Annotated in this window: 115 protein-coding genes, 2 tRNA genes and 1 riboswitch (2 of these 118 cut by a window edge); of the genes, 83 read left to right on the top strand and 34 right to left on the bottom strand. The window is 75.2% G+C overall.

Translation table 11 applies throughout. The features are described 5' to 3' along the window. Positions 1–1,076: the 5' portion of an acyl-CoA dehydrogenase family protein gene (locus tag BM158_RS10100; RefSeq protein ID WP_091557445.1), read on the bottom strand. The gene continues 160 nt to the left of window position 1, outside the view; the window shows 1,076 of its 1,236 coding nt (coding positions 1–1,076); its start codon is at positions 1,074–1,076; its stop codon lies off the left edge, out of view. An 85-nt stretch (positions 1,077–1,161) separates the two neighbouring features. On the opposite strand from BM158_RS10100, the gene BM158_RS10095 reads away from it, so the two are divergent. From BM158_RS10095 to BM158_RS10085, 3 genes are all read left to right on the top strand, one after another. Continuing rightward, the gene (locus tag BM158_RS10095) at positions 1,162–2,058 is read left to right on the top strand and encodes a TetR-type transcription factor C-terminal domain-containing protein (RefSeq protein ID WP_091557441.1); all 897 of its coding nucleotides are present in this window, start codon (positions 1,162–1,164) and stop codon (positions 2,056–2,058) included. 79 nt (positions 2,059–2,137) lie between these two features. Beyond that, entirely contained in the window at positions 2,138–3,106 is a 969-nt protein-coding gene (locus BM158_RS10090) for a cyclase family protein (protein WP_091557438.1), read from the top strand. Beyond that, a complete protein-coding gene (locus BM158_RS10085) occupies positions 3,103–4,758 on the top strand; it encodes a class I adenylate-forming enzyme family protein (RefSeq protein WP_091557435.1) in 1,656 nt (551 codons plus the stop codon). The genes BM158_RS10090 and BM158_RS10085 overlap by 4 nt, the downstream gene beginning before the upstream one ends. A 49-nt stretch (positions 4,759–4,807) precedes the next feature. Here the strand turns inward: BM158_RS10085 and BM158_RS10080 are convergent, their stop codons facing one another. After that, positions 4,808–6,199, bottom strand: a complete 1,392-nt coding sequence (locus BM158_RS10080) for an InlB B-repeat-containing protein (RefSeq protein WP_165628883.1) — start codon at positions 6,197–6,199, stop codon at positions 4,808–4,810. A 289-nt stretch (positions 6,200–6,488) separates the two neighbouring features. Here BM158_RS10080 and BM158_RS10075 point away from each other — a divergent pair, with 289 nt between their 5' ends. The 3 genes from BM158_RS10075 (at position 6,489) to BM158_RS22410 (ending at position 12,555) form a co-directional block, all read left to right on the top strand. Further along, entirely contained in the window at positions 6,489–8,225 is a 1,737-nt protein-coding gene (locus BM158_RS10075) for a PP2C family protein-serine/threonine phosphatase (protein ID WP_165628882.1), read from the top strand. Positions 8,226–8,252: 27 nt separating this feature from the next. After that, a riboswitch (cobalamin riboswitch) is annotated at positions 8,253–8,312 on the top strand. Between the two features lie 53 nt (positions 8,313–8,365). Beyond that, the gene (gene cobN, locus BM158_RS10070) at positions 8,366–11,980 is read left to right on the top strand and encodes a cobaltochelatase subunit CobN (RefSeq protein WP_191328693.1); all 3,615 of its coding nucleotides are present in this window, start codon (positions 8,366–8,368) and stop codon (positions 11,978–11,980) included. After that, on the top strand, positions 11,977–12,555 hold the full coding sequence (locus BM158_RS22410; RefSeq protein ID WP_229827710.1) for an FKBP-type peptidyl-prolyl cis-trans isomerase: 579 nt from the start codon (positions 11,977–11,979) through the stop codon (positions 12,553–12,555). The genes cobN and BM158_RS22410 overlap by 4 nt, the downstream gene beginning before the upstream one ends. A 7-nt stretch (positions 12,556–12,562) precedes the next feature. Here BM158_RS22410 and BM158_RS10060 read toward each other — a convergent pair whose 3' ends face one another. From BM158_RS10060 to BM158_RS10050, 3 genes are read right to left on the bottom strand one after another with little or no spacing between them, the layout of a single operon-like run. Further along, a complete protein-coding gene (locus tag BM158_RS10060) occupies positions 12,563–13,312 on the bottom strand; it encodes an adenosylcobinamide-GDP ribazoletransferase (protein ID WP_207506370.1) in 750 nt (249 codons plus the stop codon). Then, positions 13,309–13,830 carry a bifunctional adenosylcobinamide kinase/adenosylcobinamide-phosphate guanylyltransferase gene (gene cobU, locus BM158_RS10055; RefSeq protein ID WP_091557427.1) on the bottom strand — a complete coding sequence of 174 codons (522 nt, stop codon included), beginning with the start codon at positions 13,828–13,830 and terminating at the stop codon, positions 13,309–13,311. Before cobU ends, BM158_RS10060 begins: the two co-directional genes overlap by 4 nt. Next, positions 13,827–14,363: a histidine phosphatase family protein gene (locus BM158_RS10050; protein ID WP_091557423.1), complete on the bottom strand. Its 537-nt coding sequence runs from the start codon at positions 14,361–14,363 to the stop codon at positions 13,827–13,829. The genes cobU and BM158_RS10050 overlap by 4 nt, the downstream gene beginning before the upstream one ends. Positions 14,364–14,387: 24 nt before the next feature. Between BM158_RS10050 and BM158_RS10045 the strand changes: the two genes are divergently transcribed. Together BM158_RS10045 and BM158_RS10040 are read left to right on the top strand one after the other, a co-directional pair. Then, positions 14,388–15,212 (top strand): oxidoreductase, encoded by an 825-nt coding sequence (locus tag BM158_RS10045; RefSeq protein WP_229827711.1) that lies wholly within the window; start codon positions 14,388–14,390, stop codon positions 15,210–15,212. 10 nt (positions 15,213–15,222) lie between these two features. Next, on the top strand, positions 15,223–16,245 hold the full coding sequence (locus BM158_RS10040; protein ID WP_091557421.1) for an aldo/keto reductase: 1,023 nt from the start codon (positions 15,223–15,225) through the stop codon (positions 16,243–16,245). On the opposite strand, the gene BM158_RS10035 is transcribed toward BM158_RS10040, so the two are convergent. Genes BM158_RS10035 through BM158_RS10015 form a run of 5 tightly spaced genes read right to left on the bottom strand, consistent with a single transcriptional unit; the run spans position 16,223 to position 20,678 of the window. After that, positions 16,223–16,648, bottom strand: coding sequence for a YkvA family protein (locus BM158_RS10035; RefSeq protein WP_091557418.1), 426 nt, complete (start codon positions 16,646–16,648; stop codon positions 16,223–16,225). The genes BM158_RS10040 and BM158_RS10035 overlap by 23 nt on opposite strands. A 10-nt stretch (positions 16,649–16,658) precedes the next feature. Then, positions 16,659–18,071, bottom strand: coding sequence for an argininosuccinate synthase (gene argG, locus BM158_RS10030; RefSeq protein ID WP_091557414.1), 1,413 nt, complete (start codon positions 18,069–18,071; stop codon positions 16,659–16,661). A gap of 29 nt (positions 18,072–18,100) precedes the next feature. Next, complete coding sequence (locus BM158_RS10025; protein ID WP_091557412.1) at positions 18,101–18,748, bottom strand: response regulator; 648 nt, start codon at positions 18,746–18,748, stop codon at positions 18,101–18,103. Continuing rightward, on the bottom strand, positions 18,745–19,881 hold the full coding sequence (gene macS, locus BM158_RS10020) for a MacS family sensor histidine kinase (RefSeq protein ID WP_091557409.1): 1,137 nt from the start codon (positions 19,879–19,881) through the stop codon (positions 18,745–18,747). The genes BM158_RS10025 and macS overlap by 4 nt, the downstream gene beginning before the upstream one ends. After that, positions 19,878–20,678, bottom strand: a complete 801-nt coding sequence (locus BM158_RS10015) for an HAD family hydrolase (protein WP_091557406.1) — start codon at positions 20,676–20,678, stop codon at positions 19,878–19,880. Before BM158_RS10015 ends, macS begins: the two co-directional genes overlap by 4 nt. 151 nt (positions 20,679–20,829) lie before the next feature. Here BM158_RS10015 and ssd point away from each other — a divergent pair, with 151 nt between their 5' ends. The 7 genes from ssd to BM158_RS09980 all read left to right on the top strand — a co-directional run bounded on the left by ssd (position 20,830) and on the right by BM158_RS09980 (position 25,518). After that, positions 20,830–21,867, top strand: a complete 1,038-nt coding sequence (gene ssd, locus BM158_RS10010) for a septum site-determining protein Ssd (protein ID WP_229827712.1) — start codon at positions 20,830–20,832, stop codon at positions 21,865–21,867. Then, on the top strand, positions 21,860–22,996 hold the full coding sequence (locus tag BM158_RS10005; protein WP_091557401.1) for a TadA family conjugal transfer-associated ATPase: 1,137 nt from the start codon (positions 21,860–21,862) through the stop codon (positions 22,994–22,996). Before ssd ends, BM158_RS10005 begins: the two co-directional genes overlap by 8 nt. After that, the gene (locus tag BM158_RS10000; protein WP_091557398.1) at positions 22,993–23,757 is read left to right on the top strand and encodes a type II secretion system F family protein; all 765 of its coding nucleotides are present in this window, start codon (positions 22,993–22,995) and stop codon (positions 23,755–23,757) included. Before BM158_RS10005 ends, BM158_RS10000 begins: the two co-directional genes overlap by 4 nt. Continuing rightward, positions 23,754–24,458 (top strand): type II secretion system F family protein, encoded by a 705-nt coding sequence (locus BM158_RS09995; RefSeq protein WP_091557394.1) that lies wholly within the window; start codon positions 23,754–23,756, stop codon positions 24,456–24,458. Before BM158_RS10000 ends, BM158_RS09995 begins: the two co-directional genes overlap by 4 nt. A gap of 141 nt (positions 24,459–24,599) precedes the next feature. Next, positions 24,600–24,788 carry a DUF4244 domain-containing protein gene (locus BM158_RS09990; RefSeq protein WP_091557390.1) on the top strand — a complete coding sequence of 63 codons (189 nt, stop codon included), beginning with the start codon at positions 24,600–24,602 and terminating at the stop codon, positions 24,786–24,788. Positions 24,789–24,829: 41 nt separating this feature from the next. Continuing rightward, positions 24,830–25,159, top strand: coding sequence for a TadE family type IV pilus minor pilin (locus tag BM158_RS09985; RefSeq protein ID WP_091557387.1), 330 nt, complete (start codon positions 24,830–24,832; stop codon positions 25,157–25,159). Next, complete coding sequence (locus tag BM158_RS09980; protein ID WP_091557383.1) at positions 25,156–25,518, top strand: Rv3654c family TadE-like protein; 363 nt, start codon at positions 25,156–25,158, stop codon at positions 25,516–25,518. Before BM158_RS09985 ends, BM158_RS09980 begins: the two co-directional genes overlap by 4 nt. Positions 25,519–25,524: 6 nt before the next feature. Here the strand turns inward: BM158_RS09980 and BM158_RS09975 are convergent, their stop codons facing one another. Next, positions 25,525–28,110, bottom strand: a complete 2,586-nt coding sequence (locus BM158_RS09975) for a DEAD/DEAH box helicase (RefSeq protein ID WP_229827713.1) — start codon at positions 28,108–28,110, stop codon at positions 25,525–25,527. Between the two features lie 157 nt (positions 28,111–28,267). Between BM158_RS09975 and BM158_RS21760 the strand changes: the two genes are divergently transcribed. The 11 genes from BM158_RS21760 (at position 28,268) to BM158_RS09920 (ending at position 41,120) form a co-directional block, all read left to right on the top strand. Further along, the gene (locus tag BM158_RS21760) at positions 28,268–28,585 is read left to right on the top strand and encodes a hypothetical protein (RefSeq protein ID WP_165628881.1); all 318 of its coding nucleotides are present in this window, start codon (positions 28,268–28,270) and stop codon (positions 28,583–28,585) included. Continuing rightward, positions 28,582–30,102, top strand: a complete 1,521-nt coding sequence (locus BM158_RS09965) for an alpha/beta hydrolase (RefSeq protein ID WP_091557378.1) — start codon at positions 28,582–28,584, stop codon at positions 30,100–30,102. Before BM158_RS21760 ends, BM158_RS09965 begins: the two co-directional genes overlap by 4 nt. A 136-nt stretch (positions 30,103–30,238) precedes the next feature. Beyond that, entirely contained in the window at positions 30,239–33,154 is a 2,916-nt protein-coding gene (gene topA, locus BM158_RS09960; RefSeq protein WP_091557375.1) for a type I DNA topoisomerase, read from the top strand. Between the two features lie 2 nt (positions 33,155–33,156). Further along, positions 33,157–33,903 (top strand): class I SAM-dependent methyltransferase, encoded by a 747-nt coding sequence (locus BM158_RS09955; RefSeq protein ID WP_207506368.1) that lies wholly within the window; start codon positions 33,157–33,159, stop codon positions 33,901–33,903. A 38-nt stretch (positions 33,904–33,941) separates the two neighbouring features. Further along, complete coding sequence (gene tmk, locus BM158_RS09950) at positions 33,942–34,580, top strand: dTMP kinase (protein WP_229827714.1); 639 nt, start codon at positions 33,942–33,944, stop codon at positions 34,578–34,580. Continuing rightward, positions 34,577–35,758: a DNA polymerase III subunit delta' gene (locus BM158_RS09945; RefSeq protein ID WP_229827715.1), complete on the top strand. Its 1,182-nt coding sequence runs from the start codon at positions 34,577–34,579 to the stop codon at positions 35,756–35,758. The genes tmk and BM158_RS09945 overlap by 4 nt, the downstream gene beginning before the upstream one ends. A 59-nt stretch (positions 35,759–35,817) precedes the next feature. After that, positions 35,818–35,890 (top strand) — tRNA-Thr (locus BM158_RS09940). 252 nt (positions 35,891–36,142) lie between these two features. After that, the gene (locus BM158_RS09935) at positions 36,143–36,562 is read left to right on the top strand and encodes a DUF6153 family protein (protein ID WP_091557373.1); all 420 of its coding nucleotides are present in this window, start codon (positions 36,143–36,145) and stop codon (positions 36,560–36,562) included. A gap of 107 nt (positions 36,563–36,669) precedes the next feature. Then, positions 36,670–37,299, top strand: a complete 630-nt coding sequence (locus BM158_RS09930) for a DUF305 domain-containing protein (RefSeq protein WP_229827716.1) — start codon at positions 36,670–36,672, stop codon at positions 37,297–37,299. Between the two features lie 171 nt (positions 37,300–37,470). Further along, positions 37,471–39,552 (top strand): heavy metal translocating P-type ATPase, encoded by a 2,082-nt coding sequence (locus tag BM158_RS09925; protein WP_091557370.1) that lies wholly within the window; start codon positions 37,471–37,473, stop codon positions 39,550–39,552. Between the two features lie 758 nt (positions 39,553–40,310). After that, positions 40,311–41,120, top strand: a complete 810-nt coding sequence (locus BM158_RS09920) for a DUF3800 domain-containing protein (protein WP_109504842.1) — start codon at positions 40,311–40,313, stop codon at positions 41,118–41,120. A gap of 734 nt (positions 41,121–41,854) precedes the next feature. Here the strand turns inward: BM158_RS09920 and BM158_RS09910 are convergent. Continuing rightward, positions 41,855–43,084: a tyrosine-type recombinase/integrase gene (locus tag BM158_RS09910; protein ID WP_091557365.1), complete on the bottom strand. Its 1,230-nt coding sequence runs from the start codon at positions 43,082–43,084 to the stop codon at positions 41,855–41,857. Between the two features lie 327 nt (positions 43,085–43,411). Here BM158_RS09910 and BM158_RS09905 point away from each other — a divergent pair, with 327 nt between their 5' ends. Further along, positions 43,412–44,224, top strand: a complete 813-nt coding sequence (locus tag BM158_RS09905) for a sulfite exporter TauE/SafE family protein (protein ID WP_207506366.1) — start codon at positions 43,412–43,414, stop codon at positions 44,222–44,224. Between the two features lie 27 nt (positions 44,225–44,251). Here the strand turns inward: BM158_RS09905 and BM158_RS09900 are convergent, their stop codons facing one another. After that, positions 44,252–44,608, bottom strand: a complete 357-nt coding sequence (locus BM158_RS09900) for an ArsR/SmtB family transcription factor (protein ID WP_091557360.1) — start codon at positions 44,606–44,608, stop codon at positions 44,252–44,254. Positions 44,609–44,707: 99 nt separating this feature from the next. Between BM158_RS09900 and arsM the strand changes: the two genes are divergently transcribed. Genes arsM through BM158_RS09885 form a run of 3 tightly spaced genes read left to right on the top strand, consistent with a single transcriptional unit; the run spans position 44,708 to position 47,003 of the window. Continuing rightward, complete coding sequence (gene arsM, locus BM158_RS09895; RefSeq protein WP_207506364.1) at positions 44,708–45,478, top strand: arsenite methyltransferase; 771 nt, start codon at positions 44,708–44,710, stop codon at positions 45,476–45,478. After that, positions 45,475–46,602 (top strand): ACR3 family arsenite efflux transporter, encoded by a 1,128-nt coding sequence (gene arsB, locus BM158_RS09890; protein WP_091557355.1) that lies wholly within the window; start codon positions 45,475–45,477, stop codon positions 46,600–46,602. The genes arsM and arsB overlap by 4 nt, the downstream gene beginning before the upstream one ends. Then, complete coding sequence (locus BM158_RS09885; RefSeq protein ID WP_091557351.1) at positions 46,599–47,003, top strand: arsenate reductase ArsC; 405 nt, start codon at positions 46,599–46,601, stop codon at positions 47,001–47,003. The genes arsB and BM158_RS09885 overlap by 4 nt, the downstream gene beginning before the upstream one ends. 6 nt (positions 47,004–47,009) lie before the next feature. Here BM158_RS09885 and chrA read toward each other — a convergent pair whose 3' ends face one another. From chrA to BM158_RS09870, 3 genes are read right to left on the bottom strand one after another with little or no spacing between them, the layout of a single operon-like run. Beyond that, entirely contained in the window at positions 47,010–48,419 is a 1,410-nt protein-coding gene (chrA, locus tag BM158_RS09880) for a chromate efflux transporter (protein ID WP_091557348.1), read from the bottom strand. Between the two features lie 49 nt (positions 48,420–48,468). Continuing rightward, positions 48,469–48,909: a chromate resistance protein ChrB domain-containing protein gene (locus BM158_RS09875; protein ID WP_091557344.1), complete on the bottom strand. Its 441-nt coding sequence runs from the start codon at positions 48,907–48,909 to the stop codon at positions 48,469–48,471. Then, the gene (locus BM158_RS09870; protein WP_191328695.1) at positions 48,906–49,424 is read right to left on the bottom strand and encodes a Chromate resistance protein ChrB; all 519 of its coding nucleotides are present in this window, start codon (positions 49,422–49,424) and stop codon (positions 48,906–48,908) included. The genes BM158_RS09875 and BM158_RS09870 overlap by 4 nt, the downstream gene beginning before the upstream one ends. Before the next feature lie 118 nt (positions 49,425–49,542). Here BM158_RS09870 and BM158_RS09865 point away from each other — a divergent pair, with 118 nt between their 5' ends. Next, the gene (locus BM158_RS09865) at positions 49,543–50,517 is read left to right on the top strand and encodes an NAD(P)H-dependent flavin oxidoreductase (protein WP_091557342.1); all 975 of its coding nucleotides are present in this window, start codon (positions 49,543–49,545) and stop codon (positions 50,515–50,517) included. A 78-nt stretch (positions 50,518–50,595) separates the two neighbouring features. On the opposite strand, the gene BM158_RS09860 is transcribed toward BM158_RS09865, so the two are convergent. After that, entirely contained in the window at positions 50,596–51,090 is a 495-nt protein-coding gene (locus BM158_RS09860; protein ID WP_091059257.1) for an inorganic diphosphatase, read from the bottom strand. Positions 51,091–51,194: 104 nt separating this feature from the next. Between BM158_RS09860 and dacB the strand changes: the two genes are divergently transcribed. The 10 genes from dacB (at position 51,195) to BM158_RS09810 (ending at position 60,354) form a co-directional block, all read left to right on the top strand. After that, on the top strand, positions 51,195–52,601 hold the full coding sequence (dacB, locus tag BM158_RS09855) for a D-alanyl-D-alanine carboxypeptidase/D-alanyl-D-alanine endopeptidase (protein WP_091557339.1): 1,407 nt from the start codon (positions 51,195–51,197) through the stop codon (positions 52,599–52,601). Between the two features lie 98 nt (positions 52,602–52,699). Beyond that, positions 52,700–53,773: a zinc-dependent metalloprotease gene (locus BM158_RS09850; protein WP_091557335.1), complete on the top strand. Its 1,074-nt coding sequence runs from the start codon at positions 52,700–52,702 to the stop codon at positions 53,771–53,773. A gap of 1 nt (position 53,774) precedes the next feature. Beyond that, complete coding sequence (gene tilS, locus BM158_RS09845; RefSeq protein ID WP_091557331.1) at positions 53,775–54,746, top strand: tRNA lysidine(34) synthetase TilS; 972 nt, start codon at positions 53,775–53,777, stop codon at positions 54,744–54,746. Continuing rightward, a complete protein-coding gene (gene hpt, locus BM158_RS09840; RefSeq protein ID WP_091557327.1) occupies positions 54,743–55,324 on the top strand; it encodes a hypoxanthine phosphoribosyltransferase in 582 nt (193 codons plus the stop codon). The genes tilS and hpt overlap by 4 nt, the downstream gene beginning before the upstream one ends. Positions 55,325–55,491: 167 nt before the next feature. Beyond that, positions 55,492–57,498, top strand: coding sequence for an ATP-dependent zinc metalloprotease FtsH (ftsH, locus tag BM158_RS09835; protein ID WP_091557324.1), 2,007 nt, complete (start codon positions 55,492–55,494; stop codon positions 57,496–57,498). Between the two features lie 47 nt (positions 57,499–57,545). After that, on the top strand, positions 57,546–58,109 hold the full coding sequence (gene folE / locus BM158_RS09830; RefSeq protein WP_207506363.1) for a GTP cyclohydrolase I FolE: 564 nt from the start codon (positions 57,546–57,548) through the stop codon (positions 58,107–58,109). A 25-nt stretch (positions 58,110–58,134) separates the two neighbouring features. Further along, the gene (gene folP / locus BM158_RS09825; RefSeq protein ID WP_229827717.1) at positions 58,135–58,977 is read left to right on the top strand and encodes a dihydropteroate synthase; all 843 of its coding nucleotides are present in this window, start codon (positions 58,135–58,137) and stop codon (positions 58,975–58,977) included. Further along, positions 58,970–59,332, top strand: a complete 363-nt coding sequence (folB, locus tag BM158_RS09820; RefSeq protein WP_091557320.1) for a dihydroneopterin aldolase — start codon at positions 58,970–58,972, stop codon at positions 59,330–59,332. Before folP ends, folB begins: the two co-directional genes overlap by 8 nt. Continuing rightward, positions 59,329–59,832, top strand: coding sequence for a 2-amino-4-hydroxy-6-hydroxymethyldihydropteridine diphosphokinase (gene folK, locus BM158_RS09815; protein ID WP_091557317.1), 504 nt, complete (start codon positions 59,329–59,331; stop codon positions 59,830–59,832). Before folB ends, folK begins: the two co-directional genes overlap by 4 nt. Positions 59,833–59,856: 24 nt before the next feature. Continuing rightward, a complete protein-coding gene (locus tag BM158_RS09810) occupies positions 59,857–60,354 on the top strand; it encodes a DUF3180 domain-containing protein (RefSeq protein WP_091557314.1) in 498 nt (165 codons plus the stop codon). A 3-nt stretch (positions 60,355–60,357) separates the two neighbouring features. Here BM158_RS09810 and BM158_RS09805 read toward each other — a convergent pair whose 3' ends face one another. After that, the gene (locus BM158_RS09805; RefSeq protein ID WP_191328699.1) at positions 60,358–61,566 is read right to left on the bottom strand and encodes an ABC transporter ATP-binding protein; all 1,209 of its coding nucleotides are present in this window, start codon (positions 61,564–61,566) and stop codon (positions 60,358–60,360) included. A 3-nt stretch (positions 61,567–61,569) separates the two neighbouring features. On the opposite strand from BM158_RS09805, the gene BM158_RS09800 reads away from it, so the two are divergent. The 3 genes from BM158_RS09800 (at position 61,570) to BM158_RS09790 (ending at position 64,085) form a co-directional block, all read left to right on the top strand. Next, complete coding sequence (locus BM158_RS09800; protein ID WP_091557310.1) at positions 61,570–62,262, top strand: ABC transporter permease; 693 nt, start codon at positions 61,570–61,572, stop codon at positions 62,260–62,262. Further along, positions 62,259–62,957: an ABC transporter permease gene (locus BM158_RS09795; RefSeq protein ID WP_165628880.1), complete on the top strand. Its 699-nt coding sequence runs from the start codon at positions 62,259–62,261 to the stop codon at positions 62,955–62,957. The genes BM158_RS09800 and BM158_RS09795 overlap by 4 nt, the downstream gene beginning before the upstream one ends. 120 nt (positions 62,958–63,077) lie before the next feature. Beyond that, entirely contained in the window at positions 63,078–64,085 is a 1,008-nt protein-coding gene (locus BM158_RS09790) for a glycine betaine ABC transporter substrate-binding protein (protein WP_091557305.1), read from the top strand. 52 nt (positions 64,086–64,137) lie between these two features. On the opposite strand, the gene BM158_RS09785 is transcribed toward BM158_RS09790, so the two are convergent. Then, positions 64,138–64,743 carry a DUF1684 domain-containing protein gene (locus BM158_RS09785; protein ID WP_091557302.1) on the bottom strand — a complete coding sequence of 202 codons (606 nt, stop codon included), beginning with the start codon at positions 64,741–64,743 and terminating at the stop codon, positions 64,138–64,140. Positions 64,744–64,824: 81 nt separating this feature from the next. On the opposite strand from BM158_RS09785, the gene BM158_RS09780 reads away from it, so the two are divergent. Then, the gene (locus BM158_RS09780; protein WP_131802011.1) at positions 64,825–66,081 is read left to right on the top strand and encodes a DUF6779 domain-containing protein; all 1,257 of its coding nucleotides are present in this window, start codon (positions 64,825–64,827) and stop codon (positions 66,079–66,081) included. Positions 66,082–66,092: 11 nt separating this feature from the next. Here BM158_RS09780 and BM158_RS09775 read toward each other — a convergent pair whose 3' ends face one another. After that, positions 66,093–66,872 (bottom strand): SDR family oxidoreductase, encoded by a 780-nt coding sequence (locus tag BM158_RS09775; protein ID WP_091557295.1) that lies wholly within the window; start codon positions 66,870–66,872, stop codon positions 66,093–66,095. Between the two features lie 233 nt (positions 66,873–67,105). On the opposite strand from BM158_RS09775, the gene BM158_RS09770 reads away from it, so the two are divergent. The 9 genes from BM158_RS09770 to BM158_RS09730 all read left to right on the top strand — a co-directional run bounded on the left by BM158_RS09770 (position 67,106) and on the right by BM158_RS09730 (position 77,634). Then, positions 67,106–68,026, top strand: coding sequence for a Rossmann-like and DUF2520 domain-containing protein (locus BM158_RS09770; RefSeq protein WP_091557292.1), 921 nt, complete (start codon positions 67,106–67,108; stop codon positions 68,024–68,026). Beyond that, positions 68,023–68,877 carry a pantoate--beta-alanine ligase gene (panC, locus tag BM158_RS09765; RefSeq protein ID WP_091557288.1) on the top strand — a complete coding sequence of 285 codons (855 nt, stop codon included), beginning with the start codon at positions 68,023–68,025 and terminating at the stop codon, positions 68,875–68,877. Before BM158_RS09770 ends, panC begins: the two co-directional genes overlap by 4 nt. Then, complete coding sequence (gene panD / locus BM158_RS09760) at positions 68,874–69,299, top strand: aspartate 1-decarboxylase (protein ID WP_091557285.1); 426 nt, start codon at positions 68,874–68,876, stop codon at positions 69,297–69,299. The genes panC and panD overlap by 4 nt, the downstream gene beginning before the upstream one ends. Then, on the top strand, positions 69,296–70,981 hold the full coding sequence (locus BM158_RS09755) for an L-aspartate oxidase (RefSeq protein WP_229827718.1): 1,686 nt from the start codon (positions 69,296–69,298) through the stop codon (positions 70,979–70,981). Before panD ends, BM158_RS09755 begins: the two co-directional genes overlap by 4 nt. Beyond that, on the top strand, positions 70,978–71,916 hold the full coding sequence (gene nadC / locus BM158_RS09750) for a carboxylating nicotinate-nucleotide diphosphorylase (protein ID WP_229827719.1): 939 nt from the start codon (positions 70,978–70,980) through the stop codon (positions 71,914–71,916). Before BM158_RS09755 ends, nadC begins: the two co-directional genes overlap by 4 nt. Before the next feature lie 13 nt (positions 71,917–71,929). Then, entirely contained in the window at positions 71,930–72,706 is a 777-nt protein-coding gene (locus tag BM158_RS09745; protein ID WP_229827720.1) for a type III pantothenate kinase, read from the top strand. A gap of 37 nt (positions 72,707–72,743) precedes the next feature. Further along, positions 72,744–74,249, top strand: a complete 1,506-nt coding sequence (gene lysS, locus BM158_RS09740) for a lysine--tRNA ligase (protein WP_091557275.1) — start codon at positions 72,744–72,746, stop codon at positions 74,247–74,249. Positions 74,250–74,397: 148 nt separating this feature from the next. Next, entirely contained in the window at positions 74,398–74,757 is a 360-nt protein-coding gene (locus BM158_RS09735; RefSeq protein WP_091557271.1) for a histone-like nucleoid-structuring protein Lsr2, read from the top strand. A 339-nt stretch (positions 74,758–75,096) separates the two neighbouring features. Continuing rightward, entirely contained in the window at positions 75,097–77,634 is a 2,538-nt protein-coding gene (locus BM158_RS09730) for an ATP-dependent Clp protease ATP-binding subunit (protein ID WP_091557268.1), read from the top strand. Positions 77,635–77,695: 61 nt separating this feature from the next. Here BM158_RS09730 and BM158_RS09725 read toward each other — a convergent pair whose 3' ends face one another. Then, on the bottom strand, positions 77,696–78,580 hold the full coding sequence (locus tag BM158_RS09725) for an HhH-GPD family protein (protein WP_229827721.1): 885 nt from the start codon (positions 78,578–78,580) through the stop codon (positions 77,696–77,698). 88 nt (positions 78,581–78,668) lie between these two features. On the opposite strand from BM158_RS09725, the gene BM158_RS09720 reads away from it, so the two are divergent. Next, complete coding sequence (locus tag BM158_RS09720; RefSeq protein WP_091557264.1) at positions 78,669–79,385, top strand: MucR family transcriptional regulator; 717 nt, start codon at positions 78,669–78,671, stop codon at positions 79,383–79,385. On the opposite strand, the gene disA is transcribed toward BM158_RS09720, so the two are convergent. The 3 genes from disA to BM158_RS09705 form a co-directional block, all read right to left on the bottom strand. After that, entirely contained in the window at positions 79,382–80,464 is a 1,083-nt protein-coding gene (disA, locus tag BM158_RS09715; RefSeq protein ID WP_091557260.1) for a DNA integrity scanning diadenylate cyclase DisA, read from the bottom strand. The genes BM158_RS09720 and disA overlap by 4 nt on opposite strands. A 110-nt stretch (positions 80,465–80,574) precedes the next feature. After that, complete coding sequence (gene radA, locus BM158_RS09710) at positions 80,575–81,942, bottom strand: DNA repair protein RadA (RefSeq protein WP_191328701.1); 1,368 nt, start codon at positions 81,940–81,942, stop codon at positions 80,575–80,577. A gap of 40 nt (positions 81,943–81,982) precedes the next feature. Continuing rightward, on the bottom strand, positions 81,983–82,546 hold the full coding sequence (locus tag BM158_RS09705; protein ID WP_165628879.1) for a copper chaperone PCu(A)C domain-containing protein: 564 nt from the start codon (positions 82,544–82,546) through the stop codon (positions 81,983–81,985). A 102-nt stretch (positions 82,547–82,648) separates the two neighbouring features. Between BM158_RS09705 and BM158_RS09700 the strand changes: the two genes are divergently transcribed. Continuing rightward, positions 82,649–84,181 (top strand): cryptochrome/photolyase family protein, encoded by a 1,533-nt coding sequence (locus BM158_RS09700; protein WP_229827722.1) that lies wholly within the window; start codon positions 82,649–82,651, stop codon positions 84,179–84,181. Here BM158_RS09700 and BM158_RS09695 read toward each other — a convergent pair. After that, positions 84,175–84,981: a UbiA family prenyltransferase gene (locus tag BM158_RS09695; protein ID WP_091558672.1), complete on the bottom strand. Its 807-nt coding sequence runs from the start codon at positions 84,979–84,981 to the stop codon at positions 84,175–84,177. The two genes, BM158_RS09700 and BM158_RS09695, sit on opposite strands and share 7 nt — an antisense overlap. 185 nt (positions 84,982–85,166) lie before the next feature. Here BM158_RS09695 and BM158_RS09690 point away from each other — a divergent pair, with 185 nt between their 5' ends. Together BM158_RS09690 and ispF are read left to right on the top strand one after the other, a co-directional pair. After that, positions 85,167–85,649, top strand: a complete 483-nt coding sequence (locus tag BM158_RS09690) for a CarD family transcriptional regulator (RefSeq protein ID WP_091057700.1) — start codon at positions 85,167–85,169, stop codon at positions 85,647–85,649. A gap of 77 nt (positions 85,650–85,726) precedes the next feature. Continuing rightward, a complete protein-coding gene (gene ispF / locus BM158_RS09685) occupies positions 85,727–86,206 on the top strand; it encodes a 2-C-methyl-D-erythritol 2,4-cyclodiphosphate synthase (RefSeq protein ID WP_091557250.1) in 480 nt (159 codons plus the stop codon). Positions 86,207–86,208: 2 nt separating this feature from the next. Here the strand turns inward: ispF and BM158_RS09680 are convergent, their stop codons facing one another. From BM158_RS09680 to BM158_RS09665, 4 genes are all read right to left on the bottom strand, one after another. Beyond that, positions 86,209–87,177, bottom strand: coding sequence for a sugar-binding transcriptional regulator (locus BM158_RS09680; RefSeq protein ID WP_207506359.1), 969 nt, complete (start codon positions 87,175–87,177; stop codon positions 86,209–86,211). Between the two features lie 128 nt (positions 87,178–87,305). Further along, complete coding sequence (locus tag BM158_RS09675; protein WP_091557246.1) at positions 87,306–87,758, bottom strand: PTS sugar transporter subunit IIA; 453 nt, start codon at positions 87,756–87,758, stop codon at positions 87,306–87,308. After that, entirely contained in the window at positions 87,755–89,170 is a 1,416-nt protein-coding gene (locus tag BM158_RS09670; protein WP_091557244.1) for a PTS galactitol transporter subunit IIC, read from the bottom strand. The genes BM158_RS09675 and BM158_RS09670 overlap by 4 nt, the downstream gene beginning before the upstream one ends. Positions 89,171–89,206: 36 nt before the next feature. Beyond that, positions 89,207–89,512 carry a PTS sugar transporter subunit IIB gene (locus BM158_RS09665; RefSeq protein WP_207506357.1) on the bottom strand — a complete coding sequence of 102 codons (306 nt, stop codon included), beginning with the start codon at positions 89,510–89,512 and terminating at the stop codon, positions 89,207–89,209. A gap of 247 nt (positions 89,513–89,759) precedes the next feature. Here BM158_RS09665 and BM158_RS09660 point away from each other — a divergent pair, with 247 nt between their 5' ends. The 12 genes from BM158_RS09660 (at position 89,760) to BM158_RS09605 (ending at position 99,344) form a co-directional block, all read left to right on the top strand. Next, positions 89,760–90,752: a thiamine pyrophosphate-dependent dehydrogenase E1 component subunit alpha gene (locus tag BM158_RS09660; protein ID WP_207506355.1), complete on the top strand. Its 993-nt coding sequence runs from the start codon at positions 89,760–89,762 to the stop codon at positions 90,750–90,752. Continuing rightward, the gene (locus BM158_RS09655; protein ID WP_165628878.1) at positions 90,749–91,774 is read left to right on the top strand and encodes an alpha-ketoacid dehydrogenase subunit beta; all 1,026 of its coding nucleotides are present in this window, start codon (positions 90,749–90,751) and stop codon (positions 91,772–91,774) included. Before BM158_RS09660 ends, BM158_RS09655 begins: the two co-directional genes overlap by 4 nt. 3 nt (positions 91,775–91,777) lie before the next feature. Beyond that, positions 91,778–93,091 carry a 2-oxo acid dehydrogenase subunit E2 gene (locus tag BM158_RS09650; protein ID WP_131802010.1) on the top strand — a complete coding sequence of 438 codons (1,314 nt, stop codon included), beginning with the start codon at positions 91,778–91,780 and terminating at the stop codon, positions 93,089–93,091. Positions 93,092–93,324: 233 nt separating this feature from the next. Beyond that, positions 93,325–94,338 carry a sugar-binding transcriptional regulator gene (locus tag BM158_RS09645; protein ID WP_091557237.1) on the top strand — a complete coding sequence of 338 codons (1,014 nt, stop codon included), beginning with the start codon at positions 93,325–93,327 and terminating at the stop codon, positions 94,336–94,338. Next, complete coding sequence (locus BM158_RS09640) at positions 94,335–94,781, top strand: transcriptional regulator GutM (protein WP_091557235.1); 447 nt, start codon at positions 94,335–94,337, stop codon at positions 94,779–94,781. The genes BM158_RS09645 and BM158_RS09640 overlap by 4 nt, the downstream gene beginning before the upstream one ends. Positions 94,782–94,905: 124 nt before the next feature. Beyond that, positions 94,906–95,508 carry a PTS glucitol/sorbitol transporter subunit IIC gene (srlA, locus tag BM158_RS09635; RefSeq protein ID WP_091558652.1) on the top strand — a complete coding sequence of 201 codons (603 nt, stop codon included), beginning with the start codon at positions 94,906–94,908 and terminating at the stop codon, positions 95,506–95,508. Then, positions 95,505–96,089 (top strand): PTS glucitol/sorbitol transporter subunit IIB, encoded by a 585-nt coding sequence (locus BM158_RS09630; protein ID WP_109504841.1) that lies wholly within the window; start codon positions 95,505–95,507, stop codon positions 96,087–96,089. The genes srlA and BM158_RS09630 overlap by 4 nt, the downstream gene beginning before the upstream one ends. Before the next feature lie 38 nt (positions 96,090–96,127). After that, entirely contained in the window at positions 96,128–96,499 is a 372-nt protein-coding gene (locus BM158_RS09625) for a PTS glucitol/sorbitol transporter subunit IIB (protein ID WP_091557232.1), read from the top strand. Continuing rightward, positions 96,496–96,924, top strand: a complete 429-nt coding sequence (locus BM158_RS09620; RefSeq protein ID WP_091557228.1) for a PTS glucitol/sorbitol transporter subunit IIA — start codon at positions 96,496–96,498, stop codon at positions 96,922–96,924. The genes BM158_RS09625 and BM158_RS09620 overlap by 4 nt, the downstream gene beginning before the upstream one ends. Further along, on the top strand, positions 96,921–98,252 hold the full coding sequence (locus BM158_RS09615) for an NAD(P)H-dependent oxidoreductase (protein WP_091557225.1): 1,332 nt from the start codon (positions 96,921–96,923) through the stop codon (positions 98,250–98,252). Before BM158_RS09620 ends, BM158_RS09615 begins: the two co-directional genes overlap by 4 nt. Positions 98,253–98,275: 23 nt before the next feature. Next, complete coding sequence (locus BM158_RS09610; RefSeq protein WP_091557222.1) at positions 98,276–99,028, top strand: IspD/TarI family cytidylyltransferase; 753 nt, start codon at positions 98,276–98,278, stop codon at positions 99,026–99,028. Between the two features lies 1 nt (position 99,029). Beyond that, positions 99,030–99,344, top strand: a complete 315-nt coding sequence (locus BM158_RS09605; protein ID WP_091557219.1) for a hypothetical protein — start codon at positions 99,030–99,032, stop codon at positions 99,342–99,344. Between the two features lie 3 nt (positions 99,345–99,347). Here the strand turns inward: BM158_RS09605 and BM158_RS09600 are convergent, their stop codons facing one another. Further along, positions 99,348–100,004, bottom strand: a complete 657-nt coding sequence (locus BM158_RS09600) for a 2-C-methyl-D-erythritol 4-phosphate cytidylyltransferase (RefSeq protein ID WP_091557215.1) — start codon at positions 100,002–100,004, stop codon at positions 99,348–99,350. Between the two features lie 73 nt (positions 100,005–100,077). Between BM158_RS09600 and cysS the strand changes: the two genes are divergently transcribed. Genes cysS through BM158_RS09585 form a run of 3 tightly spaced genes read left to right on the top strand, consistent with a single transcriptional unit; the run spans position 100,078 to position 102,837 of the window. Then, complete coding sequence (gene cysS / locus BM158_RS09595) at positions 100,078–101,478, top strand: cysteine--tRNA ligase (protein ID WP_091557211.1); 1,401 nt, start codon at positions 100,078–100,080, stop codon at positions 101,476–101,478. A 28-nt stretch (positions 101,479–101,506) separates the two neighbouring features. Further along, entirely contained in the window at positions 101,507–102,469 is a 963-nt protein-coding gene (rlmB, locus tag BM158_RS09590; RefSeq protein WP_091557207.1) for a 23S rRNA (guanosine(2251)-2'-O)-methyltransferase RlmB, read from the top strand. Continuing rightward, a complete protein-coding gene (locus BM158_RS09585) occupies positions 102,469–102,837 on the top strand; it encodes a cupin domain-containing protein (protein WP_091557204.1) in 369 nt (122 codons plus the stop codon). Before rlmB ends, BM158_RS09585 begins: the two co-directional genes overlap by 1 nt. Here the strand turns inward: BM158_RS09585 and BM158_RS09580 are convergent, their stop codons facing one another. Both BM158_RS09580 and BM158_RS09575 read right to left on the bottom strand, forming a co-directional pair. After that, complete coding sequence (locus tag BM158_RS09580) at positions 102,838–104,106, bottom strand: DUF445 domain-containing protein (RefSeq protein WP_229827723.1); 1,269 nt, start codon at positions 104,104–104,106, stop codon at positions 102,838–102,840. It abuts the gene before it with no gap. A 64-nt stretch (positions 104,107–104,170) separates the two neighbouring features. Beyond that, the gene (locus BM158_RS09575; RefSeq protein WP_229827724.1) at positions 104,171–105,535 is read right to left on the bottom strand and encodes a trypsin-like peptidase domain-containing protein; all 1,365 of its coding nucleotides are present in this window, start codon (positions 105,533–105,535) and stop codon (positions 104,171–104,173) included. 136 nt (positions 105,536–105,671) lie between these two features. Between BM158_RS09575 and BM158_RS09570 the strand changes: the two genes are divergently transcribed. Together BM158_RS09570 and BM158_RS09565 are read left to right on the top strand one after the other, a co-directional pair. Continuing rightward, positions 105,672–105,746: transfer RNA gene (locus BM158_RS09570), tRNA-Thr, on the top strand. Between the two features lie 86 nt (positions 105,747–105,832). After that, positions 105,833–106,039, top strand: coding sequence for a dodecin (locus BM158_RS09565; protein ID WP_091557202.1), 207 nt, complete (start codon positions 105,833–105,835; stop codon positions 106,037–106,039). A 3-nt stretch (positions 106,040–106,042) separates the two neighbouring features. On the opposite strand, the gene BM158_RS09560 is transcribed toward BM158_RS09565, so the two are convergent. Continuing rightward, a complete protein-coding gene (locus BM158_RS09560) occupies positions 106,043–106,444 on the bottom strand; it encodes a DUF5313 family protein (RefSeq protein WP_091557199.1) in 402 nt (133 codons plus the stop codon). A gap of 119 nt (positions 106,445–106,563) precedes the next feature. Between BM158_RS09560 and BM158_RS09555 the strand changes: the two genes are divergently transcribed. From BM158_RS09555 to BM158_RS09540, 4 genes are all read left to right on the top strand, one after another. Further along, entirely contained in the window at positions 106,564–107,325 is a 762-nt protein-coding gene (locus BM158_RS09555) for a DeoR/GlpR family DNA-binding transcription regulator (RefSeq protein ID WP_091557196.1), read from the top strand. Between the two features lie 64 nt (positions 107,326–107,389). After that, the gene (locus tag BM158_RS09550) at positions 107,390–107,698 is read left to right on the top strand and encodes a PTS lactose transporter subunit IIB (protein WP_091557192.1); all 309 of its coding nucleotides are present in this window, start codon (positions 107,390–107,392) and stop codon (positions 107,696–107,698) included. Then, on the top strand, positions 107,691–108,137 hold the full coding sequence (locus tag BM158_RS09545; RefSeq protein WP_091557189.1) for a PTS mannitol transporter subunit IIA: 447 nt from the start codon (positions 107,691–107,693) through the stop codon (positions 108,135–108,137). Before BM158_RS09550 ends, BM158_RS09545 begins: the two co-directional genes overlap by 8 nt. Further along, on the top strand, positions 108,138–108,866 hold the full coding sequence (locus tag BM158_RS09540; RefSeq protein WP_091557185.1) for a hypothetical protein: 729 nt from the start codon (positions 108,138–108,140) through the stop codon (positions 108,864–108,866). Between the two features lies 1 nt (position 108,867). Here the strand turns inward: BM158_RS09540 and BM158_RS09535 are convergent, their stop codons facing one another. Next, on the bottom strand, positions 108,868–110,508 hold the full coding sequence (locus tag BM158_RS09535; protein WP_091557182.1) for a Na+/H+ antiporter: 1,641 nt from the start codon (positions 110,506–110,508) through the stop codon (positions 108,868–108,870). Positions 110,509–110,591: 83 nt separating this feature from the next. Here BM158_RS09535 and rarD point away from each other — a divergent pair, with 83 nt between their 5' ends. From rarD to BM158_RS09515, 4 genes are all read left to right on the top strand, one after another. Further along, positions 110,592–111,506 (top strand): EamA family transporter RarD, encoded by a 915-nt coding sequence (gene rarD / locus BM158_RS09530; protein ID WP_091557179.1) that lies wholly within the window; start codon positions 110,592–110,594, stop codon positions 111,504–111,506. 47 nt (positions 111,507–111,553) lie between these two features. Continuing rightward, positions 111,554–111,871 (top strand): DUF3263 domain-containing protein, encoded by a 318-nt coding sequence (locus BM158_RS09525; protein WP_091557176.1) that lies wholly within the window; start codon positions 111,554–111,556, stop codon positions 111,869–111,871. 21 nt (positions 111,872–111,892) lie between these two features. Next, a complete protein-coding gene (locus BM158_RS09520) occupies positions 111,893–113,590 on the top strand; it encodes a LytR C-terminal domain-containing protein (RefSeq protein WP_091557173.1) in 1,698 nt (565 codons plus the stop codon). 80 nt (positions 113,591–113,670) lie between these two features. Beyond that, on the top strand, positions 113,671–113,977 hold the start of the coding sequence (locus tag BM158_RS09515) for an alpha/beta fold hydrolase (protein ID WP_091557169.1). 2,561 nt of this gene lie beyond the right edge of the window; only the first 307 of its 2,868 coding nucleotides appear in the window; it begins with the start codon at positions 113,671–113,673; its stop codon lies beyond the right edge, outside the window.

The raw sequence follows: 113,977 nt of genomic DNA, 5'->3' as shown, positions 1-113,977 counted from the left end.
CCGTGGGTCTGGATGGCCCGGTCGATCACCGAGGACGCCGCCCGCGGCACCGCGACCTTGGCCATCGCGACCAGGTCCTTGGCCGCCTTGTTGCCCTCCGTGTCGATGACCTGGCAGGCCTGGTGGCAGATCAGCCGGGCCTGGTCGAGCTCGATGCGGCTCTCGGCGATCTGGTGCTGCACCACGCCCTGCTCGGCCAGCGGCCTGCCGAACGCGACCCGCTCCCGCACCCGGGCGACCATCATCGCCAGGGCCCGCTCGGCCGCCCCCAGGGCGCGCATGCAGTGGTGGATGCGACCGGGCCCGAGCCGGGCCTGCGCGGCGGCGAACCCGCCGCCCTCCTCGCCGATCACCGCCGACACCGGGACCCGGACGTCGTCGAAGCGCACCACGCCGTGCCCGTGCTGGTCGTGCTGGCCGAAGACCGGCAGGTCGCGCTCGACGGTGATGCCCGGGGTGTCGCGCGGCACGACCAGCATCGACTGCTGCCGGTGCGTGGGGGCCTGCGGGTCGGTCTTGCCCATGACCACCAGGACGGCGCACCGCGGGTCGAGCACGCCCGAGGTCCACCACTTGCGGCCGTTGACCACGTAGTCGCCGCCGTCGCGCTCGATGCGGGTCTCGATGTTGGTGGCGTCGCTGCTGGCCACCGCGGGCTCGGTCATGGCGAACGCGGAGCGGATCTCCCCGGCCAGCAGGGGTTCGAGCCACTGCTGCTTCTGCTCGGGCGTGCCGAGCAGGTGCAGCAGCTCCATGTTCCCGGTGTCGGGCGCCGCGCAGTTGGTGGCCTCGGGGAAGAGGTCCAGGCTCCAGCCGGTCAGCTCGGCCAGCGGCGCGTACTCCAGCTGGGTCAGCCCGGACTCGCTGGGCAGGAACAGGTTCCACAGCCCCTGCGCCTTCGCCTCGGTCTTGAGCCTCTCCACCACCGGGGGCACGTCGTGCCCGTGCGGGCCGGCCTCGCGGCGGGACTGCTCGTACTCCGCCTCGGCGGGCAGCACCTGGTCGCGCAGGAAGTCCACCATCCGGGCGTGCAGCTCGGTCGCACGGCTTGACGGGGTGGCGAGGGAGTGGGTCATGATCAGCCTTCCTGAACACGTGCGCCGCTGCACGGTGGCGGCACGCTAGCAGCGGGGTCCGACGGTCCCGGGCGAGGAGGGCGACGTGGCGGCGGGCATCGGGGCCTCGATCCGGCGGCTGCGCACCGCGCGCGGGATCAGCCTGCGCGCGCTGGCGGCCGGCCTCGGCGTCAGCCCGGCGACGCTGAGCGCGGTGGAGAACGGCCACACGGGGGTCAGCGCCGTCCGGGTGGCGGCCATCGCCGAGCTGCTCGGCGTCCCGGTGGCCCGGGTGTTCGACCCCGACGGCCGCGGTCCGGGCCCCGACGTCCTCACCGGGCTGCCGGCCCCCGGCCCGCCGGCACCCGCCGACGGCGACTGGCGGCACTACGGACCGCTGCAGCTGGACCCGGCGCTGACCGCGGCCCTGGTCGGGTTCGTCGAGGTCGGCTACCACGGCTCCACCATCCGCACGATCGCCGCGCGCGCGGGGTTGTCGGTCTCCGGTCTCTACCACTACTACGAGAGCAAGTACGACATGCTCGTCGCGCTGCTCGACCGCACGATGGCCGACCTCGACACCCGGGTCCGCGCCGCCCGCGCGGAGGGTGCCGACCCGGTGCAGCGGGTCGCGTTGCTGGTCGAGTGCCTGGCGCTGTTCCACTCCCACCGGCGGGCCACCGCGTTCCTCGGGGCCAGCGAGATGCGCAGCCTCGCCCTCGCCGACTACCAGCGGGTGGCCGCGGTCCGCCGCGCCCAGCAGCAGGCCGTCGACGAGGAGGTGGCCGCCGCGGTCGCCGCGGGTCAGCTGTCGGTCGGCGACCCCCGGGCGGCCGCCCGCGCCGTCGTCACGCTGTGCACCGCGATCCCGCAGTGGTTCCGGCCGGACGGCCCGCTGACGCCCGAGGACGTCGCCGAGCAGTACGTCGACTACGCCCTGCGGCTGCTCGGCGGGGCAGCGTTGCGCGACCGTGGCGACGACCTTGACCCCCCTCGCCTGTGACCTGCATCATCCTGCACGCCAGCGCGGACCGGACGAGCGTCCGGTCGTGCGGGTCCCTGCCGCTCGACGAGGAGACGACATGACCAGCACCGAGAAGCCCGAGGTCCCCGACCTGACCGACCTGCTCGCCGACTCGCCGACCAACTGGGGCAAGTGGGGCCCCGACGACGAGGTGGGCGCGCTGAACTACCTCACCGCCGACGAGGTGCTGCGCGGCATCGCGCACGTGAAGAAGGGCGAGGTGCACACGCTGCAGCGCCTGATCGGTGACCCGAAGGGCGACCCGGTGTGGCCCGGTCGCACCCCGGCGGAGCGCACGCAGATCCTCGACGAGTCCAGCTGGGACGGCTCCGACGCCCCGTCCTACCCCGGCGGCCTGCACTACGCCGACGACAAGATCAACGCGTTCCTGCAGGGCTCCACGCAGTACGACGCGCTGGGCCACGTCTGGTACGGCGGCAAGATCTGGAACGGCTACGACGCCCGCACCACCGTCGGCGGCCTGCAGAAGGCCAGCGTCGAGCCGATCGCGCAGAAGGGCGTGGTCGGTCGCGGCATCCTGCTGGACATGGCCCGCTTCCGCGGCAAGCGGACGCTGGACAAGGCCGAGACCTTCACCCACACCGACCTCGAGGAGTGCGCGCGGGCGCAGGGTGCGGAGATCCAGAAGCGCGACGTGCTGGTGATCCGGACCAACTTCCTGCAGCTGTTCCACGACCAGGGCGAGGCGTTCTACGAGGGCTTCTGCGAGCCGGGCCTGGTGTACAGCCCCGAGCTGGTGCAGTGGTTCCAGGAGATGGAGATCCCCAACCTGGTCACCGACACGATCGCCAACGAGGTCACCTTCGACCCCAACAACGGGACGGCGCTGCCGCTGCACAGCGCGCTGATGCGCAACCTCGGGGTCACCCTCACCGAGATCGCCGACCTGGAGACCCTCGCCGACAGCTGCGCCGAGGACGGCCAGTACACGTTCCTCTACGCCGCCGCCCCGCTCAAGGTGCACCTGGGCTCGGGGTCGCCGGTGAACCCCCTGGCGATCAAGTGAGCGTCTACACCGACAAGCCGTGGCTGGCCCTCTACGGGGAGGGTCAGCCGGCCTCGATCACGCCCGAGCACGCCACGCTGCTCGACGTCTTCCGGGCCACGGTGGGAGCGACCCCCGACGCGGTCGCGATCAGGTACTTCGACGGCTCGCTGACCTACGCCGACCTCGACGCCGCCTCCGACGCCCTCGCCCTGGGGCTGCTGGAGGGCGGTTTCGCCCACGGCGACCGGATGGGCCTCTACGTGCAGAACGACCCGGCCTTCGTCATCGGGCTGCTCGGCGCGTGGAAGGCCGGCGGGGCCGCGGTCGCGATCAACCCGATGAACAAGGCCGCCGAGCTGACCTACCTGCTCACCGACTCCGGGGCCACGGCGCTGCTGTGCCTGGACGAGCTGTACGACACCGTGGCCCGCGGCGTGCTGCCGGGGACGCAGGTCCGCACGGTCATCACCTGCTCGGGGCTGGACCACCAGACCCGTGCCGACCCCCGGCTGTTCGACGGGACGACGAAGTCCACCCCGGAGGGCACCACCGACCTCGACGAGCTGGTCGCCCGGTTCGCCGGTCAGCAGCCGCCGCCGGTGGAGCTGTCCGGCGACGACATCGGGGTGCTGACCTACACCTCGGGCACCACCGGCCGGCCCAAGGGTGCGATGAACACGCACTCGACCATGACGTTCAACGCCTACACCTACCGCGAGTGGATGCGGCTGGGCCCGGACGACGTGGTGCTCGGCGTGGCCCCGCTGTTCCACATCACCGGGCTGATCGGGCACGTGGCCATCGCCGTGCTGGTCGGCTGCCCGCTGGTCATCGCGCACCGGTTCCACCCCGACGTGGTGCTCGAGGCCATCCGGGAGCACCGGCCGACCTTCACCGTCGGCGCCATCGCGGTGTTCATCGCGCTGGGCAACGCCGAGGGCGCCACCCGGGAGGACTTCTCCTCGCTGCGGGCGGTCTACTCCGGCGGCGCGCCGATCGCGCCGGCGGTGACCGACCAGCTGGAGGAGAAGCTCGGCGTCTACGTGCACAACATCTACGGGCTCACCGAGACCAACAGCCCCTCGCACGGCGTGCCGATGGGCGTGAAGGCCCCGGTCGACGAGAACTCCGGCGCGCTGAGCGTCGGGGTGCCGGTCTACGACACCGTGGTCCGGGTGCTCGGCGAGGACGGCGAGGAGGTGCCGGTCGGCGAGGTGGGGGAGTTCGCCACCGCAGGTCCCCAGGTCGTGCCCGGCTACTGGGAGCGGCCCGACGCCACCGCGGAGTCCATCCCCGGCGGTGAGCTGCGCACCGGCGACGTCGGGTTCATGGACGCCCAGGGCTGGTTCTTCCTGGTCGACCGCAAGAAGGACATGATCAACGCGGCCGGCTACAAGGTGTGGCCGCGCGAGGTGGAGGACGTGCTCTACGGGCACCCCGCCGTCCGCGAGGTCGCCGTGGTCGGCATCCCCGACGAGGTGCGCGGCGAGACGGTGAAGGCCTACGTCTCGACCAAGCCGGGGGCCACCGTGGACCCCGACGAGGTCATCGCCTGGGCCAAGGAGCGGATGGCCGCCTACAAGTACCCGCGCCACGTCGAGGTGGTCGAGGAACTCCCCAAGACCACCACCGGCAAGATCCTCCGGCGCGAGCTGCGCGCCCGGAACTGACGCACGCGGGCCCCGGGACCGCGGTGGTTCCGGGGCCCGCGTGCGGGGGTCAGTGCTGGCGGCGGCGGCCGACCAGGACGGCGCCGGTGCCGGCCAGCAGGAGGACGGTGCCCAGGGCGGTGAGGGGGAGGGCGGTGTCGTCGCCGGTGGCGGCGAGGGCGCCGGTGGTGATCCGCCCGTCGGCGTCGACGGTGAACGCGGTCTCGACGAGCAGGGGGGTGCCGTCGGCGGCGGTGGCCTCGAGGACGAGACGGTGGGCGCCGGCGGGGACGTGCGCGGGGAGGGTGGCACTGACCTGCACGGTGCCGTCCGCGGGCGCGGACCCGGTGAGCAGGACGACCGGGGTGGAGTGCAGGGTGACGGTGTAGGTGCTGCCGGGCTCGAGGCCGGTGGCCGCCACCGTGAAGGGCGCACGGGCGGCCACGCTGCCGGCGCCGCCGACCAGGGTGATCGAGGCGGCGCCCGCACCCGGGACGGGGTCGGTGGTGGGGACGGCGGCCCACTGGGCGTAGAGGGTGACGCTGGCGGTGAGGGTGGTCGTGGCGCCGGCGGCCCTGGCGGTGCCGCTGCCGTCGGCGGCGGTGTTCCAGCCGCTGAACCTGTAGCCGGCGCGGGTGAGCCCGGTGCCGTCGGCGACGGTGACCGTGCCGCCGGTGCGCGCGGTCTGGGTGGCCGGGACGGTGCCGGTGCCGCCGTTGGGGTCGTAGGTCAGGGACTCCGGAGCCGCAGCCAGCCGGAGGACCCGGTTCGCGGTCGCTCCGTCGTAGGTCGTGAAGTCACCGAGGACGTAGACGTCGCCGTCGGTACCGCTCACCACGACGTTCACGCCGGCGTCGGGACCGGTGCCGGTGCGGAGGGTGGTGTCGAGCGCGCCGGTGGTGGTCAGGCGGGCGAGGTGCGGGGTGGGCACGCCGTCGTAGGTGGTGAACCTGCCACCGACGAGGACCTCGTCGGTGCTGTCGATCGCCAGGTCGTAGATGTCGTCGTCGACGCCGCTGCCCGTGGTGAAGGTGGTGTCGAGGGCGCCGGTGCTGCTGAGACGGGCGACCTGGCGGGCGGGGGCGCCGCCGTAGGTGGTGAAGTCGCCGGCGACGACGATCCTGCCGGTGCTGTCGATCGCCGGGTAGAACGCGCTGCCGTCGAACCCGCTCCCGGTGGTGAAGGTGGTGTCGAGGGCGCCGGTGGGGGTGAGGCGGGCGATGCGGGGGGCGGGGACGCCGTCGTAGTGGGTGAAGTTGCCGCCGACGAGGACCCTGCCGGTGCTGTCCACCGCCACGCTGGACACGGCGCCGTCGAACCCGCTCCCGGTGGTCGTGAAGGTGGTGTCCAGCGTGCCGTCGGGCAGGTAGCGGGCGATGCCGTTGCGGCTGACGCCCTCCGCGCTGGTCAGACCGCCGACGACGACGAGGCGGCCCTGGGGGTCGAGGACGGCGTCGAGCACCAGGCCACCGATGCCGATCGGGGCGAAGGCGGTGTCACGGGTGCCCTCCGACGGCGCGGCCTGGGCGGTGCCGGCGCCCAGGGCGACCGCAGCGGTGCCGAGGAGCAGGGCCAGCAGGGTCGACAGCAGACGCCTCGTGCCGTGGTCATCGGCAGGACCCGGGCCGGGTTGACCACGGGACGGGGCCGCGGTGCAGGGTGCGGCCCTCCTGGTTCCGCGAGGAGAACTTCCGGTACTCCACCGGCCGGTTCCGTGGAGATCCGCCGGTGGGGTACCGCATACTGCCGACGTGGCCACGACGCGTGGTGAGGGCGACGGCGACCGGGACGTGCTCCTGGCCCGGCTCGCCGTGGCGACCGACGCCGCGGGCCTGGGCCTGTGGGACTGGGACCTGCACACCGACGAGCTGGTCTGGGACGACCGCAGCCGGGCGATCTTCGGCCTGACCGGCGTGGAGCTCACCGGCACCGTCGCCGACATCGACCTGGCCATCCACCCCGACGACCGGCCGGTCGTGCAGGGCGCGCTCGACGAGGCGATCGTCGGCGGGGACCTGCTCGACGTGGAGTTCCGGGTGGTGCACCCCGACGGCGCGGTGCGGTGGGTCGCCGCGCTGGGCCGGGTGCTCCTGGACGGCGCCGGCGCGCCGGTGCGCATGGTCGGCACCAACGTCGACGTCACCGACGGCCGCGAGGCGGCGCAGCAGCAGTTCGCCGACGCGACCCGGATGGCGGGTCTGGTCACCGTCGCCGAGGAGCTGGGCCGGGTCGAGACCGTGGGCGGCGCCCTGGCCGTGGTCACCCGGCACGCGGCCGCCACGCTCGGCACCACCGGGGTCATCCTCTGCCTGACCGAGGAGGACGGCTCGGCGGTGACCACCTACGTCGACGCCCCGCTGGACGCCGCCACGGTGGACACCGTCCGGCGGCTGCCCGCCGACTTCCCGCTCCCGATGGTCGACTCCGCGGTCCACGGCCGGTCGCACTTCGTCCCCGACCTCGAGGCCGCGGCCGCGCAGTTCCCCGGCGGGGTCGGCGTCTGGCGCCGGTCGGGCGTGCGCTCGGGCTGCTCGGTGCCGCTGCGCTCGTCGCGGCGGCTGATCGGGTCCCTCGCCCTGGGCCAGCGGACCGACCGGCACTGGCGGCCGGCCGACCGGGAGTTCGTCGGCGCCCTCGGTGCGCTGACCGCGCAGACGATCACCCGGATCGCCTCCGCCGACGCGGCGGCCGAGGCGGCGTCGGCGGTGGCCCGGCTGGCCGAGACGCTGCAGCGCTCGCTGCTGACCGCGCCGCCGGAGCCCGACCACCTGCACGTCGTCCCGCGGTACCTGCCGGCCGCGGCCGAGGCGCAGGTCGGCGGCGACTGGTACGACGCCTTCCTCGGCCCCGACGGCGCCACCCACCTGGTCATCGGCGACGTCACCGGCCACGACCGGGAGGCCGCGGCCGCGATGGGCCAGCTGCGCAACCTGCTGCGCGGCATCGTGTGGGCCTCGGGCGGCACGCCGGCGCAGGTGCTGACCACCCTGGACCGCGCGGTCACCGGCCTCGACGTCGGCACCCTGGCCACCGTGCTCGTGGCCCGGGTGGAGCAGGCCGGCGCCGGCCGGGTGCTGCGCTGGTCCAACGCCGGCCACCCCTCGCCCCTGCTCGTGGACGGCGACGGCGAGGTCGTGCTGCTGGAGGGCCGGGACCTGCTGGTCGGCGTCGACCACACCGCCGACCGGCACGACCACGAGGTCCCGCTGGTCCCGGGCAGCACGGTGCTGCTGCACACCGACGGCCTGGTCGAGCGGCGCGGCAGCGACCTGGACGCCGGCACGGCCACGCTGGTGCAGACCGTGGGCCGGCTGGTGCGGGCCGGGGTGGGCCTGGAGGAGCTGTGCGACCGGGTGCTGGCCACCGTGCCGCGGCACCCGGAGGACGACGTGGCGCTCATCGCGCTGCGCGCCCACCCGGAGGACCTGCCCCGCCCACGGGAGGCCGGGCCGTCCGCCGTCCCCGAGCTGCCCAGCACCGCCGGGTAGCGTCGCGCCCAACCACGGCAGTGCGGAGGAAACCGGTGCGATCCCGGTGCGGTCCCGCCACTGTGACCCCTCGGGGGAGCCAGACACTGCGGCTGCCGTGCCCCACGAACTCCGGGCGCGGACCCGGGGGAAGGCTCACGGTGCGCACCTTCACGCTGCTCTCGACGTCCGACACCGACCTGCTGGCCGCCCGCACGAGTGACTCCGACTGGCGGCTGGGCAACCCCTACCGCGTCGGCGACCTCGTCGAGTTCGCCCGCGGCACCGACCTGGTGGTCTTCCGGATCCTCGGGTCGAGGCGCAAGTACGAGGACATGGTCGCGCCGCTGCTGGGCCTCGGCGTCCCGGTCGTGGTGCTGGGCGGCGAGCAGCTGCCCGACGCCGAGCTGATGGAGCTCTCGACCGTGCCGATGGGCGTGGCCACCGAGGCGCACGCCTACCTCGCGCAGGGCGGCCCGGACAACATCGTGCAGCTGCACCGCTTCCTCGCCGACACCGTGCTGCTGGACGGCGAGGGCTTCGAGCGCCCCGCCGAGGCACCGGCCTGGGGAGTGGTCGACCGGGCCACCACGGCGACCGGGCCGCGCGTCGCCGTCCTGTACTACCGGGCGCACCACCTGGCCGGGAACACCGCCTTCGTCGACACCCTGTGCGCGGCGGTCGAGACCGCCGGCGGGGTGCCGGTGCCGGTCTACACCGCCTCGCTGCGCGCGGTGGACCCCGCCATGCTCGACGTGCTGCGCACCGTCGACGCCATGGTCGTCACGGTGCTGGCGGCCGGCGGTTCACGGCCGGCCACCGCCCAGGCCGGCGGGGACGACGGCGCCTGGGACGTCGGCGAGCTCGCCCGGCTCGACATCCCGGTCGTCCAGGGCCTGGTGCTCGGCAGCGACCGCGAGACCTGGGCCGGCAACGACGACGGCCTGTCCCCGCTGGACGTCGGCAACCAGGTCGCCATCCCCGAGTTCGACGGCCGGATCATCACCGTGCCCTTCTCCTTCAAGGAGGTCGACGCCGACGGCCTGACCTCCTACGTGCCCGACCCCGAGCGGGCCGCCCGGGTCGCCGGCATCGCCGTCGCGCACGCCCGGCTGCGGCACACCCCGCCGGCCGAGCGCAAGGTCGTGGTGATGCTGTCGGCGTACCCGACCAAGCACGCCCGGATCGGCAACGCGGTGGGCCTGGACACGCCCGCCTCCGTCGTCCGGCTGCTGGCCGCGATGGCCGGGCAGGGCTACGACACCGGTCCGTTCGACGGGCCGGGCTCGCTGCCCGGCGTCGCGGACCTGGACGGCGACGCGCTGGTGCACGCGCTGATCGAGGCCGGCGGCCAGGACCCCGACTGGCTGACCGCCGAGCAGCTGAGCGGCAACCCGGTGCGCATCCCGGCCGCGGCGTACCGCGCGTACTTCGACACCCTGCCGACCGAGCTGACCGACCGCATGGTCGAGCACTGGGGCCCGCCGCCGGGGCAGCTGTTCGTCGACCCCACCGACGACTGCATCGTGTTCGCGGCGCTGCGGGCCGGCAACGTCGTGGTGATGGTGCAGCCGCCGCGCGGGTTCGGCGAGAACCCCATCGCGATCTACCACGACCCCGACCTGCCGCCCTCGCACCACTACCTGGCCGCCTACCACTGGCTGCGCTCGGAGTTCGGCGCGCACGCCCTGGTGCACGTGGGCAAGCACGGCAACCTGGAGTGGATGCCCGGCAAGACCGTGGGCCTGTCCGCCTCCTGCGCGCCCGACGCCGCGCTGGGCGACCTGCCGGTGGTCTACCCGTTCCTGGTCAACGACCCGGGCGAGGGCAGCCAGGCCAAGCGCCGGGCGCACGCGGTGCTGGTCGACCACATGGTGCCGCCGATGGCCCGCGCCGACTCCTACGGCGACATCGCCCGGCTGGAGCAGCTGCTCGACGAGCACGCCAACATCGCCGCGATGGACCCGCCGAAGCTGCCGGCCATCCGCCAGCAGATCTGGACGCTCATCCAGGCCGCGAAGATGGACCACGACCTGGGCCTGGAGGACCGGCCGCACGACGCCGAGTTCGACGAGATGATCCTGCACGTCGACGGCTGGCTGTGCGCCATCAAGGACTCCCAGATCCGCGACGGCCTGCACGTCTTCGGCTCCCCGCCCGAGGGCGACGCCCGGGTGGGCCTGGTGCTGGCGATCCTGCGCGCCCGGCAGATCTGGGGCGGCGCGGTCGCGATGCCGGGCCTGCGCGAGGCGCTCGGCCTGGTCGAGGACGGCACGGCGGGCCTGGCGGAGACCGACGCCGTCGAGGCCCGGGCGCTGGCGCTGGTCGAGGGCCTGGAGGCCGCCGGCTGGGTGTCCTCGGCGGTCGGGCCGGTGGTGGCCGAGGTGCTGGGCGGCCCGCACGCCGAGGTGGAGCGGGTGCTGCACTTCGCCGTCGACGAGCTGGTGCCGCGGCTGGCCCGCACCACCGACGAGATCGACATGGCGCTGCACGCCCTGGACGGCGGCTACGTGCCGGCCGGGCCCTCGGGCTCGCCGCTGCGCGGGCTGGTCAACGTGCTGCCGACCGGCCGGAACTTCTACTCCGTCGACCCGCGCGCCGTCCCGTCGCGGCTGGCTTGGGAGACCGGGCAGGGCCTGGCCGACGGGCTGCTGGAGCGCTACCGGTCCGAGGAGGGCTCGTGGCCCGCGTCGGTGGGCCTGTCGGTGTGGGGCACCTCGGCGATGCGGACCAGCGGTGACGACGTCGCCCAGGTGCTGGCCCTGCTCGGCGTCCGGCCGGTCTGGGACGAGGCGTCCCGCCGGGTCAAGGAGCTCGAGCCGATCCCGCTGGCCGAGCTGGCGCGGCCGCGGATCGACGTCACGGTGCGCATCTCCGGCTTCTTCCGGGACGCCTTCCCGCACGTGGTGACCATGCTCGACGACGCCGTCACCCTGGTCGCCGGCCTGGACGAGTCGCCCGAGGACAACTACGTCCGCAAGCACGTGGACGCCGACGTCGCCGACCACGGTGACCGCCGCCGGGCCACCACCCGGGTCTTCGGCTCCAAGCCCGGCGCCTACGGGGCGGGCCTGCTGTCGCTGATCGACAGCCGCGACTGGCGCACCGACGCCGACCTGGCCGAGGTCTACGCGGTGTGGGGCGGCTACGCCTACGGCCGCGACCTGGACGGCGTCGCCGCGCGGGGCGACATGGAGACGGCGTACCGGCGGATCGCGGTGGCGGCGAAGAACATCGACACCCGCGAGCACGACATCGCCGACTCCGACGACTACTTCCAGTACCACGGCGGGATGGTCGCCACGGTCCGCGCGCTGACCGGCGCCTCGCCGAAGGCCTACATCGGCGACTCCACCCGGCCCGAGCACGTGCGCACCCGGTCGCTGGTCGAGGAGACCTCCCGGGTCTTCCGCGCCCGGGTGGTCAACCCGAAGTGGATCGCCGCGATGCGCCGGCACGGCTACAAGGGCGCCTTCGAGATGGCCGCGACCGTGGACTACCTGTTCGGCTACGACGCCACCACCGGTGTGGTCGCCGACTGGATGTACGAGAAGCTGACCCAGAGCTACGTGCTCGACCCGGAGAACCGCGCGTTCCTGGAGGAGTCCAACCCCTGGGCCCTGCACGGCATCGCCGAGCGGCTGCTCGAGGCCGTCGACCGGGAGCTGTGGGCCGAGCCGGACCCGGAGGTCCTGGCCCAGCTGCAGCAGGCCTACCTGGAGACCGAGGGCGACCTCGAAGCCGGACCCCGCACCCCTGCCGAGAGGACCTCGTGACCCACCGCCGTTCCGCCCTGCTCGTCCTGCCCGCCGCGCTGCTCCTGGCGGCGTGCGGGTCCTCGACCTCCTCCGGTGGGGGCTCCTCGTCCGGTGCGGCGACCGCGTCCTCGCCGGCGGTGCAGGGCCCGACGACCGGTGCGGCGGCGTGCACCGGGGCGCCGGCGACCGCGGAGGCGCCGGCCTCGGTGTCGGCGGACCTGTCGGTGCAGCCGGAGGTGACCGGGACCGACGCCCCGCCGCCGTGCGGGCTGGTGGTCTCCGACGTGGTGGCCGGCGACGGGCCGGTGGCCGGGTCCGGGTCGGACGTCGAGGTGAAGTACGTGGGCGCGTTCTACGACACCGGCGAGACCTTCGACGCGTCCTGGAACCGCGGCGCGGACTCCACGCTGCCCTTCACCGCGGGCGCCGGCCGGGTCATCCAGGGCTTCGACCAGGGCGTGCAGGGCATGGCGGTCGGCGGCCGGCGGGTCATCACCATCCCCAGCGACCTGGGCTACGGGCCGGCCGGCCAGGGCCCCATCCCCGGCGGCGCCACCCTCGTCTTCGTGGTGGACCTGGTCTCCGTCGGCTGACCCACCCTCAGCCGGGGGGCAGCAGGACCGCCGCGGCCAGCAGGGTGGCGGTGGCGGCGACCTCGCCGGTGGCGCCCATGACGTCGCCGTTCACCCCTCCCAGCCGGGCGCGGGCCCGCCGGTGCAGCAGCTCGCCCGCGGCCAGCCCCAGCACGCCGGCACCCACCAGCCGGGCGCCGAGCGCGAGGTCGCCCAGCCAGGCCGCCGTCCCCAGCACGCACAGGACGGCGACGGCGGCGCAGCCGGCCAGCCACACCCGCGACACCGTGCCGGCGACCGCCGCGGCCAGCGACGAGCCCGCCGCCACCGGGACGCCGGGCAGCCCGCAGCGGGACATGGCCAGCCGGGCGGCGACCACCGCCGTCCATAGCGCCAGCCAGCCGCCGTCGAGGGCCAGCAGCGAGGCCAGGCAGGCGACCTGCAGCAGCAGGGTGAGCACCAGCGTGGCGACGCCGAAGGGCCCGACGTCGCCGGCCCGCATCACCTCCAGGGCCCGCTCCCGGCCGCGCAGCGGACCCAGGCCGTCGGCGGTGTCGGCCAGCCCGTCCAGGTGCAGCCCGCGGGTCAGCCAGGCCAGCAGGCCCACCGCCAGCACCGCGCCGACCAGCGGGGAGGCCCACCGCGCCCCGAGCCAGCCGGTGAGGGAGGCCAGGTCGCCGAGCACCAGGCCGACCAGCGGCGCCCACGGGAGCACGCCCCGCGGCGACGGGTTGCCCCGCACCCGCGCGGTCGTCAGCCAGGCGAAGGCGGCCCTCACCGCAGGCGCTGGGGCAGCCCGGCGACGACGAACCAGACCTCGTCGGCGGTCGCGGCCAGCCGCTGGTTCACCGTGCCGAGGGTGTCGCGGAACAGCCGGCCCGACGAGGTCTCGGGGATGACGCCCAGGCCGACCTCGTCGCTCACCGCCACCACGTGCGCCGGGGTCATCACCCACGCCTCGAGCAGCTCGTCCACCCGCCGGGAGAGCCGGTCGCGGGCGCGCTGGCCGCCGTCCCACACCCCGCTGGCGTCCATCATCGCCGTCACCCAGGTGGTCACCGAGTCGACCAGGTAGGTGCCCGGCACGACCAGCTCGCCGGGGTTGGTCGTCTCCCTGGTGGTCCAGGTCGCCGGACGCCGGGCCTGGTGCGCGGCGATGCGGGCCGCCCAGTCGGCGTCACCGGGGCGGGGGTCCGACGTCGCGAGGTAGACGACGTCGTCACGGCCCTCGAGCAGCGACTCGGCGTGCGCGGACTTCCCCGACCGGGAGCCGCCCAGCACCAGCGTGCGGCTCACAGCTCGAGCCGGGTGATCGAGCCGTTGTGCGGGGTGGTGTGCGGCATCGCCTCGGGGCCGTGCCCGGCGACCACGGCCTGCGCGGCCCGGATGGTGTCGCCGTGGGTGACCAGTGCGACCACGTCGGCCGGGGGAGCGGCCTGCAGGTCCGACAGGTACCCGGCGACCCGGGCGTGCAGCTGGGCCAGGGACTCCCCGCCCTGCGCCGCCCAGTGCACGTCGGTCCAGTCGACGACGTCCCACAGCTCGCGGGAGGGCCGGCCCTCGAGCACGCCGTAGCCCTGCTCCCGCAGCGCCGGGGTGGTGGTGAACCGGCGCCCGGTGGCGGCCATGCAGTGCTCGGCCGTCTGCACGGCGCGGTGCAGGTCGCTGGCCACCATCGCCCCGGGCCGCAGCTCCCGGAGCTCGGCGGCCGCGGCCCGGGCCTGCTCGTGGCCGAGCTCGGACAGCGGCACGTGCGCCGTCTGGCCCTGCATCAGGCCCGCGGCGTTCCAGGTGCTCTGTCCGTGGCGGACGAGCAGGACGGTGGTCATCGAGGGGGAGCCTAGGGTCGGGGAGTGACCATCCCGATGCGGCCACCCACCGACGGCCCCGGCGCGGCCGCCCTCGGCGCCCGGCGCGGCGCCCCCCGGAGCCGTCCGGCCGGCCCCGACCCGCTCGCCCCGCTGCTGGACCTGCCCGGGGTGCGGGACGCCGCCGAGGCCGCCCGCACCGCCGTCGACCGGCTGCTCGGGCACAAGGTGCTGCGCCGGGAGTCCGCCGGGGTGAGCTCGGAGTCCGCGCTGCGCGGGGCCCGGGCGTCCGCGGCGCTGGAGGGCGTGGACGTCCCGCTGGCCCAGGTGCGCACCGGCGACGTCTCGGAGCCGACGCTGCAGGGCGCGCTGCGGGTGTCGGTGGCGCTGGGCTCGATGGTGGAGACCTGGGACCGGGCGCCGGGCCAGGTGCTGGCCCGGATGCACGTGCTCGCCGCCGCCGATCTGGCCCCGGCCGACGACCTGGGCCGCCCGTCGGCGCAGGCCGGCCCGCGGCTGGGCGGGGTCTTCGCGCTGGTCACCGGCGCGACGTCGGCGCCCGCCGTCCTGGTGGCCGCGGTGGTGCACGGCGAGCTGGCCGCGGTCGAGCCGTTCGCCGTCGGCAGCGGGGTCGTGGCCCGGGCCGCGGGCCGGCTGACCGGCATCGCCCGCGGCCTGGACCCCAAGGCGGTGTCGGTGCCCGAGGTCGGGTTCGCCGAGCTGGGCGCCCCGGCCCACGCCGCCGCGCTGGCCGGCTACCGCAGCGGTACCCCCGAGGGCGTCGCGGGCTGGCTGGTGCACTGCGCGCGGGCCACCGAGCTCGGCGCCCGCGAGGGCCTGGCGATCTGCGAGTCCCTGCTGCGCGGTTGAGACTGGGGCAATGCGCTCCCTCGACGTCGACGGTCTCGGTCAGGTCTCCCGGATCGGGCTGGGCACCTGGCAGTTCGGCTCCCGCGAGTGGGGCTACGGCGACGACTACGCCGACGCCGGGGCCACCGCGATCGTCCGGCGCGCGCTCGAGCTGGGCATCACGCTCTTCGACACCGCGGAGGTCTACGGCCCCGGCAAGAGCGAGCGCATCCTGGGCGCCGCGCTCGCCGACCGGCGGGACGACGTCGTCCTCGCCTCCAAGGTGCTGCCGGTCGCGCCGTTCCCGAAGCTGGTGCGCAAGGCGTGGCAGGGCAGCGCCCAGCGGCTCGGCGTCCGCCGGATCCCGCTGTACCAGGTGCACCAGCCCAACCCCGTCGTCCCCGACACCGTGACGATGAAGGGCATGGGTGCGCTGCTCGACGAGGGCCGCATCGGCGCCGTCGGCGTCTCCAACTACTCCCTCGACCGCTGGCGGGAGGCCGACGCCGCGCTCGGCCGGCCCGTGGTCAGCAACCAGGTCGAGTTCTCCCTCGCCGCGGCCGGGCCGCTGGCCGACCTGGTGCCGTTCGCCGAGGCCGAGGACCGGCTGGTCATCGCCTACAGCCCGCTGGCGCAGGGCCTGCTGGGCGGGAAGTACGGCGTGGACAACCGCCCCGGTGGCGTGCGGGCGATGAACAAGCTGTTCGGCACCGAGAACCTGCGCCGGGTGGAGCCGCTGCTGGCGGTGCTGCGCGAGGTCGCCGACGCCCACGGCGTCGCCCCCGCCCAGGTCGCGCTGGCCTGGTTGCTGGCCCAGCCGCGCACGGTGGCCATCCCCGGGGCGTCCAGCGTGGAGCAGCTGGAGTTCAACGCGGCCGCGGCCGACCTCGACCTGGCCGCCGACGAGGTCACCGCGCTGACCGCCGCGGCCCTCTCCTTCGACCCGCAGTCGGCGGTGAGCACCCTGGCCGAGCGGGCCCGGGAGGAGGCCGGGCCGCTGCTGCAGCGCGCCGCCCCCGTGCTCGGCAAGGTCAAGCAGGCCCTGCGCCGCTGAGCCCGGCCAGCCGGCGGACCAGCGCCAGGCCCGCGGGGCTGCCCGGCCAGTGCCGGGTGAGCGCCCCGGGCCCGGCCGCCCGCACCACCGAGCGCAGCACCAGCGCCACCACCACGGCGTCGTCGGCGTACCCGACCACCGGCAGCACGTCGGGGACCAGGTCGACCGGCGAGGCCAGGTAGACCAGCAGCAGGACCAGCCGGACCCGGACGCCGCGGGGCAGCGACCCGTCCCCGGCCAGCCGCCTGACCAGCCGGACGACGTCGGGCAGCAGCCGCCACGCCTCCCGGGTCGGCACCGTCTCCGGGTGCCGGCGGGCGTAGGCCCACAGCAGACCCAGCAGGACGGCGTAGACCAGTGCCAGCCCGGCGAGGACGCCGAGCAGCACCTGCCACCAGCTCATCCGCGGGCCATCAGTCGGTGCCGACCTCCATGGCGGCCCGGTCGAGCAGCTCGTCCTCGGGGCTGGCCTCCCCGCGCGAGGCGATCGCGTCGGCGCCGCCGGCCTCCAGGGAGCCGACCAGGTCCGCGTGCGAGCCGAGCATGCCGATGGCGGCGTACTGCTCGAGCTTGGCGCGGGAGTCGGCGATGTCGAGGTTGCGCATGGTCAGCTGACCGATCCGGTCGACCGGGCCGAAGGCGGAGTCCGTCGTCCGCTCCATCGACAGCTTGTCCGGGTGGTAGCTGAAGGCCGGGCCCTGGGTGTCCATGATCGTCCAGTCCTCGCCCCGCCGGAGCCGGAGCGTGACCTGGCCGGTGACCGCCGCGCCGACCCAGCGCTGCAGCGACTCGCGCAGCATCAGGCCTTGCGGGTCCAGCCAGCGGCCCTCGTACATGAGCCGGCCCAGCCGCCGGCCCTCGCGGTGGTAGGTCTCGAGGGTGTCCTCGTTGTGGATGGCGTTGACCAGCCGCTCGTAGGCGATGTGCAGCAGCGCCATGCCCGGGGCCTCGTAGACGCCGCGGCTCTTGGCCTCGATGATCCGGTTCTCGATCTGGTCGCTCATGCCCAGCCCGTGCCGGCCACCGATCGCGTTGGCCGCCAGGACCAGGTCGACGTCGGAGTCGAAGCGCTGCCCGTCGATGCTCACCGGCCGGCCCTGCTCGAAGCCGATCGTGACGTCCTCCGGGGTGACCTCGACCTCGGGGTCCCAGAACCGGACGCCCATGATCGGCTGCACGATCTCGATGCCGGTGTCCAGGTGCTCCAGCGACTTGGCCTCGTGGGTGGCGCCCCAGATGTTGGCGTCGGTGGAGTAGGCCTTCTCGGTGGAGTCGCGGTAGGGCAGGCCGTGCTCGACGAGCCACTCGCTCATCTCCTTGCGGCCGCCGAGCTCGGTGACGAAGTCGGCGTCCAGCCACGGCTTGTAGATCCGCAGCGCCGGGTTGGCCATCAGGCCGTAGCGGTAGAAGCGCTCGATGTCGTTGCCCTTGAACGTCGAGCCGTCGCCCCAGATCTGCACGCCGTCCTCGAGCATCGCCCGGACCAGCAGCGTGCCGGTGACCGCGCGCCCCAGCGGCGTGGTGTTGAAGTAGGCGCGCCCGCCGGAGCGGATGTGGAAGGCGCCGCAGGTCAGCGCGGCCAGGCCCTCCTCGACCAGTGCGGCGCGGCAGTCGACCAGCCGGGAGATCTCGGCGCCGTACTGCGCCGCCCGGCCCGGGATGGAGCCGATGTCGGTCTCGTCGTACTGGCCGATGTCGGCGGTGTAGGTGCAGGGGACGGCGCCCTTGTCGCGCATCCAGGCGACCGCCACGGAGGTGTCGAGACCACCGGAGAAGGCGATGCCGACGCGTTCGCCGACGGGGAGGGACGTCAGTACCTTGGACACGACAAGAGATTATGCACTGCTCCGCATTGTCATGCATCACCGGGGTCGGCCAGGCCGTGCTCGATGGCGTAGCGGGTGAGCTCGACCCGGTTGTGCAGCTGCAGCTTGCGCAGGGTGTTCTGCACGTGGTTCTCCACCGTGCGGTGGCTGAGCACCAGCCGCTCGGCGATCGCCTTGGCCGACAGCCCCCGGCTGACCAGCTTGAGCACCTCGGTCTCCCGCTCGGTCAGCCGCGGGGCGCCGTCGTCCGGTCCGGCCTGCAGCCGCCGGTACTCACCCAGCAGCAGCCCGGCCAGCCCCGCCGAGAACACGGCGTCCCCGGCCGCGGTGCGGGTGACCGCGTCGGCCAGCTCGTCGGCGGACGCGGATTTCACCAGGTAGCCCGACGCCCCGGCCTTGACCGCCTCCAGCACGTCGGCCTGCTCCGCGCTGGCCGACAGCACCAGGACGCGGGTGGTGGGCAGGGCAGCCACCACGTCGCGGGTGGCGTCGACCCCCGAACCCGCGCCGAGCTGCAGGTCCATCACCACCACGTCGGGCCGCACCGCCTGCGCCCGCCGGACCGCCGCGCCCGCGTCGCCGGCGGTGGCCACCACCTCGAAGCCGCGGGCGGCGAGGTCGCGCTCCACGGCCTCGCGCCACATCGGGTGGTCGTCGACCACCATCACCGTCGTCATCGCGGGCCCTCCCTCGGCACGGTCAGCTCCCACTCGGTGCCCTGCCCGGGCCCGGTGTGCAGGACGGCGGAGCCGCCCAGGTCGGCCAGCCTGCCGCAGATGGAGGACCGCACGCCGTGGTGGCCCTCCTGCTCGGCGGCGGGCAACCGGCCCTCCGGGATGCCGGGGCCGTCGTCGCGGACCACCACGACCACCTCGTCGTCGGCCGGCTCCAGCGACACCCACGCCCGGGCACCGGGTGCGTGCTCGGCGGTGTTGGCCAGCGCCTCCCGCACCGCGGCGACGAGCTCGGTGCCGGTGTGCGCGGGCACCTCGACCGGCTCGGCCGGACCGCTGACCTCGACGTCGGGGGTGGCCAGCAACCGCAGCGCCGTGCCCAGGTCGGTGGTGCCGACGGCGACCGGTGCCCCGGTGGTCAGCAGCCCGCGCAGCGCGACCTCCTGCTCGGCGGCCAGCCGGCCGAGGTCGGCCAGCTCGTCGGTGGACCGGGCCCGCCGGCGGACGGCGACGAGCACCTGCAGCACGCCGTCGTGCACCGCCCGGCCCAGCCGCTCCCGCTCGGCGGCGGCGGCCTGCGCGGCGGCGGCCTCGCGCAGGGCCAGCTCGGCCTGCCGCGTGATGGTCGCGGCGTGGCCCAGCAGCACCGCGATGAGCACCAGCAGGGTCAGGTTGAAGACCTCGCGGTCGCCGACGTACCCGCGCAGCAGGGTGACCGCAGCCCACACCACGAGCGCCCCGGCCAGACCACCGGCGCGGCCGCGGACGAGCGCCATGGCCAGCGCCGGGCCGGCGACCCAGATGGAGGTGACGATGGGCGCGCCCTCGCCGAACGCGCCGGGCGGCTGGGTGGTCACCGTGGCGGCCAGCAGCAGCACGGTGACGCCCAGGTCGAGCAGGGTGGTGCGCACCCGACGGCCCGACCCCCGGCTGTAGAGCACCGTGACCACGCCGGTCCACACCGCCATCGCGCCCAGCACGGCCAGCGGCGCGGCCATCCCGGGGTAGTCCTCGCGCTCCCGGAACCACCCGAGGACGGCGAGCACCCAGGCGACCAGCCGGAACGCGACGACCACGCGCCACAGCGGGGCGAGCAGGTCGCGGTGCCGGACCACCGGGCCGCCGGTCGCGGTCATCCGGTGCGCAGCGCCCGCCGGCGGGCGAACCAGGCCAGCCCCACCACCGCCGCACCCACGCCGACGGCGGCCCCGGTGACCACCGGGCCGCGCTGGCCGGTGCGGGCGCTCAGCGCGACCGGCCGGGAGAAGACCAGCACCGGCCAGCCGCGCTCGGTGGCGGCCCGGCGCAGCGCCCGGTCGGGGTTGACCGCCGTCGGGTGGCCGACCGCCTCGAGCATCGGCAGGTCGGTGATCGAGTCGGAGTAGGCGTGGCAGTCGGAGAGGTCGTAGCCCCGCTCGGCGGCGACGGCGCGCATCGCCTCGGCCTTGCCCTCGCCGTAGGCGTAGAACTCGATCTCACCGGTGTAGCGGCCCTCGGCCACCACCATCCGGGTGGCCACCACCCGGTCGACGCCCAGCATCTCGCCGATCGGCTCCACCATCTCCGCGCCGCTGCTGGACACGATGACCACCTCGCGGCCGGCCGCCCGGTGCGCCTCGACGAGGTCCACCGCCTCGGCGTAGACCAGCGGGTCGACGATGGTGTGCAGGGTCTCGCGGACGATGTCGTGCACCGTCTCCACGCTCCAGCCGGTGCACATCGCGGTGATCTGCGCGCGCATCCGCTCCATCTGCACGGCGTCCGCGCCGGCCAGGGAGAACACGAACTGGGCGTAGGCGCCCTTGAGCACCGCCCGGCGGTTGATCAGCCCGCCCCGGTAGAACGGCCCGCCGAAGGCCAGGGTGCTCGACTTGGCGATGACGGTCTTGTCCAGGTCGAAGAACACCGCACTGCGGGGCTCGACGCGGGTCATGGGGCACGAGGCTAAGGGCAGCACGGGGGTCCGACGGGCGGCTCGCCGTCGTCCACACCCGGACGGGTTGTCCACAGATGTGCCGCACGGCCCCCGCGGACGCCGTCCCGGGTGCTCACTGCGCGGTGTGGACACCACCCCCCATCCCCTCGTGATCAGCTCCGACGACGGCCTGGTCGACGATCTGCTGCACCTGCTGGCCGCCGCCGGCACCACCGCCGAGCTCACCCACGGCGGGGCCGCCCTCCGTCGCGCGCACCGGGCGGCCCCGCTGGTGCTGGTCGGCGCCGACGCCCTGGCCGCACCCGCCGTGCGCGCCCTGCCGCGGCGGCCGGGGGTCGTGGTCGCCGCGCGGGACGAGCTCGGCCGCGCCGACGTGGACGCCGCGCTGGCCCTCGGCGCCGAACGGGTGGTGCGGCTGCCCCAGGACGAGGGCTGGCTGGTCGAGCGGGCCGCCCGGGCGGTCACCGAGCCGGTCGAGACCGGCACCCTCACCGTGGTCGCCGGCGCCTGCGGCGGCGCCGGGGCGAGCACGCTGGCCGCGGCGCTGGCCCTGTCGGTGCGCGGGGAGCGGGCCACCGTCCTGGTCGACGCCGACGGGCTGGCCGGCGGGCTGGACCTGGTGCTCGGCGCGGAGTGGGCCGACGGCCTGCGCTGGCCCGACCTCGCCGGCTTGCGCGGCCGGGTGGACGGCGGGCCCGTCGTGGCCGCGCTGCCCCGGCTGCACGGCGTGCACGTGCTGGCGCCCTCCCGCAGTGCGCCGGCGCCGGTGCCCGCCGCCGCGCTCGCCTCGGTGGTGGCCGCCGCCCGGGCCGGCGGCCACCCGGTCGTGGTCGACCTGCCGGTGCGGGCCGACCCGGCGCTGGTCGAGCCCGTGCTGGCCGAGGCCGACCTGGTCGTGCTGGTCGTGCCCGACCGGGTGCGCGCCCTGGCCGCGGCCGGGCCGCTGCTGGCCGACCCGGCGTGGGCCCGCGCGGTGCTGGTCGCCCGCACCGCGCCGGGCGGGGTGGGTGCGGCCGAGGTCGGCGAGGTGCTGGGCCGGCCCGTGCTGGCCGAGCTGGTGCACGACCGGTCGGCCCTGCCGCGCGGGGAACGGGGCGAGCCGCCGCAGACCGGCCCGCGCACCCCGCTGGGCCAGGTGGTCCGCCGGCTGCTGCCGCGCCTGCAGCGGGCGGTCGCCGGTGGCTGAGCCGCTGGTCGAGCGGGTGCGGCACCGCCTGGCCGGCGCCGTCCCGGGGGTGCCCAGCCAGGCCGAGGTCGCCGCGCTCGTCCGGCAGGAGTCCGGTGGCCTGCTCGGGGACGGCGACGTGCTGAGCGCGGTGCGGGCCGCCGTCGACGAGTTCGCCGGCGCCGGGGTGCTGGAGCCGCTGCTGCGCCGGCCGGGCACCACCGACGTGCTCGTCGTCGGGCCGGCTGCGGTCTGGGTCGACCGCGGCGCCGGCCTGGAGCGGGCCGACGTGGAGTTCCCCGACGACGACGCCGTCCGCAGGCTCGCCGTCCGGCTGGCCGCGTCCGCGGGGCGCCGCCTCGACGACGCCGCGCCCTGGGTGGACGTCGGCCTGCCCGACGGCACCCGGCTGCACGCCGTCCTGCCCCCGGTGTCGGGGTCGGGCACCTGTCTGTCGCTGCGGGTGCTGCGCCGGGCCCGGCTCGGCCTGGCCGAGCTGGCCGCCGCCGGGGCGCTGCCGGGCCGGTCGGCCGAGCTGCTCACCGCCTTGGTGCGGCGGCGCGCGGCGTTCCTGGTCACCGGTGGCACCGGCACCGGCAAGACGACGCTGCTCTCGGCGCTGCTCGGCCTGGCCGACCCGGGGGAGCGGTTGCTGCTGTGCGAGGACGCCGCCGAGCTCGACCCGGCCCACCCGCACGTCGTCCGGCTGCTCACCCGCCCGCCCAACGTCGAGGGCGTCGGCGCGGTCGGCCTGCGCGACCTGGTGCGCCAGGCGCTGCGGATGCGGCCCGACCGGCTGGTCGTCGGGGAGGTGCGGGGTGCCGAGGTCGTCGACCTGCTGGCCGCGCTGAACACCGGCCACGACGGCGGCTGCGGCACCCTGCACGTCAACCGGGCCGCCGACGTGCCCGCCCGCCTCGAGGCCCTGGGCACCGCCGCCGGGCTCGGCCGGGCCGCGGTGCACAGCCAGGCCGCCGCGGCCCTGTCGGTCGTGGTGCACCTGCGCCGCGGGCCGGCCGGGCGCCGGGTGGTCGAGCTCGGCGTCGTGCGCCGCACCGGGGACCTGGTCGAGGTGGCCGCCGGCTGGCGGGCCGACGGCGGGCCCGTCCCCGCCGCCGGGGAGCTGGCCGACCTGCTGGGTGCCGCATGACCGTGGCCCTCCTGCTGCTGGCCGCCGGGGCGCTGCTGTGGCCGGGCCGGCCCCGGGTCGTGCAGCGGCTGCGCCCGCACCGCCCGCGCGCCGTGCTGCGGCCACCGCCGGCGGTGCTCGCGGCGGCCACCGCGCTGGGCTGCGCGCTGGTCACCACCCCCGTGGTGGCCGGGCTCGCGGCGGCCGGGGCGTGGGCCGTGCTCCGCGCACGGCGCCGCCAGGCCGGCGAGCGGGACGCGCAGGCCCAGGTCGCCGCGCTGGCGGAGGCGCTGGGCGTGCTGGCCGCCGAGCTGCGGGCCGGCCGCCCCCTCGGCGACGCGGCTGCGACGGCGGTCGCCGGCTGCCCGCACCCCCGCGCCGCGGAGGCGCTGCGCCCGGCCCTGGTCGGCGGCCCGGCACCGCCCGGGGTGACCGCACCCGCCCGGTCGGCCCTGGACCGCATCGCCACCGCCCGGGCGGTGAGCGTCCGCACCGGCTGCTCGCTGGCCGCCGCCGTCGGCGCGGCCGAGGACGACCTGCGCGCCCGGGCCCGCACCCGCGAGGAGCTCGACGTCGCGCTGGCCGGACCGCGGGCCTCGTCCCGCGTGCTGGCCGGGTTGCCGGTGCTGGGCCTGCTCATGGGCGCCGGGATCGGCGCCGATCCGTGGACGGTGCTGACCACGACCCCGGTCGGCACGGCGCTGCTGGTGGCCGGGTGCGGGCTGGAGGCCGCCGGGCTGGCCTGGACCCGCCGCCTCACCGAGCGGGCGGCCGACCGGTGACCGCCGCCGCGCTGCTGGCTGTTGCGCTCCTGGCCTGGCCGCGGGCACCGGGCGCGGTCAACCGGCTGCGCCTCCCCGCGCCGCCGAGCGCCCGGCCGGTGCCGGAGGCCGCGGGGCCGGTGCGCCGGTGGCTGCTCGCCGGGGTCGCGGGGGCCGCCGTCGTCGCGGTCGGCGGGACGGGTGCGGGCACCCTGCTGCTGGCCGCCGGCGTGGCGGTCGGGGTCGAGCGGTCGGCCCGCCGCGGGGACGGCGCACCGGACGACGGGGCGCGGCTGCGGGCGGACCTGCCGGTGGCCTGCGACCTGCTCGCGGTCTGCCTGGCCGCGGGCACCCCGGTCGGCGGCGCCCTCGGGTCGGTCGGCGAGGCCCTGGGCGGTCCGCTCGGTGCCGTGCTGGGCGGGGTCGCCGGCCGGCTGCGCCTGGGTGCGGCACCGCGGGAGGCGTGGGCCGGTGTCCCCGACGACGTCGCGCCGCTGGCCCGGGTGGTCGTGCGCGCGGGGGAGACCGGGTCGTCGGTGGTGCCGGCGCTGCAGGCGCTGGCGGTCGACCGGCGCGCGGGCGAGCGCGCGGCCACCGCGGCGGCGGTGCAGCGGGCCGGGGTGGCCGTGCTGGCCCCGCTCGGCGCCTGCTTCCTGCCCGCATTCCTCTGCCTGGGCGTGGTGCCGCTGGTGCTCGGCGTCGCCGCGGACGTCCTCGGGTGAAGCACATCCGCGCCGCCGGTGCCCGCCGTCGTCCACATCCGGGGTGCCCGTCCACAGATCCGCCGGCCCGGCCCCGGCCGGCCCGCCGGCGCCGCAGGCTCCCCGCAGGGCCCGACGGACGGGCCGAGGAGGAGGTGCGGGATGAGGACCAGGCGGTGGGTGCAGCGGGTGACCGCGGACCCGGAGGACGGGATGAGCACCGCGGAGTACGCGGTCGGCACGGTGGCGGCCTGCGCCTTCGCCGCGGTGCTCTACCAGGTGGTCACCGGCGACTCCGTGGTCGCCGGGCTCGGCGCCCTGGTGTCCCGGGCGCTGGCCACCCTGGCCTGACGGTGCACCGCAGCCGGGGTCGGCGCAGCGGGGAGCGGGGGATGGTCACCGCGGAGACGGCCGTCGTGCTGCCGGTGCTGCTGCTCGTGCTGGCCGGTGCGGTGGCCGCGGTCGTGCTGGTCGGCGCGCAGCTGCGGTGCGTGGACGCGGCCCGGGAGGGCGCCCGGGCCGCGGCCCGCGGGGAGGCGGCCGCGGTGGTCGCCGACCTCGCCGGGAGGGCCGGCCCCGCGGGCGCGTCGGTCCGCACGGCGTCCTCCGGCGACCGGATGACGGTGACCGTGTCGGCGCGGGTCCGGCCGCTCGGGCCCGTGCCGCTGGCGCTGACGGTGTCGGCGTCCTCGACCGCCCTGACCGAGCCGGGCACCGGGTGAGCGGCGAGCGCGGCTCGGCCACGGTCTGGACGACGGCGCTGGCCGCCGTGCTCGCCCTGGTGGGGGCCGCGGTCGTGCTGGTAGGTGCGGCGGTGGTGGCGAGGCACCGGGCCGGGGCGGCCGCCGACCTCGCCGCGCTGGCCGCGGCGGCGCAGGCGGTCCGCGGCGACCCCGGCGCGTGCGCGACCGGTGCCGCGCTGGCCGCTGCGAACGGGGCCGAGCTGGTCAGCTGCGCGGTCGGCCCGGACGCGGTGGTGCGGGTCGAGGTGTCGGTGCCGGTCCGGCTGGGCCCGCTGGGGCTGCTGGCCGCCGGCGGCCGGGCACGGGCCGGGCCGGTGCCGTGGGACGCCGACCCGTGACCGGCCTCAGAAGACGATGTCGTCCTCGGGGGTGTCGGCGAACGGGTCGTCGTCGGCCGGGGGCGGGTCGGCCTCGCTGGGCTGCGGACGGCGACGGCGCACCGCCCGGGCCGGGGGCGGGGCACCGAGCTGGGCGCGGCGGCGCAGCGCGCGGGAGTGCGCGGCCGAGGTGCCCGCCCGGGCCTGCGCGAAGGGACCCCCCGGGCCCAGCGGGTCGGCAGGTCCGTCGTCGTCGGTGTCCTCGTCGTCGGTCGCCACGTCACCGGCGGCGGCCAGCTCGTCGAGCACCACGTCCAGGACCCGCACCGCGCCGGCCTTGTCCAGCGGGTCGTTGCCGTTGCCGCACTTGGGCGACTGCACGCACGACGGGCAACCCGACTCGCACTCGCAGGTGGCCACCGTGGCCCGGGTCGCGGTCAGCCAGCGACGCAGCACGGCGTGCCCGCGCTCGGCGAAGCCGGCCCCGCCCGGGTGCCCGTCGTAGACCACGATCGTGGCCTGGCCGGTGTCCGGGTGCAGCGCCGTGGACACCCCGCCGAGGTCCCACCGGTCGCAGGTGGCCAGCAGCGGCAGGATGCCGATCGCGGCGTGCTCGGCGGCGTGCAGGGAGCCCGGCAGCTCCCGGTCCGACAGCTCGGCGCGCTGCAGTGCCCGCTCGTCGAGGGTCAGCCAGACGGCGCGGGTGCGCAGCTGGCGGGCCGGCAGGTCCAGCGGGAACTCCGCGAGCACCTCGCCGGTGCCGATCCGCCGGCGCTGGTAGGCCACCACCTGGTTGGTCACGTCGACGGTGCCGGTGTGCGCGGTGACGGTGCCCAGCCGCCGGGTGGTGTCGACGTCGACGATCGACAGGTCGGTGACGTCGCGGGCCACCGTCGTCCACTCCGGGCTCTCGGGGTGCACCGCGGCGCAGGCGTCCTCGACGTCGAGCTCGTCGACGACGTAGGTCTCGCCGCGGTGCACGTACAGCGCGCCGGTGTGCACCGCGGAGTGCGCGGAGTCGCCGTCCACCGTGCCCAGCAGCCGGCCGGTGGCGCCCTCCACGATCGACACCGGCTCGGCGCCCGAGCCGCGGATGTCGACGTCAGGCCGCCCGCGGCCGGCCCAGTACCAGCCGGTGGGCCGGCGGCGCAGCTGCCCGTCGGCGACCAGCCGGTCCAGCGCCTCGCGGGCCGGCTCGCCGCCGAACACCTCGAGCTCGTCCTCGGTGAGGGGCAGCTCGGCGGCCGCGCAGCACAGCTGCGGGCCCAGCACGTAGGGGTTGGTGGGGTCGGTGACCGTGGCCTCCACGGAGCGGCCGAAGACCGCCTGCGGGTGGTGGGCCAGGTAGTGGTCCAGCGGGTCGTCGCGGGCCACGAAGACCACCAGCGACTCCCGCTGCGCCCGCCCGGCGCGGCCGGCCTGCTGCCACAGCGACGCCAGCGTGCCGGGGTAGCCGGCCAGCAGGACGGCGTCCAGCCCGGCGATGTCGATGCCCAGCTCCAGCGCGTTGGTGGTGGCCACCCCGAGCAGGTCACCGGCCGACAGCGCGCGCTCGAGCTCGCGGCGCTCCTCGGGCAGGTAGCCGCCGCGGTAGGACTCCACCCGCCGGGAGAGGTCCGCGCGGCCGCGGTCGGCCAGGATGCGGCGGGCCTGGTCGGCGACCGACTCCGCCGACCGCCGGGAGCGGACGAAGGCCAGGGTCCGGGCGCCCTGCTGCACCAGGTCGGCCAGCAGACCCGCGGCGTCGGCGGCCGCCGAGCGGCGCAGCGGGGCGCCGTGCTCACCGGTGCGCTCGGTCAGCGGCGGCTCCCACAGCGCGAAGGTGGCCCCCGGGCGGGGCGAGCCGTCCTCGGTCACCGCGGTCACCGGGGCCCCGACCAGCCGTGACGCCGCCAGCGCGGGCTCGGCCACGGTCGCCGAGGCGAGCAGGAACACCGGGTCGGCGCCGTAGCGGCGGCAGACCCGCCGCAGCCGGCGCAGCACGTGCCCGACGTGGGAGCCGAAGACGCCGCGGTAGGCGTGGCACTCGTCGACCACGACGTAGGCCACCCGGCGCAGCGTGGAGGACCAGCGCTGGTGGGCCGGCAGGATCCCGCGGTGGACCATGTCCGGGTTGGTCACGATCCACCGGGCGTGCCGGCGGACCCACTCCCGGTCCTCCTGCGGGGTGTCGCCGTCGTAGGCCGCCGGCCGGACGTCGGACGGGGCGAGCTCGGCCACCGCGGACAGCTGGTCGCGGGCCAGGGCCTTGGTCGGGGCCAGGTACAGCACGCAGGCCCGCGGGTCGGCGGCCAGCGCGGCCAGCGCCGGCAGCTGGTAGGCCAGCGACTTGCCCGAGGCGGTCCCGGTCGCGACGACGACGTGCTGGCCGGTGTGCGCGGCCTCGGCGGCGGCGACCTGGTGCGCCCACGGCTCGCGCACCCCGCGGGCGACCAGCCGCTCGCGCAGCTCCGGCGGCGTCCACGCCGGCCAGCTGCCGTGCGCGGCCTGCCGCACCGGGAGCCGGTGCACGTGGGTGACCGGCGAGTCCTCCTCGGGCGTGCCGGTCAGCAGCGCGTCGAGCAGCTCGTCGCCCGGGAGCTCCCGGGGCAGCGGGGCGGCGGCCGACGTCACCCCACCACTGTCACACCCGCTGGCAACCCACCAGGTCCGCGCGGCATCTGTGGACGGCGCCCGGCGGTGTGGACGACGGCGCGCAGACCGTCTCCCCCTCCGGTGATCGTGCGCGCACCGGGACCGCAGCCGTGGTCCCCGCCGCCGAGGAGACCCCGTGCCCGACACCGTGACCCTGCAGCTCGACGCCGTCGGCGAGCTGGTGGGGCAGCTCGCCGGCCTGGGTGCCGAGCTGTCCGCCGACGGCGCGCTCCTGGCCGGGGACGGCGCCCGCCTGGGCCGGGCACTCGACGGGCCCGCCGCGGTCGAGCTCGACGCCGTCGGCCGGGTCGCCGCCGCCGCGGTCGGCGTGCTCGCCGACCGCGCCGTCGTCGTCGCGCAGACCCTGGAGCAGGCGCTGGCCTCCTACCGGGCGCTGGAGGGGCTGCTCACCGAGCGCCTCGGCGCCGGGCGGTACGCGCCCACCGCCCGGTGACCGGCCCGACGAGGAGCCTGGCCGCCGTCGAGGGCTGGGACCTGCCGGGCCTGCAGGCCTCGGCCGCGGCCCTGGCCGACGCACCGGCCCGGCTGCGTGCCTGGCAGGCCCGCCTGGACGCGGTGCGCGGCCGGCTGCGGGAGGCGCAGCTGTGGTCGGGCCCCGCCGCCGACGCGGCGGCGACCGCGCTGGTCGAGGTGGCCGCGGTGGGCACCGAGGTCGGGCTGGCGCTGGGCGCCGGCGCGGAGGAGCTCTCGGTCGTGGTGTCCCGCGCGGGGGCCGCGCAGGACGAGGCGGCGCAGGCCCGTGCCTGGGCGGCGGCCGGGCCGGTGCCCCTCGACGACGCAGGTCGGGTCCCGCCGGTCGCGGCGCCGGTGATGGCCGAGGAGCACCGGGCCGAGGTCGCCGCGCGGGAGCACGCCGCGACCCGCGCCGAGCAGCACGCCCGCGCCGCGTTCGCCGCCGCCGACTCCGCGGTGGTGGCCGCCGCCGGGGCGCACGCCGCGCTGGCCGGGCTGGACAGGGTCGGCGGGCCGGCCGGGTTCGCGTCGCTGGCCGCAGCCACGTCGGCCACCGCGGCGTCCCCGGTCGTGCCGGTGGCGGCGTCCGCGACGGCGGCCGCGGCGTGGTGGGACGGGCTGACGCCGGCCGCCCGGTCCGCGGCGCTGGCCGCCGACCCGGCCGGGGTGGGCGGGCTCGACGGCCTGCCGGCCGCCGCCCGCGACGAGGCCAACCGGGCGCTGCTCGCCGACGCGCTGGCCCACCCCGAGCGGGCGGGGTACGCCGTGGCGGTCACCACCGCCGCGCAGCTGGCCGGGCGGTACGGCCTGCAGCTGCTGCTGTTCGACCCGGCCGAGGACCTGGTCGCGGTCTCCGTCGGGGACCTCGACACCGCCGGGGCGGTCGGCGTGCTGGTGCCCGGGATGAACACCACCCCGGCCGGCGACCTGCCCGGCCTGGTGGCCTCCGCGACGTCGATCGGGTCCCTGGCGCAGGACGCCGCCCCGGGCGCCGCGGTCGCCGTGCTGGTCTGGCTGGGCTACCGGACGCCGGGGTTCGGCAGCTTCTTCTCCTCCCTCAACGCCCGGTCCTCGGGCCCCGAGCTCGACCGCACCCTCGACGGGCTGACCGCCGCCCGGGCCGCGGGTGCCGCCGCCGGCGGTCCACCGGCACCGCGCACCACGGTCGTGGCGCACAGCTACGGCACCCTCGTGACCGGCTCGGCGGCGCGGGCCGGCGGCCGGCTCGCCGCCGACGCCGTGGTCCTGCTGGGCAGCCCGGGCACCGGCAGCCACGACGCGGCCGGCCTCGAGGCCCCCGAGGTGTACGGCGCCTGGACCCCGGCCGACCCCCTCTCCTGGTCGGACTACTTCGGCGGCAGCCCCTTCGACGCCGGGTTCGGCGACACCCGGCTGCCCACCGACCCGGGACAGGGGCACACCGAGTACCTCGACCCCGACCACCCCACGCTGCAGGCGGTCGCCGAGGTCGTCGTCGGGGCCCGGGGCGGTGGCTGAGCCGGGCCGCCGCCGCGCCGGGCGGGCGCCGTCGCCACGGCCCGCCCACGGCGGGTGGCCTACCGTGGCGTCCGCCGAGGGGTGCCGTGTCACCGGCCCGGCACGTGCAGTCAGCACCACCGACAGGAGTCCCGCGTTGCCCACCAAGACCGCGAAGCCCGCCGCCGCCACCGACGCCGGGGCGCCCGCGACCCCGCCGCGCAAGCGCGCCGCCGGGGCCCGGGGCGGCAAGCCGCTGGTCATCGTGGAGTCGCCGTCCAAGGCCAAGACCATCGCCGGCTACCTGGGCAACGACTACGTCGTGGAGGCCAGCGTCGGGCACATCCGCGACCTGCCGCGCAACGCCGCCGACGTCCCGGCCGCGCACAAGGGCGAGTCCTGGGCCCGCCTCGGCGTCGACGTCGACAACGGGTTCACCCCGCTCTACGTCATCAGCCCCGACCGCAAGCAGCAGGTCAGCCGGCTCAAGCAGCTGGTCAAGGACGCCTCCGAGGTCTACCTCGCCACCGATGAGGACCGCGAGGGCGAGGCCATCGCCTGGCACCTGGTCGACACCCTCAAGCCCAACGTCCCGGTCCGCCGGATGGTGTTCCACGAGATCACCCCCGAGGCCATCGCCCGGGCCGTGGCCAGCCCCCGCGAGCTGGACACCGCGCTGGTCGACGCGCAGGAGACCCGCCGCATCCTCGACCGGCTCTACGGCTACGAGGTCTCGCCGGTGCTGTGGAAGAAGGTGCTGCCCAAGCTCTCGGCCGGGCGCGTGCAGTCGGTGGCCACCCGCATCGTGGTGGAGCGCGAGCGCGCCCGGATGCGGTTCACCGCCGCCGACTACTGGTCGCTGACCGGCACGTTCGCCGTGGAGAAGGCCGCGGGCGCCGACGGCGGCGAGCCCACCCGGCTGACCGCCAACCTGGTCACCCTCGACGACAGCCGGATCGCCACCGGCCGCGACTTCGACGCCGACACCGGCGCGGTCACCAGCGACGTGGTGCACCTGGACGAGGCCGGTGCCCGCGGGCTCGCCGCCCGCCTCGAGGGCGCCCAGGCCACCGTCTCCCGCGTCGACGAGAAGCCCTACCGCCGCCGTCCCTACGCCCCCTTCACCACCTCCACGCTGCAGCAGGAGGCCGGCCGCAAGTTCGGCTGGTCCTCGCAGCAGGTGATGCGCACCGCGCAGCGGCTGTACGAGAACGGCTTCATCACCTACATGCGCACCGACTCCACGAACCTGTCGGAGACCGCGCTGCGGGCCGCCCGGGCCCAGGCCCGCGAGCTCTACGGCGACCAGTACGTCCCGGCCGAGGCCCGGCACTACTCCAAGAAGGCCAAGGGCGCGCAGGAGGCGCACGAGGCCATCCGCCCCGCTGGCGACTCCTTCCGCACCCCCGGCCAGCTGGCCAGCCAGCTCGCCCGCGAGGAGTTCCGGCTCTACGAGCTGATCTGGCAGCGCACCGTGGCCTCCCAGATGGCCGACGCGGTAGGCCAGACGGTCACCGTCCGGCTGGTCAGCCGGTCCTCGACCGACGAGGTCGCCGAGTTCTCCGCCTCCGGGCGCACCATCACCTTCCCCGGCTTCCTGCGCGCCTACGTCGAGGGCAAGGACGAGGGCGCCACCGGCGACGACGCCGAGGCCGACGACTCCGAGCGCCGGCTGCCCCGCGTCGAGCGCGGCCAGGTGCTCGACACCACCGAGCTCGAGCCCAAGGGCCACACCACCAGCCCGCCGGCCCGCTACACCGAGCCCAGCCTGACCAAGGCGCTGGAGGAGCTCGGCATCGGCCGGCCCTCCACCTACGCCTCGATCATGCAGACCATCCAGGACCGCGGGTACGTGTGGAAGAAGGGCTCCGCCCTGGTGCCCTCGTTCATCGCCTTCGCCGTGGTCAACCTGCTCGAGCAGCACTTCACCGCGCTGGTGGACTACGACTTCACCGCCTCGCTGGAGGGCGAGCTCGACGAGATCGCCGGCGGCACGCTGCGCCGGGTCGACTGGCTGACCGAGTTCTACTTCGGCGGCGGGGGCGGCCACGCCGGCGGCATCGCGGCCTCCGGCGGGCTCAAGCAGGTCGTCGGCCAGCGGCTGGAGGAGATCGACGCCCGCGGCGTGAACTCCATCCCGCTGCGCGCCACCGGGCCGGCCGGCGAGCCGGTCGTCGTCCGGGTGGGGCGGTACGGCCCCTACCTGCAGGCCGGCGGCGACGAGGGCGCCCGCGTCTCCATCGCCGACGACATCGCCCCCGACGAGCTGACCACCGACAAGGTCCGCGAGCTGCTCGAGGCGCCCTCGGGCGACCGCGAGCTGGGCACCGACCCGGAGTCCGGGCTGCCCGTGGTGGTCAAGGCCGGCCGGTACGGCCCCTACGTCACCACCGTGGTGCCCGAGGGCAGCAAGGAGTCCCCGCGCACGGGCAGCCTGTTCAAGACCATGCAGCCGGAGTCGGTGACCCTCGAGGACGCGCTCAAGCTGCTGTCGCTGCCGCGGACGGTCGGCAGGGCCGAGGACGGCGAGGAGATCCAGGCGCTCAACGGCCGCTACGGGCCCTACCTGAAGAAGGGCACCGACTCCCGCTCGCTGGACAGCGAGGACCGGCTGTTCACCGTCACCCTCGACGAGGCGCTGGCGATCTTCGCCCAGCCCAAGCAGCGCGGCCGCGCCGCGGCCAAGCCGCCGCTGGCCGAGCTCGGGCCCGACCCGGTCACCAACGGCCTGGTCACCGTGCGCGAGGGCCGCTTCGGGCCCTACGTCACCGACGGGGAGTCCAACGCCAGCCTGCGCAAGGGCGACGACCCGCTGACCATCACCCTCGAGCGGGCCGCCGAGCTGCTGGCCGACCGCCGCGAGCGGGCCCCGGTCAAGAAGAAGGCGACCAAGAAGGCGGCCGCGAAGAAGACGACTGCGAAGAAGGCGACGGCGGCCAAGAAGACCACCGCGGCCAAGAAGACGACGGCCACGAAGACCACCGCCACGAAGGCGACGGCCACGAAGACCACCGCCACCAAGGCAGCGGCGCGGACGACGACCGGCGAGGGCGCGGTCCCGGCCGGGAACTGACCGTGGTCGAGGCCTTCGACGCCCGCCGGCTGTCCTTCGGCTCGGTGGCCCGGGAGTACGCGCAGCTGCGCCCGGGCTACCCGGCCGACGCCGTCGCCTTCCTGCTCGGCGACCGGCCCCGCCGGGTGCTCGACCTCGGCGCGGGCACCGGCAAGCTGACCGACGAGCTGCTGGCCGCCGGGCACGAGGTCGTCGCCGTCGACCCGTCCGCGGAGATGCTGGCCCAGCTCGCCGACCGGCACCCCGGCGTCGCGACCGCCGTCGGCGGCGCCGAGCAGGTCCCGCTGCCGGACGCCAGCGTGGACGCCGTCGTCGCCGGGCAGGCCGCGCACTGGTTCGACCCGCCCCGCGCCGCCCCCGAGCTGCGGCGGGTGCTGCGGCCCGGCGGCGTGGTCGGCTTCGTCTGGAACGTGCGCGACGAGACCGTGCCGTGGGTGGGCGCGCTGGGGGAGCGGCTGACCGCCGAGGCCCGCGACCACGAGGCCGACCAGGGCGTGGTGCACCGGTTCGCCGCCGAGCTGCCCGCCGACGTCGTCGAGCACGAGTCGCGGTACGTGCAGCGGCTGACCCCCGAGCAGGTGGTCGCCGGCATCGCCACCCGCAGCTACGTGGCGGTCATGGGCGCCGACGAGCGGACGGCGTTCCTCGACGACCTGCGCGCCCTGCTGGCCCAGCACCCCGGCACCGCCGGGCGCACCGAGCTCGAGCTGCCCTACGCCACCCACTCGGTCCGGCTGACCCCGCGCTGAGACCGGTCCTGTCCGACCCCGCCGGTACCGTGGCCGCCGTGGTCTCAGCCGGGGTGTTCATCGCCTTCGAGGGCGGCGAGGGCGCTGGCAAGTCGACCCAGGTGTCCCGCCTCGGCGAGTGGCTCACCGGCCGCGGGCGCGCCGTCCGCACCACCCGCGAGCCCGGGGCGCCGACGGCGGTGGGCCCGGCGCTGCGGTCGCTGGTCCTCGACCCGGCCACCACCGGCCTGGCCCCGCGCGCCGAGGCGCTCATCTACGCCGCCGACCGCGCCCAGCACGTGCACGAGGTGGTGCGCCCGGCCCTGGCCGCCGGCGAGGTGGTCATCACCGACCGCTACGTCGACAGCTCGCTGGCCTACCAGGGCGCTGGCCGGGAGATCGCCGTCGAGGAGGTCGCCGGCATCTCCCGCTGGGCCACCGGCGGCCTGCGCCCGGACCTCACCGTGCTGCTGGACCTGCCGCCCGAGGTCGGCCTGGCCCGGGCCCGCGGTCGCGCCGCGGCCGACCGGCTCGAGGGGGAGCCCGTGCAGTTCCACCGCCGGGTCCGGGCCACGTTCCTCGCGCTGGCCGACGCCGAGCCGCAGCGCTACCTGGTGCTCGACGGCACCCGCCCGGTCGACGAGCTGGCCGGCACCGTGCGGCAGCGGGTCGCCGAGCTGGTGGGGGAGCCGGCGTGACCGCGCTGCCCGAGGGCGTCTGGCGCGACGTGGTCGGCCAGCCCGACGCGGTCGCCGAGCTGCAGCACGCCGTCGGCTCCCCGGCGTCGATGACCCACGCCTGGCTGTTCACCGGCCCGCCGGGGTCGGGCCGGTCGGTCGCCGCCCGCGCCTTCGCCGCCGCCCTGCAGTGCCCCGACGGCGGGGACGGCACCTGCCACGCCTGCCGCACCGTGCTGGCCGGCACGCACGCCGACGTCCGGCTCGTCGTCCCCGAGGGCCTGTCGATCGGCGTCAAGGAGATGCGCACCGTCATCGGGATGGCCGGGCGGGCGCCCTCGCAGGGCCGGTTCCAGGTGGTCGTGGTCGAGGACGCCGACCGGATGACCGAGCAGGCCGCCAACGCGCTGCTCAAGATGCTCGAGGAGCCCCCGCCGCGCACGGTCTTCCTGCTGTGCGCCCCGTCGTTGCACCCCGACGACGTGTCGGTGACCATCCGCTCGCGCTGCCGCGTGGTGTCGCTGCGCACCCCGCCGGTCGCGGCGATCACCGAGGTGCTGGTGCGCCGCGACGGCGTCGACCAGGCGCTCGCGGAGTGGTCGGCCGCCGCGTCGGGCGGGCACATCGGGCGGGCCCGGCGGCTGGCCCGCGACGAGGACGCCCGCGCCGCGCGCAAGGCCGTGCTCGACGTCCCGCTGGCGCTGTCCAGCCTGGGTGCGTGCCTGCGGGCGGCCGACGACCTGGTCGGCACCGCTGCGGCGGAGTCCGCGGCGGCGACGGGTGCGCTGGACGCCGCCGAGACCGAGGCGGTCAAGGCCAGCCTCGGGGTCGGTGCGCGCGGCCCGGGTGTGGCCGCGGCGTCGCGGGGGGCGGGTCAGCTCAAGGAGCTGGAGAAGCAGCAGAAGTCGCGCGCCACCCGCATCGGCCGCGACACCCTGGACCGCGCCCTGGTCGACCTCGCCGCGTTCTACCGGGACGCGCTGCTGGTCGCGACCGTGCGCGGGGACATGGGCCGGGTGCCGCACCTGAACCACCCCGACCGCAGCGCCGACGCCCTCGAGCTGGCGCGGAAGATCGGTGCGGAGGGCGCGCTGCGCCGCATCGACGCGGTGCTCGCGGCCCGCACCGCGCTCGAGCAGGCGGTCAAGCCGCAGATCGCGATCGAGGCGATGTGCGTGGCCCTGCGGCTGCCCGCCTGACCTCCGGGGTGGCGCCCGGGCGCGGCACCGGCGTCGCGTAGGCTCCTCGACGCACCAACGCCGCCTTAGCTCAGTCGGTAGAGCATCTCACTCGTAATGAGAAGGTCGTCGGTTCGATTCCGACAGGCGGCTCGCATCTGACCAGCGTATTCATTGGTCGCCGGGACGTCCACGACGTGTGTGTGACGTCGGGTGGGAACGGATTGGGAACGGCGCCCCCGCCCGGGTCCAGCACCAGGCCTCGCGGCCCCAGGACCCACTAGAGGTCTCGGTTGCCGGGGGGTGAAACGCCGCCGAGCTGGCGGCGCCGGGATCGGCGACGTGCTCGCTGTACGGCATTGTGCCTACCCTGGTGGGGTATCCCGGATCGCTGGGAGGTGTGCGTTGAGGTACCGGCTCGGCTGGGCGCTGCTGCTGCTCGCTGCCGTGTTCTCGATGCACGGCCTGCAGTGCGCCGCCGCTGAACCGACCTCGACCTCGACCGCGTCCGCGGAGCACGCGGTCGTCGGCGACCACGCCTCCCTGGGCTCGATGGACACCGGGGTCGCCGGCGCCCCGGCGCACGGAGCCGAGCACCACGACCCGGCCGGCCACTCCGCGGCGCTGCACGCCCTGATGGTGTGCCTGGCGGTCCTCGCCGGTGGCGTCGGCGTCCTGCTGGCGGCGCTGGCGGTCTGGCTCGCCCGGCGTCGTGCCCGGGCCGCCCCGGCTGCCGTGCTGCGCGCGGTCCACCGCGCGGCCGACCGGTTGCGCGCCCTCGCGGCCCCACCGGACCTCGCTCGTCTCTGCGTGCTGCGGATCTAGGCCGAGCACCGCTGCGCCCGGCCGTCACGGCTGCCGGCGCCCGTGCCCGACCCCCATCCGCTCGGGCCGAGCCCTGCGCTCGGCCATCCGTTCCCCAGGAGACGATCGTGCGTTTCACCCTGCCCTCCCGTACCTCCCATCGCCGCACCATCCGGCTCGCCGGCGTCCTGCTGGCCGGCGGCCTGGCCCTCGCGGCCTGCTCCGGCGGCGACGACCAGCCGGCCTCCAGCAGCTCGGTGCCGGCCGACGCCACCTTCAACGCCGCCGACGTCACGTTCGCGCAGGACATGGTCCCCCACCACGAGCAGGCCGTGGAGATGGCCGAGCTCGTGCCCGACCGGTCGACCGACCCGCGGGTCATCGACCTCGCCCAGCGGATCGAGGCTGCCCAGGGCCCCGAGATCGACATGCTCAATGGGTGGCTCCAGGACTGGGGCGCCTCCTCCGACGATGAGGACGGCGGCCACTCCGGAATGGACCACTCCGGCATGGACCACGGCGGGATGATGAGCGAGGAGGACATGTCCGCCCTGGAGGGCGCCTCCGGCATCGACTTCGACCGCATGTGGCTGCAGATGATGCTCGAGCACCACACCGGCGCGGTGGGCATGGCCCAGACCGAGATCACTGACGGCGAGGACGCCGACGCCGTCGCGATGGCGCAGGACATCAGGGACTCCCAGAGTGCGGAGATCACCGAGATGGAGCAGCTGCTCCAGGACCTGTCCACGCAATAGGCCCCTCCGGTGGCCGGGGGCGCGCGCGTCTCCGGCCACCGCGGCTCCGCCACCGGCGGACCGGCTGGCCAACCCTGCGGCCGGGCTCCCCGGAGACTGGCCCGGTATACCCCCCGGTGGTATACCGGGCCCAGTAAGGCATACCCCCCCTAGGTATCAGGGAAGGCCACCATGGCGAGCAATCACGCGCACGCCCCCGCCGCCCACGGCGACACCCACGAGGGCAGCCACGACGAGGCGCACGACGAGCACTCCCACCACGGGGGGCACGGAGACCACGTGGCGATGTTCCGCCGCCTGTTCTGGTGGAACCTGCTGCTGGCGGTCCCCACAGTGGCCCTTTCGTCGATGTTCGCCTCGATCGTCGGCTACCCGCTGCCCGGGGTGACATGGGTCGAGTGGGTGTCACCCCTGCTGGGCACGGTCATCTACCTGTGGGGCGGTCGCCCCTTCCTCACCGGCGCGGTGTCGGAGATCCGGGCACGGCAGCCGGGGATGATGCTGCTGGTGGCGCTGGCCATCACCGTCGCCTTCGTCGCCTCGTGGGCGGCCACGTTGAGTCTGGTCCGCCACGGGCTGGACTTCTGGTGGGAGCTGGCCCTGCTGGTGGTCATCATGCTGCTGGGCCACTGGCTGGAGATGCGGTCGCTGGCGCAGACCGCCTCGGCGCTGGACTCCCTGGCCGCGCTGCTGCCCGACGAGGCCGAGCGGCTGCGCGACGGACAGGTGGAGACCGTCACCCCCGACCAGTTGGAGGTCGGTGACGTGGTCCTCGTCCGCCCAGGCGGGCGCATCCCGGCCGACGGGCGCGTGGTCGACGGGTCGGCCGCGGTGGACGAGTCGATGATCACCGGCGAGTCACGCGCCGTGACCCGCGACGTCGGCTCCACAGTGGTGGCCGGCACGGTCGCCACCGACTCGGGCATCCGGATCGAGGTCACCGCGACCGGCGAGGACACCGCCCTGGCGGGCATCGGGAAGCTCGTCGCGGACGCGCAGGCCTCCGGCTCCCGCGCCCAGCGGTTGGCCGACACCGCCGCCGGGTGGCTGTTCTGGTTCGCCCTCGGCTCCGGGGTGGTCACCGCGATCGTGTGGTCGCTGCTCGGGTCCCCCGACGAGGCCGTCATCCGCACCATCACCGTGCTGGTCATCGCCTGCCCGCACGCCCTCGGGCTGGCCATCCCGCTGGTCATCTCCATCGCCACCGAGCGCGCGGCCCGAGCCGGCGTCCTGGTCAAGGACCGGCTGTCCATGGAGGCCATGCGCACGGTGGACACCGTGCTGTTCGACAAGACCGGCACCCTCACCCTCGGCCGCCCCACCGTCACCGCGGTCCGGCCCGCCGACGACCAGACCGACGAGGACCAGCTGCTGGCCTGGGCCGCGGCCGCCGAAGCCGACTCCGAGCACCCGCTCGCCCGCGCCGTCGTCCGCGCCGCCGCCGACCGGGGGGCGACCGTGCCTGCCGCGACGGGCTTCACCTCGTCCCCGGCCGTCGGCGTGCAGGCCACCGTCGAGGAGCGCACCGTCGCCGTCGGCGGGCCAGCCCTGCTCGAGCAGGCCGGTGCCCACGAGCTGCCCGTCGCCGACCAGTGGCGCGAGGACGGGGCGATCATCCTGCACGTCCTCGTCGACGGTCAGGTCGCCGGCGCCCTGGCACTGGCCGACGAGGTGCGGGCTGAGTCCCGGGCCGCGGTCGACCAGCTGCGCGCTCGCGGCGTCGACGTCGTCATGATCACTGGCGACGCGCAGGCGGTGGCCGCCTCGGTCGCCGGGCAGCTGGGTATCGCCCGCTTCTTCGCCGGCGTCCGCCCGGAGGACAAGTCCGCGACCGTATCCGCGCTGCAGGACGAAGGCCGCCGGGTGGCGATGGTCGGTGACGGCGTCAACGACGCCCCCGCTCTGGCCCAGGCCGACGTCGGCATCGCCATCGGGGCCGGCACCGACGTCGCCATCGCCTCCGCTGGGATCGTGCTGGCCAGCGAGGACCCCCGTTCGGTCGTCTCGGTCATCGACCTGTCGACCGCGACCTACCGCAAGAGCATGCAGAACCTGGCCTGGGGAGCCGGCTACAACCTCATCTCCGTCCCCCTCGCCGCCGGCGTCCTCGCCCCGATCGGCTTCGTCATGCCCATGTCGGCGGGCGCCCTGCTCATGTCCGCCTCCACCGTGGTCGTCGCGCTCAACGCCCAACTACTACGGCGCCTCGATCTGCGGCCGCGCGGGAATGACGAACGGGCCCCCGCTGTGTAGACCGGAATCAACACGACGGCCTGACGACCTCAAGCGAGTAACGCAACTCCGGACCGCCGCCGCAGCATGCGAACCAGTACGAGACGACGCGATCTTGCGGTCACGCAGATTGGCCGTCACCTCGCCGCCGGAACCGTGCAGGGGGACGGTTGGGGCCCCTGAAGCTCCGCCAGTTTTGGCAGGCGGCGGAGGGGTGATGTCCCGGCCGTGGCCACCCGGCCTGGGCCGCACCTCTCGGCAGGTCGTGTGACCGGCGGTGTATGAGGTCTGGATGGCCAATCCTGCTGGGCGCGTCGCTACAGGGTGGGTGCGCTGTCCACGAGGCTGACCGCGCTGGCCAAGCACTCGCGCTGCCGCAGGTGGCCGGACCGAATCGCTCGACAGAGACCTAGGTACGACCAGAGCGAGACGCAGCGCGGTTCGGCGCAACTCGCTCCTGCGTGCCGCCGCCCAGCCGCCTCCTTCGCGTCCTGGACGAGGCCAAGCCGGACCGACACACCTCTTGCAAGCTGGCTGACACCAATTCGTCGTGATGTGTATGGCGTCGAGGTGGGACCGTCCCAGCCAGCCCCAGCACGGACCGGCGACAAGATGCAGCGGGCATCCGCATCGAGTCAGCGGAGCCCGCACACGGATCCCCGGGTCTGACCTCGATATCCGGACGCATGTTCGACACAGGAGATTGGTCAGTTCCTGAAGTCGTTGCCCACAGGTAGAGTTACACCGCTGCAGTTCATACAACCGATAGGGGTGCGCCGGTGGTCACCGCAAAGCGCGCCTCCCACGTCCACGTCCCTCGTGACTACCCCACATCGACCATCTGCCTTGATGAAAGTGGCGCCAGGGCGACCGGTGCGAAGTTCTTCGTCGTTGGTGGCATCAAGGTCCGTCGACCCGGCCAGCTGACCCGAACGATGCGTGCGCTTCGGGACCACTGGGGTCACGAGGGCGAGCTGAAGTTCTCCGGGATAAACCGGGGTAGTCAGTCTCTCTACTACGACCTGATCGGTCGGCTGGAGGAGACGGACGCGCACTTGGTCGGCTGTGTCGTCGAGACTGCAGTGCACAACCCGTTCGGTCGGGGCCGGCCTGAGTGGCTCGTCCACGCCGACGTCGCGACGCAGCTGCTGGTGGGGTGCATCAACAGGCGAGAGCTGGTCGGTCTGATGGTGGACATGGTGACCACACCGCCGGACTGCTCCCTCGAGGACACCGTGCGCATGCAGGTCAACCGGCGCTTGAACGCCACATCTGTCGTCTCCGCCCTGTCGGCCGACTCGAAGAGCAATGATCTGCTGCAGATCGCTGATCTGGTTGCCGGCGCCCTCAGGTTCGAGCGCCACCGTCTCGCTGGCCTCGGTGGAGACGGCGGAAGCGCGAAGGCCAAGGTGGCAGCACGCCTGGGCCAGACCTTCGGGTCGCCGGGGATGCTCGATGGCCGCGGTGATCGCATCAACCTGGCCACGTTTCGCTCGCGCGGTGGCGAGCAGAAGGCCGCGCTCCGGGTCGTGAAGCCAACTCGAACGAGTGACACGAGACGCGTTTCTCGTGCCGCGCCATCTGCATGATCTCCCAGTTCGTGACTATGCTCGGTTCGCGCGGTATGAGCCTCAGGCTCACCAGCTGCGCACTCGGCATGGGCCTCAGGTCCACCAGCTGAGCAGAGGGGCATGGCGGAACAACAAGCCACCCGATCTCACAAGATCACGCGTCCCCCGGTTCGCTTCTGCGGGCCGGGGGACGTTCTTGTTCCCCGGGGCCGGTTGCCGAGCTGCCGCAGGCGATCACGGTGGCCGGCAAGCGTTGCTGCTTCACAATCGGCGGATCACCTGCCAGGACGCCCGCGGCGGTGTCTCGCTGCGGGAACCTCGCCAGGGAGGGATCGCGGTCAATTGCGTCGATTGGCAGGTGTCCGCCCTGAAAGCCGCCTGTCGCTGTCGACGGGTAGCAGGAGGGAGCTCGATGGACGAGCAGCTGACCATCCCGGGCGTGGACGTTCACTGCGGCCGACGAATCACAGCTGTCTCCTCGGAGGCTGGAGACGGCGGCGCTGCCCAGTTGCCGGCAACCCCGAGTGTCGACAACTTGGGCGTCCGGACCGATCTCGTCACCGCATGCCGCCTTGCACTCGGGGTCGGGTCCACGACGGCCTACGCACTTGCAGGCCGCGGAGAGCTGCCCTTCCCCGTCTACCGGGTGGGCCGCCAGTGGGTCGTGCCCACTGCCGGCCTTCGCACCTTCCTCGGCTTGGTTCCGTCCACCCCGGTTGTCCCCTGACCCTGGTCGCGGACGGCTGGCTATGTCACCCCAGCTGATCGACGCCAGGTCTGGCCGTTGATCCCCGCGGCACGAGCGCCGCAGCAGCCTCGGCGGCCTGGCGGCCCACCCCCTCGAGCAGGTGGGTGTACGTGTCCGAGGTGATCCGGATCCCGGAGTGCCCCAAGCGCTTGGAGACCACGGTCATGTCGACGCCGGCCGCCAGCATGATGGAGGCCTGGCCGTGCCGGAGGTCGTGCAGGCGCACCTTGCGTAGTCCGGCGGCGTCGACCAGCTTGTGGAAGGTCTTCGAGACGACCTCTGGCTTGAGGTAGGCGCCGTCCTCGCGGGGGAACACGAGGTCGTTGTCCTCGTAGGCCTCCCCGAGAGCGGCCCGGGCTTCGTCTTGTCGGAGCCGGTGAGCGATGAGTGACCCCACGGTGGCCTCGTCGAGGTCCACCCGGCGGTCCTCACCGCTGGCCGTCTTCGGCGTGCCCACGACGCTGTCGTAGCCGACCTGCACCACCGACTGGCGCACCCAGAGCACGCGCTTGCCCAGGTCGATGTCAGCCCACCGCAGACCGACCACCTCGCCACGACGGAGCCCGGTCATGGCGAGCACCTCGTAGAGCACGCCCAGGCGGTGTGCGGCGGCGTGGTCGAGGAAGGCGCCCAACTCGTCCGGCTCCCACGGACGGACTTTGGGACGTCGGGTCGGCTCGAGCTCGGCGAGCGCTGCGGGGTTGTACTGCAGGACGCGGCGGCGGACCGCGTCGTTCAGCGCTGCCCGCAGGGTGGCGTGGATACGGCGGACGGACTCCGCGGACAGCGGCTTGGGTCGCGTGCCCTCCTTGCGGATGCTGGCGAGGGCGCGGTCGACGTCGTCCACGGTGAGGTCGCTGAGCCGGTAGTGCCCGAGGAGGGGGATCCAGTAGTCACGCAGGTGCTGGTGGGTGTTCAGCGCCGTCGACGGTCGGAAGCGGCCGGAGTCCTTCTTGCGCTCCAGCCACCCCTCCAGGTAGTCGGCGACGCTGGTCTTCCGCTGGTCCTGGACGCGCACGCCTTGACCGGTTGCGGTCATCGAGGCCTGGAGTGCTTCTCGGGCGTCCGCGGCGGAGTCGTAACCGCCGCGTCGTAGCTGTCGTCGCTTCCCGGACGGGTCGCGCACGTCGTGGGCGAAGTACCAGGACCCGTGCCGCCTGGGACAGTTCTTGCGACGCCCGCTGGCATCCGTGACGGGCGGGCAGGGGCACCTCTTGAACACCGTCCCGGTCATCGCCGACTCCCTTCACCCGGGCCGCTGGTCGGCAACGGCCGGCCGGCATCTGTCGGTGCAGGTGGCCGGGGGAGGGGTGCTCGTGACGGACCGCTGGCAGGGCACCCGTTGGGAACGCGGTTGCAACGCCGTAGCCGGCGGCACATGGTCATGGGTGGTCGAAGGCGGTCGTCGACCCCCCCGATGACCTGGAAAGACGGTCATAAGCGGTCTGAGCTGGTCCTACATGGTTTCAGAAGATGCGGTCTCGTAATGAGAAGGTCGTCGGTTCGATTCCGACAGGCGGCTCCACGTCCTCGTCCGGACGCCGGCGGCTACCGTCCCGGTGTGCCCCGGAGCGCCGGTCCCGCAGCGCCGGTCCGGCGGCGCTCGGCGGTCGCCGCCTTCCTCGCTGGTGGAGCGGTCGGTCTGCTGGGCGGACTGGTCGGCCTCGGCGGGGCGGAGTTCAGGCTGCCGTTGCTCATCGGCGTCTTCGGCTTCGCGGCCCTGTCCGCGGTGATCGTCAACAAGGCCATGAGCCTGGTGGTGGTGACCGCGGCGCTGCCCGCGCGGCTGGTCGCCGTCCCGTTCGGCGAACTGGTCGCGCACTGGTCGGTGGTGGCGGTCCTGCTGAGCGGCAGCCTGGCCGGCGCCTGGCTCGGTGCGGGCTGGGCCGTGCGCATGCGGTCGGCCACCCTGCACCGGGTGCTGGGCGGTCTGCTGGTTCTCGTCGCCGTCGTGCTGCTGGTCAACCACGCCGGTGTCGTCGGGTCGTGGGACCTGCCGGCGGTCTGGCGGGTCGTGGTCGGCGCGCTCGCCGGGGTGGGCATCGGGGTCGTCGCCGCGCTCCTGGGCGTCGCCGGGGGCGAGCTCCTGATCCCCACCGTCGTGCTGCTGTTCGGGGTCGGGATCACCACCGCCGGCAGCCTGTCCCTCGTCGTCTCGCTGCCCACCATGCTGGTCGCCTTCGCCCGGTACCGCCGCGACGCCGCGTTCGCCGTCCTGCGGGAGAACGGGCGCTTCGTGCTCGTCATGGCTGCGGGGTCCGTCGCGGGCACCGTGGTCGGTGGGCTCCTGCTCGGCGTGGTGCCCGGCGCCGTCCTCGTGCCGCTGCTCGTGCTGCTGCTCCTGCTGTCGGCCGTGCGCGTCTGGCGGCACTGACCCCCGGACACCGGCCCGGAGCCGCGGTCAGCCGCGCAGGCGGGTGGCCAGCACCGCGGCGACGGAGTCCAGCGCGCCGGGGACGAGGGCGTAGTAGGCCCACACGCCGCGCTTGTCGCGGGTGAGCAGGCCGGCGTCCACGAGCACCTTGAGGTGGTGGGACACCGTCGGCTGGGACAGCCCGACGGGGTCGGTCAGGTCGCAGACGCAGGCCTCCCCGCCCTCGTGGGCGGCGACGAGGGAGAGCAGCCGCAGTCGGGTGGGGTCGGCGAGGGCCTTGAGCGTGCGGGCGAGGGCCTCGGCGTCCGGTGGGCTGATCGGCGCGGCGACCAGCGGGGCGCAGCAGGCCTGCGCCTCGACCGTGGCGTGCAGGGCCGTCGTCATGGGCCGAGTGTGCCGCAGCCATCGACGACTGTCGATATTGACGACCATCTATGCATCAGGCACAGTGCCCATCGACAGACGTCGATGGATGGAGGGGTCGTGGCCGCCACGAGCGAGGACCTGCGCGAGGAGGTCCGGGCGCGGTACGCCGCCGCTGCCCGGGCGGTCGCCGGCGCCGACGCCGACGGTTGTTGTGCGCCTGCAGCGCGGGCCCCGGAGGTGGACGACCGGTTCGGCGCCGCGCGCTACGACGCGGAGTCCAGCGCGCAGCTGCCCACCGAGGCGGTCCTGGCCTCCCTGGGGTGCGGCAACCCGCTGGTCGTGGCCGACCTGCGGCCGGGGGAGCGGGTGCTGGACCTGGGATCCGGTGGTGGCATCGACGTGCTGCTGTCGGCCCGCCGGGTCGGCCCGGCCGGGTTCGCCTACGGGGTGGACATGACCGAGGAGATGCTCGAGCTGGCCCGCGCCAACGCGGCGAGGGCCGGGGTGACCAACGTCGAGTTCCTCGCCGGCACCATCGAGGCGCTCCCGCTGCCCGACGCCGCGGTCGACGTGGTGATCTCCAACTGCGTGGTCAACCTGTCCACCGACAAGCCCGCCGTGCTCGCCGAGGCCTTCCGGGTGCTGACCCCCGGCGGGCGGATCGGCATCTCCGACGTCGTCGCCGAGGACCACGTCACCCCCGAGCAGCGCGCGGAGCGCGGCTCCTACGTCGGCTGCATCGCCGGGGCCCTCTCCAGGGACGAGTACCTGACCGGGCTCGCCGCCGCCGGTTTCGTCGACGCCACGGTCACCTTCACCCACGAGGTCGCCGACGGCCTGCACGGCGCGGTCGTCGCCGCCACCAAGCCCGCCGAGCCCGCCCCGTGAGCGACCCCGTCCGCGAGGCCCGCCGCCCGGGCACCACCACCGACACCCCGGTGCTGGCGCAGCTGTCCACCCTGGACCGGTTCCTGCCGGTGTGGATCGTCGCCGCCATGGCGCTCGGGCTCGTGCTGGGCCGCACCGTCCCGGGCCTGGACACCGCGCTGGAGGCGGTCACGGTCGGCGACGTGAGCCTGCCGATCGCCGTCGGGCTGCTGCTGATGATGTACCCGGTGCTGGCCAAGGTCCGCTACTCCGAGCTGGACCGCGTCACCGGCGACCGACGGCTGCTGCTGGCCTCCCTCGCCCTGAACTGGCTCGTCGGCCCGGCGCTGATGTTCGCCCTGGCCTGGCTGCTGCTGCCCGACCTGCCCGAGTACCGCACCGGGCTGGTCGTCGTGGGCCTGGCCCGCTGCATCGCGATGGTGCTCATCTGGAACGACCTGTCCTGCGGCGACCGCGAGGCGGCCGCCGTGCTGGTCGCGATCAACTCGGTCTTCCAGATCCTGGCCTTCGCCGCCCTGGGCTGGTTCTACCTGCAGGTGCTGCCCGGCTGGCTGGGCCTGTCGACCACCTCCGCGGAGTTCAGCGTCTGGGCCATCGTCGTCTCCGTCCTCGTGTTCCTCGGCATCCCGCTGCTCGCCGGGTTCCTCACCCGGACGATCGGTGAGCGCCGGAAGGGCCGCACCTGGTACGAGACGCGCTTCCTGCCCCGCATCGGGCCCGTGGCGCTCTACGGCCTGCTGTTCACCATCGTCGTGCTCTTCGCGCTCCAGGGCGACGCGATCACCTCCCAGCCCTGGGACGTCGTCCGCATCGCCGTGCCGCTGCTGGCCTACTTCGCGCTGATGTTCGGCGGCTCGTTCGCCCTCGGCGTGCGGCTGCGGCTGGGCTACGCGAAGACCGCGACGCTGGCCTTCACCGCGGCCGGCAACAACTTCGAGCTCGCCATCGCCGTGGCCATCGGCACCTTCGGCGTCACCTCCGGGCAGGCCCTGGCCGGCGTCGTCGGCCCCCTGATCGAGGTGCCGGTCCTCGTCGCCCTGGTCTACGTGTCCCTGTGGGCCGCCCGCCGCTGGTTCCCCGGCGACCCCACCGTCCCCACCACCCCGAGGAGCACGGCCCCGTGACCACCCCCAGCGTCCTGTTCGTCTGCGTGCACAACGCGGGCCGCTCGCAGATGGCCGCCGGCTGGCTGACCCACCTGGCCGGGGACGCCGTCGAGGTCCGGTCCGCCGGGTCCCTGCCGGGCGACCAGGTCAACCCCGCCGCCGTGCAGGCGATGGCCGAGGTCGGCGTCGACATCTCCGCCGCCACGCCGAAGGTGCTGACCACCGAGGCCGTGCAGGCCTCCGACGTGGTCATCACCATGGGCTGCGGCGACGCCTGCCCGGTCTTCCCCGGCAAGCGCTACCTCGACTGGGACCTCGACGACCCCGCCGGTCAGGGCGTGGAGGCCGTCCGGCCGATCCGCGACGAGATCGAGGCCCGGGTCCGCGGCCTGCTCGCCGAGCTCGACGTCGTCGGCTGACGGCGGTCACGCCACGGGCAGCCCGGCGAGCCCCGCGGCGAGGCCGAGCAGGGCGCAGACGCCCAGGGTCGTCAGCACCGACAGCTTGACCTTGAACAGCAGCACCGCGGCGACCACGGTCAGCACGGCCGCGACCGGCCGCAGGGTGGTGACGTCGGGCAGCTCCAGGGCGACCGGCCCCCACGCGGCCCGGCCGCTCTCGGCGAACAGCGTGTGGACGGCGAAGTAGACGCCCAGGTTGGCGATCACCCCGACGACGGCGGCCGTGATGCCGGTGAGCGCCGCCGACAGGCTGCGGTTGCCGCGCAGCCGCTCCATGTAGGGGGCGCCGAGCAGGACGAACAGGAAGCTGGGCACGAAGGTCACCCAGGTGACCAGCAGCGAGGCCAGGACGGCGGCCACCCACGGGTCCAGGTCGCCCGGGGCGCGGTGGGCGCCGAGGAACGCGACGAACTGCACGACCATGATCAGCGGCCCCGGGGTGGACTCGGCCAGCGCCAGCCCGCGCACCATCTCCCCGGGGGACAGCCACCCGTAGACGGCGACGGCCTGCTGGGCGACGTAGGCGAGCACCGCGTAGGCGCCGCCGAAGGTCACCACCGCGGCGCCGGAGAAGAACAGCCCCTGCTCGGTCAGGGTGGAGTGCGCACCGGTGAGCACGGCGACGAGGCCGATCGGCACACCCCAGGCGACCAGCCCCACGGCCAGGGTGCGCAGGGTGCGCCCGGCAGAGGGGGCCTCGGCGTGCAGGACGTCGTCCGGGACGACCGGCGGCGGGCCGTCGTCGACGTCGGCGGCCCCCGGCCTCTGCCGCAGCATCCCGGGCCGGTACCGGCCCACCGCCCAGCCGGCGAGCCCGGCGACGGCCACGACCACGGGGAAGGGCACCCCGAACAGGGTGAGCGCGAGGAACGCGGCGACCGCGACGGCGACGAGGGCCGGGCTGGTGAGGGCCTTCTTCCCGACCCGGGTGACGGCCTGCACGACGACGGCGAGCACCGCCGGCGCCAGACCGGCGAACAGCGCCAGGACGGCGGTCGTGGTGCCGAAGGCGACGTAGACCGCGGACAGCGCCAGCAGGGCGAGCAGACCGGGCAGGACGAACAGGCCGCCGGCGACCAGTCCGCCGCGGGTGCCGTGCAGCAGCCAGCCGGTGTAGGTGGCCAGCTGCTGGGCCTCGGGGCCGGGCAGCAGCATGCAGTAGTTCATCGCGTGCAGGAACCGGCGCTGGCCGATCCAGCGACGCTCCTCGACCAGGGAGCGCTGCATGACCGCGATCTGGCCGGCCGGCCCGCCGAAGGTCTGCAGCGAGATGAGGAACCAGGCCTTCACGGCGGCGCGGAACGGGACCGTGGTCCGCCCCGTCGGGTCGGCCGTGCCGGTGCCCGGTCGCGGCGGGGCGGGGTCGGGGGTCATCGCTGGTCCTCGGGGCCGTGGGCGCGGGGCCCGGTGCTGCGGGTGGGGGTCAGGCGGGTTCGTGCCCGCGCAGCAGCCGCTGGCGGTGGTAGGCGTGCAGGCCGTCGAACACGGCGTCGGTGACCGCGAGGGTCTGCTCGTCGGTGCCGATCATCGACAGCCCGCGCACCACGGCGTCCATGCCGGGTGCCTCGGGGGCGTCGAAGGCGTCGTCGTCGAGGTCGGCCACGTGCACGACCTCGGCGATCCGCCACAGCACCGGGTCGTGCAGCTCGTGCACCCGCAGCAGGGTCTCGAAGGTGCAGTCCTCCCCGCGGTGGCCGAACCCGGCGCCGGGGACGTCGAAGAGCACCAGGTCGGCCGGGAGCGCGGCCGGGTCGGACCAGTCGTCGAGGAAGACGAACTCCGCCGCGGGGTCGATGTGCCGGCGGATCAGCCACGCGCAGGCCGCACGGTCGATGTGGACACCGGCCCGGGTCGCCCACCTCATGCCGGCCCCGCCGTCGTGGCGCGGGCCTGCTCGACCCCCGCGCCGCCCGCCGGTCGGCCGAGCCGTGCGACGGCCCGCTCGGCGTCGTCGCGCTGGGGCGGGGAGGTGAAGTCGCGGCGGGTGACCGCGCGCAGCTCCCGGCGCAGCCGGCGCAGCTCGCGGGTCCGTTCGTCGCCGGCCAGCCCGGCCGCCTGCTCGGCGGCCTCGGCGAGGGCCAGGTACTCCTCGGCGCGGGCGGCGGTCATCTCGGCCAGCAGCTGCTGCTCGTGCTCGGCCGTCACCGGACGGGCCAGCCAGACCCCGGCGCGGCCACCGGCGGCGACCACGTCGGCGGCGACCCACTCGAGCTCCTCGCGGGTGCGGGCGTCGGCGGGCAACCCCACGACGCCGTCGCCGAAGGAGGCCACCCCCATCCGCCGCAGCCGCCGCCACACCGTCGTCCGCGGCCCCGAGGGCTCCCGGGGCAGGCGGTGGCTGAGCACCACCCACTCCCGCCCGACCGTCGCGCTGGTCACGTACCGATGCAACCACAGTTGCACCGGGGATGGCGACCCGGGTCCCGTCGCCGTCCTCCCGCCCGTCCGGCGCCGCGCTGGTCGTGACGGTCAGGGCTGACTGTGTACCGTCCCGGGCATGACCCTGCCCGACGTGCTGCGGGGCCGGCTGAGCCTGCCGGTCGTCGCCTCGCCGATGTTCATCGTCTCCGGCCCCGACCTGGTCGTGGCCCAGTGCTCGGCCGGCGTGGTCGGCTCCTTCCCGGCCCTCAACGCCCGCCCGGCCGCCCAGCTCGGTGACTGGCTGACCGAGATCGACGAGCGGCTGGCCGCCGCGGCCGCCACCGGCGCCGCCGTGGCCCCCTACGCGGTGAACCAGATCGTGCACCGCTCCAACGACCGGCTCGAGGCCGACGTCGCCCTCTGCGTCGAGCACGAGGTGCCGATCGTGATCACCTCGCTGGGCGCCCGCGAGGACGTCTACGACGCGGTGCACTCCTACGGCGGCATCGTCCTGCACGACGTCATCGACGACCGCTTCGCGCACAAGGCGGTCGACAAGGGCGCCGACGGCCTCATCGCGGTCGCCGCCGGCGCCGGCGGCCACGCGGGGACGACGTCGCCGTTCGCGCTGGTGCGGGAGATCCGCCGCTGGTTCGACGGGCCGCTGGCGCTGTCCGGCGCGATCGCGCACGGCTCGTCGGTGCTGGCCGCGCAGGCCGCCGGCGCCGACCTCGCCTACGTCGGCTCGGCGTTCCTGGCCACCACCGAGGCGCGGGCGGCCGAGGGCTACAAGCAGATGGTGGTCGACAGCTCCGCCGCCGACATCGTCTACAGCAACCTGTTCACCGGCGTGCACGGCAACTACCTGGCCGGCTCCATCCGCGCCGCCGGCCTCGACCCCGCCGACCTGCCCACCTCCGACCCCAGCGCGATGAGCTTCGGGTCCGACGGCGGGGCCAAGGCCTGGCGCGACGTCTGGGGCTCGGGCCAGGGCATCGGCACCGTCGACGCCGTCGTCCCCGCCGCCGAGCTGGTCGCCCGGCTGGGCCGGGAGTACGCCGAGGCCAAGGCCGCACTCGATGCCGCCGTCCTCACCCCGGCCGCCGTCTGACCCGACCCCGCCCACGACGAGGGGCGCCGCACCCGGTCGGTGCGGCGCCCCTCGGTCGTCCGGGTGCGGTAGGTGCGGTCAGTGGTGGTTCGAGGCCTGCTTGGCGCGCTCGAAGGAGGCGTTGATCTCCGCCTCGGCCTCGGCGAGACCGACCCAGTTGGCGCCCTCGACGCTCTTGCCGGGCTCGAGGTCCTTGTAGGTCTCGAAGAAGTGCTGGATCTCCAGCCGGTCGAACTCCGACACGTCGGTGATGTCCTTGAGGTGGGCCATCCGCGGGTCGGTGGCCGGCACGGTCAGCACCTTGTCGTCACCCCCGGCCTCGTCGGTCATCCGGAACATGCCGATCGCCCGGCAGGTGATGAGGCACCCGGGGAACGTCGGCTCCTCCAGGAGCACGAGCGCGTCGAGCGGGTCGCCGTCCTGACCGAGGGTCGCCTCGATGTACCCGTAGTCGGCCGGGTACCGCGTCGAGGTGAACAGCATCCGGTCCAGCCGGATGCGTCCAGTGGCGTGGTCCAGCTCGTACTTGTTCCGCTGGCCCTTGGGGATCTCTACCGTCACGTCGAACTGCACCGACGTAGTGTGGCCCACGACCGGCGACCGTGGGACGTCGAGGGTCCGGAACCTGTGGGGGAGGGGTCATCGCGAGCGCCCCGCCCACCTCTGGCACGGTCACCGTGCGGGCCCGCCGGAACTGGCGCAGACGCCTCTGGCAGGTCCTCGTCGCCCTCTGCGTGGTCGCCGCGCTCGCCGCCGGGGCGGTCCTGCTGACCACCCGCGAGGACGCCGACCCCGACGCGGTCGCCGCCGTCCCCACCGACGCCGTCGCCGTCCCCGACGCGCAGCTGCCGGAGCTCACCGAGCCCGCCGCGGCGCTGGCCGCGCTGTCCACCGGCGCCCCCGCACCCGACCCGGCCACCCTGCAGGCCGCGCTGGCGCCGCTGCTGGCCGCGCCCGCGCTGGGCAGCGGCCTGTCGGCCGAGGTGGTGGACGTCGCCACCGGCGCGACGCTGCTGGACACCGACGCCGACGACCCCGGCACGCCGGCCTCCACCGCCAAGCTGCTCACCGGGCTGGCCGCGCTCACCACCCTCGGCCCCGGCGCCACCATCGAGACCCGGGTGGTCGCGGGCGCCGAGCCCGGGCAGGTCGTGCTGGTCGGCGGCGGCGACCCGACCCTGTCGACCACCGCGCCCTCGCAGAGCTACCCCGGCGCGCCCACCGTCGCCGACCTCGCCGCCCAGGTGCAGACCGCGCTCGCCGGCACCCCCGTCACCTCCGTCGTCGTCGACGGCTCGCTGTTCACCGGCCCGCTCACCGCACCGGCCTGGGGCGCGGAGGACGCACCGTCGACCTACGCCGCCCCGGTCACCGCCGCCGCCGTCGACGGCGCCCGCGTGGTCCCCGGCCGCAGCCAGCGCAGCGGCCAGCCCGGCACCGACGCCGGTGCCGCCCTCGCCGCCGCGCTCGGCGTCCTCGGCGCCCCGGTCGCCCTCGGCACCGCCCCGGCCGGGGCCCAGGTGCTGGGCACCGTCGAGTCCGCCCCGGTCGAGCGGCTGGTCGAGCAGGCGCTCACCGCCTCGGACAACCTGCTCGCCGAGGACCTCGCCCGCCAGGTCGCGCTGGCCACCGGCCGGGAGGCCAGCTTCGCCGGGTCCGCCGAGGCGGTGGCCGCCGCGGTCGGCGCCGCCGGGTTCACCACGACCGGGCTGACGCTGTCCGACGGCAGCGGGCTCTCGGGCACCGACGCCGTCCCGGCCCGCCTGCTGGTCGACGTGCTCGAGGCCGCCGCCGACGGCTCGCGGCCCGAGCTGGGCAGCCTGCTGTCCGGCCTGCCGGTCGCCGGGTGGACCGGCACGCTCGCCGACCGCGGGGACGCCGACCCCGCCACCGCCCCCGGCACCGTGCGCGCCAAGACCGGCACCCTGGCGACCACCTCGGCCCTCGCCGGCGTCGTCACCACCGCCGACGGCCGGCTGCTGGCCTTCGCGCTGCTGGCCGACGGCACCCCGGGCAACGTCTCGGCGGCCGAGGCCGCGCTGGACGCCGTCGCCGCCCGGATGGCCGCCTGCGGCTGCTCCTGACCTCCTGCAGGGAACTCCGTCCTCCTGCACCAGAGCTCGTGGGGGAGGACGGAGTTCGACCAGGGGCCCTGATCATCGCTGCGCCTACGGTGGGTGCCATGGCCGACTCGCTGGTGGACTGGGACCTCGCCGCACGCACGGCCTCGCGGCTGGCCGGCGCCGGCCCGCAGACCACCCGCGCCGAGGCCGCCGCGGTCGTCGACGAGCTGCACGAGTGCGCCGGGACCGCGGTCGCCCACGTCGAGGGCCTCACCGGCCTGACCCCGGCCGCCGGCGCCCCGACCCCGGTCACCGCGGTCGTCGACCGGCCCGGCTGGGTGCGCGCCAACACCGGGGGCATGGCCGCCCTGCTCGACCCGCTCACCGAGGCGCTGCAGGAGAAGTCGGGCAGCCGTCCCGGCGCGGTCGCCCGCGCGGTCGGCGGTCGGGCCACCGGGCTGCAGGCCGGCGGGGTGCTGGCCTTCGTGTCCTCCAAGGTCCTCGGCCAGTACGAGGTCTTCGGCACCGGCGGCCGGCTGCTGCTGGTCGCCCCCAACATCGTCGACGCCGAGCGGAAGCTGGGCGTCGACCCGCACGACTTCCGGCTGTGGGTCTGCCTGCACGAGGTCACCCACCAGCTGCAGTTCACCGCCTTCCCCTGGCTGCGCACCTACCTGGAGTCCCAGGTGCAGGAGTTCGTCCGGGTCAGCGACCTCGACCCCGCCGCCCTGCGCGAGCGGCTGCGCGACGTGGTCGCCAGCCTGTCCGACGCGGTCCGCGGCAAGCCGCTCGAGGGCGACGCCCCGGCCGGGCTGATGGCCCTCGTCGGCGACCCCGCGCAGCAGGCCGTGCTCGACCGGGTCACCGCGGTGATGAGCCTGGTCGAGGGGCACGCGGAGTTCGTCATGGACGGCGTCGGGCCCGACGTCGTCCCCAGCGTGCGCACCCTCCGCAAGCGCTTCGGCCAGCGCCGCAAGGGCGTCGGCCCGGTGGACCGCGTGCTGCGCCGGCTGCTGGGCCTGGAGCAGAAGATGCAGCAGTACGCCGACGGCCGGCACTTCGTCGCCGGCGTCGTCGACCGGGTCGGCATGCAGGCGTTCAACACCGTCTGGACATCGCCGGGCACCCTCCCGCGCAAGGAGGAGCTCACCGACCCGCAGCGGTGGGTCGACCGGGTCATCACCCCCTACTGAGGTGGCCGGACCCGCCCCCGCCGTCGCCGCGGTCCGCTCGGCGGTCCGCCCGGGCCTCACCGGACCGGTGCTGGTGGCCTGCAGCGGCGGTGCGGACTCCCTGGCCCTCGCCGCCGCGGTGGCCTTCGAGGCACCCCGCGCCGGGGTCCCCGCCGGGGCGGTGACCGTCGACCACGGGCTGCAGGCCGGCTCCGCCGAGCGCGCCGGGGCGACCGCCGCGCTGCTGCGCGGCCTGGGCCTGGACCCCGTGCTCGTCCGGCGGGTCCGGGTGGGGACGGCGGGGGGCCCGGAGGCGGCGGCGCGGGAGGCGCGGTACGCCGCGCTGTCGGCCGCGGCCGCCGAGCACGGGGCGCGCGTGGCGCTGGGCCACACCCGCGACGACCAGGCCGAGACCGTGCTGCTGGGCCTGGGCCGGGGGAGCGGACCCCGCTCGCTGGCCGGGATGGCGCCGCTGCGCCCGCCGTGGTGGCGGCCGCTGCTGGACCTGCCGCGCGCGACCACCCGCGCCGCCTGCGCCGCGCAGGGGCTCCCGGTGTGGGAGGACCCGCACAACACCGACCCGGCCTTCACCCGGGTCCGGCTGCGCACCGAGGTGCTGCCGCTGCTGGAGGAGGTGCTCGGCGGCGGGGTGGCCGCGGCGCTGGCCCGCACGGCCGCGCTGCTGCAGGAGGACACCGGGGCCCTCGACGAGCTCGCCGCCGCCGTCGCCGACCCCACCGACTGCGCGACGCTGGCCGCGCTGCCGGCCGCGCTGCGCCGACGGGTGCTGCGCCGCTGGCTGCTGGCGGCGGGCACCCCCGACCTCGCCGCGGTGCACCTGCACGCCGTCGACGCCCTCGTCGTCGCCTGGCGCGGGCAGGGCCGGGTGGACCTCCCCGGCGGTGCGGGCGTCGTCCGGTCGTCTGGCAGGCTTGCGCTGCACGGCCCCCGAGCACAGCGCAGCGAACCCCCCAGCGAGGAGCCCCACCCGTGAGCGAGACCCCCCGCGGCCCCCTCGGCCCGGACCACGGCTACGGCCCCGACATCGACCACGTGCTGCTGTCCACCGAGCAGATCGACGAGAAGATCCGCGAGCTGGCCGACCGGATCGCCGTCGACTACGCCGGCCGCGAGGTCCTGCTGGTCGGCGTCCTCAAGGGCGCCGTGCTGTTCATGAGCGACTTCGCCCGGGCGCTGCAGCTGCCCACCCAGATGGAGTTCATGGCCGTCTCCTCCTACGGGTCGGCCACCAGCTCCTCGGGCATCGTGCGGATCCTCAAGGACCTCGACCGCGACATCACCGGCAAGCACGTGCTGGTGCTCGAGGACATCATCGACTCCGGCCTGACGCTGTCCTGGCTGCTGAAGAACCTGGGCTCGCGCGGGCCGGCCAGCCTCGAGGTGTGCGCACTGCTGCGCAAGCCCGACGCGGTCAAGGTCGACGTCCCCGTCGAGTACGTCGGGTTCGACATCCCCAACGAGTTCGTCGTCGGCTACGGCCTGGACTACGCCGAGCGCTACCGCGACCTGCCCTACATCGCCACGCTCAAGCCCGAGGTGTACTCCTCCTAGCGGGTTGACCCCCAGCCGCTGAGCAGGGGGCGCACAGCGTCCCCGGTGTACCGTCGATCCGACGACGTCGCCCGTCGCGACGCAGGATCCCTCACGTCGCGCGGCGTCCCCGGACGAGCAGGAGGGTCGACGGGCACCCCGGGGTCACCCGGTCGCCCGGCATCGGTATGGAACGCAAGAAGATCTTCCGGTCGGTCTGGTTCTGGGTCGCCCTCGTCGTGCTGGTCGTCGCGATCGGCGTGCAGTCCTTCAGCGGCGGCAGCGAGTACAAGGAGGTCTCCACCTCCACCGCGCTCGCGCAGTTCGCCGACGACAACGTCGCGAGCGTGACGATCAACGACCGCGAGCAGACCATCGACGTCGACCTGCGGAACGCGGTCGACGGCGAGCGCAAGATCACCGCCTCCTACCCCTCGGGCGCGGCCTCCCAGGTCTACGACCTGGTGACCGGCGCCGACGCGAACGGCTCGGGGAGCTCGGACCGGGCGGTCGACTTCGACACCAACGTCACCCAGGACAACGTCCTGACGTCGATCCTGATCAGCTTCCTGCCCTTCCTGATCATCCTGGGCCTGCTGTTCTGGCTGTTCAGCTCCATGCAGGGCGGCGGCCGCGGCGTCATGGCCTTCGGCAAGAGCAAGGCCAAGGCGGTCAGCAAGGACACCCCGAAGACCACGTTCTCCGACGTCGCCGGCGCCGACGAGGCCATCGAGGAACTGCACGAGATCAAGGACTTCCTGCAGAACCCGGTCAAGTACCAGGCCATCGGCGCCAAGATCCCCAAGGGTGTGCTGCTGTTCGGCCCGCCCGGGACCGGCAAGACCCTGCTCGCCCGCGCCGTCGCCGGCGAGGCCGGCGTGCCGTTCTACTCGATCTCCGGCTCGGACTTCGTCGAGATGTTCGTCGGCGTCGGCGCCAGCCGCGTGCGCGACCTGTTCGAGCAGGCCAAGACCAACGCCCCGGCGATCATCTTCATCGACGAGATCGACGCCGTCGGCCGGCACCGCGGCGCCGGCATGGGCGGCGGGCACGACGAGCGCGAGCAGACCCTCAACCAGATGCTGGTCGAGATGGACGGCTTCGACGTCAAGGGCGGCGTCATCATGATCGCCGCCACCAACCGGCCCGACATCCTCGACCCCGCGCTGCTGCGCCCGGGCCGCTTCGACCGGCAGATCGCCGTCGACCGCCCCGACCTGGCCGGCCGCGTCGCCGTCCTGAAGGTGCACGCCACCGGCAAGCCGCTGGCCGACGACGTCGACCTGGAGACCCTGGCCCGGCGCACCCCCGGCTTCACCGGCGCGGACCTGGCGAACGTGCTCAACGAGGCCGCGCTGCTCACCGCCCGGCACGGCGGCACGGTCATCACCGACGCCGCGCTGGAGGAGGCGATCGACCGCGTGCTCGCCGGCCCCGAGCGCAAGACGCGGGCGATGAGCGACAAGGAGAAGAAGGTCACCGCCTACCACGAGGGCGGGCACGCCCTGGTGGCCCACGCGCTGCCCAACCTGGACCCCGTGCACAAGGTGACGATCCTGCCGCGCGGCCGCTCGCTCGGGCACACCCTCGTGCTGCCGACCGAGGACAAGTACACCCAGACCCGCTCGGAGATGATCGACACCCTGGCCTACGCCCTCGGCGGGCGCGCGGCCGAGGAGCTGGTCTTCCACGAGCCCACCACCGGCGCCGGCAACGACATCGAGAAGGCCACCGGCATGGCCAAGGCGATGGTCACCCAGTACGGCATGAGCGCCAAGCTGGGCGCGGTGAAGTACGGCAGCGGTGACTCCGAGCCGTTCATGGGCCGCGACATGGGCTCCCGCCCGGACTACTCCGAGGCCGTGGCCGCCGACATCGACGGCGAGGTGCGCGCGCTCATCGAGGCCGCCCACGACGAGGCCTGGGAGATCCTGGTCGAGCACCGCGACGTCCTGGACCGGCTGGTGCTCGAGCTGATCGAGAAGGAGACCCTGTCCAAGGAGGACATGGCGCGCATCTGCGCCGGGGTCACCAAGCGGCCCTCGCTGGCGCCCTACAACGGCTTCGGCAAGCGCACCCCCTCCGACCAGCCCCCGGTGCTCACCCCGGCCGAGCGCGCCCGCGGCAACGGTGCCGCCGACGGCTACGACGCCGAGAAGCCGCTGCCCGTCGGCGACGCCGGCGCGCCTCGGTGATCGACCACAGCGTGGACCCGCGGCCGGTGCCGCACTCGGAGGACGGCGTGGACCACGCGCGTGCCGAGGCGGCCGTCCGGGAACTGCTGCTGGCGGTCGGGGAGGACCCCGACCGGCCCGGCCTGCGCGAGACCCCGGCCCGGGTCGCCCGCGCCTACGCCGAGACCTTCGCCGGCCTGCGGCAGGACCCGGCGACGATCCTGTCGACCACCTTCGACGAGGACCACGACGAGCTGGTGCTGGTCAAGGACATCCCGATGTACTCCACCTGCGAGCACCACCTGGTGCCCTTCCACGGCGTGGCGCACATCGGCTACATCCCCGGCTCCGACGGCCGGGTCACCGGCCTGTCCAAGCTGGCCCGCCTGGTCGAGGTCTACGCCCGGCGCCCGCAGGTCCAGGAGCGGATGACCAAGCAGATCGCCGACGCGATGGTCTCCTCGCTGCACCCGCGCGGCGTGATCGTGGTGGTGGAGGCCGAGCACCTGTGCATGGCCATGCGCGGGGTCCGCAAGCCCGGCAGCCGCACCATGACCTCGGCGGTGCGCGGGGTGTTCAAGGAGTCCGCGGCCACCCGCGCCGAGGCGTTGAGCCTGGTCCTCGGGCGGTGACCCGGCCCTGCCCCCCGACCCACCCGTGACCACCGACGGACGCTGCCTGGTGATGGGCGTCCTCAACGTCACCCCGGACTCCTTCTCCGACGGCGGCTGCTTCGCCGACACCCCCTCGGCGGTGGCCCACGGCCTCGCGATGCACGCCGCCGGGGCCGACTGGGTGGACGTGGGCGGGGAGTCCACCCGCCCGGGCGCCGACCGGGTCGACGCCGAGCAGGAGCTCGCCCGGGTGCGCCCGGTGGTCGCCGAGCTCGCCGCGGCCGGTGTGCGGGTCAGCATCGACACCACCCGCGCCGAGGTGGCCGCCGCCGCGCTGGACGCCGGGGCGCAGCTGGTCAACGACGTCAGCGGCGGGCTGGCCGACGCCGGCATGGCGCCGCTGGTCGCCGAGCGCGGGGTGCCCTGGGTGCTCATGCACTGGCGCGGCCACAGCCGCGAGATGCAGGCCGCCGCCCGGTACGGCGACGTGGTCACCGAGGTGTGCGCCGAGCTGACCGCCCGCGTGGAGGACGTCGTCGCCGCCGGCGTCGACCCCGGGCAGCTGGTGCTCGACCCCGGCCTCGGGTTCGCCAAGAACGCCGAGCACAACTGGGCGCTGCTGGCCGGCCTGGACCGGCTGGTGGCCCTCGGCCTCCCGCTGCTGGTCGGCGCGTCCCGCAAGACCTTCCTCGGCCGGCTGCTCGCCGACGACGACGGCGCCCCCCGCCCGGCCGACCGCCGCGACGCCGCCACCCTGGCCACCACCGTGCTCGCGGCCGAGGCCGGCGCCTGGGGGGTGCGGGTGCACGACGCCGCGTCCTCGGTCGACGCGGTCCGTACCGTGGCCGCCGTGCGCGCCGCCCGAGCCAGGAGGTCCCGTGCCTGACCAGATCGCCGTCCGGGGGCTCACCGCCCACGCCCACCACGGCGTCTACGCCTTCGAGCGCGAGAAGGGCCAGACCTTCTCCGTCGACGCCGTCCTCGACGTCGACACCGCGCCCGCGGCCGCCTCGGACGACCTGGCGGGGACCGTCAACTACGCCGAGCTCGCGCAGCAGCTGCACGCGGTGCTCACCGGTGAGCCGGTCGACCTGCTGGAGACCCTGGCGCAGCGGCTGGCCGACGTGTGCCTGGCCAACCCGCTGGTCGACGCGGTGGAGATCGTCGTGCACAAGCCCGAGGCCGACCTCGGCGTCCCCTTCGACGACGTCACCGTCTCGATCCGCCGCACCCGGCCGTGACCCGCGCCGTCCTGTCCCTGGGGGGCAACCTGGGCGACCGGGCCGGCACCCTGCGCGCGGCCTTCCGCGCGCTGTCCGGGGAGGGCCTGGTCGCCCGGTCGGTGCTCTACGAGACCCCGCCCTGGGGCCCGGTCGAGCAGCCGCCCTTCCTCAACGCCGTCGCCGTGGTGCGCGGCGACCGGGACGCCGCGGGCTGGCTGGCGCTGGCCCACGAGCTCGAGCAGGCCGCCGGGCGCACCCGCGAGGTGCGCTGGGGCCCGCGCAGCCTGGACGTCGACGTGGTCACCGTGACCGCCGACGACGGCACCCCGGTGGTCTCCGGCGACCCGGTGCTCACCCTGCCGCACCCACGGGCGCACGAACGCGCCTTCGTGCTGGTGCCGTGGGCCGACGTGGACCCGCTGGCGCAGCTGCCCGGCCACGGCCCGGTCCGGGACCTGCTCGCGGCGCTGCCCGCCGAGGACGTCGCCGCCGTGCAGCGGTGGGAGCACCTGGCGTGAGGGGCGCCGCGTGAGGGGCGCCGCGTGAGGCCGGTGCCCCGCCGCGACCTCGCGGTGGTCGCCGTCGGGCTGGCGGTGGCCGGCTGGCTGGTCGTGCGGGCCTTCTACGGCGACCTGCCGGCCTTCCACTGGTGGCAGCCCGTCCCGCTGGCGCTGCTGGCCGTCGCCGAGGCGCTGGGCGCCCGGTCCCTGCGCGCCCGGCTGACCACCGACCGCGACCGCCGCCGCGCGGCCCGGTCGGGGGAGGCGGCGGCGCTGCAGCCCGGGCAGCGGTCGGCCGATCCGGTGGAGCCCATGCTGGTCGCCCGGCTCGCCGTCCTCGCCCAGGCCAGCGCCTGGGCTGGTGCGGCCTTCGCCGGCCTGTGGACCGGCACCCTGGTGCACGCGCTCACCCGGCTCGGCCGGCTCACCGCCGCCACCGGCGACGCGGTCGCCGCCGGGGTCGGGGTGGCGTGCTCGCTGGCGCTGGTCGCGGGCGCGCTGCGGCTCGAGCAGGCCTGCCGCGTCGAGCCCGACGAGTAGGGCTCAGAGCGCGCCGGCGGTCTCCGGACTGGAGCCGGCCACGCTGCGGCGGAGCGCCGCGTGCACCGAGGCCGGGGTGAGGACGCCGACCAGCTTGTCGCCGTCCATCACGCCCACCCAGCCGGCGTCGACCTGCAGCAGCCGGGCGTAGGCCGCCCGCAGCGAGGAGCCCAGCGGCACCCAGGCGTCCATCGGCCGCCACACGTCGCCGACCACCCGCGCACCCCCGGCGGCCGCCTCGGCGGCGTGCTCGGCCGACACCCAGCCCAGCGGCAACCCGGTGCCCTGGTGCCGGCCGGTGCCGGTGCCTCCGGTCACGCCCGCGGCGTCCACCACGACCGCCCAGCTCGCGCCGGAGCGGGCGATGACCGCCCGGGCGGTGCCCAGGCCGTCGTCGAGGGCCACGACCGGCGGCTGCTCGAGGTCCTCGACGGCGACGTCGGTGACCGCCAGCCGCTTGAGGCCGCGGTCGGCCCCGACGAAGTCGGCCACGAAGTCGTTCGCCGGGGCGCCGAGCAGGTCCGCCGGCGTGGCGAACTGCTCGACCTTCCCGCCCTCGCTCATGACCGCGATCCGGTCACCGAGGCGCACGGCCTCCTCGATGTCGTGGGTGACGAAGACGATGGTCTTGCGGACGGTCTCCTGCAGCCGGAGGAACTCGTCCTGCAGCCGGCCGCGGACCACGGGGTCGACGGCGGAGAACGGCTCGTCCATGAGCAGCACGGGCGGGTCGGCGGCCAGCGCCCGGGCCACCCCGGCGCGCTGCCGCTGCCCGCCGGAGAGCTGGTGCGGGTAGCGGTCGCCGTAGGCGACCGGGTCGAGCCCGACGAGCGTCAGCAGTTCCTCGACCCGGTCGGCGGTGCGCTGCCTGTCCCAGCCCAGCAGCCGCGGCACGGTGCCCACGTTGGTGCGGATCGACTGGTGCGGGAACAGGCCCACGTTCTGGATGACGTACCCGATGCGGCGGCGCAGCTTCTGCGGGCGCAGCCGGGTGACGTCGTCGTCGCCGATCAGGATGCGCCCGGTGCTGGGCTCGATGATCCGGTTGATCATCTTCATGGTCGTCGTCTTGCCGCAGCCCGACGGCCCGACCAGCACGGTGAGCTCGCCGGCGGCGAAGGTGAGGTCGAGCTCGGCCACCCCCACCGTGCCGTCGGGGTAGACCTTGCTGACCCCTTGCAGCCGGATCGGCTCCGCGGCAGTAGCTTCCACCGGGTGGACTCCTCGTGGTCGGTGTCGGCTGCCGATGCGGCGCCGAACCCCTGGGTCGACCCGTCCTACGTGGTCGACAACTGGGACACCATCCTCGCCTACACCGCCCAGCACGTCAGGCTGACGGTCCTGGCGGTGGTCATCGGGTCGGTGATCGCGCTGCCGATGGCCCTGGTCGCGCGGCGCAGCCGGTGGCTGGCCGGCCCGGTCCTGGGCCTGTCCACGCTGGTCTACACGATCCCGTCGCTGGCGATGTTCGCCTTCGTCGCCCCGTTCACCGGCCTGTCCGAGACCACCGTGCTGATCGGGCTGGTGCTGTACTCGCTGGTGGTGCTGGTCCGCAACTTCCTCGCCGGCCTGCAGTCGGTCCCCGCCGACGTGGTCGAGGCCGCGCGGGGGATGGGGTACGGCGCCGGCCGCCTGCTGTGGCGGGTCGAGCTGCCGCTGGCGCTGCCCTCGTTCGTCGCCGGCATCCGGATCGCCACGGTGTCCACCGTCGCGCTGGTCACCGTCGGCGTCATCGTCGGGCAGGGCGGGCTCGGCCAGCTGATCACCGGCGGGTTCAACGCGAACTTCTACCGCGCGCCGATCGTCACCGGCGCGGTCGGCTGCGTGCTGCTGGCCCTGCTGGCCGACGCGCTCATCGCCCTCGCCGGCCGGTGGGTCACCCCCTGGACCCGGACGGTGCGCGCGTGAACGTGTTCGGCGACGCCGTCCGCTTCCTCAACGACCCCTTCAACTGGACCCGGCCGGGCAGCGGGATCCTCGACCTGCTGGTCCAGCACCTGCAGATCTCCGGCGCCGCGGTCGCGCTCGCCCTGCTGGTCGCGCTGCCGCTGGGCACCTGGCTGGGCCACACCGGCCGGGGCGGTGCGTTCACCGTCGCGCTGTCCAACGTCGGCCGCGCCGTCCCCACGCTGGCCATCCTGACCATCTTCGCGGTCACCCCCATCGGTTTCGGCCCGCAGGCGACCACCCTCGCGCTGGCCCTCTTCGCGATCCCCCCGGTGCTCACCAACACCTACGTCGGTTTCCGGCAGGTCGACCGCGACGTGGTCGAGGCCGCGCGTGCCATGGGCATGACCGGCCGCCAGGTCACCTTCCGCGCCGAGCTGCCGCTGGCGATGCCCCTGCTGATGACCGGCGTCCGGACGGCGGCCGTCCAGGTCGTCGCCACCGCCACCCTGGCGGCGCTGGTGGCCGGCGGCGGGCTGGGCCGGATCATCAACCTGGGCTTCGGCCAGCAGAACTACGGCCAGGTGGTGGCCGGGGCGATCGTGGTCGCCGCGCTCGCCGTCCTCACGGAGCTGGTGTTCGTGGCGCTGTCCTGGCTGCTCACCCCCGGCCCGCGCACCCTGCCGCGGCTGCGGCGCCGCCCCGCGGCCGCATAACGCTTGGGCAACGCCCGGTGGCGGGAACGCGTGCAGCACTGTTGAGTTGCGCGTCGCGGGAACTCCTCCCGCCCGACACGCGGACGGAGCAACCGTCCGGGACACAGAAGGCGGGTCGTCATGCGCCTGCGTACACCCCTGCTCACCACGGTGGCCCTGGCCACCCTGCTGGCCACCGCCGCGTGCGGTGAGTCCGGCTCCTCCGGCACCGGCGGCTCGGCCTCCGGCGGCAGCGAGGCCTCCGGCGACGCCTGCGTGCCGGTCGCCGGCGACCAGCTCGTCGTCCTCGAGGACGACAAGGCCCTGCAGAACGCCGACAACGTGGTGCCGGTGCTCAACGCCGCCTACGCCGGCGCCAACCCGGCCGCGCTCGAGGCGCTGAACGCGGTCTCCGCGGTGCTCACCACCGAGGACCTCATCGAGCTGAACAACCAGGTCGACGTGCAGCGCCAGGACGCCACCGAGGTCGCCCAGGCCTACGTCGACGACAACGGGCTCGGCGGCGGCGTCACCGGTGGCAGCGGCGCGGTCGTCGTCGGCGCCGGCAACTTCAGCGAGTCCACCATCCTGGCCAACGTCTACGCCGACGCGCTGAACGCGGCCGGCTTCCAGGCCACCGTCCAGGAGACCGGCAACCGCGAGGTCTACCTGCCGGCGCTGGCCCAGGGCCAGATCCAGGTCTTCCCGGAGTACCTGGCCACCTCGGCCAACTTCATCAGCGAGAACATCGACGGCTCGGGCAACCTGGTCGCCTCCGGTGACGTCCAGGAGACGCTCACCGCGGTGGAGCCGCTGGCCGCGCAGTTCGGCGTCACCTACGGCGACCCCTCCGAGGCCCAGGACCAGAACGCGTTCGCGGTGACCACCGCCCTCGCCGACCAGCTCGGCGTCACCACGCTGTCCGAGCTGGCCGAGGCCTGCGGCGACGGTTCGCTGACCCTCGGCGGCCCGACCGAGTGCCCGACCCGCCCGGCCTGCCAGCTGGGCCTCGAGGACACCTACGGGCTGGAGTTCGCCGGGTTCTCCGAGTACGACGCCGGTGGCCCGCTGACCAAGCAGGCGATCCTCAACGGCGACGTGTCGATGGGCCTGGTGTTCAGCTCGGACGGGTCGCTCGCCCAGGGCTGACCCGCCCGCTCGACGGCCCTCCCCGGGATGCCCGGGGAGGGCCGTCGTCGTCTCAGTACCAGCCGCCCTCGGGAAGCTGCTCGCCCGCGGCCACGACGGCGTCGACCCGGTTGCCCTCCTGGGGCAGCGGGCACGACCAGCGCGGGTCGTAGGTGCAGCTCGGGTGGTAGGCGAAGTTCAGGTCGACCACCAGCCGGCCGTCGGCCGAGCCCAGGTCGGCGCCCTTGACGGTGTCCAGCAGGTACCGGCCGCCGCCGTACGTGCCCCGCCCGGCCGAGCCGTCGCGCAGCGGCAGGAAGACCCCGCCGCCGTAGCCGCCGAGCCACCACACGTCCAGCCGGCCGACCTCGCCCAGGGTCACCCGGCCGATGCGGTCCAGCGCGACCACGCCGTCGTCGGCGGTGGGCAGCTCCAGCCGCTGCGCCGGGGCGTCCTCCAGCCGCGCGCGGAAGCGCAGCTGCGGGTCGTAGGGCGCGACCGGCAGGCCGGTGAACGCGGCGCGGGCGGCCTCGCCCAGCGGGGAGTCGGGGTGGCCGGCGAAGAGCTCGTCGCGCCCGGCGCGCCAGGCGGCCCAGCCGGCCTCCGGGTCCTCGGCGGCGCGGGCGTCGGCGTAGAGGGCGTGCACGCGGCGGCGCCAGTCCAGCAGGGAGAGGGTCACCGGTGCCAGCCTGCCAGCGGTGGCCGGGCCCGGCGCGACGACCGGTCCGGCGGGGATCGGGTGCCCACTACCCTTCTCCCCGTGACGGACGGGGCTGCTGAGCAGGGCGGGGCGGCGCCCCGCGCCCGGACGACGTCCTCGCGGGTGTCGCCGGCCGTGCGCATCACGGGGCTCGTGCTGGGGTTCGCGCTCGCGATCGCGGCGACCCTGGCGGTGTTCCTCACCGAGAACGCCCTGTACCTGCGGCTGGCCGTCATCGCCGTCGCCTGGGCCTTCGTGATCGCCGCGTTCTCGGCCGGGCGCCGCAGGACCGACCAGGCGGTGGCGGCCGGGCGGGAGGCCGAGCTGCGGCAGGCCTACGCCCTCGAGCTCGAGCGCGAGGTCGCCGCCCGCCGGGAGTACGAGCTGAAGCTGGAGAACCAGCTGCGCCGGGAGGCCCAGGAGGCCATGCGGGCCGAGCTGGACGGCCTGCGCGCCGACCTCGCCTCGCTGGCCGGGCTGCGGGAGAGCCTGCTGGAGCTGGGCGAGCTGCGCTCGGACATGGGCCGGCTGCGCCGGGAGCTGACCGAGCAGCTGGACGGCGAGATGCTGGTCGAGCGGATCGTCATGCGCACCCAGTCCATCCGGATGCCCGCGGAACGGCCCGAGCTGGGCGGCCGCACGATCGACGCGCTGGGGGAGTGGGAGGACCGGCCGGCCGCGGCCGAGGGGGTCTCCCGCGTGCAGCCGCCGCCGGTGCCCGCCCCCGCCGTCCGGGCCGACGAGCCCGGGCCTCCCGGGCCGCTGCCCGTCGGGCCGCCGCCCGTCGAACCGCCGTCTGTCGAACCGCCGTCCGTCGAGCCGCCCGTCCAGGCGCCGCCGGCCGCGGGGCCGTCCCGGCACGCGAGCCCCGGTCGCGACGACCGGGTCGCCACCGGCCCCACCGCCGCCCGGCACAGCACGGCCGAGCAGGTCCGGGTGGTGCTGCCCCCGGCCGGTCCCCCCGCGCCGCCGGCGCCCCGGCCCGACCCGGTGCCCCGCGCGCAGGCCGTGCCCGAGGTGCCGCCGCGTCCGGTGCCGGTCGCCGGCCCGCCGAGCGGGTTGTGGGACACCCCCACCGACTCCGCCCCGACCGGCACGGAGCCGGCGCGGCCGCACCGCCGGGCCGCGCCCGAGGAGCCCCCGCCGGCCCCGGCGCAGCCCGAGCACGAGCCGGACGTCTTCGAGACCGCCGGCCACCAGCGTCTCACCGAGATCCTGGCCGAGTCCGGCACCACGCTGGGCGGCCGCCGTCGCCGCCGCTACCGCGAGGACGACGGCGACGGGGACGACGTCCTCGCCCGCGTGCTGGGCGAGTAGCCGGCCGGCGCCTAGATCGGGCCCTGGGAGAGCGCGCCGCCGTCGAGCACCATCGTCTGGCCGGTGACCCAGCCGGCGGCGTCGGAGAGCAGGTAGGCGGCGGCCTCGCCGATGTCCTCGGGGACGCCGAGACGGCCGACCGGGTACTGCTTGGCCACGGTGTCCTCGCGGCCCTCGAACAGCGCCTCGGCGAACCTGGTCTTGACCACCGCCGGGGCGACGGCGTTGACCCGGATCCGCTGGGGCCCCAGCTCCACCGCCAGCTGCGTGGTCAGGTTGACCAGCGCGGCCTTGCTGACGCCGTAGGCACCGATGTTCTGGCTGGCCTTGATGCCGGCCACCGACGCCACGATGACGACCGAGCCCCCGTGCTCGCCCATCCAGGCCCGGTGCGCCTCCTGCACCAGCCCGAGGGTGCCCACGACGTTGGTGTCCAGGATCTTGCGGAAGGCGTCCAGCGGGGCGTCGACCATCGGCCCGTAGACCGGGTTGATGCCGACGTTGCCCACCAGGTGGTCCAGGCTGCCGAAGGTCTCGACGGCGGTGCGCACGGCCTCGGCGCGGTGCTCGGGGTCGGCGGCGTTGCCCGGCACGGCCACGGCGAGCTCGGGGCCGCCGAGGGCCTCCACGGCCTCGGCGAGGGCGTCGGGCTTGCGGGCGGTGAGCACCACCCGGGCGCCGCGGTCGACCAGGGAGCGGGCGATGGCCAGGCCGATGCCTCGGCTGGCGCCGGTCACCAGGGCGGTGCGGCCGGCGAAGGAGGTGGGGTCGGTGCGAGCGGCTTCGGTCACAGGCCGCACCGTAGCGACACCTCCCCGGGGTGAGTGAGCCCACACCGCGCAGGCGTGGCCCGGCGCGCACGCGGGTAGCACACTCGTCGGCGCCCGTCCTCCGCGTGACAACCCGTTGCAGCGGCCCGGCCGGGCACCAGCACCACCAGCACCACCCGGGCCCTCGACGAGGAGGGCCCGTCGTCGCCGAGATGTCCGGGACCCGCGAGGGCCCGGAACGAGAGGTGCACACGATGGACCAGTTCAGCGCAGCCCTGCCCGCCGACCGGCACAGCCCCGTCCGCCTGCGCGTCGGCATCGTCGGAGCCGGTCGCGTCGGCGCCGTCCTGGGCGCCGCGCTCGCCGCCGCCGGCCACGACGTGGTCGCCGCCGCGGGCCTGTCCGACGCCTCCCGCGCCCGCGCCGCCCGGCTGCTGCCCGGCGTCCCGCTGCTGCCCACCGACGAGGTGGTGGCCGCCGGCGACCTCGTCGTCCTCGCCGTGCCCGACGACGCCCTGGCCGGCCTGGTCGCGGGCCTGGCCGGCACCGGCGGCTGGCGCCGCGGCCAGCTCGCCCTGCACACCTCCGGCGCGCACGGGCTGGCCGTGCTCGCCCCCGCCGAGGAGGCCGGTGTGCTGGGCCTGGCGCTGCACCCGGCGATGACCTTCTCCGGCGGCCCCGAGGACCTGCCCCGCCTGCTCGGCACCCCGTTCGGGGTCACCAGCCGGCCCGAGCACCGCGCCGTCGCCGAGACCGTGGTGCTGGAGATGGGCGGCGAGCCGTTCTGGGTCGCCGAGGCCGACCGGGTGCTCTACCACGCGGCGCTGGTCACCGGCGCCAACCACCTGGTCACCCTGGTCGCCGAGGCCGCAGACCTGCTGCGCACCGCCGGGGTCGAGCAGCCCGCCCGGGTCCTGGGCCCGCTGCTGGGCGCCGCGCTGGACAACGGCCTGCGCCGCGGCGACGCCGGGCTGACCGGCCCGGTCAGCCGCGGGGACGTCGGCACCGTCGCCGGCCACGTCGCCGCGCTGGCCGACCGCGCCCCCGACGCGGTCGCCGGGTACGTGGCGATGGCCCGGCGGACCACCGAGCGCGCCGCGGCCGCCGGGCGGCTCAAGCCGCACGAGGCGCAGCCGCTCACCGACCTGCTCGACGGCGTGGAGGTGCCGCGGTGACCGCGGTCGCCTCGACCGCCGTCGCGGAGACCGCCGCCGAGCTGCGGGAGCGCGTCGCCGACCTGCCGGGCCCGGTCGTGCTGGTGCCGACCATGGGGGCCCTGCACGAGGGCCACCGCACGCTGGTCCGGCACGCCCGCGCCCTCGGCGGCGGCGTCGTGGTCTCGGTCTTCGTCAACCCCACCCAGTTCGGCCCCGGCGAGGACTTCGACCGCTACCCCCGCACCTGGGACGCCGACCTCGCAGCACTCGCCGAGGAGGGGGCCGACCTGGTCTTCCACCCGGGCGTCGCCGACGTCTACCCCGACGGCGCGGCCGGGGTCACCGTGCACCCCGGCCCGCTCGGTGACGTGCTCGAGGGCGCCGTCCGGCCCGGGCACTTCGCCGGGGTGCTCACCGTCGTCGCGAAGCTGTTCGGCCTGGTCCGCCCGGACGTCGCGGTGTTCGGCGACAAGGACTACCAGCAGCTGACCCTGATCCGGGCCATGGCCCGGGAGCTGGCGCTGGGCGTCGAGGTGGTCGGCGTCCCCACCGTCCGCGAGCAGGACGGCATGGCGCTGTCCTCGCGCAACCGCTACCTCGACCCGGCACAGCGCTGGGCCGCGGCGGCCATCTCCGCCGCGCTGCGCGCCGGTGCCGCCGCCGGGCCGCAGGGCGCGGGCGCCGTCCTGGCCGCCGCGCAGCGGGTGCTGGACGGCGAGCCGTCGCTGGTGCCGGACTACCTCGCCCTCACCGACCCCGACCTGGGCCCGGCGCCGTCCGCCGGCCCGGCCCGCCTGCTGGTCGCCGCCCGCGCCGGCAGCACCCGCCTGATCGACAACACCGCCGTGACCCTGGGGGAGCCCCGATGATGCGCACGATGCTCAAGTCCAAGATCCACCGGGCCACGGTCACCCAGGCCGACCTGCACTACGTCGGCTCGGTGACGGTCGACGAGGACCTGCTGGACGCCGCCGACCTGCTGCCCGGCGAGCAGGTGGCCATCGTCGACGTCACCAACGGCGCCCGGCTGGAGACCTACACGATCCCGGGCGAGCGGGGCAGCGGCGTCATCGGGATCAACGGCGCCGCCGCCCACCTGGTGCACCCCGGCGACCTGGTCATCCTGATCAGCTACGGCCTGATGGACGAGACCGAGGCGAAGTCCTTCCTGCCCAAGGTCGTGCACGTCGACGCCGACAACCGCGTGGTCGAGCTGGGGGCCGACCCCGCGACCCCGCCGCCCGGCGTCGCGGGCGACGGTCTGGTCCGGGGGGATACGGTCCGCGGGTGACACTCGCCGGCCCGGTCTTGGGGCCCCCGCTGGCCACCCGGCTGCCGTCGCGGCTGGCCGCGCCCGCGCCGGGCTGGGAGCTGACCGCCGACGTCTGCGTGGTGGGGTCCGGCGTCGCCGGCCTCTGCGTGGCGCTGCACGCCCGCGCCGCCGGCCTGTCGGTCGCCGTCGTCACCAAGGTCGAGGTGGACGACGGGTCCACGCGGTGGGCGCAGGGAGGCATCGCGGCGGTGCTCGCCGCCACCGACTCCCCGGCCGCGCACGCCGCCGACACCGAGACCGCCGGCGTCGGGCTGTGCGAGCCCGACGCGGTGCACGCCCTGGTCACCGAGGGCCCCGACCGGCTGCGCGAGCTGATGAGCTGGGGCGCGACGTTCGACCGCGGCCCGGACGGCGAGCTGCTGCTCACCCGCGAGGGCGGCCACCACGCCGACCGGATCGTGCACGCCGGCGGCGACGCCACGGGCGCGGAGGTGCAGCGTGCGCTGCACGCCGCGGTGCTCACCGACCCGGGCATCACCCTGGTGGAGCACGCGATGGTGCTCGACCTGGTCACCGACGCCGCGGGCCGCGCGGCCGGGGTCACCCTGCACGTGCTGGGCGAGGGCAGCTCCGACGGCGTCGGCGCGGTCCGCTCCCGGGCGGTGGTGCTGGCCACCGGCGGCATGGGCCAGGTGTACGCCTCGACCACCAACCCCTCGGTCTCCACCGGCGACGGCGTGGCCCTGGGCCTGCGGGCCGGCGCGGTGGCCACCGACCTGGAGTTCGTGCAGTTCCACCCCACCGCGCTCTACCTGGGCCCGGACTCCCGCGGCCAGCAGCCGCTGGTCAGCGAGGCGCTGCGCGGCGAGGGCGCCCTGCTGCGCGACGCCGCCGGCGAGCGGTTCATGGTCGGGGTGCACCCGCTGGCCGAGCTCGCCCCCCGCGACGTGGTCGCCAAGGCGATCACCCGGGTGCAGCTGCGCGACGGCACCGACCACGTGTTCCTGGACGCCCGGCACGTCGAGGGGCTGGAGCGGCGGTTCCCGACCATCGTGGCCCGCTGTCGCGAGGCCGGCATCGACCCGGTCACCGAGCTGGTGCCGGTCACCCCCGCGGCGCACTACGCCTCCGGCGGGCTGGCCACCGACCTGGCCGGCCGCACCACCGTCCCCGGCCTCTACGCCTGCGGCGAGGTGGCCTGCACCGGCGTGCACGGGGCCAACCGGCTGGCCTCGAACTCGCTGCTGGAGGGCCTGGTCTTCGCCGGCCGGATCGGCGCCGAGCTCGCCGCCGGCCTGCCCGACCCGCAGCCCGCGCCGCCGCAGGTCGCCCACCTCGACGGCCTGCTCGACCCCGCCGCCCGCGGCCGGCTGACCGCCACCATGTCCGCCCGCGTCGGCGCGCTGCGCAGCGGGGGCGGGCTGACCGTGGCCGCCGGGGAGCTGGCCGCGATCGCCGGGCTGCTGGGCACGGCCGAGCCCGGCGTGGCCGGCTGGGAGGCCACCGACCTGCTCACCGTCGCGACCGCGCTGACCGCGGCCGCCGGCGCCCGGGAGGAGACCCGCGGCTGCCACTGGCGCGAGGACCACCCCGACGACGACGACGCCTGGCGGGTGCACCTCGACGTCGCGCTGCACGCCGACGGCACGCTGCAGCTGACCCCCCGCCCGGTCGGCACGCCCCCGGAGGTGTCGTGGTGAGCGGTGCCCTGCGCCCGGACCCCGCACCCCGCCGGGACCCGCGGGACCTCACCGGCACCGGCCTGGACGAGGCCTGGGTGACCGACCTCGTCGAGCGCACCCTGGCCGAGGACCTCACCGGCGGCACCCCGCTGCCGCACGCCCCCGACCAGGCGGTGGCCCACGACGTCACCAGCGCGGCCACCGTGCCGGCCACCCAGCGCGGCACCGCCGACCTGGTCGCCCGGGCCGACGGCGTGGTCGCGGGCCTGCCCGTCGCCGCGCGGGTCTTCGCACGGCTGGCGCCCTCGGCCACCCTGGTGGCCGGCGCGGCCGACGGCGACCGGGTCCGCCGCGGCGACGTGCTGCTCACCGTCACCGGCTACGTGCGGGCGCTGCTGGCCGCCGAGCGGTCGGCGCTGAACATCGCCAGCCGCGCCTCGGGCATCGCCACGTCCACCCGTGCCTGGGTGGACGCCGTCGAGGGCACCGGCGCGGTCGTGCTGGACACCCGCAAGACCACCCCCCTGCTGCGGCCGCTGGAGAAGTACGCGGTGCGCTGCGGCGGCGGGTCGAACAAGCGGATGGGCCTCTACGACGTCGCCATGGTCAAGGACAACCACGTGGCCGCCGCCGGGTCCGTGGCCGCCGCGGTCGCCGCCGTCCGCGAGCGGGCGCCGCAGGTGCCGGTGCAGGTCGAGGCCGACACCGTCGCGCAGGCCGTCGAGGCGGTCGAGGCGGGGGCGGACTTCCTGCTGCTGGACAACATGCCGCCCGACGTCCTCCGCGAGGCCGTCGTCGCCGTCGGCGGGCGGGCGCGGACCGAGGCCACCGGGGGGCTGACCCTCGCCGGCGCCCGCGCGGTCGCCGGGACCGGCGTGGACTACCTGTCGGTGGGCGCGCTCACGCACAGCTCGCCGATCCTCGACCTCGCCCTGGACCTGCGGACGGCCTGACGTGCTGCTCTGCGTGGACGTCGGCAACAGCCACACGGTGCTGGCCACCCTCGACGGCGCCCGGGTGGCCGGTTGCTGGCGGGTGCGCACCCAGCCCCGGGCGACCGCCGACGAGATCCAGCTGGTCTGGCGGGGCCTGCTGCGCGACGCCGAGGTCACCGGGGTCGCGGCCTGCTCCACGGTGCCGCAGCTGCTCCCGGTGCTGCGCCAGCTGCTGGACCGGCTCGACGTCCCGGTGACGCTGGTCGGCCCGGGCGTGCGCACCGGCGTCCCGCTGCACGTGGACAACCCCCGGGAGGTCGGCGCCGACCGGGTGGTCACCGCGCTGGCCGCGCACGAGCTGTACGGCAAGCGCCCCGACGGCACCGGCCGGCCGGTCGTCGTCGTCGACTTCGGCACCTCCACCACGGTGGACGCCGTCGGCCCGGCCGGTCAGTTCCTCGGCGGGGCGCTGGCGCCCGGCGTCGAGGTGTCCCTGGACGCGCTGGCCGCCCGGGCCGCCCAGCTCCGGTCGGTGGAACTCACGGTCCCGGAGAGGGCGATCGGCAAGAACACCGTCGCCGCCCTGCAGTCCGGCGTCGTGCTCGGCTTCGCCGGTCTGGTCGACGGCCTGGTCGACCGGGTCGCCGCCGAGCTGATGACCACCTTCGGCGTCGGGCCGGTCGTGGTGGCCACCGGCGGGCTGCACCCGCTGGTGGTCGACAGCTGCCGGTCGGTGGGGGAGCGCGACCCCGACCTGACCGTGCAGGGCCTGCGGCTGGCCCACGAACGGCACCAGTCGTCCAGGTGAGGGCGACCCGCTGACCACCGCTCCGTAGGCTTGCCGGGTGACCGACGGCCCTCCCGACACCCCCGACGACGAGCTCCCCGAGCAGCTGCGGGTCCGCCGCGGCAAGCTCGACCGGCTGCGCGAGGCAGGCGTCGAGCCCTACCCGGTCTCGGTGCCGCGCACGACGTCGCTGGCCGCGGTCCGCGAGGCGCACCCCGAGCTGGACGCCGACACCATGACCGGCGAGGTCGTCGGGGTCACCGGCCGGGTCATCTTCAGCCGCAACACCGGCAAGCTGTGCTTCGCCACGCTGCGCGAGGGCGGCACCGAGCTGCAGGTGATGCTCTCCCGCGACCGGGTCGGCGAGGAGGCCCTCGCGGCGTGGAAGGCCGACGTCGACCTCGGCGACCACGTGCTGGTCACCGGCGAGGTGGGCACGTCCCGCCGGGGCGAGCTGTCGGTGTTCGCCGACTCCTGGCAGCTGGCCGCCAAGGCGCTGCGCCCGCTGCCCGTGGCGCACAAGCCGATGAGCGAGGAGCTGCGGGTCCGCCGCCGCTACGTCGACCTCATCGTCCGCGACGAGGCGCGCCGCACCGTGCACCAGCGGGCCGCGGTGAACGCCGCCGTCCGGGCCGGGCTCACCTCCCGCGGCTACCTCGAGGTCGAGACGCCGATGCTGCAGGTCGTGCACGGCGGCGCCACCGCGCGGCCTTTCCGCACGCACATGAATGCATTCGACCTGGACCTCTACCTGCGCATCGCGCCGGAGCTGTTCCTCAAGCGGTGCATCGTCGGTGGGCTGGACCGGGTGTTCGAGATCAACCGGAATTTCCGGAACGAGGGTGCCGACTCCTCGCATTCCCCGGAGTTCGCGATGCTGGAGTTCTACGAGGCGCACGCGGACTACCAGGACATGGCGCGCACCACCCGGGAACTGGTGCAGGAATCGTGCGCCGCGCTGTTCGGGGACCACACCGCGCGCCACCACGACGGCACCGAGGTCGACCTGTCGGGGGAATGGCCGCAGGTGTCGCTCTACGGCGTCACCTCCGAGGCCCTCGGCGAGGAGATCACCCCCGACACGACCGTCGATCAGCTGCGCGCGCACGCCGAGCGGGTGGAGCTCGGCGTCGACCCGGCGTGGGGCCACGGCAAGCTCGTCGAGGAGCTCTTCGAGGCCCTCGTGCAGCACTCGCTGCAGGCGCCCACGTTCGTGGTGGACTACCCGACCGACACCTCGCCGCTGACCCGGGCGCACCGCAGCACGCCGGGCGTGGCCGAGAAGTGGGACCTCTACATCGGTGGGATCGAGCGCGGCACCGGCTACTCCGAGCTGGTCGACCCGACGGTGCAGCGCGAGCGGTTCACCCAGCAGGCGCTGCTGGCCGCCGCGGGCGACCCCGAGGCGATGGTGCTCGACGAGGACTTCCTCGAGGCGCTGGAGTACGGCATGCCCCCCACCGGTGGGGTCGGGATGGGTATGGACCGGCTGATGATGACCCTGACCGGCCTCGGCATCCGCGAGACGATCCTGTTCCCGTTGGTGCGCCCGCTCAGTTCCTGAACAATTCGGTTCCCCTCACCCCTGCGAGCAGTTCTGTGCCGGAATTGCGCATTCCTCGCCGGGTTGTGGTGGAATGAATTCCGTCGCCGCAGAATCCGCGGCGGAATGCACGTGGCCACCACGGGGGCCGAACAGCGCAGGAGCAGAAATGGCACGCAAGGTCCAGGTCATCCTCAGTGACGACTTCGACGACGACGTCCCCGCCGACGAGACGGTGACCTTCGCCCTCGACGGCACGACGTACGAGATCGACCTGTCGGACAAGAACGCCACCGAGATGCGCGAGGTGTTCGCCAAGTACGTCGGCGCCGCCCGCAAGGTCGCCGGTCGTGGGCGCGCCTCCGGTGGTGGCCGCAGCAAGGCCACCGGTGGCGGCTCGGGCGCGGGCCGGATGGACCGCGAGCAGGCCGGCGCGATCCGCGACTGGGCCCGCAAGAACGGCCACGAGGTCAGCGACCGCGGCCGCATCCCGGCCAGCGTGGTCGAGGCCTACGAGTCCGCCCACTGAGGAAGGACCCCCTCGCCCCCCGGACCACGCTGCGCGCGGCCCGGGTCCCTGCGAGGGGGCCGTTCCAGCACGTCGCCCAGGCCCGGTACCGGAAGGTGCCGGGCCTGCGTCGTCCGCTGAGGGCGTAACGAGTGCGGAACACCACCCCGGGGACGGGGGTTGAGCAGGGTGGACGACAGCACCTCCGGGTGTGGACGGCGCTCCGGCGCCCGTCGTCCGCGACTACAGTGGAACGACCGGTGCCCCGTTCATCGGAGAAGACACCGACGACGTCGGTCAGCATGACCCCGCGAGGGGAGCAGCACCGCACGTCCGAGCCGGTCAGAGGGGAAGCAGCAGATGTTCGAACGGTTCACCGACCGAGCCCGACGGGTCGTCGTCCTGGCGCAGGAAGAAGCCAGGATGCTCAACCACAACTACATCGGCACCGAGCACATCCTCCTGGGCCTGATCCACGAGGGTGAGGGTGTCGCGGCCAAGGCGCTGGAGTCCCTGGGCATCTCGCTCGAGGGTGTCCGCCAGCAGGTCGAGGAGATCATCGGCCAGGGCCAGCAGGCCCCGTCCGGCCACATCCCCTTCACCCCGCGCGCCAAGAAGGTCCTGGAGCTGTCGCTGCGCGAGGCGCTGCAGCTCGGCCACAACTACATCGGCACCGAGCACATCCTGCTCGGCCTGATCCGCGAGGGCGAGGGCGTCGCCGCCCAGGTCCTGGTGAAGCTGGGTGCCGACCTCAACCGCGTCCGCCAGCAGGTCATCCAGCTGCTGAGCGGCTACCAGGGCAAGGAGCCGGCCGCCGCCGGCGGGCCCGCCGAGGGCACCCCGTCGACCTCGCTGGTCCTCGACCAGTTCGGCCGCAACCTCACCCAGGCCGCGCGCGACTCCAAGCTAGACCCGGTCATCGGGCGGGCCAAGGAGATCGAGCGGGTCATGCAGGTGCTGTCCCGCCGCACCAAGAACAACCCGGTGCTGATCGGCGAGCCCGGCGTCGGCAAGACCGCCGCCGTCGAGGGCCTGGCCCAGGCGATCGTCAAGGGCGAGGTGCCCGAGACGCTCAAGGACAAGCAGCTCTACACCCTGGACCTGGGCGCCCTTGTCGCGGGCAGCCGCTACCGCGGTGACTTCGAGGAGCGGCTGAAGAAGGTCCTCAAGGAGATCCGCACCCGCGGCGACATCATCCTGTTCATCGACGAGATCCACACCCTCGTCGGTGCCGGTGCCGCCGAGGGCGCGATCGACGCCGCCAGCATCCTCAAGCCGATGCTGGCCCGTGGCGAGCTGCAGACCATCGGTGCCACCACGCTCGACGAGTACCGCAAGCACCTGGAGAAGGACGCCGCCCTCGAGCGCCGCTTCCAGCCCATCCAGGTGTCCGAGCCGACGCTGGCGCACACGGTCGAGATCCTCAAGGGCCTGCGCGACCGCTACGAGGCGCACCACCGGATCAGCATCACCGACGCGGCCCTGGTCGCGGCGGCCACGCTGGCCGACCGGTACATCTCCGACCGCTTCCTGCCGGACAAGGCGATCGACCTGATCGACGAGGCCGGCGCCCGGATGCGCATCAAGCGGATGACCGCCCCGCCGGACCTGCGCGAGTTCGACGACCGCATCGCGGCCGTCCGCCGGGAGAAGGAGTCGGCGATCGACGCCCAGGACTTCGAGAAGGCGGCGAGCCTCCGCGACAAGGAGAAGCAGCTGCTGGGCGAGAAGTCCGAGCGCGAGAAGCAGTGGAAGGCCGGCGACATGGACGTCGTGGCCGAGGTCGACGAGGAGCAGATCGCCGAGGTCCTGGCCAACTGGACCGGCATCCCCGTCTTCAAGCTCACCGAGGAGGAGACCTCGCGTCTGCTCCGCATGGAGGACGAGCTCCACAAGCGGATCATCGGCCAGGAAGAGGCCATCAAGAGCGTCAGCCAGGCCATCCGGCGCACCCGTGCCGGGCTCAAGGACCCCCGCCGTCCCGGTGGGTCGTTCATCTTCGCCGGCCCCTCGGGCGTCGGGAAGACCGAGCTGGCCAAGTCGCTGGCGAACTTCCTGTTCGGCGACGACGACGCGCTCATCCAGATCGACATGGGTGAGTACCACGACCGGTTCACCGTGTCCCGCCTCGTCGGTGCCCCTCCCGGCTACGTCGGCTACGACGAGGGTGGCCAGCTGACCGAGAAGGTGCGGCGCAAGCCGTTCTCGGTGGTCCTCTTCGACGAGATCGAGAAGGCGCACGCGGACGTGTTCAACACGCTGCTGCAGGTGCTCGAGGACGGCCGGCTGACCGACGGCCAGGGCCGGATCGTGGACTTCAAGAACACGATCCTGATCCTGACCACCAACCTCGGCACCCGGGACATCTCCAAGGCCGTGGGGCTGGGCTTCCAGGTCGGCAACGACGACCAGAGCAACTACGACCGGATGAAGCTCAAGGTCAACGAGGAGCTCAAGCAGCACTTCCGGCCGGAGTTCCTCAACCGCATCGACGACATCGTCGTGTTCCACCAGCTGACCGAGGACGAGATCGTCCACATCGTCGACCTCATGCTCTCCCGCGTGGAGGGCCAGCTGGCGAACAAGGACATGGCGCTCGAGGTCACCCCGGCGGCCAAGAAGCTGCTCGGTGCCCGCGGGTTCGACCCCGTGCTCGGTGCACGGCCGCTGCGCCGCACCATCCAGCGCGAGATCGAGGACGCGCTCTCGGAGAAGATCCTCTACGGCGAGCTGGCCCCCGGCCAGATCATCGTGGTCGACGTCGACGAGGACACCGACCCGACCAAGGCGACGTTCACCTTCCGCGGTGAGACCAAGCCGATCGACGTCCCCGACACCCCGCCGGTGGCCCTCTCGGGCGCCGACGACGAGGACGGCCAGGCCGAGTCGGCCAGCTAGGCCCCAGCACGACCGGAGGCCGCCACCCCAGCCGGGGTGGCGGCCTCCGCCGCGTCCGGGGTCAGGACGGCAGCGCGAACCGGCCGTCGTCGGTCTGCACGACCAGGCCGTCGACCAGCAGGGAGTCCAGGCAGCGGCCGCGCTGCACCGGGTCCTCCCACACCGCGTCGAGCTCGGGCTGCTCCACCGGGCCGGTGGCCGCGCGGAGCACGTCCAGCAGCCGGCCGCGCACCTGCCGGTCGGTGCCGGCGAACTTCTGCACCCTCCTCGGCGGCCCGTCGTGGGCCGGGGAGCCGGCCAGCCGCCAGGCGCAGACCTCGCGCACCGGGCACACCCCGCACCGAGGCGTCCCGGCCACGCAGACCAGTGCACCCAGCTCCATGACCGCCACGGAGAACCGCACCGCCCGGTCGTGGTCGGCCGGGGCGAGCGCGGCGACGTCGGCCAGGTCGGAGGTCCGGGCGGGGGCGGCCTCGGCCCGGCCGTGCACCAGCCGGGCGACCACCCGGCGGACGTTGGTGTCGACCACCGGCTGCCGCTGCCCGTACCCGAAGCAGGCCACCGCCCGGGCGGTGTAGCTGCCGATGCCCGGCAAGGACTCCAGCACCGCGACGTCGTCGGGCACCACGTCGCCGTGGTCGGCGGCGATGGCCGCCGCAGCGGCCTGCAGGCGGAGCGCCCGCCGGGGGTAGCCGAGCTTGCCCCAGGCCCGGATGACCTCGCCGGTGGGCTCGGCCGCCAGCGCGGAGGGGCGGGGCCAGCGGGCCAGCCACTGCCGCCAGACCGGCTCCACCCGGGCCACCGGGGTCTGCTGCAGCATCACCTCGCTGACCAGCACCGCCCACGCGTCGACCCCCGGCTGCCGCCACGGCAGGTCGCGGGCGGCGGAGGCGTACCAGTCGACGACGAGCTCACCGGGTGCGTCGCCGGGCACGGGGGTGGTCACGGGGCACCAGTGTCCCAGCTGTCGCAGCAGCTCACGCCCTCGGCGAGCCGCCCGGGCACCGGGGTCGGTCGCCGATACCGTCACCGACGTGCTGCACCCGGTCGGCGACCTGCCTGCCGGCGTCTACTGGCGTCGGCGGGCCCTCGTGCTGGGCGCCGTGCTGTCCGTGGTCGGCGGCGGCAGCTGGCTGGCCACGTCGGCCACCGCCGCCCCCGGCGAGGGCACGACGGCCACGGCGAGCGCGACGGGGACCACCTCGGGCGTGCCGTCGCTGGAGCAGGTGGTGCCCTCGCTGGCCGCCGTCGCCGTCCCCTCGACCACGCCGGCCCCCGACCCCGCGCCCACCGCCGCTCCTGAGCCCCCCGCGGAGCCGGTCGTCGAGACCGCGCCCGCCGGCCCGGTGTACACCCCGGGCCAGGCCTGCACCGACGACATGATCGCCGTCGACGTGGTGCCCGAGGCGCCCCAGGCCACGGCCGCCAGCAAGCCCACCTTCACCCTCGTCGTCACCAACACCTCACCGGTGCCGTGCACCCGCAGCCTGGACGCCGGGCTGCGCGAGGTCGTGCTGCTCGACGCCGCCGGCACCCGGGTGTGGGGCAGCAACGACTGCTTCCCCGAGGTCAGCAGCGACCCGCGCACCCTCGGCGTCGGGGAGGCGGTCAGCGTCCCGATCCAGTGGGGCGGCCTGACCAGCACCCCGGGCTGCACCACGCCGCGGACCGCGCCGGCGCCGGGCAGCTACACCCTGCAGGGCCGGCTGGACACCAAGGTGGGCACCCCGGCGGCCTTCGCCGTCGGCTAGCTGTACCGGTCGAGGATCGAGGTCTCGGCCAGCCGGGACAGCCCCTCGCGGATGCCGCGGGCCCGGGCCTCGCCCACGCCGTCGACGCTGAGCAGCTCCTCGATGGTGGCGGCCAGCAGCTTCTGCAGGCCACCGAAGTGGGTGACCAGCCGGTCGATGATGCCCGCCGGCAGCCGCGGCACCCGGGCCAGCAGGCGGTAGCCGCGCGGGCTGACCGGGGAGTCCAGGGCGTCGGGGGAGGTGGGCAGGCCGTAGCAGCGGGCCACCGCGGACAGGTCGAGCAGCTCGGTGGCGCTCAGCGCCCGCAGGTCGGTGAGCACCTCCTCGCCGGCAGGCGTGCGGCGGCCGTCGGAGGGCAGGTAGTCGCGGACCAGCAGGCCGCGGTCCTCCTCGACCCCGGCGAGCATCTCGTCCAGCTGCAGGGCCAGCAGCCGGCCGTCGGTGCCGAGCTCGACGACGAAGCCCTCGATCTCGTCGGCGATCCGGCGGACCATCTCCAGCCGCTGGCTCACGCTCATCGCGTCGCGCACGGTGACCAGGTCCTCGATCTCCAGCGCCGACAGCGTGCTGGCGACCTCGTCCAGGCGCAGCTTGTAGCGCTCGAGGGCGGCCAGCGCCTGGTTCGCCCGCGCCAGGATCGTGGTCGGGTGCTCCAGCGTGTAGCGCCGGCCGGCCACGTAGACCGAGATGATGTGCATCGACTGGCTGACCGAGATGACCGGGAACCCGGTCTGCAGGGCCACGCGCTCGGCGGTGCGGTGCCGGGTGCCCGACTCCTCGGTGGGGATGGTCGGGTCGGGCATCAGGTGCACGCCGGCGCGGACGATGCGCAGGCCGTCGGCGGAGACGATGACCGCGCCGTCCATCTTGGCCAGCTCGCGCAGCCGGGTGGCCGACAGCGCCACGTCCAGGGCGAACCCGCCGGTGCACAGGGACTCGACCACGCCGTCGTAGCCCAGGACGATCAGCGCACCGGTGCGACCGGCCAGGATCCGCTCCAGGCCGTCGCGCAGGGCGGTGCCCGGGGCGATGCGCCCGAGCAGTTCGCGCAGGGCGACGTCGGGGTCCAGGGCGGGCACGGTGAGCTCCTGACGTGGGCGGGGTCGGCTCAGCGAGTCTAGGTGACCGCACGGGGCGGGGCGGGGCGTGCGGTCGTCCCGTGACCGGCCGGTGACCTGCGCGGCCCGGCTCAGAACAGCCGGTTGAGCAGGGCGCCGAGGTCGGGCACCTCGACCACCCGCAGCCCGCGCGGCACCGGGCCGGGGTCGGGCGGGACGACGGCGAGGGTGTAGCCCTGCCGTGCGGCCTCGGCGAGACGGCGCCCGATGCCGCCGACCCGGCGGACCTCCCCGGACAGCCCGACCTCGCCGAAGGCCACCATGCCCACCGGCAGCGCCTTGTCCTTGGCCGAGGAGGCGATGGCCAGGGCGACGGCCATGTCGGCCGCGGGCTCGAGGATGCGCACGCCGCCGACCGAGGCGGCGAACACGTCGGAGCCGCCCAGGGGCACCCCGCCGCGCCGCTCGACCACGGCGTTGATCATCGCCAGCCGCTGCGGGTCCAGCCCGCTGACCGCCCGCCGCGGCGACCCGCCGCCGTTGTTGGTGGCCACCAGGGCCTGCACCTCGGCCAGCAGCGGACGGCTGCCCTCCATGGTCACCGTGACGCTGCTGCCGGCCACCGGTGCGGCCCGCTTGGAGACGAACAGGTGCGAGGGGTCGGGCACGCCGACCACGCCGCCGTCGCCGATCTCGAAGCAGCCGATCTCGTCGGCCGGGCCGAACCGGTTCTTGGTGGCCCGCACCAGCCGCAGGGTGGAGTGCCGCTCGCCGTCGAAGCTGATGACCACGTCGACCAGGTGCTCCAGCGCCCGGGGGCCGGCGATCGCGCCGTCCTTGGTGACGTGGCCGACCAGGATGACGGTCATGCCGCGGGCCTTGGCCACGCCGGTGAGCGCGCTGGCCACCGCGCGGACCTGGGTGGCGCCGCCGTCGGTGCCGTCGACGGCGGGGGAGCGGACGGTCTGCACGCTGTCGAGGACCAGCAGCGAGGGGTTGACCTCCTCGACGTGGGACAGCACCGCCGACAGCTCGGTCTCGGCGGCCAGGAACAGGTGCGGGTGCAGCGCGCCGATGCGCTCGGCCCGCAGCCGCACCTGCGCCGCGGACTCCTCGCCGGACACCACGAGCGTGGGACCGCCTGCCTCGGCGACCCGGTGGGCGACCTCGAGCAGCAGCGTGGACTTGCCCACCCCGGGCTCGCCGGCGACGAGCAGCACGGCGCCGGGGACCAGCCCGCCGCCGAGCACGCGGTCGAACTCGCCGATGCCGGTGGGCACCGCCCGGGAGCCCTCGAGCTCGACCTGGGCGATGGGGCGCGCCCGGCCGGTGACCGGGCCGGGGGCGACCGCGCGCAGCCCGCCGGAGGCGCCGCCGCCGACCTCGGTGAGGGTGCCCCAGGCCTGGCACTCGGGGCAGCGGCCGACCCAGCGGGGCGAGGTGGCGCCGCACTCGGTGCAGCGGTGGGCGGGGCGGGACTTCACGACCGTGGGTGGCACACGGCCATGGTGGCCCGGGGGTACGACAGAACCGCGGAGGTCACCCCTCGGCGGCGCCGCCCTCCTCCTCGTGGAAGTCGAACTCCTCGCCGCGCGGCAGGTCCAGCGACGGGGTGCCGACCAGCACCGGGAGGGTGACCTCGCCGGCGTCGCGGAAGGTGAAGGTGACCTCGAGGGACTGGGCGGGGGTGAGCGTCTCGGTGAGCCCGGTCAGGGTGACCTGGACGTCGCCCTCGCCGACGTAGACGTTGCCGCCGGCCGGGATGGTGAACCCGGTGGGGGCCTCCTCGCCCTCGGCGGAGGGGTCGAGGACCTCGTAGCCCTCGAAGCCGGGGCCGGAGATGTCGGTCAGCTCGTCGTCGGCGGTGCCGGAGTTGGCGATGGCGACCAGGAGCCGGGCGTCGCCGCCCTCCTCGTACGAGCCGCTCTGCGGGTAGGCCGTGGTGGCGGTGCGCAGGTGGATGCTGCCCAGGTCGGCCTGGCCGCCGCGGATGTCGCGGTCCTGGGTGGCGGTCTGGGCGATCTGGCCGGCGCTGCAGGCAGACAGGGCCACCGGGGACAGCACCAGCACACCGATCGTGGCGGCGCGCACAACGCGGTTCACGGCGGGGGACCTCCTACGGCTCCGGGCACACCCGGGCTTCGTCGACTCGAGTCGCGGTGAGCCTATCGGTCTGCCCACCATGCGCGCGTGGAGGTGAGCGGTGTGGCTGCGGACGACCCGGCGCTGGCCGACTTCCCGGCGCGCGCGCCGGGCACCCGGCGGTGGTGCTTCGCCGACCAGCTCGGCCCGCACTTCCTCGACGAACCGCACCAGGAGGTGCTGCTGGTCGAGTCCCGGGCGGTGTTCCGGCGGCGCCGGTTCCACCGGCAGAAGGCCCACCTGCTGCTCTCGGCGCTGCGGCACCGGGCGGCCGAGCTCGGCGACCAGGCCCGCTTCCTCCAGACGACCACCTACGCCGAGGCGCTGGACGCCGTCGACGAGCCGCTGAGCGTCTGCGCGCCCACCACCTGGCCCGCGCGGGACTTCGTGCTGGCCCGCGACGGCGTGCAGGTGCTCGCCTCGCGCGGGTTCGTCACCGACGAGCAGACCTTCCGGCGCTGGGCCACCGGCCGCGGCACCGATGGCGGCAAGCGGCTGCTGATGGACGACTTCTACCGGGCCGCCCGCCAGCACCACGACGTCCTCATGGAGGGCGGTGAGCCCACCGGCGGGAAGTACAACTTCGACCACGACAACCGGGAGCCCCCGCCGAAGGACGGCGCGTCGCCGGCGCCGGAGCCGTGGATCCCGGCCGAGGACGAGATCGACGAGCAGGTGCGCGCCGACCTCGACCGCTGGGAGGCCGACGGCGACGTCTCCTTCGTCGGCGACGACGGCCCCCGGCTGTTCCCGGTCACCCGGCGGGAGACCCTGCACCGGCTGCGCGACTTCCTGGCCCACCGGCTGGCCGCCTTCGGCCCGCACGAGGACGCGATGCTGGCCGACGAGCCCTGGCTGGCGCACTCGCTGCTGTCGGCGCCGATGAACCTGGGCCTGGTCGACCCGGCCGAGGTGGTGCAGCGGGCCGAGCAGGCCTACCGCGACGAGGGCCTGCCGCTGAACTCCGTCGAGGGCTTCGTCCGGCAGGTGATGGGGTGGCGCGACTACATCTGGCACCTCTACTGGCACCTGGGCCGGGACTACCGGCACGGCAACGCCCTGGACGCGCACGCCGAGGTGCCCGCCTGGATGGCCGAGCTCGACACCGCCGACCTCGACGCGGCCTGCCTGTCCGGGGTGGTCGGCGACCTGCGCTCCCGCGGCTGGGTGCACCACATCCCGCGGCTGATGGTGCTGGGCAACTACGCCCTGCAGCGCGGCATCGAGCCGCTGGCGATGACCGACTGGATGCACCGCACCTTCGTCGACGCCTACGACTGGGTGATGGTGCCCAACGTGGTGGGCATGAGCCAGCACGCCGACGGCGGGGTGCTGGCCACCAAGCCCTACGCCGCGGGCGGGGCCTACATCGACCGCATGAGCGACTACTGCGGCGGCTGCCGGTACGACCCGAAGAAGCGCCTGGGCGAGGACGCCTGCCCCTTCACCGCCGGCTACTGGGGCTTCCTGGACCGGGTCGAGGACACGTTGTCGGGCAACCGGCGGATGGCGCAGCCGCTGGCCGGCCTCCGCCGGCTCAAGGACCGCGAGGCGGTCGTGGAGCAGGAGCAGCAGCGGGGGACCGACCCCTACTGAACCGCCCCGCCGCCCACCAGCAGCAGGACGACGTCGACCACGGTCAGCAGCATCACCGCCGGGAAGGCCGCGGCCCGGAACCGGGCGGTGCCCGCCAGCGCGGCGACCACCAACGCGGGGACGGCGACCACCAGCGCGACCCAGCCGACCGCGGACGGCGGCCCGGCGGGGCCCAGCACCAGCACCAGCGACGCCGCGCCGAGCAGCCCGGCCGCGACCAGTGCGGACACGGTGGCGCCGAGCCGGTGCGGCAGGCCGCGCACACCGGTGGCGGCGTCGTCCTCCAGGTCGGGGGCGACGTTGGCCAGGTGCGCGGCGCCGCCGAGCAGGGCGCCGGCGGCGACCAGCCACCACGGGGCGACCGGGGTGCCCGGCGCCGCGGCCACGACGCCGGCCGGCAGCAGCCCGAAGGCGACCAGGTAGGGCAGCATCGAGGCCGCCGTCCGCTTCAGCCCGGCGTTGTAGGCCCAGCCGCCGGCGACCACGCCCAGCAGCAGCACCCCCGGAGCCGGCCCGAGCGCCAGCGACAGGACGACGGCGAGCACGACGGCGGCCAGCGCCGCGGCGCGTAGCCGGGCGGGGGTGACCAGGCCCTGCACGGTCGGCTTGTCGGCCCGGGCGACCGTGGCGTCGCGGCCGGCGTCCAGCCAGTCGTTGCTCCACCCGATGGACGCCTGCCCGGCCAGCACGGCCAGCCCGACGAGCACGGTGCGGCCGGCCCCGACCCCCGACGCGAGGGCGAGCAGGGTGGCCACCGCGGTGACCGCCACGGTGGGCCCGAGATGGGTCGCCAGGGCCATCGCGGTGACGGTGCGCACAGCCCCCGACCGCGGCCGGCCACCCGGCACACGCACACCAACCACCCCTCTGTCAACCCCTCCCTGACCAGCGACAAGCCCCTGACCTGCGCATTTGGCAGGACCAACCAGTTCTCCCGCACCCGTCCCGTGGTATTCTGTGCGACAGCGAAAGGGGTCACACACACATGGGCTTCACTGTCGGCGAGACCGTCGTCTACCCGCACCACGGCGCAGCGCTCATCGAGGCGATCGAGAAGCGGACCATCAAGGGTGAGGAGAAGGCCTACCTCGTGCTCAAGGTCGCCCAGGGCGACCTGACCGTACGCGTGCCGGCCGACAACGCGGAGATCGTGGGTGTCCGCGACGTCGTGGGCCAGGAAGGCCTGAACAAGGTCTTCGAGGTGCTGCGTGCCCCGCACACCGAGGAGCCGACCAACTGGTCGCGCCGCTACAAGGCCAACCTCGAGAAGCTGGCCTCCGGTGACGTGAACAAGGTGGCCGAGGTCGTCCGCGACCTGTGGCGCCGCGACAAGGACCGCGGCCTGTCGGCCGGGGAGAAGCGGATGCTGTCCAAGGCCCGCCAGATCCTGGTCAGCGAGCTCGCGCTCGCCGAGGGCACCAACGAGGACAAGGCCGAGGTGCTGCTCGACGAGGTCCTCGCCAGCTGACTTCCCGCACACGCATCGCCCGAGGGGCCCCCGACCACCTGGTCGGGGGCCCTTCGTGCATCCGGGAGACTGCCCGCATGCAGCTGCCGCTGGTGGGGATCGGGGTCGACGTGCACGCCCTGGAGGTGGGCCGTCCGCTGTGGGTGGCCGGCCTGCACTGGCCCGACGCCGAGGCCGGGCTGGCCGGGCACTCCGACGGCGACGTCGTGGCGCACGCCGCCTGCGACGCGCTGCTCTCCGCCTCGGGGGTCGGTGACCTGGGCGGGGTGTTCGGCACCTCGCGGCCGGAGTACGCCGGCGCCTCCGGGCTCACCCTGCTCGCCGAGACCGCCCGGCTGGTGCGCGACGCCGGGTTCGACGTCGGGAACGTCGCCGTCCAGCTGGTCGGGAACACCCCGCGGATGAGCGCCCGCCGCGAGGAGGCCGTCGAGGCACTGTCCGGCGCGCTGGGCGCCGTCGTCCGGTTGTCGGCCACCACGACCGACCGGCTCGGGCTCACCGGTCGCGGCGACGGGCTGGCCGCGGTCGCGACCGCGCTGGTCGTCCCCCGGGGCTGAGGTCAGGCGACGCGGCGGCCGGTGCGGTCGCGGGCCAGCACCGAGCGGGCCAGGGTCTCGTCGCAGACCAGGACGTCGACCAGCTCCCCGCGCAGCGCACCGAGGACCGCGTCGGTCTTGACCCGCCCGCAGGCCACGCCCACGACGACGGGGATGGCGGCCAGCTCCTCGAGGGTCAGGGCCAGCACCCGGTCGTGCACCGCGCCCAGCACGGGCGCGCCGGCGGCGTCGAAGTAGCGGGAGGCGATGTCGCCGACGGGGGCGGCGGCGCGCAGGTGCTCGGCGTCGGGGCCCGCCAGGTCGAAGGACTCCAGCACCGCCTGGGACGACCCGTGCGCGGGGGAGCCGATGCCGACGAAGGCCATGTCGGCGCGGCGGGCGCGGGCCAGGGCCTGGGCCACCGAGGCCTCCTGGGCCAGCGAGTCCCGGGCGAGGGAGCTGGTCAGCGTGGCGGGGGCGTGCAGGTACTCGTAGCTGGCGCCCAGCCGGGAGGCCAGCTCGCGGACCAGTTCGTGGCCGGACACCTCGTTCTCCACGGCCGACTGGCCGCCGACGAGCTGCACCAGGTGCACGGCGTGGTCCCGGACGGGGTTGGTCTGCCAGACCATCGACTGCAGGGCGCTGCCCCAGGACAGGGCGACGGTCATCCCGTCGGCCACCTCGCCCAGCAGGTACCGGGCGGCCTGGGTGCCCACCTCGACCTGCGGGTTGCCCAGGGTCGTGCGCTGGGTGACCCGCACCGCGCGCAGGTTGAAGTGCTGGCGGAGGGTCTCCTCGAGGTCGCGGTCGCGGCCGGCGGGGTCGTTGATTCGGATCTCGACGATGCCCTGCTCGACGGCGGCGGCCAGCATCCGGGACACGTTGCTGCGGCTGGTGCCCACGCGGGCGGCGACCTCGGCCTGCGAGAGGTTGTCGACGTAGTACATCCGGGCGGCGGCCACCAGGGTCTCGGCGTCGCGGGGCGCGGGCACGGGCGGTCCTCTCGCTCGGGCGGGCGATCCGGCTCGGGCCGGTCCACCCCCGGGAATGGTGCCCCACCGGGCCGGGGGGCGTGGGGCGGAGCTGCCGCGGGAGGGGGACCCGCGGCAGCTCCGCCGGTTCAGGCGGCCGGCCGCAGGGCCGCGACCAGGTCGGCGGGGTCCCGGACCCCGGCCAGGCGCTCCGCCAACGCGGGGTCCTGCAGCACCGCGATGACCTCCCCGAGCGCGGTCACCTGCTCCTCGGGGTCCTTGACCAGCAGCATCACGGCCAGCTCGGCCGGCACCGTGCGGTCGGCCGAGCCCATCTCGGTGAACTCGACCGGCCGGGCCAGCAGGGCCACCACGACGCCTGCCTCGGCGACGTGGCCGGCGTCGGTGTGCGGGATGGCGGCCGGCACCGGCGTGGGCAGCCCGGTCGGGAACCGCCGCTCCCGGGCCACCACCGCGTCGGCGAAGGTGTCGTGCACCCGCCCGGCCCGGCGGGCCTGCTCCGCCATCAGGCGGAGCAGGTCCTCCGTGCCCGTCACCTCGGGGTGGACCAGCGCGAGGTCCTCGGTGAGCGTGCCGATCACGCGCTGGCCTGCGGGGCCGCAGCGGCCTCGACCTCGGCGGCCTCGGCCCGGTCGCGGCGCTTGACCACCCGGGAGATGGCCACCGCCAGCACGATGCTCAGCACCGCGCCGACCAAGACGCCGACCGCGCCCATGCTGCCCAGCCAGGTCAGCAGGCCGGTCAGCGGGTTGGCGCCGTCGACCAGCGAGGAGATGCGCGAGGCACCCTGCTCGTTGGTGAAGCCCGAGTCGGTGGCGACCTGGGTGAAGGTGCCCGAGATGGCGGTGGCGATGAAGAGGCCGCCGCCGATGACCAGGGCGCCGCCGATCACCGAGCGGACGATGTTGCCGCGGAAGATCGGCACCATGATCGCGATGATGAACGGGATGGTCGCCAGGTCGACCAGGGGCAGCACCTGGTTGCCGACCGGGGCCAGCGCGATCGCCAGCACGATGGTGATCGGCACCAGCAGCAGCGCGGTGGCCAGCACGGCCGGCTGGCCGACGGCGAGCGCGGCGTCCAGGCCGATGTAGAACTTCTTGCCCGGGAACTTGCGGGCGAGGAACTCGCGGGCGGCCTCGGAGACCGGGATCAGGCCCTCCATGAGGATCGCCACCATGCGGGGCAGCAGCAGCATGATCGCCGCCACGTTGATGCCCAGGGTCAGGATCGAGATGGAGTCCGCGCGCGGGTCGTCGAAGCCGTAGCCGGCCAGGCCCAGGACCAGGCCGATGACCAGGCCCAGGAACATCGACTCGCCGAAGACGCCGAAGCGCTTCTGGATCGACAGCGGGTCGGCGTGCAGGTTGCGCAGGCCGGGGGTGCGGTCGAAGAGCCAGTTCAGCGGGATGGCGAAGACCGCGTAGGGCGCCGCCGTGGCGTGCGGGAACGAGATGTCGGGGAACTGGAAGTACTTCTGCACCAGCGGGGCCGACCAGTCGGCCAGGGCCAGCGTGATGACCATCGAGACGCCGGCCGTGGCCAGGCCCAGCCAGAGGTTGTCGCTGACCGCGGCGACCAGGGCGCCCGAGAGCGCGAAGTGCCAGTAGTTCCACAGGTCGATGTCGAAGGTGCGGGTCAGGCCGACCAGCAGCAGGACGACGTTGAGCACCAGGCAGAACGGGATGATCAACGCGCCGACGGTGGAGCCGAAGGCGATCGCGGCACTGGAGGGCCAGCCGACGTCGACGATGCCGAGGTCGACGTCGAACCGCTGCGCCAGCGCCTGGGCGGCCGGGCTGACCTGCGCGAACAGCAGGCCGATCACCAGGCCCACGCCGATGAAGCCGATGCCGATGAGCACGCCGGAGCGGGCGGCGCGGCTGGCCTTCTGGCCCAGCACGATGGCCAGGACCGTGATGAGGATGGGCAGGACCACGGCCGCGCCCACGTCGTTGAAGTACGACGTGATGGCCTTCAGGGCGTCTTGCATGTCGGGCTCCAGTGCTCTCTCGAGGGGGTGCGGGGGTCAGGCGGACAGGCGGGCGGCGATGTCGTCGAGGACGGCGTCCACGCCCATGCCGGTCAGGAAGGGCAGCCCGGCGACGACGGGGATGGCCACCGAGTCGGGGATCTGGGTCGTCGCGACGATCAGGTCGGCCTGCGCGCTGCCGGAGAGCAGGTCCATGACCTTCCCCTGCTGCACGTCGACGTCCAGGCCGCGCGAGGCGAGGGACTCGCGGATCTTGGTGGCGACGACGGTCGACGTGGCCACGCCGGTCCCGCAGATGACCAGCACCTTCTTCTTCACGATCAGGCCCTCCAGGCGGCTCATGCACATTTGTGCACACACCGGGACGTGTGTGCGGGCAGAGGTTGAGCCAGCGCAGGTGTGGCGTCAAGCACATGTTGTGCGCAATGGATCTGTCGTCGTTGGCGATCAGGAGAGGGTCTTGCGTCACACCTCGGGCGCCCCTACATTGCCGTGAGCAGACGTGAAGACCGTCGTCACAAACGTGCAGACCAGGGAGCTCGTCATCACTGCCATCGCGCACCAGCCGCCTGTCCAGGACGGACGTCCCGTGGCGCCGTCCGCCGACCCCGTGACCGCCCGCACCTCGCTGGCCACCATGTGGAAGATCCGCCGCTTCGAGGAGGCCGTGGACGACCTGTTCGCCCGCGGCCTGATGCACGGCACCATGCACCTGTCGATCGGCCAGGAGGCCAGCGCGACCGGTGTCTGCCTGGCCCTCCGGGAGCGCGACGCCATCACCAGCACCCACCGCGGCCACGGCCACTGCATCGCCCAGGGTGCCGACCTGACCCGGATGATGGCCGAGCTGTTGGCCAAGGAGAGCGGCTACTGCCGCGGCCGCGGCGGCTCGATGCACATCGCCGACGTCGCCACCGGCAACCTCGGGGCCAACGGCATCGTCGGCGGCGGCATCCCGATCGCCGCCGGCGCGGCGCTGGCCTACAAGATGCGCGGCGAGGACCGCGTGGTCGCGAGCTTCTTCGGCGACGGCGCGACCAACGAGGGCGCCTTCCACGAGGGCCTGAACCTGGCCGCGATCTGGGACCTGCCGGTGGTCTTCGTCTGCGAGAACAACAAGTACGGCATGAGCTTCTCCACCGAGTTCTCGATGGCCGTGCCGCACGTGGCCGAGCGCGCGGCCGCCTACGGCATGCCCGGCGTCACCGTCGACGGCAACGACCTCGACGCGGTGCACGCCGCGGCCGCCGAGGCCGTCGACCGCGCCCGCAACGGCGGCGGCCCGACCCTCATCGAGGCCGAGACCTACCGCTGGAAGGGCCACAGCAAGAGCGACAAGAACCTCTACCGCACCCGCGAGGAGATCGCGGAGTGGCGGGAGCGCGACCCAATCCTGGCCTTCGAGACGAAGGTGACGGAGTCCGGTCTGCTGACCGCCGAGGACGTCGCGGCCGCCCGCGACGAGGCCACCGAGGCCGTCAAGGCCGCCGTCCGCGAGGCCAACTCCGGGGTCGACGCCGACCCCGGCGACCTGCTCGACGCCGTCTTCGCCCCCGCCGACACCCAGGACGTGACCCGATGACCGCCATCGCCGAGAACGCCGCCGCCGAGACCGAGCGCGGCGAGATGACCTACTCCGAGGCGATCCGCGAAGGCCTCGCCGAGGCCATGGCCGCCGACGACCGTGTGTTCATGCTCGGCGAGGACGTCGGTGTCTACGGCGGTGCCTTCGGCGTCAGCGGCGACCTCGTGCACCGGTTCGGCAAGGAGCGGGTGCGCGACACCCCCATCTCCGAGCTCGGCATCGTCGGTGCCGCCGTCGGCGCCGCGCTGGCCGGCATGCGGCCGATCGTGGAGATCCAGTTCTCCGACTTCACCTGCCAGGCGATGGACCAGATCGTCAACCAGGCCGCCAAGATCCACTTCATGCTCGGCGGGGCGGTGTCGGTGCCGATGGTGCTGCGCACCCCGCTGGGCTCGGGCACCGGCGCCGCGGCGCAGCACTCGCAGAGCCTGGAGGCGTGGTTCGCCCACGTGCCCGGCCTCAAGGTGGTCATGCCCAGCACCGTGTCCGAGGTCAAGGGCCTGCTGCTGGCCGCCATCGACGACCCCAACCCGGTCGTCTTCCTCGAGCACAAGCTGCTCTACCGGACCAAGGGCGTCGTCCCCGCCGGCGCCGACCGCGTGCCGCTGGGGAGGACCGTCACCCGCCGCGAGGGCGCCGACCTGACCATCGTGGCCACCGGCGTGATGGTGGGCCGCAGCCTGGAGGCCGCCGAGCGGCTGGCCGCCGAGGGCATCGAGGCCACCGTCGTCGACCCGGTCACCCTGACCCCGCTGGACGAGGCGCCGATCCTGGACGCCGTCCGCCGCACCGGCCGCGTGCTGCTGGTGCAGGAGGCCCCCGGCCACGTCGGCTACATGGGCGAGATCGCCGCCCGCATCGCCGGCTCGTCGGCGATCTACAGCCTCGAGGCGCCGATCAAGCGGCTGTGCGGGCTGGACGCCCCCATGCCCTACGCCCCGGCGCTGGAGTCGGCGATGGTCCCGCAGCTGGACGACATCGTCTCCGCCGCCCGCACCCTCGCCACCCAGGAGGCCTGAGCCGTGGCGCGTGTGCCCGTCCGCATGCCCAAGATGTCGATGACGATGACCGAGGGCGAGCTGTCCCACTGGGCGATCGGCGTCGGCGACGAGATCGCCTCCGGCGACGTCATCTGCGAGGTGCTCACCGACAAGGTGGACATGGAGGTCGAGAGCCCGGCCACCGGCACGCTGGTGGAGATCGTCCACGAGTCGGGCATCGTCCCGGTCGGGGAGCCGATCGGCTGGATCGAGGCCGACGGCGACTCCTTCACCGACCTGCTGGACTTCGGCGACACCAGCGAGCCCGCCGCCGCCGGCGACGAGCTCGGCTCCGACGGCGCCGACGCGCCCACCCCCGAGCCCGAGCCGGCCCCCGTGGCCGCACCCGCCGGCGCGGGGCCGGCGAGCTCCGGACCGGTCGCCGCGGTGCCCAGGGCCCGGGCGATGGCGTCGGCGGCCGGCGTGGACCTGCGGTCGATCACGCCGACCGGCCCCGGCGGGGTGGTCTCGATCGCCGACGTGCAGGGTGCGGTCGACGCCGCGGCGCAACCCGTGGCCTCCGCCCCGGCGCCGGCCAGGGCGCTGACCCCGCCGCAGCGCAAGCGTGCCGCCGCGCAGGCCCAGCCGGCCGCGGCGCCCGCTCCCGCGCCGGTCCCCGCCCCGGCACCCGCCCCGGCCCCCGTGGCCACGGCGGCTCCGGCCGCCGGGCAGGTCAGCGCCAAGGTCGCGGCCGTGCGCCGCGCGGTGGCCCGCAAGATGACCGAGAGCGCGGCCATCCCGCAGTTCACGGTCTGGCGCGACCTGGTGCTCGACACCGCCGACCAGCACCGCGACGGGCTGTCCTGGACCACGGTCCTGCTGCAGTCCTACGCCCGCGCGCTGCTGCAGGTGCCCCGGCTTCTCGACCGCTGGGACGGCGAGGCCGCCGTGCCCACGGGTGGGCCGGTCGTGGCCCTGGCGGTGGACACCCCGGAGGGGCTCATGGTGCCGACCTTCACCGGGCCGGAGAGCCAGAACCCGCGCAAGCTCGACGAGGACCTGCGCGCGGTGGCCAAGGCGGCCCGCACCGGCAAGGTCGACGCCGCGCACCAGGGGGTGGCCAACGCCAGCCTGTCCAACCTGGGCGGCCTCGGCGTCGACCGGTTCCAGGCCCTGATCACCCCGCCGCAGGGCAGCGTGCTCGCCCTGGGGTCGATCAGCCGCCGCCCGGTCGCCGTCCCCGGCGGCATCGGCACCGCGCTGGTGGTCACCGCGGGCCTGACCGTCGACCACCGGGTCGGCGACGGCGCCGACGGTGCCCGGTTGCTGGCCCTCATGGCCGACGACCTGGCCTGACCCCCGAACCCCCTCCCGGGCCGACGACGTCCCGGGAGGGCCCGCCCCGGTCCGCGGCAGCGCCGCTGCGGACCGGGGCTCCGTCGTTCCCGGACCGTGGGGTCCATGTGCACAGATGTGCAACGAATCTGAGAAAAAGTGCGACGAGTACTTGCGGGTGAGCGCTGTCACATGCCACTGTGCCTCGCGCAACAACGTGCACAACAGTGCAGACGCGATGGACGGAGGTGACGATGCCTGCTCCCCGAGACCTGGAGCTCCTGGTGGCCGCGGCCCGGCTGTACTACCTGGAGAACCAGTCGCAGGCCGAGGTGGCCCAGCGGCTGGGCACCAGCCGCAGCAACGTCTCCCGCATGCTCGCATCCGCCGTCGAGCAGGGTGTCGTCGAGATCCGGGTCAACGACCCGGCCGGCCGCGACCGCGAGCTCGAGGACGCCCTGCGCACCCGCTTCGGCCTGCGCGCCGTCCGCGTCGCCCAGCGCACCGCCGTCGGCGACGCCGACCAGCAGGTCGGCGTCCAGGCCGGCCGGCTGCTGCTCGACGAGCTGCGCGACGGCATGACCGTGGCGCTGTCGTGGGGGAGCGCCCTGCAGTCGATGGTCTGGCACACCACCGCCGAGCACGACTACGCGGTCAAGCTGGTCCAGCTCGTCGGCGGCCTGTCCGCCGTGGAGAACGAGGTCTCCGGCCACGAGCTGGTCCGCGAGCTCGCCTCCCGGCTGGGCGCCACCTACCGCTACCTGCACGCCCCGGCCACGCTGACCACCGCCGCCGCCCGCGACGCCCTCGCCGAGGAGGCCAGCGTCGAGCAGGCCCTGGCCGAGGCCCGCCGCGCCGACATCGCCTTCGTCGGCATCGGCACGCCGGCCCACGGCTCGTCCGCGGCGATCCTCACCGCGCTGGCGCTGGACGCCGAGGAGGCCTCGCAGCTGCGCAAGGCCGCCCCCGTCGGCGACATCGCCGCCCGCTACTTCGACGCCGAGGGCAACCCGGTCCTCGGCGCCGTCCACGAGCGCGTGCTCGCCGTGACCCTCTCCGACCTCGCCGCCATCCCCACCGTCGTCGGCGTCGCCTGCGGCCGGGTCAAGGCCGCCGGCGTCCTGGGCGCCCTGCGCGGCCGCCTGGTCGACGTCCTGGTGTGCGACGAGAGCCTGGCCCGCGCCGTCCTGGCCCTGGCCCGCGACACCGACCGCACACCCGGCACCGACCGCACACCCGACACCGACGAGAGCGAGGCACCGCGATGAACTGGGCGATCCTGCTGGTCCCCGTCGTCCTGGGGACCGTCCTGCAGCTGTGGCTGACCGCCAAGCAGACCACCGCCTGGGCGCAGGAGCTGCGCCGGCTGCGCCCCCTCGGCGCCACCGCCGTCGGACGCGGCGGCCGTCGCTACCGCGGCGGGCTGGCCTTCGTCGCGGTCGCCGTCGCCGACGGGCGCGTCACCGGCGCCTTCACCCTCCGCGGTTTCACCACCTTCGCCCGGCCCGCCCCGCTGCCCGCCCTCGTCGGCGTGCGGCTGGCGGTGGTCGCCGGCGACCGGCCCCTCGAGGGCCTCACCCAGCCCGAGCGCGATGCCGCTCGTCAGGCGGCCGGCCTGCTCCGGACCGCCCTGGCCACCCGCCCCGGAGCCACCAGCACCCCCGGGACGACGGCCGCACCCAGCACCGCAGGGGCCGCCTCCCCGGCGTGACCCGCCGGGGGCCCACCCCCCGCTCCACCGCTCGGCCGACCCACCGCACCACGGGACCGGTCTCCCCGCCGTGCCCTGATCCACCCCACCCACCCCCGTCAGACCCCGAGGAGGGATGCACGCCATGCACGTCCTGGCTGCAGACGCACCCCAGGCTGAGGACCCCACCGGCTTCTTCGGTGTCCTCGCCCACGCCGCCGAGTGGTTCATCGGCCTCTTCCAGGCCGGCGCCGAGAACTTCGTCGGCCTGCTCACCGGCATCATCCCGCTGCTCATCGTCCTGCTGACCGCGGTCAACGCCCTGGTCCGCGCCATCGGCGTCCAGCGCATCGAGCGGTTCGGCGAGATGGCCGCCCGCCCGGGCATCCAGTGGTACCCGGTGCGCTACCTGGTGCTCCCGGTGCTCTCGGTCTTCTTCCTGACCAACCCCATGTGCTACACGATGGGCCGCTTCCTGCCCGAGAAGTACAAGCCCGCCTTCTACGACTCCTCGGTCAGCTTCGTGCACCCGATCCTCGGCCTGTTCCCGCACGCCAACCCGGGTGAGTACTTCGTCTACGCCGGCATCGCCGTCGGCATCACCCAGCTCGGCTTCGGCCTGGGCGACCTCGCCGTCCGCTTCCTGCTCGTCGGCCTCGTCGTGATCCTCATCCGCGGCGTCGTCACCGAGCTCATCACCGCCCGTCTGCTGGCCCGCAACACCCGCAACGAAGGAGCCCTGGCGTGAGCACCGCGACCACCGAGAAGCCGAAGTCCGGCGCGGCCAGCAAGGCCAGCGGCGCCCTGGTCAAGGTCGGCAAGGCCGTCGGCGGCGTCGTCGGCGTCCTCTACCAGGCCGGCCGCGACACCATCGACACCGTCATCCGCAACATCATCCCGTTCATGGCCTTCGTCTCGGTCATCGTCGGGATCGTCACCTACACCGGCCTGGGCGACTTCCTGGCCCGGTTCATCGCCCCCCTGGCGTCGAGCCTCGTCGGCCTGCTGATCATCTGCATCTTCTGCGCCATCCCGGTGCTGTCGCCGGTGCTCGGCCCCGGCGCGGTCATCGCGCAGGTCGTCGGCGTCCTGCTCGGCACCCGCATCGGTGCCGGCGACATCCCGCCGCAGTACGCCCTCCCGGCCCTGTTCGCCATCAACCCCCAGGTCGGCTGCGACTTCATCCCCGTGGGCCTGGCCCTCGGGGAGGCCGAGCCGGAGACCGTCGAGGCAGGGGTCCCGGCGGTGCTGTTCAGCCGCCTGGTCACCGGTCCCATCGCGGTCGTGCTGGCCTACTTCGCCAGCTTCGGGCTGTACTCGTCCAACTGACCCACCACCGCACCACCAGCAACGAAGAGGAGCACGAGATGTCCGACTACAAGTCCGTCACCATCAGCGCGGGGCGCGGCGGCTGGGGTGGTCCCCTCACCATCACCCCGACCGCGGACAAGCCGCTGATCTACAGCGTCACCGGCGGTGGCATCCACCCCGTGGCCGCCAAGATCGCCGAGCTGACCGGGGGCGAGGCCTTCGACGGCTTCAAGAGCTCCGCTCCGTTCGACAAGATCGCCGTGGCCGTCATCGACTGCGGCGGCACCGCCCGCGTCGGCGTCTACCCGATGAAGAAGGTCATGACCGTCGACGTGCACGCCACGTCGCCGTCGGGCCCGCTGGCCTCCTTCATCAAGGAGGACATCTTCGTCTCCGGTGTCGGTGTCGGGGACGTGGTCGAGAAGTGACCGCCCCCGAGGTGACGGTGGAGGAGCAGGTCCTCTACTCCTCCACCGTCACCGAGGTCGGGGAGCAGGTCGGCATGTTCGTCGGGGACCACGGCATCCTGGTCCTCTTCGGCGCCGACTCCCCGGCCGAGCTGCATGACTTCTCCGCCCTGCACGAACCGACGGTGGCCAGCGCCGGCCCCCGCCCCGGCGACGTCGTCGAGCTGGGGGGCACCCGCATCCCCGTGCTCGCCGTCGGCGCGGTGGTCGAGGCCAACCTGGTCAACCTCGGCCACATCGACTTCAAGGCCAACGGCTCAGGCGAGGCAGACATGCCCGGTGACTGCAACCTGCCCGTCGGCTCGCTCGTGCTCCCGCAGCCGGGCGACACCTTCCGCATCCTGCGACCGGCCGGTCCGGTCGCCACCCCCGAGGACGCCTCATGAGCTACAGCTCCCGGCTCGCCGCCCTGGAGGCCGAGCGCGGCCGCCCGGTCCGCGTCGCCCTGGTCGGCGCCGGCCAGATGGGCCGCGGCTTCGCCGCCCAGGCCCACCGCATGACCGGCGTGCACGTCGCCGCCGTCGTCGACGTCGTCGCCGAGCGCGCGTCGGAGGCCCTGGTCGGGACCGGCCAGCAGCCCGTCGTCAGCCACGACCTCGACGAGGTCACCCGGGTCATCGAGGGCGGCGGCGCGGTCGCGCTCGACGACCTCTCGATGCTCACCGACCTGCCCGTCGACGTCGTCGTCGAGGCCACCGGCGTGCCCGAGATCGGCGCCCAGGTCGCCGTCCGCTGCCTGCTCGCCGGCAAGGACATCGCCACCCTCAACGTCGAGTCCGACGTGACCATCGGCCGCCTGCTGCACGACCTGGCGCAGTCCACCGGCGCGATCTACTCGATCTGCCGCGGCGACGAGCCCGTCGAGTGCAAGATCCTCGTCGACTACGCCCGCGACCTCTCGATGGAGGTCGTCATGGCGGGCAAGGGCAAGAACAACCCGCTCGACCCCTCGGCCACGCCCGCCTCGCTGACCGAGGAGGCGCAGCGCAAGGGCATGAACCCGAAGATGCTCTGCAGCTTCGTCGACGGCTCCAAGGCCATGATCGAGATGGCCGCGCTGGCCAACACCACGGGCCTGGGCGTCTCCACCCGCGGCATGCACGGCCCGGCGTCGACCGTCCCGACCCTGCAGGACACCTTCGCCCTGGTCGAGGACGGCGGCGTGCTGGAGAAGGCCGGCGTCGTGGACTACTGCACCGGCCCGGTCGCGCCCGGCGTGTTCGTCGTCGTCCGCACCGACGACCCCTACGTCAACCACGAGCTGTCCTACCTGCAGATGGGCACGGGGCCGTACTTCGCCCTGTACCGCCCCTACCACCTGGCCAGCGTCGAGGCGCCGCTCACCGTCGCCGAGATGGTCGTGGACCGCCGGGCCAGCCTGACCTCGGAGTTCTGGACCGCCGAGGTCGGCGCGGTCGCCAAGTCCGACCTGGCCGCGGGCACCGTGCTCGAGGGCGTCGGCGGCGCGCACGTGCACGGCCTGATCGAGGACGCCGGCGACTTCGCCGCCGGCAACCGGGTGCCGCTGGGCGTCATCGCCCACGCGCGCCTGGTCCGCGACGTCCCGGCCGGGGAGTACCTGACCTACGACGACGTGGAGCTGGCGTCGGACTCGGTCATCGTGGCGCTGCGCAAGCTGCAGGACGCGACCCCGGCCGGCACCGCGCCGTCCGAGGCCGACCTGGTCGCCGCGCTGGGCGGCGTCCCGGCCTGAGACCGCGCACCTACGCTGACCGGGTGACCGGTGAGCAGACCCCGCCGCGGGCAGCCCTCGTGCTGCTCGCGGCGGGGACCGGGTCCCGCACGGGGCACCGCACCAACAAGGTGTTCCTGCCGCTGGCCGGCCGGCGGGTGTTCGTCTGGACGCTGGACGCCACCGCGCACGACCCCGGCATCGGCCCGGTGGTGCTGGTCGTGCGGGCCGACGAGGTGGAGGCCGCGCGCACCGTGCTCGCCCGCGAGGCCCCGCGCCGCGACGTCCGCGTCGTCGTCGGGGGAGCCAGCCGGCACGCCTCGGAGTGGGCCGCGGTGCAGGAGCTGCTGCCGTCGATCGAGCAGGGGGAGGTGGACGTGGTGCTGATCCACGACGCCGCGCGCCCGCTGAGCGGTCCCGGCCTGTTCCGGGACGTCGCCGCGGCCGCCCGCGAGCACGGCGGCGCCGTCCCCGGACGCCGCCAGCCCGGCCTGCTGCACCGCGACGGGCTCGCCGTCCGCGCGGGGGAGGCCGTCGGCGTGCAGACCCCGCAGGGCTTCACCGCCCGCGAGTTGGTGGCCGCCTACCGGGCCGCCGCCGACGCCGGGTTCGAGGGCTCGGACACCGCGGCCAGCATCGAGCGCTTCGCCCCGCAGGTGCGCATCTGCAACGTGCCGGGCAGCTCGACCAACATCAAGATCACCTACGCCGAGGACCTGTTCCTCGCCGAGGCGCTGCTCGCCCGGTCGTCGTTCGACGTGCGCCGGCTCGGGCCCGGGGCGGCAGGGGGGAGCTGACGTGGAGGAGCCGGAGTACGCCGACCTGACCTGCACCGCGTGCGGTCGCACCGCCGAGCACGAGCTGCGGCACGTGGGCCGGCTGCTGGCCACCACGACCTGCACCGCGTGCGGGCACGTCGTCGAGGTCGTGCCCCGCTCGATGCTGACCGGCTACCTGCACGACCTCGAGCACCGGGTGACCAGCAAGCCGGTCCGGATGGCGCGCCGGGCCCGCCGCGACCCGCTGCGCTTCGCCCGCGAGCTGCCCGGCGCCCTGCTCCGCCAGCCCGGCAAGCTGCTCGCCGAGCTCGGCACGCTGATCCGCGGCCGCTGAGCCTCAGCGCTCGCGCAGCCGGCCGCGCAGGCCGTGCAGGCACTCCATGAGGACGACGTCGTCGGCGTCGGTGAGCCGGCGCCCGGCCGAGGGCACCTCGAGGGGCACCACCGTGCCCAGCCCCTCGAGCGCGTCGAGCACCGCGACCAGGTCGGCCAGCTGACCGGCCGTCGGCAGCTCCGCGGCGAGGGCGTCCAGCAGCGCGGGGCCGACGACGACCGGCGAGGCCAGCGCGCTGAGCGCGTCGCGGTCGACGGTGCCCACCACGGCGCCGTCGACGACCTCCTTGACCGTGTCGGTGACCGGCCGGACGCCGACCACCACCCCCCTCGGCCCGGCCGCGGCGAGCAGCTGCACCGCCTCCCGCACCGCCGACGCCGGCAGCAGCGGGCACAGCGCGTCGTGCAGCACCAGGCCGTCGGTGGCCAGCGACCGCCAGTGCTCCCCGGGGTGCAGGCCGAGCGCACCGCCCTGCCCGCGGCCGAGCACCCGCACCTGCACGGTGGCCACCGCCCGCAGGGTGTCCACCCCGTGCGCCGGCAGCGGCCGGTCCTGCAGCCGCAGCCCGGGGACGGCCGCCGGGTTCTCCACGACCAGGCCGAGCAGGCCGGTGGCCCGGGCGGGGCCGCGGGAGGGCGCCGGGGCGCCGGTCGTGGGCATCCCCCTCACGTTACTGAGCCTGCGCACGCGCACCGGGACCGGCGTCGGCCCGGGGATCCGTAGACTCCCGTCGGTGGACCTCCGGCTGTACGACTCCGCCGCGCACGCCGTGCGCGACTTCGTGCCCCTGCGGGCCGGCCGGGTGTCGATGTACGTCTGCGGGCTGACCGTCCAGGGGCCCCCGCACATCGGGCACGTCCGCGCCGCGCTGGCCTTCGACGTGCTGCGCCGCTGGCTGACCGCGCAGGGCCTGGACGTCACCTTCGTCCGCAACGTCACCGACGTCGACGACAAGATCCTCGCCAAGGCCGCCGCGAACGGCGTCGAGTGGTGGGACTGGGCCTACCGCAACGAGCTGGCCTGCACCCGCGCCTACCAGGTGCTGGGCACGCTGCCGCCCACCTACGAGCCGCGCGCCACCGGCCACGTGCCCGAGATGGTGGAGATGATCGGCCGGCTGGTCGAGCGCGGGCACGCCTACGCCGCCGGCGGCGACGTGTACTTCGACGTCCGCTCCTGGCCGGCCTACGGCGAGCTGACCGGGCAGAAGGTCGAGGACCTGCAGCCCGCCGGCGACGCCGACACCGACGACCTCAAGCGCGACCCCCGCGACTTCGCGCTGTGGAAGGCGCACAAGCCCACCGACCCGGCGACGGCGTCCTGGGACACCCCGTGGGGGCGGGGCCGTCCGGGCTGGCACCTGGAGTGCTCGGCCATGGCGCACAAGTACCTGGGCGAGGAGTTCGACATCCACGGCGGCGGCCTGGACCTGCGCTTCCCGCACCACGAGAACGAGCAGGCGCAGTCCCGCGCGGCCGGCGACCCGTTCACCCGCTACTGGCTGCACAACGGCTGGGTCACCCTGGGCGGGGAGAAGATGAGCAAGTCGATGGGCAACACCGCCCTGGTCGACGACGTCGTCACCCGGGTCCGCCCGGTCGAGCTGCGCTACTACCTGGTCGCCCCGCACTACCGGTCGACCGTCGAGTTCACCGACGCCGCGCTCGAGGAGGCCGGGGCGGCCTACCGTCGGCTGGAGTCCTTCGTCCGCCGCGCCGCCGAGCGGGTCGGGGCGGTCGAGGGCGGCCGGCTGCCCGACGCCTTCGTCGCCGCGCTCGACGACGACCTGGGGACGCCGGCCGCGGTCGCCGTCGCGCACGAGCACGCCCGCGCCGGCAACACCGCGCTGGCCGCCGGCGACGACGCGGCGGTGGCCGCCGAGCTCGGCGCGGTCCGGGCCATGCTCGGCGTGCTCGGCCTGGACCCGCTGGACCCGCAGTGGGCCGACGGTGCCGCCGACGACCGGCTCGCCACCGCCACCGACGGGCTGGTGCGGCTGGCGCTCGAGCAGCGCGCCGCCGCCCGGGCCCGCAAGGACTACGCCGCCGCGGACGCGATCCGCGACCAGCTGACCACCCTCGGCGTCGTCGTCGAGGACACCCCGTCCGGCCCCCGCTGGGAGCTCTCCCGGTGAGCCGGACAGCAGCACGGAGAGAGAACTGATGGCAGGCAACAGCCAGCGACGAGGCCGCACCACCGGGGCGGGCAAGAAGGGCGCCACCACCGGCACCGGCGGGCACAAGCGCCGCGGCCTGGCCGGGCGCGGCAACACCCCCAAGGCCGAGGACCGGCCCTACCACCCGGCGTTCAAGAAGGCCAAGGCCGCCGCCGCCCGCCGCGACAACCGGGCACGGGTGCAGAAGCGCAACGAGGAGCAGCCCGAGCTGCTGCTGGGCCGCAACCCGGTCGTGGAGGCGCTGCGCGCCGCCATCCCGGCGCAGGCCCTCTACGTGGTCACCGGCGACGGCAGCCGCGGCGGCACCGACGAGCGGATCGCCGAGGCCGTGCAGCTGGCCGGCGACCGCGGCCTGCCGCTGCTGGAGGTCGGCCGCGCCGAGTTCGACCGGATGAGCGACGGCGCCCTGCACCAGGGCATCGGCCTGATGGTCCCGCCCTACGACTACGCGCACCCCGACGACCTGCTCGACGTGGCGCGCGATGCCGGGCGGCCCCCGCTGGTGGTGGCCCTCGACGGCGTCACCGACCCCCGCAACCTGGGTGCCGTGGTCCGGTCGGCCGCCGCGTTCGACGCGCACGGCGTCGTGGTCCCGCAGCGCCGGTCGGTCGGCATGACCGCCTCGGCCTGGCGCACCTCCGCCGGCGCGGCCGCGCGGGTGCGGGTGGCGCGCGCGGTCAACCTGGCCCGCACGCTGGCCTCCTACCAGGACGCCGGCCTGCAGACCGTCGGCCTGGCCGGCGACGGCGACGTCGACCTGCACTCCTACGACGGGTTCGCCGACCCGGTCGCGCTGGTGGTCGGCGCGGAGGGCGCGGGGCTGTCCCGGCTGGTGCGGGAGCGGTGCGACGTCGTCATCCGCATCCCGATGACCAAGGACACCGAGTCGCTCAACGTCAGCGTCGCGGCCTCCATCGCCCTCTACGCCGCGGCCTCCGCCCGCCGCTGATGACCCGGCCGGCGACGGCGCAGCGGCTGGACCTCGCGCCGCACCCGGAGGGCGGGTGGTTCCGGCGCACCTGGACCGGGCCGGCCGGGGACGGCGGCCGCCCGCAGGCCACCGCGATCCTGTTCCTGCTCGCGCCGGGGGAGCGCTCGGCGCCGCACACCGTGGACGCCGACGAGCTGTGGCTCTGGCACGGCCCGGGGGCGCTGGAGCTGCACGTGGGGGAGGAGCGGGTGCAGCTCGACGCCGCGCACCCGCAGGCCCTGGTCCCGGCCGGCGTCCGGCAGGCCACCGCGCCGACCGCCGGCGAGGTGCTGGTCAGCTGCGTGGTCTCGCCCGGCTTCGAGTGGTCCGGGTTCGCGCTGGGCTGATCAGCCGATCAGCTGGCCGACGGTGTGGATCACCAGGCCGGCCAGGCCGCCGACGACGGTGCCGTTGACCCGGATCCACTGCAGGTCCCGGCCCACCTGCAGCTCGATCCGCCGGCTGGTCTCCTCGGTGTCCCACCGCGCCACGGTGGTGCTGACCAGCTCGGCGGCGTCCCCGCTGAACCGGGTCACCGCCCAGCGGGCCGCGCGCACGGTCTGCGCCTGCACGGTGGCCCGCACCTGCTCGTCCTCCTGCAGCACCCGGGCGGCCCGCAGCAGCAGGTCGCGCACGCGGGCCCGCAGCGCCGAGCCGGGGTCGTCGGCGGCGGCCAGCAGCGCCGACTTCGCCGTCCCCCACAGGCCCGCCGACCAGGTGCGCACCGCGGGGTGGTCGAGCAGGTCGGCCTTGAAGTCCTCGACCTTGGCCGCCGTCGCCGGGTCGGTGCGCAGTGCCTGCACGTAGGCGCGCAGCCGGGCGTCGTAGGAGCGGCGGAGCTCGTGCTGGGGGTCGGCGCCGACCTCGGCCAGGAAGCGCTGCACGCCGTCGAAGGCCCGCACGAAGACCCGGTCGTCCACCCAGTCGGGCACCCAGACCGGCGAGGCGTCGGACAGCTGCGCCCGGAACAGCGCCCGGTTGTCCCGGAGGAAGGCGGCCAGCCCGGTCAGCCCGGCCGACAGCACGTCCTGGTGCTTGTCGCCGTCGACCACGGCCTCGATCACCCGGGCCACCACCGGCGCGGCCGGGGTCTCCCGCGCCTTGCGGTCGACCAGGGCGCCCACGGCGTCGGTCACGACGTCGTCGTCCAGCAGGTCGAACAGCGCCCGGACGGCGGTCCCGGCGTCCCCGGCCAGCCGCTGGGCGCGACCCGGGGAGGCCAGGAAGCCCCCGATCCGGCCGGGGACGTCGACGGTCGCCAGCCGCTCCTCGACGACCGCGGCGGTCAGGAAGTTCTCCTGCACGAAGGCGCCCAGGCTGGTGCCGATCTGGTCCTTCTTGCGCGGGATGACCGCGGTGTGCGGGATGGGCAGCCGTAGCGGGTGCCGGAACAGCGCGGTGACGGCGAACCAGTCGGCCAGCGCACCGACCATCGACGCCTCGGCGGTGGCCTCCACGTAGCCGACCCAGGTGCGGTCACCGCCCCACACGACGCAGGCCAGGTAGACCAGCGCGGCCGCCACGAACAGCCCGGTGGCCAGCAGCTTCATCCGGCGCAGGTCGCGGGCGCGGGCCGGGTCGTCGAGCGCGCCGGTCAGCGGGACGGGGGGAGCCACCGGCCCAGGCTATGCAGCGGGGGCCGGCACCGCGGTCGCGGTCCCGGCCCCCGGTGCGTGCAGGTCAGCTGGAGGCCGTGCCCAGCGTGACGTCGACCTGCTCGGTGCTGCTGCCCCGGCGCACGGTCAGCGTGACCTTCTCCCCGGGCGTCGCGCTGCGCACCGCGGCGGTCAGGTCGGTCGAGGTGGTGACCTCCCGGCTCCCCACCGCGGTGATCACGTCGCCGACCTGGATGCCGGCCTGCGCGGCCGGGCCGCCCTCGGCGACCTGGGCCACCTTCGCGCCCTCGCCGACCTCCGAGCCCTGCTGCGCGGCGGTCTGCGCGCTGACGCCGAGGAGGGCGTGCGTGGCGCTGCCGGTCTGGATGATCTGCTGCGCGACCCGCTGGGCGGTGTCCGACGGGATGGCGAAGCCCACCCCGATGTTGCCGCTCTGCTGCTCCTGCGAGCTCCGGTCGGCGACCGAGGCGATCGCCGAGTTGATCCCGATGACCTCCCCGGCGGCGTCCACCAGCGCGCCGCCGGAGTTGCCGGGGTTGATCGCGGCGTCGGTCTGGATGGCGTCGATGACCGTCGTGTTCTGGTCCGAGCCGGTGGAGACGGCCCGGTCCAGCGCGCTGACGATGCCGGTGGTGACGGTGTTGGACAGCCCCAGCGGGGCGCCGATCGCGACGGCCTGGTCGCCGACCTGGACCTTGGCGGAGTCGGCGAAGGTGGCCGGGGTCAGCCCGGAGGCGTCCTCCAGCTTGATCACCGCGAGGTCCGACGTCGGGTCCGTGCCCACCACGGTGGCGTCGTAGAGCGTGCCGTCCGACGTCGTCACCTGGACGGTCGCCGAGCTCGTGCTGCTGTCGAGGCTGACCACGTGGTTGTTGGTCAGCACGTAGCCGTCGGCCGACAGGACCACGCCCGACCCGGAGCCCGCGCTCTGCCCGCTGGTGACGTAGACGGTGACCACGCTGGGGGCGGCCTTGGCCGCCGCGGCGGTGGCCGACGTGGCGTCCTGCGGGTCGGTGATGACGACGTTCTGCGCCGCCGCCGTGGTGGTCGAGCCGCCGTGGTCGGCGACCAGGGTGGCCACCCCGGCGCCGGCGCCGCCGCCGATCAGTGCGCCGGCCGCGAGGCCGGCCACGGCGATCCGCCAGCCGCGGGAGCGCGCCGGCTTCGCCGGGCCGCCGACCGGGGTGAGGACCGGCGGGGCCTGCTGGGTGCCGGTCCAGTGCTGGCCGGCGGGCTGCTGGCCGGCGTAGGGCTGCTGCTGGCCCGCGTACGGGTGCTGCTGGCCCGCGTACGGGTGCTGCTGGCCGGTCCAGCCCTGGTGCGGGGGCACGTGCTGCCCGGCCGGGGGGTACGGCTGACCCGCCGGCGCACCCGGGTAGCGGTCCACGTCCTGCCCGGCCGGGTCGCCGGGGCGCTGCTGCTCGGTCACGGTGGTTCCTCCCCACGACGCGAGGGCTTCTCCGCTCGCTCGGGGACCACCATCGGCTCGGGAGCTATCCCGTCGCTGCACGTGGCCTGTGAGGTCTCTGGACGCACCGGCCCCGGGTAGCCTTCGTCGTCACCAGGCCTCGTTAGCTCAGTGGTAGAGCACCCGCCTTGTAAGCGGAAGGTCGTCCGTTCGATCCGGACACGGGGCTCCACCGGTCACCCTGCGGGTGGCCACCGGTCGTGCGAGGGTCCGGTCGCGGCCCGGCACCCAGCCCGGGCACCGGACCCGGGAGACCCAGTGACCGACCACGTGTACCGCCTGACCGAGGTCGTCGGCAGCAGCGAGACCAGCGTCGACGACGCCATCCGCACCGCGGTGGCCAAGGCCGCGCAGACCATCCGCAACATCGAGTGGTTCCAGACCCAGGAGATCCGCGGGCACGTCGAGGACGGCGCGGTCCAGCACTTCCAGGTGACGATGAAGATCGGCTTCCGCGTCGACTGACCCCTAGTCGAAGGAGCCGGCGCCGTCCTGCCGGTAGCGGGCGCCGCGCTCCAGGGCCTCCCGCTCGGCCCGCTGCTCGCGGACCCGGCGGGTGGTGCCCGGCGGCCAGCCCGCCTTCACGGCCCGGTGCTCGCTGGTCTCGGTCATGTAGGCCGCGGAGAACAGCAGGCCGAGCAGCACCCCGCCCGCGCACGCCGAGAGCCGGTAGACCAGGGGCACCGGCACGGCGAGCAGGCACACCAGCAGCACCGGGGTCAGCTGCACCAGCGCCCGCGTGAGGTGCCGGCGCGCCCAGCCGGGGCCGGTGGTGTCGGCCAGGACCCAGTCCCGGCAGGCCGGGGGCAGGCCGCCGCCCAGCGCGTACCAGACCCACTGCACCGGGGTGGGGGTGCGCCGAGGAGCCACGTCCTCCGACGATAGGCGGCTGTCCGCGCCCTGTCCGCTGGCTGGGAGGGCCCGTTCAGGCTTGACGGCGCCCGTCCGGGCCCGTAAGCACTGCACCGACGGCTCGACCGGGAGGGCACGTGTACGCGGAGGAACGCCAGGAGCACATCCTGCGGGCAGCCCGGGCGATCGGGCGGGTCGACGTCAGCGAGCTGGCCGTCGAGCTGGACGTCGCACCGGAGACCATCCGCAAGGACCTCACCGCCCTCGAGCGGGTCGGGGTGCTGCGCCGGGTGCACGGCGGGGCCATCCCGGTGGAGCGGCTGGGTTTCGAGCCGCCGGTCGCCGCCCGCGACGTCGTCCTCACCGCCGAGAAGGAGCGGATCGCCAAGGCCGCGGTCGCCGAGCTGCCCGACGAGGGCGCGGTGCTCATCGACGCCGGCACCACCACCGCGCGGCTGGGCGACCTGATGCCCACCGACCGCGAGCTCACCGTCGTCACCAACGCGCTGTCGCTGGCCGGCCGGCTGGCCGCCTTCCCGAACCTGACCGTGCTGCTGCTCGGCGGGCGGGTGCGCGGCCGCACGCTGGCCTCGGTCGACCCGTGGGCGCTGTCGGCGCTGTCGGGCATCTACGTCGACCTGGCGTTCCTGGCCACCAACGGCGTCTCGGTCGAGCGCGGCCTCACCACCCCCGACCCGGCCGAGGCGGCGGTGAAGACCGCGATGGTCGCCGCCGCCCGCCGGGTGGTGCTGCTGGCCGACCACACCAAGGTCGGCCGCGACCACTTCGCCCGCTTCGCCGAGCTCGACGCGGTCGACCTGCTGATCACCGACACCGGCCTGGACGAGCGCACCGCGGCCGAGCTGGCCGACGCCGGCCCGCGGGTGCAGCGGGTCTGACCTGCCGGCCCGCCGACCGGGGTGGGAAGCTGGACGCCGTCGTCCCCTAGCCGCAGGAGCCCCCATGCCGAGCATCGAAGGCACCCAGGTCCGCAAGCTGGTCATCGCGTGCGACGCGGGCATGGGCAGCAGCGTGCTCATGGCCAACCAGCTCAAGAAGCGGCTCAAGGACAACGGCGTGGTGATCGAGCACAGCCCGCTGGACGCCATCCCCGCCGACGCCGACCTGGTGCTCACCCACAGCAAGCTCGCCGACCGCGTCCGCCCGCACGCCGGGGGCCGGCCGGTCGTCGCCTTCACCGCCTTCGTCGGCGACCCCGCCGTCGACGGCGTGGTCACCGCCATCCACGAGGGCACCACGATCGATGGCTGAGCTGGGCGGGTTGCTCGACCCGTCCCGGATCCGGCTCGACGGCCGTGCCGCCGACCGCACCGCCGCGGTGCGCCAGGCCGGCGAGCTGCTGGTCGCCGCCGGCGCCGTCCGGCCGGCGTACGTGGCGACCATGCTGGAGCGCGAGGAGTCGGTCTCGACCTACCTGGGCGAGGGGGTGGCCATCCCGCACGGCACGAACGCCGGCCGCGACGAGGTGCTCGCCGACGCGCTGACCGTCGTCCGCTACCCCGACGGCGTCGACTGGGGCAACGGCACCGCGCACGTGGTCATCGGCATCGCCGCGCTCGGCGACGGGCACCTGCCGGTGCTCGCGGCGCTGGCCGACGTGCTCGTCTACCCCGACCGCGCGGCCCGGCTGCGCGGGGCGACGTCGGTCCAGGACGTGCTGGACCTGCTCACCGCGGTACCGGAGGACTGAGTGCACCCGCAGCCCCACCCCCAGAACCCCTACCCCCAGGGCCAGCACCAGCAGCAGCTCCCGCAGCAGCAGTTCCCGCAGCAGCGCTTCCCGCAGCCGGGGCCGCCCCCGGGCCCGCCGCCCGGGCTGGTGCCGCCGCTGGGCCCGCCGGCCCGGGTGCCCGCCGCGCAGCGCACCACGGCGCTGGTCGTGCTCGGGGTCGCCCTGGTCGGGCTGTCGTTCTTCGGCGGGTACGAGGTCGCCCTGCACGACGCCGGCCGGCTGCAGACGATCCTGTGGTCCCTGCCGGCCATCGCGGTGCTCGTCGCGATGGCCCTGGTGTGGCAGGACACGGTGTTCTCCCCGCGCACCGACGGCTGGGTGCTGGAGGGCACCGGGCTGCTCGGCCGGCAGGGCGTCGACCTGACCCGGCTGGTGGCGGTCACCTCCTCGGCCAACGCGCGCACCGTGCAGCTGCGCCTGGCCGACCCCGGCGGCGCGGTCACCGTGGATGCCAAGGCGCTGGCCAAGGCCGGCCCCGCGGTGCTCGACGTCGTCGGCCGGGCGGTGTGGGCCGGCCAGGAGCAGGGCCGGTACACCGTGTCCCGGGGTGCGGCCGGCGTGTGGGGGATGCCTCCCCGGCCCGACGCCCCGGCCAACGGCGGGGCCGGTGCCACCGGCAAGGCGCTGGTCGTGGTCGGCCTGCTGGTGGCGGGCCTGGTGGCCGGGGTGGTGCTCGGGCTGCGGTGACCTACAGGCGGCCGACCCAGGAGTTCTCGGTGGCGGCCTCCTCGTAGTCCAGCTCCTGCAGCACCGCCCGCATGACCTCCTCGTCGAGGTGGCCCTTGTCCCGCTCCTCCATGAGCACCCGCCGCTGCACCTGGATGATCTCCTGCCGCACGCGGTGGAAGGTGCGGGCCCGGCGGCGGCTGCGGTCGGCGTCCTCGCTCTCCTCGGCCCGCACCGCGGCCGACATCGAGCGGGCCCGGGCCAGCAGCGGGCCGCGGATCCGGTCGGCGACCGCGTGCGCCCGCTCGGCCCCGACCCGCTCGACCAGCTCCTGCTCGACCTCGGCGACCCGCTCCAGCGCGGCGGCCGTGGCCCGCTCGGCCAGGTGCACCTCGGCCTCGGCGTCCCGGCGGGCCTGGCCGGGGTCGGTCACGCCCAGGGTGCGGATCAGCCACGGCAGGGACAGCCCCTGCAGCAGGAGCGTGCCGATGGTGACCGCGTAGGCCAGCAGCTGCAGCAGGTCGCGGTCGGGGAAGTCCGCGGGCACCGCGGCCGCCGCGGCCAGGGTGACCACCCCGCGCATGCCGGTCCAGGAGATCACCGTCTGCTGCCGCCAGCTCGGCCGGTGCGAGCGGGACCTCCGCCGCCGGCGCCACGGGCGCGGGACCCCGCGCAGGCCCTCGACGGCGTAGACGAACAGCGGCCGGACGGCGATCGCGGTGCCCAGCACCAGCAGGGCGGCCCACGCCAGCGACCAGTTGGACCGCGCGGAGGCCTCGGCCGCCTCGGCGACGTAGCGCAGCTGCAGCCCGATGAGGGCGAACACGACCGCCTGCAGCAGCAGGTCCAGCGAGCTCCACAGCGGGCGCTCCTGCAGCCGGCTGGCGTAGCCGGCCTCGGGGGAGCGGTGGCCCAGGTAGAGCCCGGCGGCCACCACCGCCAGCACGCCGGAGCCGGACAGCTCCTCGGCCAGCAGGTAGGCGGCGAACGGGACGACGACGCCGATGACCGAGGTGACCACCGGGTCGTCCAGCCGGACCCGGACCAGGTGCACCACGTACCCGATGGCCAGCCCGAGGGCGGTGCCCACCGCCACCGCCAGGCCGAAGGTGCTCGCCGCGTCGGTGGCGTCCAGGCCGAGCAGGGTCCCGCCGGCGCCGAAGACCGCCGCCAGCGCGACCTTGTAGAAGGTCAGCGAGGCGGCGTCGTTGATCAGGCTCTCCCCGGACAGCACCGTCATCACCGGGCGGGGAAGCCCCAGCTGCCGCCCGATCGCCGCGGCCGAGACCGCGTCCGGCGGGGCGACCACCGCGCCGAGGACCAGCGCCGCCGGCAGGCTCAGCCCGGGGACGACGGCGTGCGCCACGAGCGCGACGACCACCGCGGTGACGACGACGAGGCCCACGCCGAGCTGCACGATCGGTCGCAGCAGCGCCCGGAGGTCGGCGTAGGAGACCTCCAGCGCGGCGGAGTACAGCAGCGGCGGCAGCACCACGGCCAGCAGCAGGTCGCCGTCGATCGCGAACTCGGGCACGCCGGGCACGAAGCTGACCGCGAACCCGACGAGCACCAGCAGCAGCGGCGCCTGCCAGCCCAGCCGCCGGGCCGCCGCGGCCACCGCCACCGCCCCGGCGGCCAGGGCGAGCAGCGGTGCGACGTCCACGGGCGGTCCCCTCGAGCGGTGGGTGTACCCGGCAACCATGCCCGAGCCGGGCACTGTCGTACCCCGCACCTACTGTGCCCCTCATGAGCGAGCGGCGGACCGGGGTCCTCACGGGCCTGGCCGCGTACGTGCTGTGGGGGCTGTTCCCGCTGTACTTCCCGCTGCTCGAGCCGGCCGGCGGGGTCGAGATCGTCGCCCACCGCATCGTCTGGTCGCTGCTGTTCATCGCGCTGCTGCTCAGCGTGCTGCGCGGGTGGCCGCAGGTGCGCCGGGCCCTGGCCGACCGGCGCACGCTGGTCGTGCTGGCCGGTGCCGCGGTGCTCATCACCGGCAACTGGCTGACCTTCGTCATTGCGGTCAACTCCGACCACGTCGTCGACACCTCGCTGGGCTACTTCATCAACCCGCTGGTCAGCGTGCTGCTGGGCGTGGCGGTCCTGGGGGAGCGGCTGCGCGCCCTGCAGTGGGCGGCGGTGGCCACCGCCGCCGTGGCGGTGCTGGTGCTCACCGTCGACTCCGGCCGGCCGCCCTGGATCGCCCTGCTGCTGGCCGGCACGTTCGGCGCCTACGGCCTGCTGAAGAAGCTGGTGCGGGTCGAGGCCGCCCCGGGCCTGTTCGTCGAGACGCTGCTGCTGGTGGTGCCCGCGCTGGTGGTGCTGGCCGTGCTGCAGCTGCGCGGGGCCGGCTCGCTGGGCGAGGCCGGGGCCGGGCACGTGGTGCTGCTGGCCACCTCGGGCATCGCCACCGCGGTCCCGCTGCTGCTGTTCGCCGCCTCCACCCGGCGCATCCCGCTGAGCACGGTCGGGCTGCTGCAGTACGTCACCCCGCTGATGCACCTGGCCATCGGCGTGTTCGTCAACGGCGAGCCGATGCCGCCGGCCCGGGTGGTCGGGTTCGCCGTCGTCTGGGTAGCCCTGGTGCTGTTCACCGTCGACAGCCTCCGGGCCGGCCGCGCCGCCCGCCGCGCGGTCGGCCAGCCCGCCCCGGCGGGGCTGTGACAGCCCAGCGCCCGCCGTCCCCGTCCCGCCCCTCCCGAGAGGTCCCCGTGAGCGCCGTCCCCGCCCCCCGCCCCGACCAGCAGCCTGCCGACGCACCCGAGGCCGGTGCAGGTTCCGCGCTGCCCCGCCGCGAGCGCGACGTGCTGGCCTTCGAGCGGCAGTGGTGGCGGCACGCCGGCGCCAAGGAGGCGGCCATCAAGGAGCGCTTCGGCCTGTCGGCCACCCGCTACTACCAGGTGCTCAACGGGGTCATCGACCGTCCCGAGGCGCTCGCGGTCGACCCGCTGCTGGTCCGGCGGCTGCGCCGGATGCGCGCGACGCGCCAGCGGCAGCGGGCGGCCCGGACCCTGGGCACCGGGGGATGAGGCCTACTAGTCTCGATCACCGTGGGGAGGCATGGAGTACCGGACGGTGAGCCGGACCCGACGCCCGACCTCCCACCCGCCGGCCGCCGCCGCGCACCCGACGCCGAGCAGGCCGACCCGCCCGCCTGGCCCGACGACGACGAGCTGACCACGCTGGGCCGGCGCACCCGCGCCGAGCGCCGCCGCGACGGTCTGCTGCCCCGCAGCGAGGACCCCACGGCCGGACGCGGTCCCGGCACCCCGACGGGCGGGCAGCCCGACCCCGGCGCCCGGCCCCCCGCGCAGGCCGGCCCCCGCACCTACGTGACCGGGATCCCGGCCGTCGGGCCCCGGGACACCGCGCCGCCCGTCGGCCGCGGGCCCACGGCCCCGCCGCCCCCGCTCCGCCCGGCCGGCCCGCCGACCGTGCAGCAGCCCGGTGCCGCCCCGGCCACCCCGCCGGCCGACCGGGGCGACGACCGTGCGCCGTCCCCCCAGGGCCTGCCGACCCCGCCCCCGCCGGCCCGCGAGCAGGCGCCCCCGGCCACCCGGGGCCTGCCCACCCCGCCGCCCCCGGTCGGCCCGGGGACCGACGGCGGGCCGCGCACCGGTGGCCCCAGCACCACCGTCGACCCCCTCCCGGGCAACCGGCCGCCGGCCGGGCGCGCGGGGGAACCACCCACCCCGGCGCCCGACCGCGCACCCGGGACCACCGGGCTGCCGTCCTGGGCGGCCACCCCCGGCCCGCCCACCCCGAACCCGGGGCCCACCTCCGGCCCGGGCCCCGCGGCGCCGCGGTCCGGCCGCGGCACGCCCCCGCCGCCGCTGCCGACCTACGACGGGCCCGAGCGGCGGGTCGCCGGGCGGAACGGTGCGGTCCCCGCCGAGGGCGACCGCCGCGCCGCCCCTCCGCTGCCGGTCTACGACGGGCCCGAGCGGCGCGTGGCCGACCGGCCGGAGGCCATCCCCGCCGAGGGCGACCGCCGCGGCGCCCGCACCCACTCCATCCCCGAGCGTCCCCCGCTGGCCGGCTCCGCCCGCCCCGCGGCCCCGGCAGCTGCCGCCGGCCCGGGCACCGGTCCGCAGGCTCGCCGCACCGAACCCGGGAGCGGCGAGACCGGGGTGATCGGCGGCCGGGCCGCCAGCCGCGCCGAGCGGCAGGCCGTCGACGCGGCGCTGCGGCGCGAGGAGCGCCGCCAGGGCATCAGCACCATCCCGCCGCTGCCCGAGGAGGGCCGCCGCGGGTCCCGCGGCCTGGTCGCCGCGCTCGTGGCCGTCGTCGTGGTCGCGCTGGTGCTGCTCGGGTTCTGGGCCTACCAGCGGCCCGGTGCCGACGAGTCGGCCGCCAGCACGCCGACGAGCGCCAGCAGTGCCCCGGCGACCAGCACCTCCGCGCAGCCCACCACGGCCGCGCCGACGACCGCCGCACCGGCCGGCCCGGTGTACGCCCCGGTCACCGTGCTCAACGCCACCGACGTCGACGGCCTGGCCGGCGACATCGGCGGCGTGCTGAGCGCCGGTGGCTGGGAGGTGCGCGGCGAGTCCACCTACCCGGAGCAGGACGTCGCGGTCACCACGGTCTTCTACACCGCCGGCGACGCCACCCAGCAGGCCGCGGCGGCCACCCTGCAGGAGCAGTTCCCCGACATCGTGGGCGGGCCCTCCGAGCGGTTCTTCGACGTCGACGGCGAGCCCGACCCCGGCCTCGTCGTCGTCGCCACCGGCAGCTGGCAGCCCTGACCCGGGGCGGCCCGGCCGGGCCGCAGGTCACCGGGAGGTCACGGCCGGAACACCGGCACGCCGCCGTCCGTTCTGCCGACGTGCGTCCCCCCGCCGGGCTCGTGCGCCACCGCCCGCGCTCCGTCGCACGCCGTGGTGCCGCCGCCCTCACCGCCACCCTGACCGCCGCCGTCCTGCTGGCCGTGCCGGTCCTGGGCAGCCCCACCTCCCGGGCGCAGGCCGCCGAGGACGTCGCCACCGAGGACGCCACCGTGCCCTCGGGCAGCGGCGCCGACGCCGTCGAGCTGGACACCACCACCTACGTCCCGGCGTCGGCCACCGCCGACGACCCCGCGCCGGCCGTCGTGCTGGCGCACGGGTTCGGCGGCAGCAAGCAGTCGGTCGCCG

It is taken from the genome of Klenkia taihuensis, assembly GCF_900112525.1.
In the GTDB taxonomy this organism is placed as follows: Bacteria; Actinomycetota; Actinomycetes; order Mycobacteriales; family Geodermatophilaceae; genus Klenkia; species Klenkia taihuensis.
This window is presented reverse-complemented; position numbering and strand designations above follow the sequence as displayed.

Bases quoted from the DNA above. Each gene is read 5' to 3' on its own strand.
- BM158_RS10090 (WP_091557438.1), top strand. From the start codon at position 2,138: ATGACCAGCACCGAGAAGCCCGAGGTCCCCGACCTGACCGACCTGCTC.
- BM158_RS10050 (WP_091557423.1), bottom strand. From the start codon at position 14,363: ATGACCACCGTCCTGCTCGTCCGCCACGGACAGAGCACCTGGAACGCC.
- BM158_RS10040 (WP_091557421.1), top strand. From the start codon at position 15,223: ATGCGCTCCCTCGACGTCGACGGTCTCGGTCAGGTCTCCCGGATCGGG.
- BM158_RS10035 (WP_091557418.1), bottom strand. From the start codon at position 16,648: ATGAGCTGGTGGCAGGTGCTGCTCGGCGTCCTCGCCGGGCTGGCACTG.
- BM158_RS10025 (WP_091557412.1), bottom strand. From the start codon at position 18,748: ATGACGACGGTGATGGTGGTCGACGACCACCCGATGTGGCGCGAGGCC.
- macS (WP_091557409.1), bottom strand. From the start codon at position 19,881: ATGACCGCGACCGGCGGCCCGGTGGTCCGGCACCGCGACCTGCTCGCC.
- BM158_RS10015 (WP_091557406.1), bottom strand. From the start codon at position 20,678: ATGACCCGCGTCGAGCCCCGCAGTGCGGTGTTCTTCGACCTGGACAAG.
- BM158_RS10000 (WP_091557398.1), top strand. From the start codon at position 22,993: ATGACCGTGGCCCTCCTGCTGCTGGCCGCCGGGGCGCTGCTGTGGCCG.
- BM158_RS09990 (WP_091557390.1), top strand. From the start codon at position 24,600: ATGAGGACCAGGCGGTGGGTGCAGCGGGTGACCGCGGACCCGGAGGAC.
- BM158_RS09985 (WP_091557387.1), top strand. From the start codon at position 24,830: ATGGTCACCGCGGAGACGGCCGTCGTGCTGCCGGTGCTGCTGCTCGTG.
- BM158_RS09925 (WP_091557370.1), top strand. From the start codon at position 37,471: ATGGCGAGCAATCACGCGCACGCCCCCGCCGCCCACGGCGACACCCAC.
- BM158_RS09910 (WP_091557365.1), bottom strand. From the start codon at position 43,084: ATGACCGGGACGGTGTTCAAGAGGTGCCCCTGCCCGCCCGTCACGGAT.
- BM158_RS09900 (WP_091557360.1), bottom strand. From the start codon at position 44,608: ATGACGACGGCCCTGCACGCCACGGTCGAGGCGCAGGCCTGCTGCGCC.
- chrA (WP_091557348.1), bottom strand. From the start codon at position 48,419: ATGACCCCCGACCCCGCCCCGCCGCGACCGGGCACCGGCACGGCCGAC.
- BM158_RS09875 (WP_091557344.1), bottom strand. From the start codon at position 48,909: ATGAGGTGGGCGACCCGGGCCGGTGTCCACATCGACCGTGCGGCCTGC.
- BM158_RS09865 (WP_091557342.1), top strand. From the start codon at position 49,543: ATGACCCTGCCCGACGTGCTGCGGGGCCGGCTGAGCCTGCCGGTCGTC.
- BM158_RS09850 (WP_091557335.1), top strand. From the start codon at position 52,700: ATGGCCGACTCGCTGGTGGACTGGGACCTCGCCGCACGCACGGCCTCG.
- ftsH (WP_091557324.1), top strand. From the start codon at position 55,492: ATGGAACGCAAGAAGATCTTCCGGTCGGTCTGGTTCTGGGTCGCCCTC.
- BM158_RS09790 (WP_091557305.1), top strand. From the start codon at position 63,078: ATGCGCCTGCGTACACCCCTGCTCACCACGGTGGCCCTGGCCACCCTG.
- BM158_RS09770 (WP_091557292.1), top strand. From the start codon at position 67,106: ATGGACCAGTTCAGCGCAGCCCTGCCCGCCGACCGGCACAGCCCCGTC.
- panD (WP_091557285.1), top strand. From the start codon at position 68,874: ATGATGCGCACGATGCTCAAGTCCAAGATCCACCGGGCCACGGTCACC.
- BM158_RS09735 (WP_091557271.1), top strand. From the start codon at position 74,398: ATGGCACGCAAGGTCCAGGTCATCCTCAGTGACGACTTCGACGACGAC.
- BM158_RS09730 (WP_091557268.1), top strand. From the start codon at position 75,097: ATGTTCGAACGGTTCACCGACCGAGCCCGACGGGTCGTCGTCCTGGCG.
- BM158_RS09695 (WP_091558672.1), bottom strand. From the start codon at position 84,981: ATGGCCCTGGCGACCCATCTCGGGCCCACCGTGGCGGTCACCGCGGTG.
- BM158_RS09690 (WP_091057700.1), top strand. From the start codon at position 85,167: ATGGGCTTCACTGTCGGCGAGACCGTCGTCTACCCGCACCACGGCGCA.
- ispF (WP_091557250.1), top strand. From the start codon at position 85,727: ATGCAGCTGCCGCTGGTGGGGATCGGGGTCGACGTGCACGCCCTGGAG.
- BM158_RS09670 (WP_091557244.1), bottom strand. From the start codon at position 89,170: ATGCAAGACGCCCTGAAGGCCATCACGTCGTACTTCAACGACGTGGGC.
- BM158_RS09665 (WP_207506357.1), bottom strand. From the start codon at position 89,512: ATGAGCCGCCTGGAGGGCCTGATCGTGAAGAAGAAGGTGCTGGTCATC.
- BM158_RS09655 (WP_165628878.1), top strand. From the start codon at position 90,749: ATGACCGCCATCGCCGAGAACGCCGCCGCCGAGACCGAGCGCGGCGAG.
- BM158_RS09645 (WP_091557237.1), top strand. From the start codon at position 93,325: ATGCCTGCTCCCCGAGACCTGGAGCTCCTGGTGGCCGCGGCCCGGCTG.
- BM158_RS09640 (WP_091557235.1), top strand. From the start codon at position 94,335: ATGAACTGGGCGATCCTGCTGGTCCCCGTCGTCCTGGGGACCGTCCTG.
- srlA (WP_091558652.1), top strand. From the start codon at position 94,906: ATGCACGTCCTGGCTGCAGACGCACCCCAGGCTGAGGACCCCACCGGC.
- BM158_RS09625 (WP_091557232.1), top strand. From the start codon at position 96,128: ATGTCCGACTACAAGTCCGTCACCATCAGCGCGGGGCGCGGCGGCTGG.
- BM158_RS09615 (WP_091557225.1), top strand. From the start codon at position 96,921: ATGAGCTACAGCTCCCGGCTCGCCGCCCTGGAGGCCGAGCGCGGCCGC.
- BM158_RS09600 (WP_091557215.1), bottom strand. From the start codon at position 100,004: ATGCCCACGACCGGCGCCCCGGCGCCCTCCCGCGGCCCCGCCCGGGCC.
- rlmB (WP_091557207.1), top strand. From the start codon at position 101,507: ATGGCAGGCAACAGCCAGCGACGAGGCCGCACCACCGGGGCGGGCAAG.
- BM158_RS09585 (WP_091557204.1), top strand. From the start codon at position 102,469: ATGACCCGGCCGGCGACGGCGCAGCGGCTGGACCTCGCGCCGCACCCG.
- BM158_RS09550 (WP_091557192.1), top strand. From the start codon at position 107,390: ATGCCGAGCATCGAAGGCACCCAGGTCCGCAAGCTGGTCATCGCGTGC.
- BM158_RS09545 (WP_091557189.1), top strand. From the start codon at position 107,691: ATGGCTGAGCTGGGCGGGTTGCTCGACCCGTCCCGGATCCGGCTCGAC.
- rarD (WP_091557179.1), top strand. From the start codon at position 110,592: ATGAGCGAGCGGCGGACCGGGGTCCTCACGGGCCTGGCCGCGTACGTG.